This window comes from Streptomyces sp. bgisy100 (genome assembly GCF_057709105.1).
Map to the genome: position 1 here is coordinate 1 of NZ_JBYITE010000019.1, position 112,971 is coordinate 112,971.

Annotated in this window: 88 protein-coding genes, 1 pseudogene and 1 riboswitch; of the genes and pseudogenes, 34 read left to right on the forward strand and 55 right to left on the reverse strand. The window is 73.2% G+C overall.

Annotated features, from left to right (window positions below):
* Nucleotides 1–301: 301 nt before the first annotated feature.
* From AC3EQ1_RS15290 to AC3EQ1_RS15330, 9 genes are all read right to left on the reverse strand, one after another.
* Nucleotides 302–1,276, reverse strand: a complete 975-nt coding sequence (locus tag AC3EQ1_RS15290; RefSeq protein WP_432094851.1) for an ABC transporter substrate-binding protein — start codon at nucleotides 1,274–1,276, stop codon at nucleotides 302–304.
* Between the two features lies 1 nt (nucleotide 1,277).
* Nucleotides 1,278–3,242 (reverse strand): ABC transporter permease subunit, encoded by a 1,965-nt coding sequence (locus tag AC3EQ1_RS15295; protein WP_432094852.1) that lies wholly within the window; start codon nucleotides 3,240–3,242, stop codon nucleotides 1,278–1,280.
* A complete protein-coding gene (locus AC3EQ1_RS15300) occupies nucleotides 3,242–4,306 on the reverse strand; it encodes a quaternary amine ABC transporter ATP-binding protein (RefSeq protein ID WP_432094853.1) in 1,065 nt (354 codons plus the stop codon). Before AC3EQ1_RS15300 ends, AC3EQ1_RS15295 begins: the two co-directional genes overlap by 1 nt.
* Nucleotides 4,306–5,844, reverse strand: coding sequence for a GMC family oxidoreductase (locus tag AC3EQ1_RS15305; RefSeq protein ID WP_432094854.1), 1,539 nt, complete (start codon nucleotides 5,842–5,844; stop codon nucleotides 4,306–4,308). Before AC3EQ1_RS15305 ends, AC3EQ1_RS15300 begins: the two co-directional genes overlap by 1 nt.
* A gap of 60 nt (nucleotides 5,845–5,904) precedes the next feature.
* On the reverse strand, nucleotides 5,905–7,407 hold the full coding sequence (locus AC3EQ1_RS15310) for an aldehyde dehydrogenase family protein (protein WP_432094855.1): 1,503 nt from the start codon (nucleotides 7,405–7,407) through the stop codon (nucleotides 5,905–5,907).
* Nucleotides 7,408–7,701: 294 nt separating this feature from the next.
* On the reverse strand, nucleotides 7,702–8,691 hold the full coding sequence (locus tag AC3EQ1_RS15315; RefSeq protein ID WP_432094856.1) for a malate dehydrogenase: 990 nt from the start codon (nucleotides 8,689–8,691) through the stop codon (nucleotides 7,702–7,704).
* Between the two features lie 755 nt (nucleotides 8,692–9,446).
* On the reverse strand, nucleotides 9,447–10,523 hold the full coding sequence (locus AC3EQ1_RS15320) for a helix-turn-helix domain-containing protein (protein ID WP_432094857.1): 1,077 nt from the start codon (nucleotides 10,521–10,523) through the stop codon (nucleotides 9,447–9,449).
* A gap of 594 nt (nucleotides 10,524–11,117) precedes the next feature.
* A complete protein-coding gene (locus AC3EQ1_RS15325; protein ID WP_432094858.1) occupies nucleotides 11,118–11,945 on the reverse strand; it encodes a DUF3017 domain-containing protein in 828 nt (275 codons plus the stop codon).
* 22 nt (nucleotides 11,946–11,967) lie between these two features.
* Nucleotides 11,968–12,831, reverse strand: a complete 864-nt coding sequence (locus tag AC3EQ1_RS15330; protein WP_432094859.1) for a bifunctional methylenetetrahydrofolate dehydrogenase/methenyltetrahydrofolate cyclohydrolase — start codon at nucleotides 12,829–12,831, stop codon at nucleotides 11,968–11,970.
* A gap of 220 nt (nucleotides 12,832–13,051) precedes the next feature.
* On the opposite strand from AC3EQ1_RS15330, the gene AC3EQ1_RS15335 reads away from it, so the two are divergent.
* The 3 genes from AC3EQ1_RS15335 to AC3EQ1_RS15345 all read left to right on the forward strand — a co-directional run bounded on the left by AC3EQ1_RS15335 (nucleotide 13,052) and on the right by AC3EQ1_RS15345 (nucleotide 16,117).
* Nucleotides 13,052–13,630 carry a hypothetical protein gene (locus AC3EQ1_RS15335; protein ID WP_432094860.1) on the forward strand — a complete coding sequence of 193 codons (579 nt, stop codon included), beginning with the start codon at nucleotides 13,052–13,054 and terminating at the stop codon, nucleotides 13,628–13,630.
* A gap of 133 nt (nucleotides 13,631–13,763) precedes the next feature.
* A complete protein-coding gene (locus AC3EQ1_RS15340) occupies nucleotides 13,764–14,516 on the forward strand; it encodes an FHA domain-containing protein (RefSeq protein ID WP_432094861.1) in 753 nt (250 codons plus the stop codon).
* Nucleotides 14,513–16,117, forward strand: coding sequence for a protein kinase domain-containing protein (locus AC3EQ1_RS15345; protein WP_432094862.1), 1,605 nt, complete (start codon nucleotides 14,513–14,515; stop codon nucleotides 16,115–16,117). Before AC3EQ1_RS15340 ends, AC3EQ1_RS15345 begins: the two co-directional genes overlap by 4 nt.
* 290 nt (nucleotides 16,118–16,407) lie before the next feature.
* On the opposite strand, the gene purH is transcribed toward AC3EQ1_RS15345, so the two are convergent.
* Together purH and purN are read right to left on the reverse strand one after the other, a co-directional pair.
* Nucleotides 16,408–18,000, reverse strand: coding sequence for a bifunctional phosphoribosylaminoimidazolecarboxamide formyltransferase/IMP cyclohydrolase (purH, locus tag AC3EQ1_RS15350; RefSeq protein ID WP_432094863.1), 1,593 nt, complete (start codon nucleotides 17,998–18,000; stop codon nucleotides 16,408–16,410).
* On the reverse strand, nucleotides 17,987–18,625 hold the full coding sequence (purN, locus tag AC3EQ1_RS15355; RefSeq protein ID WP_432094864.1) for a phosphoribosylglycinamide formyltransferase: 639 nt from the start codon (nucleotides 18,623–18,625) through the stop codon (nucleotides 17,987–17,989). Before purN ends, purH begins: the two co-directional genes overlap by 14 nt.
* A gap of 288 nt (nucleotides 18,626–18,913) precedes the next feature.
* On the opposite strand from purN, the gene AC3EQ1_RS15360 reads away from it, so the two are divergent.
* Together AC3EQ1_RS15360 and AC3EQ1_RS15365 are read left to right on the forward strand one after the other, a co-directional pair.
* Nucleotides 18,914–19,903 carry a hypothetical protein gene (locus AC3EQ1_RS15360; protein ID WP_432094865.1) on the forward strand — a complete coding sequence of 330 codons (990 nt, stop codon included), beginning with the start codon at nucleotides 18,914–18,916 and terminating at the stop codon, nucleotides 19,901–19,903.
* A 41-nt stretch (nucleotides 19,904–19,944) separates the two neighbouring features.
* A complete protein-coding gene (locus AC3EQ1_RS15365) occupies nucleotides 19,945–20,475 on the forward strand; it encodes an SMI1/KNR4 family protein (RefSeq protein ID WP_432094866.1) in 531 nt (176 codons plus the stop codon).
* Nucleotides 20,476–20,716: 241 nt separating this feature from the next.
* Here the strand turns inward: AC3EQ1_RS15365 and AC3EQ1_RS15370 are convergent, their stop codons facing one another.
* Complete coding sequence (locus tag AC3EQ1_RS15370) at nucleotides 20,717–23,269, reverse strand: cell division protein PerM (protein WP_432094867.1); 2,553 nt, start codon at nucleotides 23,267–23,269, stop codon at nucleotides 20,717–20,719.
* Nucleotides 23,270–23,793: 524 nt separating this feature from the next.
* On the opposite strand from AC3EQ1_RS15370, the gene AC3EQ1_RS15375 reads away from it, so the two are divergent.
* Nucleotides 23,794–24,636, forward strand: a complete 843-nt coding sequence (locus AC3EQ1_RS15375) for a sigma factor-like helix-turn-helix DNA-binding protein (protein ID WP_432094868.1) — start codon at nucleotides 23,794–23,796, stop codon at nucleotides 24,634–24,636.
* 264 nt (nucleotides 24,637–24,900) lie between these two features.
* Here AC3EQ1_RS15375 and sucD read toward each other — a convergent pair whose 3' ends face one another.
* Nucleotides 24,901–25,785, reverse strand: a complete 885-nt coding sequence (sucD, locus tag AC3EQ1_RS15380; protein ID WP_351510625.1) for a succinate--CoA ligase subunit alpha — start codon at nucleotides 25,783–25,785, stop codon at nucleotides 24,901–24,903.
* A gap of 19 nt (nucleotides 25,786–25,804) precedes the next feature.
* On the reverse strand, nucleotides 25,805–26,977 hold the full coding sequence (gene sucC, locus AC3EQ1_RS15385) for an ADP-forming succinate--CoA ligase subunit beta (RefSeq protein WP_432094869.1): 1,173 nt from the start codon (nucleotides 26,975–26,977) through the stop codon (nucleotides 25,805–25,807).
* A 785-nt stretch (nucleotides 26,978–27,762) separates the two neighbouring features.
* On the opposite strand from sucC, the gene AC3EQ1_RS15390 reads away from it, so the two are divergent.
* Nucleotides 27,763–28,149 carry a DUF6519 domain-containing protein gene (locus AC3EQ1_RS15390; RefSeq protein WP_432094870.1) on the forward strand — a complete coding sequence of 129 codons (387 nt, stop codon included), beginning with the start codon at nucleotides 27,763–27,765 and terminating at the stop codon, nucleotides 28,147–28,149.
* Nucleotides 28,150–28,580: 431 nt separating this feature from the next.
* The gene (locus AC3EQ1_RS15395) at nucleotides 28,581–29,444 is read left to right on the forward strand and encodes a peptidoglycan-binding protein (RefSeq protein ID WP_432094871.1); all 864 of its coding nucleotides are present in this window, start codon (nucleotides 28,581–28,583) and stop codon (nucleotides 29,442–29,444) included.
* A gap of 295 nt (nucleotides 29,445–29,739) precedes the next feature.
* Here AC3EQ1_RS15395 and AC3EQ1_RS15400 read toward each other — a convergent pair whose 3' ends face one another.
* From AC3EQ1_RS15400 to AC3EQ1_RS15410, 3 genes are read right to left on the reverse strand one after another with little or no spacing between them, the layout of a single operon-like run.
* The gene (locus AC3EQ1_RS15400) at nucleotides 29,740–30,918 is read right to left on the reverse strand and encodes a VWA domain-containing protein (RefSeq protein ID WP_432094872.1); all 1,179 of its coding nucleotides are present in this window, start codon (nucleotides 30,916–30,918) and stop codon (nucleotides 29,740–29,742) included.
* Complete coding sequence (locus AC3EQ1_RS15405) at nucleotides 30,915–33,980, reverse strand: DUF5682 family protein (protein WP_432094873.1); 3,066 nt, start codon at nucleotides 33,978–33,980, stop codon at nucleotides 30,915–30,917. The genes AC3EQ1_RS15400 and AC3EQ1_RS15405 overlap by 4 nt, the downstream gene beginning before the upstream one ends.
* Nucleotides 33,977–35,089 (reverse strand): ATP-binding protein, encoded by a 1,113-nt coding sequence (locus tag AC3EQ1_RS15410; RefSeq protein WP_432094874.1) that lies wholly within the window; start codon nucleotides 35,087–35,089, stop codon nucleotides 33,977–33,979. The genes AC3EQ1_RS15405 and AC3EQ1_RS15410 overlap by 4 nt, the downstream gene beginning before the upstream one ends.
* Nucleotides 35,090–35,417: 328 nt before the next feature.
* Here AC3EQ1_RS15410 and AC3EQ1_RS15415 point away from each other — a divergent pair, with 328 nt between their 5' ends.
* Nucleotides 35,418–36,803: an SWIM zinc finger family protein gene (locus tag AC3EQ1_RS15415; protein WP_432094875.1), complete on the forward strand. Its 1,386-nt coding sequence runs from the start codon at nucleotides 35,418–35,420 to the stop codon at nucleotides 36,801–36,803.
* A 112-nt stretch (nucleotides 36,804–36,915) separates the two neighbouring features.
* Nucleotides 36,916–38,520 (forward strand): annotated as a pseudogene (locus AC3EQ1_RS15420) (DUF5691 domain-containing protein); the annotation flags it as partial.
* Nucleotides 38,521–39,430: 910 nt separating this feature from the next.
* Here the strand turns inward: AC3EQ1_RS15420 and icmB are convergent.
* Nucleotides 39,431–39,841 (reverse strand): coenzyme B12-dependent isobutyryl CoA mutase small subunit, encoded by a 411-nt coding sequence (gene icmB / locus AC3EQ1_RS15425; RefSeq protein ID WP_432094876.1) that lies wholly within the window; start codon nucleotides 39,839–39,841, stop codon nucleotides 39,431–39,433.
* Nucleotides 39,842–40,163: 322 nt separating this feature from the next.
* Between icmB and AC3EQ1_RS15430 the strand changes: the two genes are divergently transcribed.
* Both AC3EQ1_RS15430 and AC3EQ1_RS15435 read left to right on the forward strand, forming a co-directional pair.
* Entirely contained in the window at nucleotides 40,164–41,018 is an 855-nt protein-coding gene (locus AC3EQ1_RS15430; RefSeq protein ID WP_432094877.1) for an esterase/lipase family protein, read from the forward strand.
* 219 nt (nucleotides 41,019–41,237) lie between these two features.
* On the forward strand, nucleotides 41,238–43,118 hold the full coding sequence (locus AC3EQ1_RS15435) for a M23 family metallopeptidase (RefSeq protein WP_432094925.1): 1,881 nt from the start codon (nucleotides 41,238–41,240) through the stop codon (nucleotides 43,116–43,118).
* 189 nt (nucleotides 43,119–43,307) lie between these two features.
* On the opposite strand, the gene pcrA is transcribed toward AC3EQ1_RS15435, so the two are convergent.
* Nucleotides 43,308–45,755, reverse strand: a complete 2,448-nt coding sequence (gene pcrA / locus AC3EQ1_RS15440; protein WP_432094878.1) for a DNA helicase PcrA — start codon at nucleotides 45,753–45,755, stop codon at nucleotides 43,308–43,310.
* Nucleotides 45,756–46,036: 281 nt separating this feature from the next.
* Nucleotides 46,037–46,214, forward strand: a riboswitch (cyclic di-AMP (ydaO/yuaA leader).
* 8 nt (nucleotides 46,215–46,222) lie between these two features.
* Here pcrA and AC3EQ1_RS15445 point away from each other — a divergent pair.
* Nucleotides 46,223–47,365, forward strand: coding sequence for a C40 family peptidase (locus tag AC3EQ1_RS15445; protein ID WP_432094879.1), 1,143 nt, complete (start codon nucleotides 46,223–46,225; stop codon nucleotides 47,363–47,365).
* A 246-nt stretch (nucleotides 47,366–47,611) separates the two neighbouring features.
* Here AC3EQ1_RS15445 and AC3EQ1_RS15450 read toward each other — a convergent pair whose 3' ends face one another.
* On the reverse strand, nucleotides 47,612–47,965 hold the full coding sequence (locus AC3EQ1_RS15450) for a hypothetical protein (RefSeq protein WP_432094880.1): 354 nt from the start codon (nucleotides 47,963–47,965) through the stop codon (nucleotides 47,612–47,614).
* Between the two features lie 242 nt (nucleotides 47,966–48,207).
* Between AC3EQ1_RS15450 and AC3EQ1_RS15455 the strand changes: the two genes are divergently transcribed.
* From AC3EQ1_RS15455 to AC3EQ1_RS15475, 5 genes are all read left to right on the forward strand, one after another.
* Nucleotides 48,208–49,272, forward strand: a complete 1,065-nt coding sequence (locus AC3EQ1_RS15455; RefSeq protein ID WP_432094881.1) for a C40 family peptidase — start codon at nucleotides 48,208–48,210, stop codon at nucleotides 49,270–49,272.
* A gap of 762 nt (nucleotides 49,273–50,034) precedes the next feature.
* On the forward strand, nucleotides 50,035–50,511 hold the full coding sequence (locus AC3EQ1_RS15460; RefSeq protein WP_432094882.1) for a hypothetical protein: 477 nt from the start codon (nucleotides 50,035–50,037) through the stop codon (nucleotides 50,509–50,511).
* Nucleotides 50,508–51,293, forward strand: a complete 786-nt coding sequence (locus tag AC3EQ1_RS15465; protein ID WP_432094883.1) for a transcriptional regulator — start codon at nucleotides 50,508–50,510, stop codon at nucleotides 51,291–51,293. Before AC3EQ1_RS15460 ends, AC3EQ1_RS15465 begins: the two co-directional genes overlap by 4 nt.
* Before the next feature lie 37 nt (nucleotides 51,294–51,330).
* On the forward strand, nucleotides 51,331–51,765 hold the full coding sequence (locus AC3EQ1_RS15470; protein ID WP_432094884.1) for a roadblock/LC7 domain-containing protein: 435 nt from the start codon (nucleotides 51,331–51,333) through the stop codon (nucleotides 51,763–51,765).
* Nucleotides 51,766–52,019: 254 nt separating this feature from the next.
* The gene (locus AC3EQ1_RS15475) at nucleotides 52,020–52,394 is read left to right on the forward strand and encodes a hypothetical protein (protein WP_388850013.1); all 375 of its coding nucleotides are present in this window, start codon (nucleotides 52,020–52,022) and stop codon (nucleotides 52,392–52,394) included.
* Nucleotides 52,395–52,467: 73 nt separating this feature from the next.
* Here the strand turns inward: AC3EQ1_RS15475 and AC3EQ1_RS15480 are convergent, their stop codons facing one another.
* The 3 genes from AC3EQ1_RS15480 to AC3EQ1_RS15490 all read right to left on the reverse strand — a co-directional run bounded on the left by AC3EQ1_RS15480 (nucleotide 52,468) and on the right by AC3EQ1_RS15490 (nucleotide 53,911).
* Complete coding sequence (locus tag AC3EQ1_RS15480) at nucleotides 52,468–52,719, reverse strand: DUF397 domain-containing protein (RefSeq protein ID WP_432094885.1); 252 nt, start codon at nucleotides 52,717–52,719, stop codon at nucleotides 52,468–52,470.
* A gap of 155 nt (nucleotides 52,720–52,874) precedes the next feature.
* Nucleotides 52,875–53,126 (reverse strand): DUF397 domain-containing protein, encoded by a 252-nt coding sequence (locus tag AC3EQ1_RS15485; protein WP_432094886.1) that lies wholly within the window; start codon nucleotides 53,124–53,126, stop codon nucleotides 52,875–52,877.
* Nucleotides 53,123–53,911: a Scr1 family TA system antitoxin-like transcriptional regulator gene (locus tag AC3EQ1_RS15490; RefSeq protein ID WP_432094926.1), complete on the reverse strand. Its 789-nt coding sequence runs from the start codon at nucleotides 53,909–53,911 to the stop codon at nucleotides 53,123–53,125. Before AC3EQ1_RS15490 ends, AC3EQ1_RS15485 begins: the two co-directional genes overlap by 4 nt.
* 295 nt (nucleotides 53,912–54,206) lie before the next feature.
* Here AC3EQ1_RS15490 and AC3EQ1_RS15495 point away from each other — a divergent pair, with 295 nt between their 5' ends.
* Entirely contained in the window at nucleotides 54,207–54,611 is a 405-nt protein-coding gene (locus AC3EQ1_RS15495; protein ID WP_432094927.1) for an ATP-binding protein, read from the forward strand.
* A gap of 93 nt (nucleotides 54,612–54,704) precedes the next feature.
* Here AC3EQ1_RS15495 and AC3EQ1_RS15500 read toward each other — a convergent pair whose 3' ends face one another.
* The 6 genes from AC3EQ1_RS15500 to AC3EQ1_RS15525 all read right to left on the reverse strand — a co-directional run bounded on the left by AC3EQ1_RS15500 (nucleotide 54,705) and on the right by AC3EQ1_RS15525 (nucleotide 60,272).
* Nucleotides 54,705–55,280: a dihydrofolate reductase family protein gene (locus AC3EQ1_RS15500; protein WP_432094887.1), complete on the reverse strand. Its 576-nt coding sequence runs from the start codon at nucleotides 55,278–55,280 to the stop codon at nucleotides 54,705–54,707.
* Nucleotides 55,281–55,556: 276 nt separating this feature from the next.
* Nucleotides 55,557–55,730, reverse strand: coding sequence for a hypothetical protein (locus AC3EQ1_RS15505; protein ID WP_432094888.1), 174 nt, complete (start codon nucleotides 55,728–55,730; stop codon nucleotides 55,557–55,559).
* A gap of 327 nt (nucleotides 55,731–56,057) precedes the next feature.
* Entirely contained in the window at nucleotides 56,058–56,756 is a 699-nt protein-coding gene (locus AC3EQ1_RS15510) for a LuxR C-terminal-related transcriptional regulator (protein WP_351510670.1), read from the reverse strand.
* A complete protein-coding gene (locus AC3EQ1_RS15515) occupies nucleotides 56,753–56,884 on the reverse strand; it encodes a hypothetical protein (RefSeq protein WP_432094889.1) in 132 nt (43 codons plus the stop codon). Before AC3EQ1_RS15515 ends, AC3EQ1_RS15510 begins: the two co-directional genes overlap by 4 nt.
* Complete coding sequence (locus AC3EQ1_RS15520) at nucleotides 56,881–58,179, reverse strand: PspC domain-containing protein (protein ID WP_432094890.1); 1,299 nt, start codon at nucleotides 58,177–58,179, stop codon at nucleotides 56,881–56,883. The genes AC3EQ1_RS15515 and AC3EQ1_RS15520 overlap by 4 nt, the downstream gene beginning before the upstream one ends.
* 266 nt (nucleotides 58,180–58,445) lie before the next feature.
* Entirely contained in the window at nucleotides 58,446–60,272 is a 1,827-nt protein-coding gene (locus tag AC3EQ1_RS15525) for a serine/threonine-protein kinase (RefSeq protein WP_432094928.1), read from the reverse strand.
* 220 nt (nucleotides 60,273–60,492) lie between these two features.
* On the opposite strand from AC3EQ1_RS15525, the gene AC3EQ1_RS15530 reads away from it, so the two are divergent.
* Both AC3EQ1_RS15530 and AC3EQ1_RS15535 read left to right on the forward strand, forming a co-directional pair.
* Nucleotides 60,493–61,782 (forward strand): PspC domain-containing protein, encoded by a 1,290-nt coding sequence (locus tag AC3EQ1_RS15530; RefSeq protein ID WP_432094891.1) that lies wholly within the window; start codon nucleotides 60,493–60,495, stop codon nucleotides 61,780–61,782.
* Complete coding sequence (locus AC3EQ1_RS15535; protein ID WP_432094892.1) at nucleotides 61,769–61,966, forward strand: hypothetical protein; 198 nt, start codon at nucleotides 61,769–61,771, stop codon at nucleotides 61,964–61,966. The genes AC3EQ1_RS15530 and AC3EQ1_RS15535 overlap by 14 nt, the downstream gene beginning before the upstream one ends.
* Before the next feature lie 303 nt (nucleotides 61,967–62,269).
* Here the strand turns inward: AC3EQ1_RS15535 and AC3EQ1_RS15540 are convergent, their stop codons facing one another.
* From AC3EQ1_RS15540 to guaA, 6 genes are all read right to left on the reverse strand, one after another.
* The gene (locus tag AC3EQ1_RS15540) at nucleotides 62,270–63,592 is read right to left on the reverse strand and encodes an HAD family hydrolase (RefSeq protein ID WP_432094893.1); all 1,323 of its coding nucleotides are present in this window, start codon (nucleotides 63,590–63,592) and stop codon (nucleotides 62,270–62,272) included.
* 344 nt (nucleotides 63,593–63,936) lie between these two features.
* Nucleotides 63,937–64,470, reverse strand: a complete 534-nt coding sequence (locus AC3EQ1_RS15545) for a DoxX family protein (RefSeq protein ID WP_432094894.1) — start codon at nucleotides 64,468–64,470, stop codon at nucleotides 63,937–63,939.
* Between the two features lie 451 nt (nucleotides 64,471–64,921).
* Nucleotides 64,922–66,028: a hypothetical protein gene (locus AC3EQ1_RS15550; protein ID WP_432094895.1), complete on the reverse strand. Its 1,107-nt coding sequence runs from the start codon at nucleotides 66,026–66,028 to the stop codon at nucleotides 64,922–64,924.
* 92 nt (nucleotides 66,029–66,120) lie between these two features.
* Entirely contained in the window at nucleotides 66,121–66,906 is a 786-nt protein-coding gene (locus AC3EQ1_RS15555; RefSeq protein WP_432094896.1) for a class II aldolase/adducin family protein, read from the reverse strand.
* A gap of 201 nt (nucleotides 66,907–67,107) precedes the next feature.
* A complete protein-coding gene (locus AC3EQ1_RS15560) occupies nucleotides 67,108–67,686 on the reverse strand; it encodes a Uma2 family endonuclease (RefSeq protein WP_432094897.1) in 579 nt (192 codons plus the stop codon).
* 140 nt (nucleotides 67,687–67,826) lie between these two features.
* Nucleotides 67,827–69,536: a glutamine-hydrolyzing GMP synthase gene (gene guaA, locus AC3EQ1_RS15565; RefSeq protein WP_432094929.1), complete on the reverse strand. Its 1,710-nt coding sequence runs from the start codon at nucleotides 69,534–69,536 to the stop codon at nucleotides 67,827–67,829.
* Between the two features lie 232 nt (nucleotides 69,537–69,768).
* Here guaA and AC3EQ1_RS15570 point away from each other — a divergent pair, with 232 nt between their 5' ends.
* Entirely contained in the window at nucleotides 69,769–70,092 is a 324-nt protein-coding gene (locus tag AC3EQ1_RS15570) for a chorismate mutase (protein ID WP_432094898.1), read from the forward strand.
* 821 nt (nucleotides 70,093–70,913) lie between these two features.
* The gene (locus tag AC3EQ1_RS15575) at nucleotides 70,914–71,969 is read left to right on the forward strand and encodes an LAETG motif-containing sortase-dependent surface protein (RefSeq protein ID WP_432094899.1); all 1,056 of its coding nucleotides are present in this window, start codon (nucleotides 70,914–70,916) and stop codon (nucleotides 71,967–71,969) included.
* A gap of 271 nt (nucleotides 71,970–72,240) precedes the next feature.
* On the opposite strand, the gene AC3EQ1_RS15580 is transcribed toward AC3EQ1_RS15575, so the two are convergent.
* Both AC3EQ1_RS15580 and AC3EQ1_RS15585 read right to left on the reverse strand, forming a co-directional pair.
* Nucleotides 72,241–74,067 carry a GMC oxidoreductase gene (locus AC3EQ1_RS15580; protein WP_432094900.1) on the reverse strand — a complete coding sequence of 609 codons (1,827 nt, stop codon included), beginning with the start codon at nucleotides 74,065–74,067 and terminating at the stop codon, nucleotides 72,241–72,243.
* A gap of 94 nt (nucleotides 74,068–74,161) precedes the next feature.
* Entirely contained in the window at nucleotides 74,162–75,790 is a 1,629-nt protein-coding gene (locus AC3EQ1_RS15585) for a succinic semialdehyde dehydrogenase (protein ID WP_432094901.1), read from the reverse strand.
* Between the two features lie 381 nt (nucleotides 75,791–76,171).
* Here AC3EQ1_RS15585 and AC3EQ1_RS15590 point away from each other — a divergent pair, with 381 nt between their 5' ends.
* From AC3EQ1_RS15590 to AC3EQ1_RS15605, 4 genes are read left to right on the forward strand one after another with little or no spacing between them, the layout of a single operon-like run.
* Nucleotides 76,172–78,001, forward strand: a complete 1,830-nt coding sequence (locus tag AC3EQ1_RS15590) for a type IV secretory system conjugative DNA transfer family protein (protein WP_432094902.1) — start codon at nucleotides 76,172–76,174, stop codon at nucleotides 77,999–78,001.
* A gap of 1 nt (nucleotide 78,002) precedes the next feature.
* On the forward strand, nucleotides 78,003–78,713 hold the full coding sequence (locus AC3EQ1_RS15595; RefSeq protein ID WP_432094903.1) for a hypothetical protein: 711 nt from the start codon (nucleotides 78,003–78,005) through the stop codon (nucleotides 78,711–78,713).
* Nucleotides 78,710–79,201 carry a hypothetical protein gene (locus tag AC3EQ1_RS15600; protein ID WP_432094904.1) on the forward strand — a complete coding sequence of 164 codons (492 nt, stop codon included), beginning with the start codon at nucleotides 78,710–78,712 and terminating at the stop codon, nucleotides 79,199–79,201. The genes AC3EQ1_RS15595 and AC3EQ1_RS15600 overlap by 4 nt, the downstream gene beginning before the upstream one ends.
* Nucleotides 79,198–80,172: a hypothetical protein gene (locus AC3EQ1_RS15605; protein ID WP_432094905.1), complete on the forward strand. Its 975-nt coding sequence runs from the start codon at nucleotides 79,198–79,200 to the stop codon at nucleotides 80,170–80,172. Before AC3EQ1_RS15600 ends, AC3EQ1_RS15605 begins: the two co-directional genes overlap by 4 nt.
* A 45-nt stretch (nucleotides 80,173–80,217) precedes the next feature.
* Here the strand turns inward: AC3EQ1_RS15605 and AC3EQ1_RS15610 are convergent, their stop codons facing one another.
* From AC3EQ1_RS15610 to AC3EQ1_RS15665, 12 genes are all read right to left on the reverse strand, one after another.
* Nucleotides 80,218–80,961 carry a hypothetical protein gene (locus AC3EQ1_RS15610; protein ID WP_432094906.1) on the reverse strand — a complete coding sequence of 248 codons (744 nt, stop codon included), beginning with the start codon at nucleotides 80,959–80,961 and terminating at the stop codon, nucleotides 80,218–80,220.
* A gap of 48 nt (nucleotides 80,962–81,009) precedes the next feature.
* Nucleotides 81,010–82,161, reverse strand: coding sequence for a C40 family peptidase (locus tag AC3EQ1_RS15615; RefSeq protein WP_432094907.1), 1,152 nt, complete (start codon nucleotides 82,159–82,161; stop codon nucleotides 81,010–81,012).
* Nucleotides 82,148–82,981, reverse strand: coding sequence for a hypothetical protein (locus AC3EQ1_RS15620; protein ID WP_432094908.1), 834 nt, complete (start codon nucleotides 82,979–82,981; stop codon nucleotides 82,148–82,150). The genes AC3EQ1_RS15615 and AC3EQ1_RS15620 overlap by 14 nt, the downstream gene beginning before the upstream one ends.
* Nucleotides 82,982–83,079: 98 nt before the next feature.
* Nucleotides 83,080–85,233 (reverse strand): TrbL/VirB6 family protein, encoded by a 2,154-nt coding sequence (locus AC3EQ1_RS15625; protein WP_432094909.1) that lies wholly within the window; start codon nucleotides 85,231–85,233, stop codon nucleotides 83,080–83,082.
* The gene (locus tag AC3EQ1_RS15630; protein WP_432094910.1) at nucleotides 85,233–85,784 is read right to left on the reverse strand and encodes a hypothetical protein; all 552 of its coding nucleotides are present in this window, start codon (nucleotides 85,782–85,784) and stop codon (nucleotides 85,233–85,235) included. Before AC3EQ1_RS15630 ends, AC3EQ1_RS15625 begins: the two co-directional genes overlap by 1 nt.
* A complete protein-coding gene (locus AC3EQ1_RS15635; RefSeq protein ID WP_432094911.1) occupies nucleotides 85,781–88,330 on the reverse strand; it encodes an ATP-binding protein in 2,550 nt (849 codons plus the stop codon). Before AC3EQ1_RS15635 ends, AC3EQ1_RS15630 begins: the two co-directional genes overlap by 4 nt.
* Nucleotides 88,327–88,917: a hypothetical protein gene (locus AC3EQ1_RS15640; protein ID WP_432094912.1), complete on the reverse strand. Its 591-nt coding sequence runs from the start codon at nucleotides 88,915–88,917 to the stop codon at nucleotides 88,327–88,329. The genes AC3EQ1_RS15635 and AC3EQ1_RS15640 overlap by 4 nt, the downstream gene beginning before the upstream one ends.
* Nucleotides 88,917–89,165, reverse strand: coding sequence for a hypothetical protein (locus AC3EQ1_RS15645; RefSeq protein ID WP_432094913.1), 249 nt, complete (start codon nucleotides 89,163–89,165; stop codon nucleotides 88,917–88,919). The genes AC3EQ1_RS15640 and AC3EQ1_RS15645 overlap by 1 nt, the downstream gene beginning before the upstream one ends.
* Before the next feature lie 34 nt (nucleotides 89,166–89,199).
* Complete coding sequence (locus AC3EQ1_RS15650; RefSeq protein ID WP_432094914.1) at nucleotides 89,200–90,063, reverse strand: conjugal transfer protein; 864 nt, start codon at nucleotides 90,061–90,063, stop codon at nucleotides 89,200–89,202.
* Between the two features lie 421 nt (nucleotides 90,064–90,484).
* Nucleotides 90,485–92,173 carry a serine/threonine-protein kinase gene (locus tag AC3EQ1_RS15655; protein WP_432094915.1) on the reverse strand — a complete coding sequence of 563 codons (1,689 nt, stop codon included), beginning with the start codon at nucleotides 92,171–92,173 and terminating at the stop codon, nucleotides 90,485–90,487.
* 346 nt (nucleotides 92,174–92,519) lie between these two features.
* Complete coding sequence (locus AC3EQ1_RS15660; protein ID WP_432094916.1) at nucleotides 92,520–95,054, reverse strand: protein kinase; 2,535 nt, start codon at nucleotides 95,052–95,054, stop codon at nucleotides 92,520–92,522.
* A 369-nt stretch (nucleotides 95,055–95,423) separates the two neighbouring features.
* The gene (locus AC3EQ1_RS15665; RefSeq protein ID WP_432094917.1) at nucleotides 95,424–97,427 is read right to left on the reverse strand and encodes a serine/threonine-protein kinase; all 2,004 of its coding nucleotides are present in this window, start codon (nucleotides 97,425–97,427) and stop codon (nucleotides 95,424–95,426) included.
* 201 nt (nucleotides 97,428–97,628) lie between these two features.
* On the opposite strand from AC3EQ1_RS15665, the gene AC3EQ1_RS15670 reads away from it, so the two are divergent.
* Together AC3EQ1_RS15670 and AC3EQ1_RS15675 are read left to right on the forward strand one after the other, a co-directional pair.
* Entirely contained in the window at nucleotides 97,629–98,825 is a 1,197-nt protein-coding gene (locus tag AC3EQ1_RS15670; protein WP_432094930.1) for a serine hydrolase domain-containing protein, read from the forward strand.
* Between the two features lie 93 nt (nucleotides 98,826–98,918).
* Complete coding sequence (locus AC3EQ1_RS15675) at nucleotides 98,919–100,184, forward strand: SUKH-4 family immunity protein (RefSeq protein ID WP_432094918.1); 1,266 nt, start codon at nucleotides 98,919–98,921, stop codon at nucleotides 100,182–100,184.
* A gap of 310 nt (nucleotides 100,185–100,494) precedes the next feature.
* Here AC3EQ1_RS15675 and AC3EQ1_RS15680 read toward each other — a convergent pair whose 3' ends face one another.
* Nucleotides 100,495–102,201, reverse strand: coding sequence for a glycerol-3-phosphate dehydrogenase/oxidase (locus AC3EQ1_RS15680; RefSeq protein ID WP_432094919.1), 1,707 nt, complete (start codon nucleotides 102,199–102,201; stop codon nucleotides 100,495–100,497).
* Between the two features lie 215 nt (nucleotides 102,202–102,416).
* On the opposite strand from AC3EQ1_RS15680, the gene AC3EQ1_RS15685 reads away from it, so the two are divergent.
* The 3 genes from AC3EQ1_RS15685 (at nucleotide 102,417) to AC3EQ1_RS15695 (ending at nucleotide 105,237) form a co-directional block, all read left to right on the forward strand.
* A complete protein-coding gene (locus tag AC3EQ1_RS15685) occupies nucleotides 102,417–103,679 on the forward strand; it encodes a nucleotide sugar dehydrogenase (RefSeq protein WP_432094920.1) in 1,263 nt (420 codons plus the stop codon).
* 331 nt (nucleotides 103,680–104,010) lie between these two features.
* A complete protein-coding gene (locus AC3EQ1_RS15690; RefSeq protein ID WP_432094921.1) occupies nucleotides 104,011–104,427 on the forward strand; it encodes a hypothetical protein in 417 nt (138 codons plus the stop codon).
* A 282-nt stretch (nucleotides 104,428–104,709) separates the two neighbouring features.
* On the forward strand, nucleotides 104,710–105,237 hold the full coding sequence (locus AC3EQ1_RS15695; RefSeq protein WP_432094922.1) for a hypothetical protein: 528 nt from the start codon (nucleotides 104,710–104,712) through the stop codon (nucleotides 105,235–105,237).
* 231 nt (nucleotides 105,238–105,468) lie between these two features.
* Here AC3EQ1_RS15695 and AC3EQ1_RS15700 read toward each other — a convergent pair whose 3' ends face one another.
* The 4 genes from AC3EQ1_RS15700 to AC3EQ1_RS15715 form a co-directional block, all read right to left on the reverse strand.
* Nucleotides 105,469–106,596 carry a GuaB3 family IMP dehydrogenase-related protein gene (locus AC3EQ1_RS15700; protein WP_351510743.1) on the reverse strand — a complete coding sequence of 376 codons (1,128 nt, stop codon included), beginning with the start codon at nucleotides 106,594–106,596 and terminating at the stop codon, nucleotides 105,469–105,471.
* 99 nt (nucleotides 106,597–106,695) lie between these two features.
* The gene (gene guaB / locus AC3EQ1_RS15705; protein ID WP_432094923.1) at nucleotides 106,696–108,198 is read right to left on the reverse strand and encodes an IMP dehydrogenase; all 1,503 of its coding nucleotides are present in this window, start codon (nucleotides 108,196–108,198) and stop codon (nucleotides 106,696–106,698) included.
* Between the two features lie 69 nt (nucleotides 108,199–108,267).
* Nucleotides 108,268–108,870: a sigma-70 family RNA polymerase sigma factor gene (locus AC3EQ1_RS15710; protein WP_351510747.1), complete on the reverse strand. Its 603-nt coding sequence runs from the start codon at nucleotides 108,868–108,870 to the stop codon at nucleotides 108,268–108,270.
* A 502-nt stretch (nucleotides 108,871–109,372) separates the two neighbouring features.
* Nucleotides 109,373–109,984, reverse strand: a complete 612-nt coding sequence (locus AC3EQ1_RS15715; RefSeq protein WP_003948568.1) for a response regulator transcription factor — start codon at nucleotides 109,982–109,984, stop codon at nucleotides 109,373–109,375.
* 375 nt (nucleotides 109,985–110,359) lie between these two features.
* Between AC3EQ1_RS15715 and AC3EQ1_RS15720 the strand changes: the two genes are divergently transcribed.
* Complete coding sequence (locus tag AC3EQ1_RS15720; protein WP_351510749.1) at nucleotides 110,360–110,665, forward strand: WhiB family transcriptional regulator; 306 nt, start codon at nucleotides 110,360–110,362, stop codon at nucleotides 110,663–110,665.
* 79 nt (nucleotides 110,666–110,744) lie between these two features.
* Here the strand turns inward: AC3EQ1_RS15720 and AC3EQ1_RS15725 are convergent, their stop codons facing one another.
* Nucleotides 110,745–111,683 carry a LysR family transcriptional regulator gene (locus tag AC3EQ1_RS15725; RefSeq protein WP_432094924.1) on the reverse strand — a complete coding sequence of 313 codons (939 nt, stop codon included), beginning with the start codon at nucleotides 111,681–111,683 and terminating at the stop codon, nucleotides 110,745–110,747.
* 276 nt (nucleotides 111,684–111,959) lie between these two features.
* Here AC3EQ1_RS15725 and AC3EQ1_RS15730 point away from each other — a divergent pair, with 276 nt between their 5' ends.
* A complete protein-coding gene (locus tag AC3EQ1_RS15730) occupies nucleotides 111,960–112,733 on the forward strand; it encodes an SDR family NAD(P)-dependent oxidoreductase (RefSeq protein ID WP_351510753.1) in 774 nt (257 codons plus the stop codon).
* The last annotated feature ends 238 nt before the right edge of the window (nucleotides 112,734–112,971 follow it).

Here is a 112,971-nt window from a genome sequence, read left to right on the forward strand (position 1 = left end):
TTCCGTGTATTTGTGGCCCCCAGGGCCGTAAATATACGTTCCGGAACCCCCCACCCCGGAGGCCCCGGCACCCGCCCCCACACCGCGCAGCCGCGCCCCGAACCCCGGCCCGGCAGGGCACCCCGCACCCCGCACCCGGCCCCGACCCCGACCGCACCCGCACCCGCACCCGCACCCGCACCCGCACCCGCCCCAAACAGCAGCAGCGCCCGCCGCGGAACGAGAAACGTTCCGCGGCGGGCGCTGCCGTCCCGCTCCGGGCCCTACGGCCCCAGACCTACAGACCTACGGCCCTACAGCCCTACGGCATCCAGGCCTTCCAGACATCCGGGTGCTTCTTGACCCACCGCTCGGCCGCCTCCTCGGGAGGCAGCTTGTCGGCGGCGATCATCTCCGACACCTCGTTCTGGTCGTCCTTGGACCAGTGGAACTTCTTGAGGAACTCGGCGGCCTTGCCGCCCTTCTTCGCGAACTCCGTGTTGAAGTTCTTCTGCAGCGGAGTCTTCGGATAGGCGCAGTCGATGGCCTCGGGGTCCTTCGCACCGCACTTGTCCGTGTACTTCGGCAGCTTCACCTCGACCATCGGCACCTGGTTGAACAGCCACTGCGGCTCGTACCAGTACGTCAGGAACGGCTTCTTCTGCTTGGCGAACTGCTTGATCTGGGTGATCTGCGCAGCCTCGGAGCCGGAGAACACCACCTGGTAGTTCAGGTGGAGGTTCTTCACCAGCGCCTTGTCGTTGGTGACGTACGACGGCGAACCGTCGAGCAGCTGGCCCTTGCCGCCGCTCTCCGGGGTCTTCAACTGGTCCGCGTACTTGTTGAGGTTCTTCCAGTCGGTGACGTCCGGGTGCTTGTCCGCGAAGTACTTGGGCACGAACCAGCCGATGTGGCCGGTCACCCCCAGATCGCCGCCGGCGGTGATCGTCTTCTTGTCCTTGATGTACCGCTGTTCCTGCTCCGGGTGGCCCCAGTCCTCCAGGATCGCGTCCACCCGGCCCTGGCCGAGCGCGTCCCAGGCAGGGATCTCGTCGACCTGGACGGTGTCCACGCGGTAGTCCAGCTCGTTCTCGAGCAGGTACTGCGCAACGGCGACATTCGCCTGCGCACCGACCCAGGACTGGACCGAGAGCGTCACGCTCTTCGCGCCCTCGGCGTTGGCGTACGGCGACCCCTGTTTGGTCATGTCCGCCGCGCCGCAGCCGCTCGCACCGAGCAGGGCGGCACCGGAGGCGAGAGCGGCGAGCAGCTTCGTCCGCATGCGTATCCGGGCCATGTCAGGCCCCCTTCCGGCGTTCCGTGGGCTGGGTGACGCGGTCGAGCATCAGCCCCAGGCAGACGATCGCGGCGCCCGCGACCAGGCCGGTGGCCAGCTCACCGCGCGCGATGCCCGCCACCACGTCGTAGCCGAGCGCACCGCCGCCGACGAGTCCGCCGATGACGACGACCGCGAGGACCAGGACGACGCCCTGGTTGACGGCGAGCAGCAGCGCCGGCCGGGCCAGCGGCAGCTGGACCTGGCGCAGTTGCTGCAGGCTCGTGGCGCCCATGGACCGGGCGGACTCCAGAGCGGCCGGGTCGACCTGACGGAGCCCCGTGGTGGTGATGCGGACGACGGCGGGCAGCGCGTAGACGACGGCTGCTGCCGCCGCCGGGGCGCGGCCGACCATGAACAGCGCCACGACCGGGATCAGGTACACGAACTGCGGCATGGTCTGGAAGACGTCCAGCACCGGTCGCAGCAGCTTCTCCACCCGCGCGCTGCGGGCCGCGGCGATGCCGATGGCGAAACCGAGCACCAGCGTGACCGCCACCGAGGCCAGCACCTGGGACAGCGTGTCCAGCGACGGCTTCCACACCCCGAGGACGCCGATGGTGGCCATGGCGAGAACGGCGGTCAGCGCGGTGCGCCAGGTGCCGATCAGCCAGGCCAGCGCGGCCACGACCAGCAGTACCAGCCACCAGGGCATGCCCTGGAGGCCGCTGCGCAGCGGGTCGAGGATCCACGAGGTGAAGTGCCCGGCCCAGTCGGCGGTGCCGCCGACGACCGGCACACCGGTGTAGATGTGGTCGACCATCCAGTCCTTGGCCGTGTTGACCGGCTCGGCGATGGCGACGGTCCAGCTCTCCGGCCAGGTGAGGCTGCCCGACAGGCGCGCGGCGAGGGCGAGGACCGCGGTGACGGCGGCGACGGCGGTCCAGCCGCGCCAGCCGCGCAGCAGCGGGGAGCCGGTCGGCTCGGCGCCGATCCGCTCACCGGCCGCGCCCGTCGTCCGGTCGAGGACGACGGCGAGCAGCACGATCGGGATGCCCGCGGCGAGCGCGGCGCCGACGTCCACCGAGGACAGGGCCTGGTAGACGCGGTCACCGAGACCGCCCGCGCCGATGACGGACGCGATGACGGCCATGGACAGCGCCATCATGATCGTCTGGTTGACGCCGAGCAGCAGCTCCTTGCGGGCGAGCGGCAGCCGGGCGGTCAGCAGCCGCTGCCGGCCGGTGGCGCCGAGGGAGGCGACGGCCTCCATGACCCCGGCGTCGGCGTTGCGCAGGCCCAGGGCGGTGAGCCGGGTGATCGGCGGCACCGCGTAGATGACGGTCGCGATGACCGCGGCCGGCACGCCGTTGCCGAAGACCATCACCATGGGGAGCAGGTACGAGTAGGCGGGCAGCACCTGCATGGTGTCGAGCACGGGCCGCAGTCCGCGGTACGTCCGCTCGGAGAGCCCGGCGGCGAGGCCGAGCAGTCCGCCCAGGATGACGGAGAACGCGACCGCCACGACCATCAGCGCGAGGGTCTGCATGGTCGGCACCCACATGCCGAGCAGGCCGCACACAGCGATGGAGACCGCGGCGGTGAGCGCGAGACGGATCCCCGCCAGACGCCAGGCGATCAGCCCGGCGGCGGCGGTGACCCCGGCCCAGCCGAGGGCGAGCAGCAGCAGGTAGACCGCGCGTACGGAGAGCACGACGGCATTGCTGATGTGCCCGAAGAAGTACAGGAACAGCGGGTGGCTGTCGCGGTTGTCGCTGATCCAGTCGCTGGCGGTGCCGAGCGGCTCGGTCAGGTCGACGGTGAGTGCCTTGGGCCACAGGCCCGACGCCCACTGCGCGTCGGCGAGGGGCACCAGCACAGCCGCGGCGACGGCGAGCAGCAGCAGCTTGCCGAGGGCGCGGTTGCGGAGGAGAGCGGAGAGCGGCCGGACGGGGCCGGTGCTCTCGGCGGCGGTGACGGTGGCCATCAGACCGGCACCTCCTCGCCTTCCGGTTCGCCCTCGGTGCCGGCGACGACGCCGAGCAGGCGCTCGTGGTCGACGATGCCGAGCAGCTTGCCGTCGGACATGACCCGGGCGGCCGGGTCGCCGGAGCGGGCGACGGCCGCGATGGCCTGGGAGACGGTGGCGCTCGGGGCGAGGGCGGGGCCGGTCACGGACTCACCTGCGTCCAGCGGGCGCATGGCGCTGCGGACGGTGATGACCTGCTCGCGGGCCACGTCGCGGACGAACTCCCGGACGTAGTCGTCGGCCGGGGAGCCCACGATCTCCTCGGGGGTGCCCAGCTGGACGATCTCGCCGTCGCGCATCAGCGCGATCCGGTCGCCCAGGCGCAGTGCCTCGCTGAGGTCGTGGGTGATGAAGACCATCGTCCGGCCCTCCTCGCGGTGCAGGCGGATGACCTCTTCCTGCATGTCGCGGCGGATGAGCGGGTCGAGGGCGCTGAACGGCTCGTCGAAGAGGAGCACCTCGGGGTCGACGGTGAGGGCGCGGGCCAGGCCGACGCGCTGCTGCTGGCCGCCGGAGAGCTGGCTGGGGCGGCGCTGCTCGAACCCGGCGAGGCCGACCTTCTCCACCATCTCGGCGGCCCGGGCGCGTCGTTCGGCCTTCTTCACGCCCTGGATCTCCAGGCCGTAGGCGACGTTGTCGAGGACGGTGCGGTGCGGCAGCAGACCGAAGTGCTGGAACACCATGGCGGCGCGGTGGCGGCGCAGTTCGCGCAGCCGCCCCGAGTCCATGGCCAGCACGTCCTCGCCGTCGATGGCCAGTTCGCCGCTGGTGGGCTCGATGAGCCGGGTCAGACACCGGACGAGCGTGGACTTGCCGGAGCCGGAGAGGCCCATGACGACGAAGACCTCGCCCTTGCGGACGTCGAAGGAGACGTCGCGGACGGCGACGGTGTTACCGGTCTTCTGACGCAGTTCCTCGGCCGACAGGCCGGCCTCGGGGCTGCCGGGGATCCGGCCGGCCTTGGGACCGAAGACTTTCCACAGGTTGCGGACGGAGAACACCGGCTCGGTGGTCGTACTCATCACGCATCACCTCCCGGTGTGGTCTGCTGGAGCAATTCGGCGCACTTCTCCCCGACCATCAGGACCCCGATCATCGGGTTGACGGCGGGCATCGTGGGGAAGACGGAGGCGTCGGCGATGCGGATGCCGTCGAGGCCACGGATCTTCAAATCGGGGCCGACAACGGCCTGGTCGTCGCCGACCGCGCCCATCCGGCAGGTGCCCGCCGGGTGGTAGACGGTGTGGGCGACCTTGCGGGCGTACTCGCTGATCTCCTCGTCGGAGGTGACCTCCGGGCCGGGGCAGACCTCGCGCTTCAGCCAGTGGGCGAAGGGCTCGGTCTTCGCGACCTCACGGGCGATCTTGATGCCGTCGACCAGCGTGCGGCCGTCGTAGTCGTCCTCGTCGGTGAAGTACCGGAAGTCCAGCGCGGGCTTGACCTCGGGGTCGGCGCTGGTCAGGTACAGCCGGCCGCGGCTGCGCGGCTTGGGGATGTTCGGGGTCATCGACACGCCGTGCTCGGGCTTTTCGTAGCCCAGCCGCTCCGGGTTGTCGGTGAACGGGATCTGGTAGAAGTGGAACATCAGGTCCGGCCCGCGCGACTCGGGGTCGCGGCGCACGAAGAGCCCGGCGTCCGAGTCCATCGCGGAGTTCTCCGGGATGGGCCCGTCGGTCTCCCAGACGATGACCGACTCGGGGTGGTCGAGCAGGTTCTCGCCGACGCCCGGCAGGTCGACCGAGACCGGGATCCCCAGCGCCTCCAGGTCCTTCCGCGGCCCGATGCCGGAGTGCATCAGCAGCCGGGGGGTGTCCACCGCGCCGGCGCAGACCAGCACCTCGCGGCGGGCCTCGATCAGCTCTTCCGCGCCGTCCTTGGAGCGGACGTGGACGCCGGTGGCACGCGAGCCGTCCAGCTCCAGCTTGTAGGCCCAGGTCTCCAGCAGCAGGTGGAGGTTGGGGCGGTCGCCGGCCTCCATGTGCGGGTGGAGGTAGGCGACGGAGGCGGAGGACCGCTTGTTGTTCTCCGGGTGGTAGGCCAGGTCGAAGAAGCCGACCCCCTCGTGGAACGGCTTCTTGTTGAAGCCCTCCACGCGGGGGACGTTCAGCGCGGCCTGCGCGGCGTCGACGAAGTCCCGGGCGATGGCGTTCCGGTCGTTCTCGTCGACGGCGACGATGTTGTTCCGCAGCTTGTGGAAGAACGGGTCCATGGACGCCGCGTCCCAGCCGTCGGCCCCGGCCTCGGCCCACTCGTCCCAGTCACCGGGCAGCGGCTTGAAGCTGATCAGGGTGTTGTGCGAGGAGCAGCCGCCGAGCACCTTGGCGCGGCTGTGCCGGATGTGGGAGTTGCCGCGCGGCTGCTCCGTGGTGGGGTAGTCGTAGTCCAGGTCCCCGCCGAGCAGGCCGAGCCAGCGCCGCAGCGTGAGGACGTCGGGACGGTCGACGTCGGACGGGCCGCCCTCGATCACGGCGACGGTGACATCCGGGTTCTCGGTGAGGCGGGAGGCGATCACCGATCCCGCCGTGCCGCCGCCGACCACGACGTAGTCGTAAACAGTCAAGGGGTTGTGCTCCTCTGCAAAGTGCGTGCGTGCTGCGCGGTGCTGCGAACAGTCGGGCGGTCAGCCCGAGAACCAGCGCACGGGGCGCGGGTTCAGGTTCTGGTAGACGTGCTTGGACTCGCGGTACTCCGCCAGGCCGGCCGGGCCCAGCTCACGGCCGACGCCGGACTTGCCGAAGCCGCCCCACTCGGCCTGCGGGAGGTACGGGTGGTAGTCGTTGATCCACACGGTGCCGTGCCGGAGCCGTCCGGCGACGCGCCGCGCACGGCCCGGGTCGGAGGTCCACACGGCGCCCGCGAGGCCGTACTCGGTGTCGTTGGCCAGGGCGACGGCGTCGTCCTCGGTGTGGAAGGTCTCCACGGTGAGGATCGGGCCGAAGGTCTCCTCCCGCACCACACGCATCTCGCCGTGGCAGTAGTCCAGGACGGTCGGCTCGTAGAAGTAGCCGGTGGCGGGGCGCACCTCGGACGGCGCGGGGCGGTTGCCGCCGCAGCGCACCACCGCGCCCTCCTCGCGGGCGGAGGCGACGTAGGCCTCGACCTTGGCGAGCTGCTGCGCGGAGACCAGCGGGCCGCACTCGACGCCGTCCTCGGTGCCGCGGCCGAGCTTGATCTTCTCGGCCCGGCGGGCGAGCTCGGCGACGAACCGGTCGCGCACCGACTCCTCGATGATCAGCCGGGCACCGGCGGAGCACACCTGGCCGCTGTGGATGAAGGCCGCGTTGAGGGCCTGGTCCACGGCGGTGTCGAAGCCCTCCTCGGTCGCGCACGCGTCGGCGAAGACGACGTTGGGGTTCTTGCCGCCCAGCTCCAGGGCCACCTTCTTCACCGAGGGCGCCGCGGCCTGCATGACCTTGGTGCCGCTGGCGAGGCCGCCGGTGAAGGAGACGAGGTCGACGTCCGGGTGGTCGGAGAGCCGGGCGCCGACCGGGTCGCCCGCGCCGGTGACCAGGTTGGCGACACCGTTCGGCAGGCCCGCCTCGAGAAGCAGCTTCACCAGGTGGACGGTGGACAGCGGGGTGACCTCGCTGGGCTTGAGCACAAAGGTGTTGCCCGCGGCGAGCGCCGGGGCCACCTTCCAGCTGGCCTGGAGCAGCGGGTAGTTCCAGGGGGTGATCATCGCGCAGACGCCCACCGGCTCGTGCACGACGACGCTGTGCACCTCGGGGGAACCGGCGTCCACGACCCGGCCGCCGCTCTCGTTCATCACGAGGTCCGCGAAGTAGCGGAAGGCGTTGGTCACGTCGTCGACGTCGACCCGGCCCTCCTCCAGGGTCTTGCCGGTGTCCCGGCTCTCGATGAGCGCGATGTCCTCGCGGTCCCGCTGGAGCAGGTCGGCGACGCGGCGCAGCAGCGCGGCGCGGTCGGCGACGGGGGTGTGCGGCCAGGGGCCGGAGTCGAAGGCACGCCGGGCGGCGGCGATGGCCGCGTCGGTGTCGTCCGCGCCACCCTCGGCCACCAGCGCCAGAGTCTTGGCGTCGGCGGGGTCGAGGACCTCGCGGGTGGCACCGGATGCGGCGGCGCGCCACACGCCGTCTACGTGGATCGTCTCAGTTGCCGACACGTTGAGTTCTGCCTTCCCTGCCTGAAATGTTCCGCGCTGGGTGCAACCCAGCAGCAGGGACCCCTATCCCGAACTCAAAAACGTATGCCTAAAGGTTAACGCTAAGTGGCCTGTCTCACGTGGCGACTGAGGAACCGCCTACCCGGAGGCTCTCATAACCACCCAACTCTGGACATGGGTTGTGACCACCCACACATCGTCAGAAGTGAGGCGGGCCACAACGCCGAAGCGCCCCCGGTGGCGGTGCCGGCCGGGGGCGCTTCGGGTGCGCCGGGGTGTGCGCGGTGGTGCGGATCAGATCAGGCCGAGACCGCGGACGGCGTCGCGCTCCTCGGCGAGCTCCGCCACCGAGGCGTCGATGCGGGTCCGGGAGAAGTCGCTGATCTCCAGGCCCTGCACGATCTCGTACTTCCCGTCCTTGGTGGTGACCGGGAAGGAGGAGATCAGGCCCTCCGGGACGCCGTAGGAGCCGTCCGACGGGATGCCCATCGAGGTCCAGTCGCCGTCGGCGGTGCCGTTGACCCAGGTGTGGACGTGGTCGATGGCGGCGTTGGCGGCGGAGGCGGCCGAGGACGCGCCCCGGGCCTCGATGATCGCGGCGCCGCGCTTGGCCACGGTCGGAATGAAGGTGTCGGCCAGCCACTTCTCGTCGTTGACGACCTCGGCGGCGTTCTTGCCCGCGACCTCGGCGTGGAAGATGTCCGGGTACTGGGTGGCCGAGTGGTTGCCCCAGATCGTGAGCTTCCGGATCTCGGAGACCGGGACACCGGTCTTCTTCGAGAGCTGGGACAGCGCACGGTTGTGGTCCAGGCGGGTCATCGCGGTGAAGCGCTCGGCCGGCACGTCCGGGGCGGCGGCCTGCGCGATCAGCGCGTTGGTGTTGGCCGGGTTGCCGACGACGAGCACCTTGATGTCGTCCGCGGCGTGGTCGTTGATGGCCTTGCCCTGCGGCTTGAAGATGCCGCCGTTGGCCTCGAGCAGGTCACCGCGCTCCATGCCCTTGGTACGGGGGCGGGCGCCGACCAGCAGGGCGACGTTCGCACCGGCGAAGCCCACGTTCGGGTCGTCGGTGATCTCGATGTCCTGGAGCAGCGGGAACGCGCAGTCGTCGAGCTCCATGGCGGTGCCCTCGGCGGCCTTCAGCCCCTGCGGGATCTCCAGCAGACGGAGCTTGACCGGCACGTCCGCGCCGAGGAGGTGACCGGAGGCGATGCGGAAGAGCAGCGCGTAGCCGATCTGGCCGGCGGCGCCGGTGACGGTGACATTGACGGGAGTGCGGGTCATGGCGATCTCCTGCTTGCGAACCTGGCGGTGGGTGTCCCTGCCCTGTGTGGTGGGTCTCCGGCCCGGCGTCAGCCTTCTTGGGTACTGCGGGAGACCCGCCCGTCAGGCTATCCTGCGCGGCCCTCCGCGAACCCCCGGCCCCGTGTGGTGCGGCTCACCGGAGCCCCCGCGGGCTCACCCGAGCCCCTGCCGCCGGCGCGGACGGCGTCCTGCGCAGCGGCCGGCCTCCCCACAAAGGGGTGGCGGCCGCTCGCCCTGAGGGGGGGGATGGCGAGCGGCCGCCGGGGGGTGGACCGTACCCGTGGGGGGTGCCGAACGCCTTCCCCACTCCCCCAGGGGCATGCCTACCAATTTCAGCCGGATCGGTGGCCGGATCTGCACCTACGGGCACGGGCTCACGGAACGCCTCCCTCCGCCCGCGCGACCCGCCGATACGCCCGCCGGGCGACCCCACCGTCCCGCCCGGTTTCCACTCGGGAACGGGCAGGTCCGGCGGGCGGCGGGGGCGGCGATCAGCGGGGCCGGCGATCAGCGGGGCCAGTGGCCGACGGGTCCGGTGAACGGCAGGGGCGGTGAACGGCGGGTCCGGCGGCCGACGGGTCCGGCGGCCGACGTGGGCGACGGATCCCGCGGCCGACGGGACCCGGCCGGCAGCCGGCGTCTTCCCTGGGCGGCAGGACCGGCCGCCCAGGGAAGGCCGGCGGCCGGCAGACGCGGCAGATCCAGCAGAACCGGCAGAACCGGCAGGACCCCGGTCAGCCGGTGCGCGGCTGCGCGCAGCCCTGCTGACCGGCCTGCGTCCGGATGCACCCCTCGGCCCCGTCCGGCGTCTCCGCCGCGACCATCTGCGTGTACGCCTCGGTGCCCGGGCCCGCCGAGTCGCTCTCCGCCTGCCCGCCCGCGGTGATCTTGACGGTGTCACCGGGAGCGGCCTGGGTGATCCGGGCCCAGGACGCCGCGCAGACGGTGCTGTGCCGGACCTCGATGAACGCGGTGCCGACCGTCGCGTCGGCCACCGTCTTCGCGTACTTGCCGCCGCAGCCCATGGTCTCCGGGTCCTTGCCCGAGCAGGACTCGCCGGTGCACTTCACCCCGGGCGGCAGCTTCGGGGCCTTCGACACGGTGGGCTTCGGGGCGGGCTTGGCCGCCCGCGCCTCCTCGTCGCCGCCGGAGCCGGGGCCGAAGAGGAGCACGGCGGCGGTGACCAGCAGCAGGGCGCCCACGACACCGCTGACCAGCAGCGCCGTGCGGCGGCGCGGCCGGTCGCCGCCGTCGCCGTCGCCCCGTCCCGCCGGTTTCACGGGGCCGGGGCCGTCCGCGACGCCCGGCCCGTCCCCGCCCTGCGCGGCGGACGACACCGCCCCCGGGGCGCCCAGGTCGAAGGCGGCCGCCCCGGCCGCCGGCTGCGGCCGGCCGGTGTCCTTGGCGCCGCCGCGGCGGACCGGCGGCGCGGCCCGCTTGCCCGGCCCGGGTTTCTTCCCGCCCTTCGCCTCGAACTCCTCCAGCGCGGCCCGCGCCTGGGAGACCCGGATCGCCTCCATCGTGACGTCGTGCCGCATCTCGGAGCGGCTCCAGGCACGCTCCGCGAGCTCCCACATCGTGGTCAGATGGCCGGAGTTGGCCCCGGTCACCTCCGCGAAGGCGATCACGGCGCGCTGGGGAGGCAGCAGCCTCCCGTTGAGATAGCGCTCCCACGACGTCCTGCTGTAGCCGGTCCGGTCCGCCACTGCGGCGATACCCAAGCCACTGCGGTCGACGAGCCTGCGGAGCTGGCCGGCGAACTCCCGCACCTGCGGATCGAGCTCTTCCGGCAGCGCCCTCCAACGAGGCATGTGCCTCCCCCTGTTCCCCCCGTGCCGTGCTGATGTCCTCCCGGCGCCGTGAGCCCTCCCCCGAGGCTCTGGCCCGGGACCGCACACGGTGATGCATCACCGGGGATGTCAATTCCCTCCGGAGGGGCGTGCGGACAGGCGCACCGGGACTACGCCCCCTACGCGCCCCTCGGTCCTTCCGATTGTCGCACTGGCTCGCGGGTGCGCGGTTGCAACCGGGTGACAGTTGTTGCGTAAGCGCAGCACCTCGATGGAACGGTCACCGCCGTGCCACAGGCGGCTACGGCCCATTGAGTCCCGGGCCCCGTTCCAAGATCCTCTATGGGCGGCACCGGGCGACCGGGGCGGACTCCGGGCCCGCCGGCCCGACGGACCGGCACCCGGAGAACGCCGGCATTCCGGTTCCGCTTAGGAAACGCAGCGGCGCCCGTCCTCCCACGGGGGAGAGGACGGGCGCCGCTGTTCGGTTCATCGCCGCGCACGGAATTCACCGCACGTGCCCGGCCGGAGACGCTCCGGCACCGGACCGGCGGCTCGCTCGCGGAGGCCCGGCCGCGGGCACCCCCCGCAGGGAGAAGTCGCGGCGGGGAGACGTCACTCCACGGAGAAGTGGGCCACGTCCTCCAGCCACGGGATGTCCAGCCAGGGGTTGGGCTGGATCATCATCGCCAGCAGCACGATGACCAGGCCCAGTCCGCCGTAGGTGGCCATGTCGGTGAACTTCGACCGCACGGCCAGCATGCCCACCGACGGCAGGACGCGCCGCAGCACCGCGGCCGCGATCAGCGAGAGCCCGATGATGAGCGTCCCCGCCCGGCCCGCGTCGGTCGCGACGACCAGCAGGCCGACCGCGGTCCCGCCGATGACGGCGATCAGCGGCCACTGGCGCGCGGGGGCCGGCGCCCCGCCGGACGCGGCCCGTCCGCCGCCCTCCGGCCGGGCGGTGTCCCGGGTCAGCCGGGGGAACCGACGGCTGCGGGCCGGCCGGACCGCGTCGGCATCCGTTCCTTCGCCGTCCGCCGGCTCCGCACCGGAGCCGGCCTCGGATCCGGAACCGTTCTCGGCGCCGGGACCGGTCTCGGATCCGGAACCGCTCTCTGCGCCGGCGTCGGTCTCGGCGTCTGGACCGGTGCGCGCGTCGTCAGAACCGGTACGCGCGCCGGAGCCGGCCGCCGCACCGTCCGCGCCCGGGCCGCCCGCCGAGGCGGAGGCCGTGGCGGCAGCGTTCGGGGCGGGCGCGGCGTCCGTGCCGGGCGCGTCCGCCGCAGCACCGTCCGCCGTCCCGGCGGCGTGCGCGGCCTCGTTCGGCACGGTCTCGTTCACCACGGTCTCGTTCAGCGCCGTCTCCGCCGCCGCGCCACCGGTCCCGCGCACCGCGCCGTCGGATCCGGACGTCCGGTCCGGGCCGGTCTCTTCAGCCATGGCTGCCACCGCCCCTTCCCGGTCAGCCTGCGGCGAGCGCATGCCGTTCGGCTGCCTCGACGACGTTCTGCACCAGCAGGGCGCGGGTCATCGGGCCGACCCCGCCGGGGTTCGGGGAGATCCAGGAGGCGACGTCCGCCACGCCGGGGTGCACATCGCCGACGATCTTGCCGTCCTCGTCCCGGCTCACGCCCACGTCCAGCACGGCGGCGCCCGGCTTCACGTCCTCCGGCTTCACGATGTGCGTGGCACCGGCGGCGGCGACCACGATGTCCGCCTGGCGCAGCTGCGCGGAGAGGTCACGGGTGCCGGTGTGGCAGAGGGTGACGGTGGCGTTCTCGGACTTGCGGGTGAGCAGCAGACCGATCGAGCGGCCGACGGTCACACCGCGGCCGACGACCACCACATGGGCGCCGTTGATCTCCACACCGTGCCGCCGCAGGAGCGTGATGATGCCGTTGGGCGTGCAGGGCAGCGGCCCCGGCTCGTTCAGCACCAGCCGGCCGAGGTTGGTGGGGTGCAGCCCGTCGGCGTCCTTGGCCGGGTCCATCAGCTCCAGGACCCGGTTGGTGTCGATGCCCTTGGGGAGCGGCAGTTGGACGATGTAGCCGGTGCAGGCCGGGTCCTCGTTGAGCTCCCGGACCACGGCCTCGATCTCGTCCTGGGTGGCCGTCTCGGGCAGCTCCCGCTGGATGGAGGCGATGCCCACCTGCGCGCAGTCGCGGTGCTTGCCCGCGACGTACCACTTGCTGCCCGGGTCGTCCCCGACCAGCAGGGTCCCGAGACCCGGGGTGATGCCACGGGCCCGGAGGGCCTCCACGCGGGCGGCGAGCTCGGACTTGATCGCGGCTGCGGTGGCCTTGCCGTCGAGAATCTGGGCGGTCATGGGTCCATCCTCCCGGATCGGGGTCCCGTCGATCCAATCAGGGCTTCCGTCTCATGAAGGTTACCGATTCGCCACCTTTGAGGATCTTGGCTGGACAATCTGTTGACACGGGCACGACGATGGTGCGGAATCGCGGCGTTACGGGGGCGGGCCGCTGTTGCACTTGACGGATCCAACCTCCGTGCGCGCTTGTCATCCGTACCAGCGCTCGGAGGAAGTCATGAGCTATCCCGACCCGAACAACCCGTATGCCCAGCCCCAGCAGGGCCAGAACTACGGCTACCCGCAGCAGCAGCCCCCCGGCCAGCCGGGCTACGGCTACCCGCAGGCCCCGCCGGTCAGCCAGGGGTACGGCGGCTACCCGGGCGGCGCTCCGACGACCATGCCGGGCGGCGTGACCGCCTCCCGCATCCTGCTCTTCGTGATCGCCGCGTTCCAGGTGATCGGCGCCGCGCTCTTCATGTTCACCGCCGTCGCGGTGGGCAAGGCCCAGGACGACCCGCTGTACAAGGACGACGTGCAGTTCCAGCAGCTCGCCGACTTCTCGACGGGCGCCATCTACGGGTTCGCCGTGGTGGTCCTGGCCTGGGGCGTGCTCGCCGTCTTCCTCGGCGCGAAGTTCGGCAAGGGCGGCAACGGCATACGCGTCACCGGCATCGTCTTCGCCTCGATCACCGCGGTGCTCGGCATCTACCCGTTCATCCTGGTGGGCCTGGTCCACACGATCCTGAGCATCCTCGTCATCGTGTTCCTGGCCAAGGCCGACGGTGCCGCCTGGTTCAACCGCCCTCGCTACTGAGGGCCGCCGCCGGCAGCACACGCAACCCCGAGGGGCGCACCGCAGAAACGGTGCGCCCCTCGCGCCGCGTTGCCAGCGTGATCTGCGCCTCAGTAGCCTGAACGCCGCCGATCCTCGACCGGGAGGAACGTAGGTGTTCAGCGTCATCGTGGTGCCCGACGGATCCCGGGGCCCGGACTCCCAGCTGCGGCTGGAGCCCGGGGCGACGCTCCGCTTCGGCCGCACGGGCATACGGCCCTCCGGCGACGCTCCGTTCCTGGCGATCGACCATGCGGGGGTGTCCCGTTCGGCCGGTGAGATCACCGCGACCGCCACGTTCTGGACGCTGACCAACCGCAGCCGCCGGCAGACCTACGTCGTGGAGAACCCCGAGGGCGCCGGGGAACACATCAAGATCGGCCCGGGCCGCGTCGACGCGCCCGTCCCCTTCGAGTTCTCCCGTGTCGTCCTGCCCGCCGGCAACGACCTGGTGGGCTTCGACGTCTGGGCCCCGCGCCACGACTACCTGGAGAACAGCGAGGGCACCGGCGGCGAACCCACCGCCCTGCCCTTCCCGCTGGACCGCGGCAAGCGCTACTTCCTCGTCCTCGCCGCGCTGTGCGAGCCGCGGCTGCGCGGGGAACCGCACGCCCCGCTGCCGACGGTCGAACAGGTCGTGGAGCGCCTGAAGCCGGTGTGGCCCGCGGTGAACCGCACCACCGTGCAGTGGAACATCGACTATCTCGCGGTGAAGCTGCGCCTCAAACCGCCGCCGGAGAGCGCCCCTTCGGCCCCGGGCGGCGGCACCCGGCTGAACGGCAAGAAGGAGTCGCTGGTCTCCCTCGCCCTCCGCTTCGACCTGGTGCGGGAGGACCAGCTCGGCGTCGTCGAGGGGAAGCCCCGGTGAGCGGCGGCCCGTTCGCGGTCCAGGTGCCCAAGGGGTACCGGGTCGGCGGCTGGGAGGTGCGCGAGCCGCTGGCCAGCGGGGCGTTCGGCAGCGTGTACGCGGCCCGGCGCCGCGGCCCGGCCGGTAACGGACCGCCGGACCTGCCCACGACCGCGGCGCTCAAGTTCCTTCCCACCGGCACCCGCACGCCCCGCCAGCTGCGCCATCTCGCGGAGCTGGCCGGGCGCGAACTCGACCTGCACCGCCGGCTGCGCCGCCCGCGGCTGATCCGGATGTACGAGGCGCTGACCGTCGACGATCCGGAGCACCCGGAGCTCGACGGGGCCACCGTGCTCGTCCTGGAGCGCGCCCGGGAGTCGCTGGACGCCGTCGTCGAGCGGGCCGGCGGCGGGCCCGTGGCGGACGGCCCGGCCCTGCTCGCGCAGGTCGCCGAGGGGCTGGCGCAGCTGCACCAGGCGGGCTGGGTGCACGGCGACCTCAAGCCCGGCAATGTCCTGCTGCTGGACCGCCAGGGCTCCCGGGGGCCCGAAGTGCGGCTCGGCGACTTCAATCTGGCCGCCGAGCTGGAGGGCACCCACGCGTACACCCCGGCGTTCTCCACCCCGGACTACACGCCTCCGGAGCTGCTCTGGTCGGACATCGGCGAGCGCGGCCAGCAGATCCGGCCGACCGCCGACATCTGGGCGTTCGGCGTGGTCGCGCATCTGCTGCTGACCGGGACGCTGCCGATGCCCGGCGCCTCCGTCCCCGCCCGGCGCGACGCGACCGTGCGGTACGCCCGCGGCGCCGAGGAGCTGCGGCTCTCCCCCGGCCTGTCGCCGGCGTGGCGCCGGCTCGTCGCCGACTGTCTCGCCCGCACCCACGAGGAGCGCGCCGCGCACCCGGCCCGCGCGGTGCTGCGCCGGGTGGAGGAGCTGGCCGGGGTGGGCCGCTCCCCGCGGCTGCCGCAGCGGCTCGCCCGGCGGCTGTCCGGACCGGCCTCGCGCCGCTCCCGGGCCCTGGTCGGGGTGTCCGCCGCCGCGGCCACGGTCGCGGTGGCGGCCCTCGGCTACGGCGTGGGCGTGCTGGGCGAGGGCGGCGGGGCCGCGGCGGACGGGAAGGCGGCCCGCGCCGCCTACGGCCGGGAGGAGTTACGGACGGACGCGGGCGTACCGGTGGCGTACCGCCGGCTGATCGTCAACGCCGCGCACCGCTGCACCCAGGAGGAGGTGACCCCGGCGCTCATCGCCGCGCTGCTCAAGGCGGAGAGCAACTTCGACCCGGACCTCTCCGACCCGGCCCGCGACGAGTACGGGATCGCCCGGTGGACCCCCCGGGTCCTCGGGTCCTACCTCCCGCCGGACGAGGTGCCCGCGACGGGCGAGCCGGAGCCGCCGTTCCCGCCCGAGGTGTCCATCCCGGCCGTCGGCCGCTACCTGTGCGTGATCGCGCCGCGCCTGGACCCCGGCCTGCGGGGCGACCGCCAGGTGCTGGTGGCCGTGGCGTACCGGACCTCGTTCGCCCGGGTGAACGAGGCGGGCGGGGTACCGGAACGCAACCGCGGCTACGCGGACCGGGTGGCGCGCCACCTCAAGAAGTACACCCCTCGCGAGGAGCGATGACCCTCGCAGGTCCGAGGTTCCGCACCGCCCGGCGCGGGGCGAGGATCGGGTCCGACGGGGAGGGGGTCTCCCGGGGGAGCCCCGGTCCCCGCGCCGGGTGCGCGGGGACCGGGGCACGGAGACCGGGTCGGCCCGTCGGCCGGGACAGGAGAAGCCCCGGCCGACGGGCCGGGGCTCCTTCACGGACTTCCGGAACGGACTTCCGGAGACGGCGTTCCTGTCCGGTGCCCGGACGGTGTCCTGCTTCCGGGCGGTGTCCTGGTGGCGGTGTCCCTGGTGGAAGCGGACTCCTAGTGGAAGAAGTGGCGCGTCCCGGTGAAGTACATCGTCACGCCCGCCTTCCGCGCGGCCTCGGCGACCTGCTCGTCGCGGACCGAACCGCCGGGCTGGACCACGGCCTTGACGCCGGCCGCCGTCAGCACCTCCAGTCCGTCGGGGAACGGGAAGAAGGCGTCGGAGGCGGCGCAGGAACCGGCCGTCCGCTCGGCGCCGGCGCGCTCCACGGCGAGCTTCGCCGAGTCGACCCGGTTCACCTGGCCCATGCCGACGCCGACGGTCGCGCCGTCCTTGGCGAGCAGGATGGCGTTGGACTTGACGGCCCGGCAGGCACGCCAGGCGAAGGCCAGCTCGCGCAGGCCCGCCGCGTCCAGCGGCTCGCCGGTGGCGAGCGTCCAGTTGGCCGGGTCGTCGCCCTCGGCCTGGAAGGCGTCGCTCTGCTGGAGCAGCACACCGCCGGAGACCGGCTTGAGGTCGCCCGGCTGGAGCGGCGTGCCCTCGACCCGCAGCACCCGGATGTTCTTCTTGCGGGCCAGCACCTCGACGGCGCCGTCCTCGTAGCCGGGGGCCGCGATCACCTCGGTGAAGATCTCGGCGACCTGCTCGGCCATCGCCACGCTCACCGGGCGGTTGACGGCGATGACGCCGCCGAACGCGGAGAGCGGGTCGCACTCGTGGGCCCGGCGGTGGGCCTCGGCCACGTCCCCGGCGATCGCGATGCCGCACGGGTTGGCGTGCTTGATGATCGCGACGCAGGGCTCGTCGTGGTCGAACGCGGCGCGGCGGGCGGCCTCGGTGTCGATGTAGTTGTTGAAGGACATCTCCTTGCCGTGCAGCTGCTCGGCGTTGGCGATGCCCTCGGGGGTGCCGTCGGTGTAGAGGGCGGCGGCCTGGTGCGGGTTCTCGCCGTAGCGGAGGACGTTCTTGCGCTCCCAGGCGCCGGCGACGAACTCCGGCAGGCCCGCGGAGCCCTCCTCGGGGGCGTAGCTGCCGGTGAACCAGGAGGCCACGGCCACGTCGTAGGCCGCCGTGTGCTGGAAGGCCTCGGCCGCCAGCCGCTTGCGCGCCGCGAGGCCGAAGCCGCCCTCGCGGACCGCGGCCAGCACGTCGGCGTACCGCTCGGGGCTGGTCACCACGGCCACCGAGGGGTGGTTCTTCGCGGCGGCGCGGACCATGGACGGGCCGCCGATGTCGATCTGCTCGACGCACTCGTCGGGGCTCGCGCCGGAGGCGACGGTCTCCCGGAACGGGTAGAGGTTCACCACGACCAGCTCGAACGGGGCGACGCCCAGCTCGTCGAGCTGCGCGCGGTGCGCGTCCAGCCGCAGGTCGGCGAGGATGCCGGCGTGGACGCGCGGGTGCAGGGTCTTCACCCGGCCGTCCAGGCACTCGGGGAATCCGGTGAGCTCCTCGACCTTGGTGACGGGCACCCCGGCGGCGGCGATCCGCCCGGCCGTGGAACCGGTCGAGACCAGCTCGACGCCCGCCGCGTGCAGGCCCTGGGCCAGCTCCTCCAGGCCGGTCTTGTCGTAGACGCTGATCAGCGCGCGACGGATGGGCCGCTGCGTCCCCTCGGCGGTCACAGATCCCTCGTTATTCACCGACATGTACCTTTCGTCCATCAATGCTGTAGCCGTGGCGGGCCAGGCGCCCCACGACATCGACGAGCAGCGCTCGCTCGACTTCCTTGATCCGCTCGTGCAGAGCGGCTTCGTCGTCCTCGTCCCGCACCTCGACCACGCCCTGGGCGATGATCGGGCCGGTGTCGACGCCGTCGTCGACGAAGTGGACGGTGCACCCGGTCACCTTCACGCCGGCCGCGAGCGCGTCGCGGACGCCGTGGGCGCCGGGGAAGCTGGGCAGCAGGGCGGGGTGCGTATTGACGAACCGGCCGCCGAACCGGGCGAGGAATTCCTTCCCCACGATCTTCATGAAGCCCGCCGAGACGACCAGGTCGGGCCCGTGCGCCGCGGTGGCCTCGGCGAGCGCCAGGTCCCATGCGGCACGGGTGGGGTGGTCCTTCACCCGGCACACGAAGGTCGGAATCCCGGCGCGCTCGGCACGTTCGAGGCCCGCGATGTCGTCGCGGTCGGCTCCCACCGCGACGATCTCGGCGCCGTACCCCTGCGGGGCGGCCGCGATCGCGTCGAGCAGGGCTTGGAGGTTCGTACCGGAACCGGAGACGAGCACGACCAGCCGGGCCGGTCCGGAGCGGGGACGGGACGAGGACACAAGGAGCTCTTTCGTGGCAGCCCTCCCGGCAATCGGGGGAGGGACCCTGCGGTTGGCGGGGTTTCCGGGTCGTAGAGTCGTACAAACGAAGGGATTCCCGCGATACGGAAGACCCTACGAAGCCCTCGAACGTCAGCAACGATACCGGCACACCGAACGGCCCCCACGGGACGGGGGCGCGCGCGGAAGGTAGCGTCTGCGTCACGGACCCGTCCCGCCCGGGGCCGGGCCCCGGACGGCCCGGACCCTCCAGGGGAGACGACGACACAAGGGGAAGACACACTCCAGATGCCGGACCGACGCCGCCGCGCGGCTCTCCGACTCCCGCTCTCCACGGCACCCTCCCTCGACCCGGCGGGGCTGCCGTGGGGACCGGCGGCTGCGCCGGTGCCGCTGCTGCGCGAGCGCCGGCCCTCGGCGTCCCCGTCCCCGGACGGGGAGGACAACCCCTTCGCTCCTCCGCCGGAGGGCCGCCCGGACCAGCCCTGGCGGCCCCGCACCCCGCGGGGCGGCGACCACGACGGCCGGCCCGGCGGGAGCGGCGGCAGCGGCGACGGGCAGGGGAACGGCGGCCGGGGGAACGGCGGGGGCGGCGACGGACAGGACGGGAACGGGCAGGACGGCAACGGGCAGGGCGAGGACGGCCGGAGCCGGCAGCAGCACTGGGGCAGCCAGTGGAGCAGCCGTCAGCCCGGCCGGCAGAGCGGCGGCTTCGGCGCCCGACCCGGCCCGGGACCGCAGCAGAACGACGACGCCGGCCGCCCCGACGGCGAGGGCGGCCAGAAGGGCCCGGGCGGCCCGGCCGGCCTGCGCTGGGACCCCACCGACCCGCTCCAGCGGCGCGCCCGCTACGCCCTGCTCGCGGGCATGTGGGCCTTCTTCTTCGCGCTGTTCAGCATTCCCGAGGTGGCCCTGCTGCTGGGCGCCCTCGCGCTCTACTGGGGGGTCAGCTCCCTGCGCGGGAAGCCGGTCCGCCCGCGGACGGGCGCGGCGGCCGCGGACGTCGTCCGGACGGGTGCCACGGCCGAGCCGGGGACACCGGGCGACGGCACCGGAAGCGCACCCGTCGGCAACCCCCGGCAGCAGACGACGGCGGCGGTCAGCGGACTGGTCACCGGAAGTCTCGCCCTGGCGATCGTGGCGGCGACCTTCTCCTTCCAGATCGTCTACCGCGACTACTACACCTGCGTGAACGACGCCCTGACGCAGTCGTCCCGGCACTCCTGCGAGGACCTGCTCCCCGAGCAGCTGCGCCCGCTGCTGAGCACCCGCAACTGACCCGCGGGGCGCTGTCGGTGGCGGCGTACAGAATGGCCCGCATGACCGACACGCCCGGCGACGACCGCCGCTTCCCGCCCGCCCTGTCCGACGTCGCGCGGGTCGAGTTCGACTACGGCGAGGAGGGCGAGGGCGTCGACTTCGAGCCGTACGGCGCCTTCGACTCCCCGGAGGAGACGACCCGGTGGCTGCGCCTGTGGACCGGGAACCACGAGCTGGACGGCGACGCCTACCGGATCTTCGGCCAGAACGGCGGCGACGGACTCGCGGCCCTCTGGCGCATACGGCCCGGCCGTCCCCTCGCCGAGCAGCCGGTGATCTTCATGGGCTCCGAGGGCGAGCGCGGTCTGGTGGCCGGCTGCCTCTCCGACTTCCTGTGGGTGCTGGCCGACGGCTTCGGCCCGATGGAGGCCGCGCTGTACGACGAGCGGGAGGCGAGCCCCGACGGGTCCCTGGCCGAGCTCGCGACGCGGCACGCGACCACACCGCGCCGGCCTGCCCGGGAGATCATCACCGAGGCACGGGCCGCCTTCCCGTCCTTCTCCGCGGACCTCGACGCGCTCTGCCGCTGAAGGGGCGGGGGCTCCGAGCGCGGCGTCGTGGGCGCGGCAGGGAGGTCCGGGGCGGCTGTCGCGGGGCGCGGCAGAACGGTCCGGGGCGGTGCGTCCGGGAACGGTCCGCGGCGGCCCGGGGCGGGGCGCCGGGGAGCGCGGCCGGTGGGGCTTCGGGGTCGGTGGGGCTTCGGGGTCGGTGGGGCTTCGGGGGCGGTGGGGCTTCGGGGGCGGTGGGGCGTCAGGACCGTTCGTCAGACCGTCAGTCCGTCGGCCGATCGGTCGGTTCGTGCGTCGGTGCCTCCGCCGGTCCGTGTGCCGGCCCCTCTGTCGGCTCCTCCGCCCGCCTCGCCTCCGCCCGCCTCGCCTCCGCCCGCCTCGCCTCCGCCGGCCTCGATTCCGACGGCCTCGATTCCGACGGCCTCGCCTCCACCGGCCCCTCCGAACCAGCGGCGGACGGTGTCCCGCGGGTGCGGCGCAGTCGGGTCCACAAGGAGCGGGACCGGCCGTTCGGCGGGTGGTCGGCATGGCGGGGCGGGCGGAGGCGAGGCGGGCGGTCGGGGATTTCAGCCGAGCGCCCGGAGCCGCCGTCCTCGGGCCCGGACCCTGCGCCTCGCCTGGCCTCAGGAAGCCGCGGGCCCGGTGCGGGTGACCGCGGGTCGTCGGCGGCGCGGCGTCTGCGCGGCAGCGGTGGCCAGAGAGACCGGGAAACCGTTCGTCCGACGGAGGGCGGCGCCGGATCGGCAGCCGGCCCGGTCCGGGGCAGGGGGAGCCAGGAGCCGCGCGCGTCGTCGCGCTCGTCCGCCGGGGAGGGGCGCCCGTCGTCGCACTCCTCCGCCGGGGAGGGGCGGCTGCCGGGCAGCGACGGGCGGTCCGGCCTGCGCCGCAGGGGCCGGGCACCGGCGACCGCGGGGTCGGGGGCGCCGTCCGTGCCGCCCCGGTGGCCGTGACCCCCGCGGCCGTGGCGGTCGCGCTGCGCCGGCGGTCCCGGGGTCCCCTCCTCGCCCGTGACCGCCCCGCCCACCGTCCTCCTGCTCTCCGTTGTTCCGCTCTCCGTTGCACCGCTCTTCGTTGTTCTGCTCTCCGTTGCACCGCTCTCCGTTGTTCCGTCCGCCTCCGTGGCCCGTCCGGTCCGGCGTCCCGGCCCTGTCGCGCGCAGCAGGCCGTACAGCCGGGATTCCCGCAGGAGCGTGCGGGCCCGGCCCGTCCGGGCCCGCAGCCGGGCAGCCGGCGGGCGCAGCTTGTGCAGACGCGACCGGAGCCATCGCTCGGCGCCTGGCGCACGGCGCCGTTCGCGGATCCACCACCAGCGCAGGAGCAGTGCGGTGGGGGTTCCGACCAGCAGGGTCCAGGCCAGGGCGGCCGGGCCGGTCAGCCACCAGCTCGGGCCGAAGGCGGCGAGCCCCCGCCGGCCGAGCGGTCCGTCCGCGAGCCCGGTGAGCAGCGCCGTGGCCAGCAGGCAGCCGACACTCGACAGCGCGGCCGTCAGAGCCGTCTCCCGGACGCTCCGGAAGGTCTGCTCCCGCCTCTCGTCCGGGTCGGAGACCCTGTCATCCGAGGCGGAGCCCCTGTCATCCGAGGCGGCGGCCCTGCCATCCAGGGCGGCGGCCCTCCCGTCCAGGGCGGAGAGCCCGCCGACCGGGTCGGAGACCCCGCCGACCGGGGCGGCCGTCGTCCTGTCCGGTGCGGCGGCCAGGCGCGCGGCCCGGCCGGCGGTCCGTTCCGGCGTGTCCGCGTCCGCCGGTGGCACCGCGGCCCGCGCCGTGCACCAGCCGACGCCCAGCCCGGCCGCGACAGGCACCACCGCGACCCACCAGGTGCCGGGGCCGCCCGGTCCCTGCTCGGGCAGCCCGGCGAGGAGCGGGAAGGCCGGCAGGGACGGGTACCCGGCCGCGCCGAGCGGCCCCGCGACGCTGCCCGCGCCCAGGGTGAAACCCGGGCCGAGCCCGTAGGCGGCCCCCCACACCACGGCGTTCGGGACAAGGACGAGGCCCAGCAGCAGCATCCCGCACCGGCCTGACCAGGCCTCGGGGAGCCGCAGGAACGGCTGCTCCCCCACGAACCCGTGCCAGGCCAGGGACATCAGCAGGAGCAGGGCGCCCCCGGCCAGCAGCAGCGCGGTGCCGGCCGCCGCGCCCCGCAGGGCGGTGTCCCGCCGGGCCGGGGTGAGGAAGATCCGTACCCGTTCCGGAACGCGGTCGGCCGCCTCCCGGACGACCTCGGGCAGCGGCCCGCGCGGACGGCCGCTCGCCACCCACACCCCGTACCCCAGCGCGCCCCCGGCGACGAGCGGCAGCCGCAGCAGCGCGCCGAGCAGATCGGGGTGCAGCGGACCGCCCGACGTGTAGACGAGGGCCGCCACGGCGACGGAGAGGTAACCCGCCGCCAGCCACCCGATCGTGGGGCCGAGGTACGGCGGTTCCACCTCCTCCGAGTGGTACCGGCCGAGGCGTTCGGCCCGCGCCTCGACGGTGTACCGGGCCGCGCGGTACATCAGCCAGACCGGAACCGCCGCGAGCAGCAGGGGCGTCAGCCCGATGGGGGCGCCGGCCCCTGACAGGGCGTCGGGCCGGACGAGGCCGACCCCGTGCGCCGCCAGCCACAGCGCCGCGGCCACGTGGAGCGCACCGCTGGGCCCGTTGTCCGGGTACGGCGCCGCGATCCAGATCAGCAGAACCGGAACCGTCATGGCACCCAGTCCGAGGGCGGCCGCCACCACCCCGCCGAGCGCCGTTTCACCGGCGTCCGGCGTGCGCCGGGCGCGCGCCGGGAGACGCGAGGACAACGGAGTGCTGCGGTCGGTCAATTGCGTCACGCGGACATGCTGCCAACAACACACCATTCATCCATGGAGCGGAGCAATGGCCGTCGTGTCGCTCAATATATGGGTATGCACCATTTCGCACTTCGGGGCCCCGGGGCGTTGGTCCGGCCGGCCCACCGCCACGGAGGACGCGCGGCATGACCCGGGGACGACGCCACCGGAAGCCGCGCCCGGCGGCACGGCGCGCACCGGCCCCGGACGCCGCCCGCCCGGGCCCTGCCTGCCTCGACACCGCCGGCCTCGACGCTGCCCACCTCGACGCTGCCGGCCTTGATGCCGCCCGCCTCACCACCGGCCGAATCGCCACCGGCTGCCCGGACTTCGCCCGTCGGGACACCGCTCGCCCGGGTGCTCATCCGGGTGCTCGTCCGGCCGCCGAGGAGCTGCCCACCAGGCCGACCCCGACCACGCCGCCTTCCGGCGCCGCCGCTCGCGCCACGGTGCGAGGCGGTACGGCCGCCGGCGCGCCCGGCACCCGGCGGGCAGCACCGCCGGGGCGCACTCCGTACTCCGCCGTGAGCGCCCCCGCGCAGGCCTTCGAGACGCTGTGCGCCGCGCACACCGCCGCGCTGGTCCGGCAGGTCACGGTGCTGACCGGGCGCCGGCGGCTGGCGCGCCGCGCGGTGGACCGCGCCTTCCACCAGGCCTGGCAGCACTGGCCCGAGGTGGCCGCGGACCGCGACCCGGCCGGCTGGGTGCGGGCCGCCGCGTACGAGTACGCGCTCTCGCCCTGGCACCAGCCCTGGCTGCGCCGCCGGCCGCCGGCCGGCACCGCGCCCGGACCGGACCGTGCGCTGTTCGCCGCCGTGCTCTCCCTCCCCCGCTGCTACCGCCGGGTGCTGCTGCTCCACGACGGGGTGGGCCTGGGGCTGCCGGAGACCGCCGCCGAGGTGGAGGCGACGCTCCCGGCCGCCGAGAGCCGGCTGGCCCGCGCGCGGGCGGCCGTGGCGGCCCGGCTTCCGGAGATCGGCGAGGCACCGTCCACGCTGCGCGGCGGGATCCTGCGGCGCCGGCTCGACGGCCTGACGTCGGCGCAGCCGGTACGGGCCGTCTCGGCGCGCTCCGTGCGCCTCGGCAGTGAGCGGCGCACCCGGCGCTGGACCGCCGCGGCGTGCGGCATCACCGGCGCGTTCGTGCTGACCACGGCCGTCTTTGCGGTGCTCTCCCCGGGCCGGTACGTCCCCGAGGTCCGCGAGCGGCCCGCCGTCACGGCCCCGGGTCCGTCGGCCCCTGGTCCGTCGGTCGGGGATCCGTCGGCCGCGGATTCGTCGGCCCCTGGTCCGTCGGCCGCGGATTCGTCGGTCGCGGATTCGTCGGTCGCGGATTCGTCGGTCGCGGAGCCCGCCGCGGGCCCCTGAGGCCGGGTGGCGTGGCCGCGGCTGCCGGCACTTGAGGGTGCGGGAGAGGAACCCTCCCCGGGCGCCGTGATGGTGCGGAGGAACCGGGGCTTCCGGTCCGGGCCCCGGTGCCGCCCCGCCGCACCGTCGCCCCACCGCCGTCGCGCCGCAGTCCCGCCGCGCCTTCGCCGGACGGGGCACGCGCAGAGGCGGCGGGCACGCACAAGGGCGGGGCCCGTACGTCGTCCGTACGAGCCCCGCCCCTGGTGCAGCTGGGACCGGAGGTCAGCCGCCGAGCGCGGCGCGCGCCAGGCGGGCCGTCTCGGACGGGGTCTTGCCGACCTTCACGCCCGCGGCCTCGAGGGCCTCCTTCTTCGCCTGCGCGGTGCCGGACGAGCCGGACACGATCGCACCGGCGTGACCCATGGTCTTGCCCTCGGGCGCGGTGAAGCCGGCCACGTAGCCGACGACCGGCTTGGTGACGTTGGCCTTGATGAAGTCCGCGGCCCGCTCCTCGGCGTCGCCACCGATCTCACCGATCATGACGATCAGGTCGGTGTCGGGGTCGGCCTCGAAGGCGGCGAGGGCGTCGATGTGGGTGGTGCCGATGATCGGGTCGCCACCGATGCCCACGGCCGACGAGAAGCCGAGGTCACGCAGCTCGTACATCATCTGGTACGTGAGCGTGCCGGACTTCGACACCAGGCCGATGCGGCCGGAGGTGGTGATATCGGCCGGGATGATGCCGGCGTTCGACTGGCCCGGGGTGATGAGGCCGGGGCAGTTCGGGCCGATGATCCGGGTCTTGTTGCCCTTGGCCTGGGCGTGCGCCCAGAAGGCGGCGGTGTCGTGCACCGCGATGCCCTCGGTGATGACGACCGCGAGGCCGATCTCGGCGTCGATCGCCTCGAGGACCGCGTCCTTGGCGAACTTCGGCGGCACGAAGATGACGGTGACGTCGGCGCCGGTGGCGTCGATGGACTCCTTCACGGAGCCGAACACCGGGACCTCGGTGCCGTCGAAGTCGACGGTCGTGCCGGCCTTGCGCGGGTTCACGCCGCCGACGATGTTGGTGCCGGAGGCGAGCATCCGGCGGGTGTGCTTCTGGCCCTCGGAGCCGGTCATCCCCTGGACGATGACCTTGCTTTCCTTGGTGAGGAAAATAGCCATGGTTTGGTGACCCGTTCCTTTACTTCGCTGCCAGCTCGGCGGCGCGGTCGGCCGCACCGTCCATGGTGTCCACCTGCGTCACGAGCGGGTGGTTCGCGTCGGTCAGGATCTGCCGACCCAGCTCCGCGTTGTTGCCGTCGAGGCGGACGACGAGCGGCTTGGTGACGTCCTCGCCCTTGGACTTGAGCAGGTCCAGGGCCTGGACGATGCCGTTGGCGACCGCGTCACAGGCGGTGATGCCGCCGAAGACGTTGACGAAGACGGACTTGACGTCCGGGTCGCCGAGGATGATCTCGAGACCGTTCGCCATGACCTCGGCGGAGGCGCCGCCGCCGATGTCGAGGAAGTTGGCGGGCTTCACATTGCTGTGCTTCTCGCCCGCGTAGGCGACGACGTCGAGGGTGCTCATGACGAGACCCGCGCCGTTGCCGATGATGCCGACCTCGCCGTCGAGCTTGACGTAGTTGAGGCCCTTGGCCTTGGCCGCGGCCTCGAGCGGGTTGGCCGCCGCCTTGTCCTCGAGCTCGGCGTGGTGGGCCTGGCGGAACTCGGCGTTCTCGTCCAGGGAGACCTTGCCGTCGAGCGCGATGACCTTGCCGTCACCGGTCTTGACCAGCGGGTTGACCTCGACGAGGAGCGCGTCCTCGGCGATGAAGGCCTTCCACAGGGTCTGCAGGGTCTCGGCGATCTGGTCGGCGACCTCGGCCGGGAACTTGGCGGCGGCGACGATCTCCGCGGCCTTCTCCGGGGTCACGCCCTCGTTGGCGTCGACCGGGATCTTGGCCAGCGCCTCGGGCTTGGTGGCCGCGACCTCCTCGATGTCCATGCCGCCCTCGACGGAGGCCATGGCCAGGAAGGTGCGGTTGGTGCGGTCCAGCAGGAAGGAGACGTAGTACTCCTCCGCGATGTCCGCGGTCGGGGCGAGCATGACCTTGTGGACCGTGTGGCCCTTGATGTCCATGCCCAGGATCTGGCCGGCCTTCGCCACGGCGTCCGCCGCGTCGGAGGCCAGCTTCACGCCGCCGGCCTTGCCGCGGCCGCCGACCTTCACCTGCGCCTTGACGACGGCTCGGCCGCCGAGACGCTCGGTCGCCTCGCGCGCCGCCTCAGGCGTATCGATGACTTCACCGGCCAGCACCGGTACACCGTGCTTGGCGAAGAGGTCCCTCGCCTGGTACTCGAACAGGTCCACGCGCGTCCGTCCCTTTGCGTCTCAATACCGCTGTCGTGGTGTGATCGCGGTTCGTTGTCTGCCTGGGCGTGCCGCGAAGGGCAGCGTGACGACGCGGTCACAAGGGAGGCGCACACGTTGTCCGGGTACGCGGCATGTCCGCCTCGCAGGTTATCCCCGTCGGACCGGGCGCCCTAAATCGCAGGTCACATATGAGCGGTGATTACAGTCACAGAGCGGCCGCCACGAGCCGGGGCAGGCGACGCGAGGCCGACGACCGCCGGGTCCCCACCGAAGCGCGGCCAAACGGTCATGTACCGCCCTTCGCTCCGCAATTCCCCGCAGCAAGATCTGCACTCGTTCGGCTTCATTTCCGCCGTGGACGCTTGACCGCGATCTTGAGCCCCTTCGCGAGAAATCACTTTCTGCCGGATCCGCCCTTCTCCATCATGCTCATGACGATCTCGGGAATTCCGGGACCCGAAGTGACCGGATCGACACCTCGGCCTCTTGTCACGGCTGGATCCAGGGCCCCAGGCAGCACTCACGCATCAGGAACAACAAGCCTTGGCCCGGCTCCGTGAGGCCCGATTTCCGGTTCCTCGATGCGGCGGGTGCGGTCCGGGAGTCCCGCCGTCGTGATCGTCAGGATCGGGCCGATGGCCGGTCGGGGTCGGGATTCAGGGATCTCCATGCCCGAATGCGTGGAGGGCGCACAGCGATTCGATTCCTCCACGCGGGATGCGGCGGGCGGAGCGCGGTTCGAGGCGCGCGGTGCGCGCCGCACGGAAAGGCAGTGGAGTCAAGTGGCCCCGCGAGAACTGCTCATCGTGCTCCCGTCGGCCGAACTCGACAGCATCTGGGCGGAACTTACCGCCCAGAAACCCGGCGAAAAGCTGCATCTACTGGTCGGAGACGGGGTCGAGGTGGTCGACAGCGGGTATACCGATCGCGGGGAGCCGGCGCCACTGCTGTGTGTGGAGGAGGTCGACCTGCCGGGGCGCCGGGTCCGGCTGTCCGGTGAACCGCTGGCCGGATTCGGACGGCGTGCCGACCACCACCCCGTTTCGCGCAGCCGGCACCAGCGGCCGTACGCCCGGTCCGGAGAACGGCAGCCCGGAGAACGGCAGCCGCCCCACGGCTCGCTCCGCATCCAGGAGGGCGCCTGGACCGATCCGGAGGACGGCGTCTAGGTCCGGTTCGCCCCCGGGGGCTCCTACCGCCCCGGAGACCACTGGCTGATCCCGGCCCGTACCGCGACGGGCTCCGTGGAGTGTCCGGTCGACGTCGCCCGCCGCCCACCGGCCGCTGCTCCGGGATCCGGCCGGTGTCCTGCTGCACTTCGCTCCGTTGACCCGGTGCGGGACAACGGTGAGAACGACGTAGTGGATCCGCGCAACGAACGACGTGGTGGATCCGCACGACACCTTCGCCCCATGGCCGTCCCGGTCCCCACCGACGGCGGCCGACGTGCCGTAACCCCCTGTCCGGACCACCCCCTGACCACGACCGCTCGTCCCCGTCCCCGCCCCCTGCTCCCCGCCGCGTCATGGCGCACGCGTTCTGAGAAACCCGAGGCCCTATCGACGCACCGCTTTTCATCCCCCACTGAAGGAGCATCACGATGGCAACTCCGTTGTCCGCCGACCGGCTGCTCAAAGCCCTCCGTGACGAGGGCCTGCACGTCGTCGAGGTCAGGAGCTGGCGCACGCACAACCGGAACCACAAGGGACCCTGGGGACCGACGCACGGTGTGATGATCCACCACACCGTCACCTCGGGCACCCAGAGCTCGGTGGACCTCTGCTACGACGGGCACTCCAGCCTGCCGGGCCCGCTGTGCCACGGGGTCATCGCCAAGGACGGCACGGTCTACCTGGTCGGCAACGGCCGGGCGAACCACGCCGGACTCGGCGACGACGACGTGCTCCGCGCCGTGATCAACGAGACGGCGCTGCCCGCCGACAACGAGGCCAACACCGACGGCAACCGGCACTTCTACGGCTTCGAGTGCATCAATCTCGGAAACGGCAACGACCCGTGGCCGGCGGCACAGCTCACCGCGATCGAGAAGGCGGCGGCCGCGATCTGCCGGGCGCACGGCTGGACGCAGAGATCCGTGATCGGGCATCTGGAGTGGCAGCCCGGGAAGATCGATCCCAAGGGCTTCACCATGAACAGCATGCGCACCCGGATCCAGAACCGGCTCGGGTCGGCGCCCGAGGGCCCCGTCGAGCCCACGTACGAGCCGTTCCCGGGCGCCTCCTTCTTCCGCTCCGGCCGCAGCAGCAAGGTCATCACCGCAATGGGCAGGCGCCTGGTGGCCGAGGGCTGCGGCCGCTACGAGGTCGGCCCGGGCCCCGAGTGGACCGAGGCGGACCGCAAGTCCTACGCGGCCTGGCAGCGCAAGCTGGGCTTCTCCGGAAGCGACGCGGACGGCATTCCCGGCAAGGCCAGTTGGGACCGGCTGCACGTGCCCAACGTGTAGCCGGTCCGGCTGTGACGGGTCCGGGACGGGGTCCCTCCTGCTGAGTCGGCCCCCGATCGGTCCCGTCAGGCCCTTCCCGTCCATCCCGTCCGGTCCATCCCGCACGGCCCGTCCGGCACGATCGGTCCAACGATCTGTCCGGCATCGTCTGTCCGGCACGGTCCATGCGGCACCGCCTGTCCGGCAGGGCTCGGCCGGACAGGCCCGAACGACCGGCTCGAAGTGACTGGCTCGGCCGGACGGGGCGGGCGGCGGGACGGGGCCGCGGGATGCGGGATGCGGTCACAGCATGCCGTCACGGTGTCGCCGGGTCCGGTACCGGCAGCGGCCGCTTCTCGATCGCCGCGGCCATCACCTCGGGGAACAGGTCCGGCGTGCACGCGAACGCCGGCGCCCCGAGGGCCGCGAGCGCCGCCGCGTGCTCCCGGTCGTAGGCCGGTGCGCCCTCGTCCGACAGCGCGAGCAGCGTCACGAACTGGACCCCCGACGCCTTCATCGCCGCCACCCGCTTCAGCATCTCGTCCCGTATGCCGCCCTCGTAGAGGTCGCTGATGAGCACCACGACGGTGTCGGCGGGCCGGGTGATCTGCGACTGGCAGTACGCCAGCGCCCGGTTGATGTCGGTGCCGCCGCCGAGCTGGGTTCCGAAGAGCACGTCCACCGGGTCTTCGAGCTGGTCGGTGAGATCGACGACGGCGGTATCGAACACGACCAGCCGGGTCGCGATGGACCGCATCGAAGCGAGCACCGCGCCGAAGACCGAGGCGTAGACGACCGAGGCGGCCATCGACCCGGACTGGTCGATGCACAGCACCACGTCCTTCTTCACGGCCTGGGCCGCCCGCCCGTACCCGATCAGCCGCTCCGGCACGACGGTGCGGTACTCGGGCAGGTAGTTCTTGAGATTGGCCCGTATGGTGCGGTCCCAGTCGATGTCCCGGTGCCGGGGACGGCTGATCCGCGCGGACCGGTCGAGCGCGCCCGTGAGGGTGGCCCGGGTGCGGGTCGCCAGCCGCTTCTCCAGCTCCTGGACCACCTTGCGGACCACGGCCCGCGCGGTCTCCTTGGTGGTCTCGGGCATCGCCTTGTTCAGGGACAGCAGCGTGCCGACGAGATGGACGTCCGCCTCGACGGCCTCCAGCATCTCCGGTTCGAGGAGCAGGGAGGACAGCCCGAGCCGGTCGATGGCGTCCCGCTGCATCACCTGCACGACGGACGACGGGAAGTAGGTGCGGATGTCGCCGAGCCAGCGGGCGACCCGGGGCGCGGACCCGCCGAGCCCGGCCGACCGGCCGCCGCCCTCGCCCTTGTCCCGACCGCCGTAGAGCGCGGCGAGCGTCCGGTCCATCGCGGCGTCCCGCCCCGTCGGCACGTAACCGGTGCCGTCCGCCGCTTCTCCGCCCAGCACCATCCGCCACCGCCGCAGCCGCTCGGCCGCCTCGCTGTCCGTCCCCGGCGCCGTCGCACCGCTCATCGCGCCACCCCCGCAAGGTCGTTGTCGTCTCGTTCACCGTCGTTGCGTTCACAGTTGTTGCGTTCACGGTCGTGGTGGCCGAGCCCGGGGCCGTTCCCGGCGTGGCCCGCCCCGCCCTCGTCCGGCCCGGGACCGTGGTGATCCGTACCGGAACCGCCGGCGTCCGCGCCGGAACAGCCGTCGTCCAGCCCCAGGAGCAGGCTCAGCGTCGGCAGCACGGCCGCGGAGCGTCCGGGGTCGAGTCCGGCGCCGAAGCCGGCCCCGCTGCCGTCGTCCGGCTCCGCGCCCGCCGCACCGGGTGCCGCCGGGCCCCGGCGCACCAGCTCACCGAGCGTGCGCCGTACGCCCGACTCGTACGCCGCGAAGGTCCGCCGCAGCAGCGGCAGCACATCGGTGAACGCGTCCGCCGGAACACCGGTGAGCCAGGCGTCGACCAGCCCGAGCAGCCGCTCGTCGTGGACCAGCAGCAGTCCGCCCCCGGATCCGCCGCCGACGAACCCCTCGATCCAGGCCGCCGCCTGCACGGGCGCGGTGCCGGGCGACAGGGCGTGCCCCATCAGCCGGGCGGCCTCGTCCTCCGCCAGCCGTCCGTCGTCGAGCAGCAGGCGTGCCGCCCGGCCGCGGATCAGCCCCGGCACGGTGTCGCGTCCGGCGAGCGTCCGCAGCACCGCGGCCCAGCGGTCCCGCAGCCCGGCGCCGGGCGCGGCCGACCCGACGGGTCCGGCAGGTCCGGCAGGCCCGGCGAGTCCGGCCGGCTTTGCCTGCTCGGCCTGCTCGGCGGACGAACGGCCCACCGGCCCTTCCTCGCCCTCGACAGCGCCGGCACCGGCGCCGGCACCGGCCTTCGCCCCGGCGCCGACAGCGGCCGTCTCGGCGGGCGCCGTCTCCACGGGCACGGGCTCCGCGGGCACGGGCTCCGCGGAGGTCGCGTCCGCGGACGCCGACTCGGCGGACGCCGGCTCCGCGGGCACCGGCTCCCCGGACGCCGGCTCCGCAGACGCGGCTTCCGCGGACGCGGCTTCCGCGGACGCGACCTCCGCGGACGCCGCCTCCGCCAGCAGGCCCACAGCCGTGTGGACGGAGTCCAGATGCCCCCGCATCTCCGCCGCGCCGTCCGCGTCGAGCCCCGCACACGCGGGCTGGAGCCCGACGAAGACCCGCTCGGCCAGACCGGCGGCCACCTCGGCGAGGGCGGCGGAATCGGTGCCGCGCACATCGCCGTAGCGCGCCGAACGGACCAGCGCGGGAAGCGCCTCGGCCAGGTGGCCGACGTCCGCGTCGAGCGCGGCCCGGTCGGCGAGCACCCGCATCACCACCGGAAGCGCGTCGGGGAGACCGGCGAGCAGACAGCGCTCGGCGAGTGAGGTGACACCGGCCAGGGAGCCGGCCGACGCCGCGTCGGCCCCGGCCTTGGCCGTGGCGGCGGCGAGCACCGTGGTGCCCCACACCCCGGCCTCGGCGACGCGCACCGACAGCTCCGGTTCCCAGCGCAGCCGCCACGTCTCGCGGAACGTCCCCTGCCCGCCCCGCGACCGCACCGGCTCCCCCCAGTCGATACCGAGCAGCCGCAGCCGGTGCAGGAGCCGGCTGCGCCGGGCGTCGGTGTCCTTGCGCAGGTCGAACTCGCACTCCCGGTCCCGGGCTTCGGGCTTGAGCCGCAGCCTGCGCTGGGTACTGGTCAGATCCCGCTGCAAGGGCACGGCCGGCGCCGAGTCGGGAACCCGGCCGAGCACATCCCCCACGATCAGCCGGTCCTCGACGAGCGCGAGCGGCACGTCCGACCCCTCGCACATCACCGCCCTGATCGCGTCCGTGGTCTCCACGAGCCCGGCGAGCGGCCGGCCGCGCATGGCGGCGAGTGTGTCCGCGAGCCGGACCGCCTCGATCACATGGGCCGAGGAGACCGGATGGTCCTCGGCGCGGAGGAGCCCGGCGACCTTGGTCATCCAGCGCTCGACCGGACGGTCCGGGGCGTCGAACAGGTGCCCGTACCAGCCGGGTGAGGTGATCCCCGCGCCGTAGCCGCTGTCCCGGGACAGCCGGCGGTGGGTCCACGGCACCCAGCTGAGCTCCACCTTGGACTTCGGCAGCCCCTTGAGCAGCCTCCGGTCCGCGGTCACCGTGGTCCGCCGGGTCAGCGCGGGGACGTGCCAGGCACCGCAGACGACGGCGTACGCGTCACCGAACTCGCGCCCGGCCTCCCGCATCCGCAGCCGCATGTGCGCCTCGCGCACCGGGTCCCGGTCGTGGCCCCCGTCCTCGTAGGTCTCCCGCAGCGCCCCCATGGCCTCGGCCAGCGCCTCGAAGGCAGCGCAGGCGGCGGCCCCTTCGGGGGCCGGTCCGTCACCGGGCTCCCCCGCTCCGTCGGCCGGCCGGCCGACGGCGGTCCGGTGTTCGACCACGTCCTCCCACCAGCGCTCGGGGTCGTCGTATCCGGCGGCCTCGGCGAGGACGGCGAGCGGATCGACCCGCAACCGGCTTTCCGCGCCACAGCCGTCGTCCGCACCGGTCCCGTCCGGCCCGCCGCACGCGCCGCAGCCGTCGTCCGCCCCGGTCCCGTCCGGCCCGCCGCACGCGCCGCAGCCGTCGTCCGCCCCGGTACCGTCCGGCCCGCCGCGCCCGTCCCCGTCATGGACCGGTCCGCCGTCAGTGACGGGCACCCCGCCGTGACCGGAGCCGTCGGCCTCGGGCTCCGGCCCGGTCCGGTCCCCCGGGCCCGGCGGAGCGTCGCCGTCCGCCATCGCCAGGGTGTGGGACGCCGGCAGGTCGATGAACCGGACCGGCACGTCATGCGCCAGCGCCCAGCGGATCGCCACCCACTCCGGAGAGAACTCGGCCAGCGGCCAGAACGCCGCCCGCGCCGGGTCGTCGGCGACATGGGCGAGCAGTGCGACGGGCGGCCGCATCTCCGGATCGGCGGCGAGCGCGACGAGACCGTCCGCCTCGGGCGGCCCCTCGATGAGCACGGCGCGCGGCCGGTGCCGGTCGAGCGCGGCCCGCACCGCCCGCGCCGATCCGGGACCGTGGTGCCGGACGCCGAGCAGCAGCGGTCCGGCGCTCATCCGGTCACCTCACGGCACGCGCGGTAGAAGTCCTTCCAGCCGTCGCGCTCGCGCACCACCGCTTCCAGGTACTCCTGCCAGACGACCCGGTCGGCGGCCGGATCCCGGACCACCGCGCCGAGAATGCCCGCGGCCACGTCGTCCGGGCGCAGCACCCCGTCGCCGAAGTGCGCGGCGAGGGCGAGGCCGTTGGTGACCACGGAGATGGCCTCCGCCGTCGACAGCGTGCCGGACGGGGACTTGAGCTTCGTCCGGCCGTCCGCCGTGACCCCGTCGCGGAGTTCGCGGAAGACCGTGACGACGCGGCGGATCTCCTCGACGCCCTCCGGAACCGGGGGCAGATCCAGGGACCGGCCCATCCCCTCGACCCGGCGCGCCACGATGTCGACCTCCGCCTCCGGCGTGGCGGGCAGCGGCAGCACGACCGTGTTGAAGCGGCGGCGCAGCGCGCTGGACAGCTCGTTGACCCCGCGGTCGCGGTCGTTGGCCGTGGCGATCAGATTGAACCCGCGGACGGCCTGCACCTCCTGGCCGAGCTCCGGGATGGGGAGGGTCTTCTCCGACAGCACGGTGATCAGCGTGTCCTGGACGTCCGCCGGGATCCTGGTCAGCTCCTCGACGCGGGCCGTCATGCCGTCCGCCATGGCGCGCATCACCGGGCTGGGCACCAGCGCCTCCCGGCTCGGGCCGTGGGCGAGCAGCCGGGCGTAGTTCCAGCCGTAGCGGATCGCCTCCTCCGGCGTGCCGGCGGTGCCCTGGACCAGCAGCGTCGAATCGCCGCTGACGGCCGCCGCGAGATGTTCCGACACCCAGGTCTTCGCGGTGCCGGGGACGCCGAGCAGCAGCAGCGCACGGTCCGTGGCGAGCGTGGTGACGGCCACCTCCACGATGCGGCGCGGACCCACGTACTTGGGAGTGATCACCGCGCCGTCCGGCAGCGTGCCGCCGAGCAGATAGGTGGCGACGGCCCAGGGCGACAGCCGCCAACGGGCGGGCCGCGGCCGGTCGTCCGCCGCCGCGAGCGCCGTCAGCTCGTCGGCGAAGGCGTCCTCCGCGTGCGGGCGCAGTACCTCGTCGTTCGTGGTCCGGCTGGTTGTCGCGGTGCTCATGGCTCCCCCTCCTCGCGGATGTGCGCACGCAGGCGCCATCACCTGCGGCCCACCCCCGATGTGCCGTGGGCCGCTTGCGTCATCAACTCTGCACGGCACCACTGACAGTCGGCCGGACACCGCCTCTCCCCGCCCCGCGTCACGCACCGTCACATCACGCCGCGCGGCAAGGACGACCGAACTCACTCCGCAAAACAACAGAACACGTTCCCTCAAGGCCATGACCAGGGGAGATCGCACCGTCACCATCGCTCCGCCGCCCCCGCGACCGGGGCCGGCGGGACAGCGGCCGACGGGATTGTCAGTGGCGGACCGTAGCGTCATCGGCATGACTCAGCAGGGGGTGCGCTGGGCGGCGGAACAGGTGCTGGCACTGGCTCCTGACGCCGCCTCGCAGAAGGCGGGCAGCAGACTGGGCGTGGCCGGACCGTGGTCGGCCACCGGGGCGAACGAGGGGGCGGTGTGGGGCGCGTGCAAGGGCAGCGGCAGCAAGCCGTACCGGACGGTCGTGGCGCTGCACGGCGTCGACGCGGGTTCCGGTCCGGGATATTCCTGCAGTTGTCCGAGCCGTAAATTCCCGTGCAAGCACGCACTGGGGCTGCTGCTCCTGTGGTCCTCCTCCGCGGACGGGGATCCGGCGGCCGTGCCGGACACCGAGGCACCGCCGCCGGAGTGGGCCGAGGAGTGGCTGGCGGCCCGCCGGCAGCGGGCCGAGCGGAAGGCCAATACCCCGGAGCGCACGCGGAGCGCGGATCCGGCCGCGGCCGAACGGCGCGGCCGGCAACGTGCGGAGCAGATGGCCGCGGGAGCCACGGAGCTGGAGCAGCGGCTCACCGATCTCCTGCGGAGCGGGCTGGCGGGGGCGGACCGTGCGGGATACGCCGCCTGGGACGAGACGGCGGCCCGCATGGTGGACGCCAAGGCACCCGGGCTGGCAGGCCGGGTACGGGAGTTGGGTGCGACGGCGGCCTCCGGAGCGGGCTGGCCGGCCCGGCTGCTGGAGGAGTGCGCTCTGCTGCACCTGCTGAACCGCAGCTACCTGGGCATCTCCCGGCTGCCGGATCCGCTCGCCGCGACGGTCCGCGCCCGGGTCGGACTGACCACGGAAGCGGCGGAACTGCTGGCCACGAAGGGGGCGGCGGTCCGGGACCGCTGGCTGGTGCTCGGCCGCCAGGACAGCGGGGACGGGCGGCTGACCACCCGCCGGATATGGCTGCACGGCGAGGAGTCCGGGCGGTCGGCGCTGCTGCTCGCGTTCGGTGCGGCCGGGCGGGCACCGGACCTCACGCTCCCCACCGGCCTCGCGTTGACCGCCGAGCTCGCCTACTACCCGGGCGGGCGGCCGCTGCGGGCGGCGCTGGGCGAGCAACTCACCCCGCCGGGGCCGGGTTCCGTACCGCCGGGACGGGCCGTCGGGGCCGCGCTGACGGAGTACGGGGACGCCCTGCGCGACGACCCCTGGCTGGAGGCGTGGCCGGTGGTGCTGTCCACCGTGGTGCCGGTTCCGGGCCCGGACGGCTGGCAGGTGGCCGACGCGGACGGGGACGCCGCGCTCCCGGTGGACCCGCGCTGCCTGGGCCGTTCGGGCCTCTGGCGGCTCGCGTCGATATCCGGCGGCCGCCCGGTGACGGTCTTCGGGGAAGTCGGCCACCGCGGCTTCACTCCGTTCACCGCCTGGTCAGGGGCCGCCGGCGCCGAGGCGGTCCCGCTGTGACGCGCCACAGTGCAGGTCCGCGTACGCCCGAGCGGCACCACTCCCACGATCACCCCCGCACCCACGCTCGACACGCCGCCGCACGCCGGCGGCACCACCGCAGGAGGGATTCATGAGCACCGTCGCCGAACTCCACGCTCCCGCCTGGGAAGAGCTGGTCACCGCCGCTCTCCTGGGCACGGAGCGCCGCACGCCTCCCGTACGGACACCGGGGCGGGAACCAGCGGTGACACTGCTGGACGCGGCGGCCGTCGTCACGGTCCGCCGGCGGGCCGGGCTGCGCCCGGCCACCGTCCTGCCGCGCCCCGGTCCTGCGCCGGAGGACCAACGCCCTCCCCTGCCGCCGGCGGCACGGCACCGGCTCGCGACCCTGCTCGCGGACCGCGCCGCCGGTGCGAACACCGGCAGGGGCCGCCGCGGCACGGCACCCGACCTCACGGAGTTGCTCCCCCAGTGGCTGGCCGCCGCTCACCGGCACGGCTACCGGGCACCCCACGAGCTGCTCCCCGCCCTGCTCGACACCGCCAGGGCCCGCAGCGATCTGCGGCCCCAGGCGCTGGCCCTGGCGGGCCCGCGGGCCCTGTGGCTGGCACGGCTGAACCCGGACTGGAAGTTCGCGCTGCGCGGCGCCGCCGGCAGTTCAGCGCTGCCGGACACCTCTGAGCCGGCAGCGGTCCAACAGCTCTGGGAGGAGGGCCTGTTCGCCGAGCGGGTCGCGCTCCTCGCCGCCGTGCGCCGCCGCGCCCCGTCCGACGGGCTCGCGCTGCTGGGCTCGACCTGGGACACCGAACGGGCCGAGGACCGGCTGATGTTCCTCGACTCGCTCCGCGGGGAACTGTCCATCGCCGACGAGCCGTTCCTGGAGGCCGCGCTGTCGGACCGCAGCCGCAACGTCCGCGCGACCGCCGCCGAACTCCTCTCCGCTCTTCCCGGCTCGGCGCTCGCGCAGCGGATGGCGGAGCGGGCGTCCCGCTGCGTCGGTCCGGCCTCCCGGCGCGGCGAGCCGGTCATCGCGGTCGAGCCGCCCCAGGTGTGCGACGCCGCCATGGAGCACGACGGCGTCGTACCGAAGCCGCCGTCCGGGCGGGGCGCCCGCGCCTGGTGGCTGAGCCAGCTGATCGAGGCGACCCCGCTGTCCTCCTGGGCGGGACCGTTCGGGGGCCGTTCCCCGGAGGAGATCGTGGCGCTGCCGGCCGTCGACGACTGGCACGCGGAGCTGCACTCCGCCTGGTGCCGGGCAGCGGTGCGGCAACGGAACGGCGCATGGGCGCGGGCCCTGCTCGGCTCCCCCTCCGCGCCGTCCGCCGCCGCGGCAGCGAGCACCACCTCGCTGGGCGAGCTGGCGAAGCTGCTCTCCACCCTGCCCGCGGCCGAACGCGCGGCCTGGGTGGCGGAGTTCATAGCGGCGCACGGCCTCTCGGAGGCCTTCCAGCTGCTGGGGGTGTGCGCGGTGCCCTGGGACGAGACCTTGGGCCGGGCCGTGGTGGACGCCCTCGACATCGCCCGCGACGCCGGCAGCTACCCGTGGAGCTTCAGCGGGGTGATGGGGCTGGCCGAGCGCTGCCTCGATCCGGCGCACGCCGAGCGCCTGGAGGTGCTCACCGCGATACCGGACGAAACGGAGGGCGCCTCCCCCGGGGCGGGCGGCTACTGGTCCGAGGCGTTCCAGCGCCTCGTCGGCACGCTCCGGCTCCGCGCCACGATGCGGGCCGAGCTGCAAGGGCAACGGCCCGAGCCGGACGGGGGCGGTGGCCGGACCCCGGACGACGAGGGCGAGGGCCCCGGCCCTGGCCCTGACCCCGGCGCTGGCCCTGACCCCGGCCCCGGCCCCGGCCCCGGCCCTGACCCCGGCCCCGGCCCCGGCCCCGGCCCTGACCCCGGCCCCGGCCCTGACCCCGGCGCTGGCCCTGACCCCGGCCCCGGCCCCGGCCCCGGCGCTGGCCCTGGCCCTGACCCCGGCGACGAGGCCACGGCACCGCCCACGGCATCCGCCACAACCCCTGGGGCGCCGCCCGCCACCCGGCCCTGAGCCAGGCACCGGCCGGCGGCCCGCGATTCCCGGTCGGACGACATATGCCCGGGTCACCTTCACACCAGGTCGTGCCTGTGTCACCTGCACACCGGATGGGAGGACTTCAAGGACAGGTTCGGCCGGCTCCAGCGCCCCTGGGGGGGACACCCCCGCCCGGGCGTACGCCCCTGGGTCACGCCCCGTCCGGGCGCACCCCCGCCCTGGGCGGCTGGGCGCCCGCCTCGCAGGGGTGGGCCCCGATCCGGGCACAAAGCCTCCGAAGCATCGTGCCCGGCCCCGGGCGGCACCTCCGAGACGCCGCGCCCGGCTCAGGTGCGCCCTACGGGCCTCCCGGCCCGGAGCTCGCGGCACTGGGGCTCCATCGCGGCACTGGGGCTCCGGGGACTCCCGGCCGCTCCGGGCCGCGGCACCGAGGCTCCGGAACTCCCGGCCACTCCGGACCGCGGCTCCCGGCCGGGGCCGCATCTCCCGACCTGGGGCCGCGCTTCCCGGCCCCAGGGAGGCGCACACCACGTCCCCGTGGGCGGGAACGCCCGAGCCCCACGGCCCGAGGCTCCTGCCCCCAGCCCCGACGCCCGAGACCCCGGAAAACCCCTCAGGCAGCCAGCTCGCGGACGTGGTCCCGCACCCAGGCCACGACCTCGGTCGTCGTCGCGCCGGGGGTGAAGATCGCGGCGACGCCCAGCTCCTTGAGCGGCGCGATGTCGTCCTCGGGGATGATGCCGCCGCCGAAGACCTTGATGTCCTCGGCGTCCCGCTCCTTCAGGAGCTCGATCACCTTCGCGAACAGCGTGTTGTGCGCGCCGGAGAGGATCGACAGGCCGATGGCGTCCGCGTCCTCCTGGATCGCTGTATCGACAATCTGTTCGGGCGTCTGGTGCAGGCCGGTGTAGATGACCTCCATACCGGCGTCCCGCAGCGCCCGGGCGATGACCTTGGCCCCGCGATCGTGGCCGTCGAGCCCCGGCTTCGCCACCACGACGCGGATCGGACCCGACACACCCATCACTGCCTCCATGCACGTCTGCCGGGACGTCGCTGTCACCGGCCGCTGGGGTCCCCCACAGCCGCAGGACCAGGGGGAGTGAACGAACGTTATCCCCCAGCATCCCGCACCCGGCAGTTTCGCGGAGGCCACCGAGGGGGAAATCACACGATGGGACATATGGAAGGGGAGCCGCAGCGGGCTTCCGTACCCACAGCGCCGAAGGCCGGTGCGACGGGACGGTACGGGAGGCCCGAGCCGCACCACCGGGCATCGTGGCGGCTACCCGTGAGGGCACACGGGGGACACAGGCGTCCCTGCTGTGCCATTCGGGAGGTCGGCCATGGGGGCACTGCCATTTCTTCCCAGTCTTCTCCGCCCGTCCGCCGCGCTGATCAAGGCCACAGCACTGGACCTGGCGATCCTCGCCGGGCACGCGGTGCTGTACCCGACCGGCGTGATCGCCGAGCGGCCGCCCGAGCGGCAGGCGGTCCCTCCACCGACGGTGCCCCTGGACGACCCCGAGACCACGCTCCTGCCCACCCCGGAGGAGCCTGGCGCCGGGCACCCGCCGGTGCTGCTGCTGCACGGCTTCATCGACAACCGATCGGTCTTCGTCCTGCTGCGCCGCTCACTGCGCCAGCACGGCTGGACCCAGGTCGAAGCGCTCAACTACTCGCCGCTGTGCTGTGACATCCGCGAGGCCGCGACCCTGCTGGGGCGGCACATCGAAGAGGTCTGCGCCCGTACCGGCCACGACCGGGTGGACGTGGTGGGGCACAGCCTGGGCGGCCTGATCGCCCGCTACTACGCGCAGCGGCTGGGCGGCGACACCCGCATCCGCACCCTGGTCACCCTGGGCACGCCGCACTCCGGCACCCGCGCCATCCCGCTGCTTTCCGCGCATCCCATCGTCCGGCAGATGCGTCCGGATTCCGACGTGATCGAGGAATTGGCGAGCCCCGCCCCCGATTGCGCCACGCATTTCGTCAGCTTCTGGAGCGACCTGGACCAAGTGATGGTCCCGCTGGAGACGGCCCGCCTCGAACATCCGGATCTGGTCACTCATAACGTGCAGGTGAGCGGCATCGGACATCTGGCGCTTCCGGTTCACGCGGCCGTCGCGGCGGGCATCCGCCAGGCGCTGGACGACGAGGCGTCGGCCAGCGGTTCGTCCGACGCGGCCTCCGTGGCGTGACGCCCGGCGGGGCGCATGGCGTGATTCCATCGCTCCGATGCGAACCCGGGTCGAAATGTATTCGAACGCCGGGCCAAGCCATGGTCCGCAGTTCGCCGAAAGGCGGCCAAATGCCCGTTCCCGGGCCACCGGAAACCTGTTGAAGATTGTCGCCGCCGCATACCGCCGGGTACAGTCGCCGCTAATTCTCCTGCTGCCGAGGCGAAAGAGAAGTTGGTGGTGAACAACCGTCACCCGTCGGAGGACTCGTCCCTGACCGGTCACGTCCCCGACGCCTCGTACGGGCTCCACGCGCCGTACGAGCAGCAGGGAATTCCGAGTGCCCACGCCGCGTACGACGGCTATGCCACCGGAACCTTCGACAACCTCGGCGCGGCCTACGGGCACGGCGACCCGCTCTTCGGGGAGATGCCTGGCAGCTACGGCACCGGCGCGTACGCCCACCCCGCCGCCTACCCCGCGGACCAGGTACCGGACGCCGGGCAGTGGCACAACGGCGGCCAGGGCACCGACGGTTACGGCGTCGCGTACACCGCGCAGCCGACGACCTACGACACCGGGATGTACGACAGCGGGCAGTACGACGCCTCGCTGTGGACCGGTGCGGATCACGGCATGGCGCAGGGCATCCCCGCCCCGTCGGCACCCCATCCGCTGGAGACGACCTACGGGACCGGCGACTGGAGCCCCGCGGGGTGGGCCGACCCGGCGGGCACCGGCTCGTACGACACCGGTCAGTACCCGACCGGTTCGTACGCCATGGACCAGCACAGCCCCATGGACCAGCACAGCCCCGTGGACCAGCACACCTCGGGCCAGTACCACTCGGGCCAGTACCACTCCGGCGAGCACAACTCCGGCCAGTGGAACACCGGTCAGTGGACCGGGGCCGCCGGAGCGGAGAGCTGGGACGGCGCCGACGCGACACAGCTGTGGGACGCCGAGCAGACCCAGGCATGGAACGCCGCCGACGCCGCACAGGCGTGGGAGAGCGGGCAGCCCCAGCCGTGGGACGCGACGGCGCCGACGGCCGACGGGACCCCCGCGGGCGCGGAGGCGTACGACGCCTACGGCCGGCCCGCCGGGACGGACACCGAGGACGGCGCGGCCTTCGAAGCCACCGCGACGTTCGAAGCCGTGGATCCTGCCGCGTTCGAGGCGGTGGACCCCGCGGAGTTCGCCGCCATGGAGACCGCGGTCTTCGAGGCCGTGGAGGAGCCGCACCGCGCGGAGCCCGCCCCGGGCCACGACGCGGCCGCCGCCCACGGCATGGCGGCAGGCACCGCGGCCGACGGCCGTGCGGAGTACGAGGACGAGCCCGCGGCGACCCTCCTGCCCGGCCCGCGCCGGAGCGGCGGCGGTTCCGCGCGCACCCGCCGCCGGATGCCCGCCCGACGGTCCGCCCTGCTCACCGTCGCCGTTCCGTCCGTCGCCGTGATGGGCGTGGCCGGGATCGCCGCGGCTTCCGTCAGCAACACCACCCCGGACGAGTCCAAGACCACCCAGGCCGCGCCCGATCCGGCGGCCGTCAAACCGTCCGCGGCCAACAACAAGATGGACACCCAGCTGGCGACGCTCAGCGCCGACGCCGACGACTTCGCCGACCGCGCCAGCCGCACCCAGGAGCGCATCGACCTCAAGCAGCGCCAGCTCGAGGAGAAGAAGCGCAAGGAGGCGGAGGCCGCGCGCCGGGAGGCGCTGCGTCCGAAGTTCGCGATCCCGGTCGAACAGCACGGGCTCAGCGCGACGTTCGGGCAGGCGGGCGTCAACTGGATGTCGCTGCACTCCGGCATCGACTTCCCGGTCAGCTACGGCACGCCCGTGATGGCGGCGACCGACGGCACCGTCCGCACGCAGTACAACCTCGCCTACGGCAACATGGCCATAGTCACCGCCCCCGACGGCACGGAGACCTGGTACTGCCACCTGAGCAGCACCAAGATCCGTTCCGGCTCGGTCAAGGCGGGGGACGTCATCGCCTTCTCCGGCAATTCCGGCAACTCCACCGGTCCGCACCTGCACTTCGAGGTGCACCCGGGTGGCGACGACGCCATCGACCCGCTGCCCTGGCTGCGCGGCAAGGGCCTCGACCCGAACTAGAGCAACCCGAACCGGAGCAGCCCGAACCGGAGCGGTCGTCGATCGCGAACCGGAGCGATCCTCGGCCGATGGCCGGCCCCCTGATCCGTCGGGATGCCGCCCGGCCTCCGCCGCTCCACCCCGGGAGCCGGTCCGAGCCTCACCCCTCCCGGGTCAGGCCCCCGGCCCCGGCCCCCGCTCCCGCCCCCGTCAGAGCTTCTGCACCGGCGCGTACCGCAGCAGCAGGACCTTGGGCTTCTCGTCGCCGAAGTCGATCGTCGCCTTGGCGTCGTGCCCGCTGCCCGCGACCGACATGACGGTGCCCAGCCCGAACTGGTCGTGCGTGACCCGGTCCCCGACGGCGAGGGAGATCACCGGCCGGTCGGTGGTGCGGCGGGTGGCGAAGCCGCTCGGGCCCGCCTTGGTCCGCGACGACGAGAGCGAGGAGCCCGCGGCCATGGCACCCGCCGACGCCGACGGCATCGCGGGGCCGGTGCGCCGCCACTCCAGGTACTGGGCCGGGATCTCCTCCAGGAACCGCGACGGCGGGTTGTAGGAGGGCTGGCCCCAGGCGCTGCGCATGGTGGAACGGGTCAGGAAGAGCCGCTCCCGGGCCCGGGTGATGCCCACGTACGCGAGCCGCCGCTCCTCCTCCAGCTCCTTGGTCTGGCCGAGCGAGCGCATGTGCGGGAAGACGCCGTCCTCCAGGCCGGTCAGGAAGACGACCGGGAACTCCAGGCCCTTGGCGGTGTGCAGGGTCATCAGCGTGACGACGCCGGACCCCTCCTCGTCCTCGTCGGGGATCTGGTCGGAGTCCGCCACCAGCGCGACCCGCTCCAGGAACTCGGGGAGGGTGCCCGGGTCCTCCTCGGTGCGCTCCTGCTCGAACTCCAGTGCCACGGCGGCGAGTTCCTGGAGGTTCTCGATCCGGGTCTCGTCCTGCGGGTCGGTCGACGCCTGGAGCTCCGCCAGGTAGCCGGTGCGTTCCAGGACCGCTTCGAGCACGGTGGCCGGGCCGGCGCCCGACTCGGCGATGGTGCGCAGCTCTTCCAGCAGGGTGTTGAACCGCTTCACCGCGTTCGCGGAGCGGGCCGCCATGCCGTACGCCTCGTCGACCCGGCGCAGCGCCTGGGCGAAGGAGACCTTCTCCCGGGCGGCCAGCGCCTCGATCATCGCCTCGGCCCGGTCGCCGATGCCACGCTTGGGCACGTTGAGGATCCGGCGCAGCGGCACGGTGTCCTCGGGGTTGGCGAGCACCCGCAGGTACGCGAGGACGTCGCGGACCTCCTTGCGCTCGTAGAAGCGGACGCCGCCGACGACCTTGTAGGGCAGCCCGACCCGGATGAAGATCTCCTCGAAGACACGGGACTGGGCGTTGGTCCGGTAGAAGACGGCGACGTCGCCGGCGCGGGCGTCGCCCGCGTCCGTCAGCCGGTCGATCTCGTCGGCGACGAACTGCGCCTCGTCGTGTTCGGTGTCGGCGACGTAGCCGGTGATCGTCGCGCCCGCGCCGGCCTCGGTCCAGAGGTTCTTGGGGCGGCGGTTCTCGTTCCGCTCGATGACGGCGTTGGCGGCGCTGAGGATGGTCTGCGAGGAGCGGTAGTTCTGCTCCAGCAGGATCGTGGTGGCGTCCGGGTAGTCCTCCTCGAACTGGAGGATGTTGCGGATCGTGGCGCCGCGGAAGGCGTAGATCGACTGGTCGGCGTCGCCCACCACGCACAGCTCGGCCACGTCCTGGCCCGGCACGGTCTCCCCGGTGCCGACCAGCTCGCGCACCAGCGTGTACTGGGCGTGGTTGGTGTCCTGGTACTCGTCGACGAGGACGTGCCGGAAGCGCCGCCGGTAGTGCTCGGCGACGTCCGGGAACGCCTGGAGCAGGTGGACCGTGGTCATGATGATGTCGTCGAAGTCGAGGGCGTTGGCCTCGCGCAGCCTCGACTGGTACATCGCGTAGGCCTCGGCGAGCGTCTTCTCGAAAGCGTCCGCGGCCTGCCCGGCGAAGGTCTCCTCGTCGATGAGCTCGTTCTTGAGGTTGGAGATCTTCGCGCTGAACGACTTGGGCGGATACCGCTTGGGGTCCAGGTCGAGATCCCGGCAGACCAGCGACATCAGGCGCTTGGAGTCCGCGGCGTCGTAGATCGAGAAGCTGGAGGTGAAGCCGAGCTTCTTGCTCTCCCGGCGCAGGATGCGGACGCAGGCGCTGTGGAAGGTGGACACCCACATGGCGTTCGCCCGGGGGCCGACGAGCTCCTCGACGCGCTCCTTCATCTCCCCGGCGGCCTTGTTGGTGAAGGTGATCGCGAGGATCTGGCCGGGGTGGACGTGGCGCGCGCCCAGGAGGTGGGCGATGCGGTGGGTCAGCACCCGGGTCTTGCCCGAGCCGGCGCCGGCGACGATGAGCAGCGGCGATCCGGTGTGGACGACGGCGGCGCGCTGCTGCTCGTTCAGCCCCTCGAGCAGCGCGGCCGGGTCGATGGCAGGCCTCGGCGCGCCGTCGCGGTAGTACGCGTCCCGCTGGACGGGGTGGTCGAAGCGCCCCTCGAAGAGGTCGTGGGGGACCTCCTCCCGCGGGTGCGCGGACTCCTCGGGCGGCGGCGGGGGCTCCTCGCCCGAGTGCTCGAGGTCCGCCAGGAAGCTGTCGTCAAAGAGGCTGCTCATCGCCCACCGAGTCTAGGCGGCCGGACCGACAGCCCACACCGGTTCCCGCGTCCGTGCGGCCTCGACCGTCCCGTTCCGGCCGCCGCCGGTCCGCCGGCGGGCAAGGAGCAGGCCGTGGGGCCCGGCCGGCAGCAGGCCGGGGGTCGGCATGATCCAGCTCACACCTCAGGTCACGAAAAGGTTTCGGGCATATCGAACACCAGCCTTCACAGCACCCCCACACATTGGCTACCGTGCTCGCTCAGGCGGCTCGCACCACCCGCCGACGACCGCGTCGGCACGGGCGGCCTCCGCCGAGTCCGGCCCTGCCTCAGGCACCCGGAGCCGGGGACCCACAAAGCAACAATGGGGTGAATCGGCCCTCCGCACGCGGATCGAACGCCGTGCACGGGCCGTAGGGCAGCCTTCCGATCCGCCCGAACCCGACAGCTAACCCGGTAGGCGGTCCACGGAAGGAGACGCGCGCCTTGGCGTCGCACCGCAAACCGCGGACCAGTATTCTCGCCTCCCCCGGCTCCAGCCGCGCGGCCGTCGGCCTCACCACCGCGGCGATGGCGTCCGCGACGCTGCTGTCGCAGAGCGCCCAGGCCGCGCCGGACGAGCCGCGGCAGAGCATCGAAGAGGTCCAGAAGAAGGTCGACGACCTGTACCGCCAGGCCGAGTCGTCCACCCAGGAGTACAACCAGGCCAAGGAGCGCACCGACGCCCAGCGGTCGCGCACCGACCGGCTGGTCGACGACGTCGCGAAGCGGACGGAGCGGCTGAACGAGTCCCGCCGCAAGCTCGGCGGCCTCGCCGCGGCCCAGTACCGCGAGGGCGGGATGGCCCCGACCGCCACCCTGATGCTCTCGGAGCAGCCGCAGGACTACTTCGACCAGAACCACCTGATGGACCGGATGACCCAGCGCCAGCAGCGCGCCGTCTCGGACTTCCAGGAGGAGCAGGAGAAGGCGTCCGAGCAGCGGGGCAGGGCCACCCGGAGCCTGGAGTCCCTCACCGATTCGCAGGACCGGCTGCGGGCCAGCAAGCGGACCGTGCAGCGCAAGCTCGCCGAGGCGCGCGATCTGCTGTCGGACCTGACCGCCGAGGAGAAGGCCCGGCTGGCGGCGATCGAGCGCCGGAAGCAGGCCGAGGCCCAGCGCAAGGCGGAGGAGCTGGCCCGGGAGCAGGCCGAGAAGCAGCGCCGGGAGGAGGCCCAGCAGGACGACGCCACGGGCGGTTCCACCGGCACCGGCCAGGACTCGGACTCCGGCACCGCCTCGGCCAAGGCCGCCCAGGCGCTGGCCTTCGCGAAGGCGCAGATAGGCAAGCCGTACGTGTGGGGCGCCAGCGGCCCGAACTCCTTCGACTGCTCGGGGCTCACCCAGGCCGCGTGGAAGAGCGCCGGGGTCTCCCTGCCGCGTACCACCTGGGACCAGGTGAAGGTCGGCACCCGGGTCGCCACCGAGGACCTCAAGCCGGGTGACCTGGTGTTCTTCTACGACGACATCAGCCATGTCGGGATCTACGCGGGCAACGGCCAGATGGTCCACGCCCCGAAGCCGGGCGCCAACGTCCGCACCGAGGCGATCACCTACATGCCGATCTACGGCAGCGTCCGCCCCTCGTAACCGGCCGACGACGCGGAGTGCGCCCCACCGGACCGCCGGTGGGGCGCACTGCGTTCGGGGGCGGGTGGCCTGTGAAGGGGCGCCTCGGGGTCGGGTGTCGCTTCCGACCGGCCGGGGCCGCCCCCTTTCCCGGACTCCGGGGGCACGTCCCGGGCCGGGACTCCGGGGGTACGTCCAGAGCCGGGACTCCGGGGGCACGTCCAGAGCCGGGACTGCGGGGCTACGTCCCGGGCCGGGACTGCGGGGCTACGTCCAGAGCACCGCGATGAACACATTGGCGACCGTCAGCAGGCCGACCGCGGCGAAGGCGCCCTTCTCGACCTTCTCCTCGTCCCGCTTCACGTAGACCAGGGCGAGGATGACGACCAGCAGGGCGAGCTTCACGCCGAGCTTGACGGTGTTCGGGGTCTGGTCGTCGGCCTGGTTCAGGCCGACCAGCGCGACGCCGGTGACGAGCATGGTCAGCGCGCCGTGCAGCATCGCGGGGACGAACCGCGCCGTGCCCTGGCCCATCGCCTTCATCTGGGTGAGGAATCCGCCGAGCAGCGAGGCGATGCCGATGATGTGCAGGCCGACGAAGACATTGATCAATATGTCCATGCGGCGGAGCGTAACCGGGCCCATAGCACCCTCTCGCAGCCGGGTCCGGCTCAATCGCCATTTCGATCATGCGCGCGCCGGGAAACGCCAGAGCGGCGAGAAATCACCCGGGGCTTCCGTTCAGACCCGCGCGTAAAGGACCCAGTCCCGCTCATCCTCGTACTTGCTCCCGCCCGGCGGGCTTAGCGTCCTCCTCCAGACGGCCGAACCCCCCGCGGCTGTCGGACCGTTGGAAGGATGTGATGGCGGCCGTGGCCTCGCACCGGAAGCCCAGGCGGCGATCGCTGACCGGTACCACCGCCCGTACGGCGGTGACCCTCGCCCTCGCCTCCGCCGCCGGCGGAGGCGCCCTGGAGGGCACCGCGCTGGCCGACCCCGGACCCGGCACCGCCCGGGTGAAGGCCGAGGTCGACCGGCTCCACCAGGAGGCCGAGGAGGCCACCGAGAAGTACAACGGCGCACGGGAGAAGGCCGTGAAGGCGCAGCAGGCCCTGGACGGACTCCGGGACGAGGCGGCCCGCCGGACGCAGCGGCTGAACGCCTCCCGCAACGCACTGGGTTCGCTGGCCACCGCCCAGTACCGTTCGGGCGGCATCGCCCCGGCGCTCCAGCTCGCGCTCTCCTCCGCGCCGGACCAGTACCTGGAGCGCGCCTCGCTGATGGACCGGGCGGGCAGCCGGCAGGCGACCGCCGTCGCCGGGATCCGCCACCAGCTCCGCGGCCTCGACCAGGTCCGTGACCAGGCGGGTGACCGGCTGGCGGAACTCCGCGGCCACCAGGCCGAGCTGCGGACGCAGAAGAAGGCCGCGCACCGGAAGCTCGCCGCGGCGGAGCGGCTGCTGGACCGGCTCACGGCGAAGCAGCGCGCCACCGTCCTCCGGCAGGACGACCACGCCGCCGAGAGTGCGGACCGCGCTGACCGCGGGGCCCCGCGCGCCGCCCGCCTCAAGGCACCGAACGCCCGCGCCGCCCAGGCCGTCTCCTTCGCCTACGGGGCGCTGGGCAAGCCGTACGTGTGGGGCGCGACCGGGCCGGACGGGTTCGACTGCTCCGGGCTCACCCAGGCGTCCTGGCGGGCCGCCGGGGTCGCCCTCCCCCGCACCAGCTACACCCAGATCAACGCGGGGCAGCGCGTCCCCCGCTCCGAGCTCGCCCCGGGTGACCTGGTGTTCTTCTACTCGGGCATCAGCCATGTGGGGCTCTACATCGGCAACGGGCAGATGATCCACGCGCCGCGGCCGGGCGCCCCGGTGCGGCTGGCGCCGATCGACCAGATGCCGTTCGCGGGGGCGGCCCGGCCGGCGTAGCCGGAGCGGGACGCGGCCGGGGCTCGGCGACCGGCGGCAGTCGGCAGTCGTAGCCGACGTCAGGGTGGTCGTTCCGTTTTCGTCGGCCCTCGTCACCGGCTCCACGGTGGTCGTCCCGTTCGTCACCACCTCTCGGCGGTCGGGCCCGGCGGGCGGCCGAGGTCGGGCGCCGGGGACGAGCGCCGGGAGCCGGATTGCCGGGATCCGGATGACGGGGACCGGATTGCGGGGCGCCGGATTACGGGGAACCGGATCGCGGGGAACCGGATCGCGGGCGCCGGTTGCCGAGTACGGGCCCGTGCGGGGCGCCCGGCGCGGGTTGGTGCCGGAGATCACACGCGCTCCGCGCTCCGGGCCACGCCGCGCACCACCTCCCGCACCGGGCGCCGCCGATCGCATCGCACGTCCCGGCCGCCGCTGCCGGACGGGGTGACTCCGCTCTCGGGGCCGGAGCTCCGGTACGCCACTCGGGGATGCCCGGACCTGCGAAGACGCGGCGAGAGAGCCGGATTTCGAGTCGGCGGGGTGACCCTCCGCGGGACTCCGAACGGCTCCCCTGCCGCCAACGGACGAGACGCGCGCCGCCGTCCGGGAGCGGAACCGGAGGCTCACCGAGCCGGCGGGGGGCGGAGTCTAGCGATCCAAGGGCATATTCCGCGGGGTAATGCCATAACTCCCCACCTTCGATGCCACGGTACGTAATCTCTTCGTCACTGACGCGCTCCCACAGCGTCAGCACGCTGCACAGGGAGGGGAGTCGGCGTGCCCGGAATCGACGAGTGCCTGCTCAAAGCCATGACGCTGCCCGGCGCCCGCGGGGCCGCGGTCGTCGACTGGACGAGCGGCCTGGCCCTCGGCACCGTCGGCGACTCGCCCAACGGCGACCACGAGGCCACCGCGGCGGAGACCGCCGAGCTGGCCCGTATGGCCGCCGAGCAGACCGCGTTCGCGCTCACCGAGTCCCACCGGCCGGCCGAACCCTGGGGGCCGCCCGGACCGCCGCGGCCGGCGCTGGACCGGGCAACGTTCGGATCTCCGGACCTCGCCGACCCCGGCAAGGGCGCCCCGGTGGAGGACGTCATCGTCACCACCCGCACCGGCTACCACCTGCTGCATTTCGTGGAGACCACCTTCGACAGCAGCGTCTTCGTCCACGTGTGGCTCGACCGCGACGAGGGGAACCTCGCCCTCGCCCGAATATGCCTGAAGGACCTCGCCGAGCGGCTGGTGCTCGGATGAGAACCACCGAACTGACGCGGCCCGCCGAACTCCCGCTGCTGGCCCGTCTCGCCGCCGACCGGGCCACCGGCGCACTCCTCCGCGACGGCGGCACCCTCTTCCTCTCCGACGGCGCCGTGGTGCACGCGGAGAGCGACGCCGCCCCCGGCATCGACGTCCTCCTGACCACGACCGGACGTCTCCCCGCCGAGCGCTGGCAGGAGGCCGTCGACCGGGCCGGTGCGCACTGCCGGGTCGGCCGCCACCTCGTCGACAGCGGCAGCCTCGGCGACGGCGAGCTGGAGATCTGCCATCTGAACGCGCTGTTCGACGCCGCGTACTTCGCGCTGGCCCCCAGCGACGGCCCCACCCGCTTCCGCCAGGGCGCCGTGCACTGGCTCGGCCCGATCCGCCCGGTACGGGCCGAGCACGTGGCCCGGGAGTCGCGGCGCCGACGGGACCTCCTGGACGGCCTGTGGCCGTGGCCGGCCGTCGACACCTCCCCCGTCACCCGGCACCCGTCGGCCCGCGCCCCCGCGGTGCCGCACCGCCAACGGGCCGTACTGGACCTGGCGGACGGCCTCCGCAGGCCCGCCCAGATCGCCCGGCTGCTGGGCCGCCCGGCCTTCCACACCCTGATCGACGTGCGCCGGCTGGCAGCGGCCGGGCACATCCGGACACCCCACGCGTCCGAACCGCCCCCCGCACCCCATCCCGTTCCCGACTGGGTCGCGGACCTCTCCGCCGACCCGGACATCGCTCTGCTGCGCCGGCTTCGTGATGCTTTGGAGGCACGCCTGTGAGTCCCCGGTCCGTCCACCAGGCCCTCTCCACGCCGTCATGAGGCGAGCGTTGAGACTGCGCGCCGAGAGGAGACAGCTGTTGGCCGCCGAAACCGAAGTCCTCGACGAGCTGCGGCGGTTACGGGCCCGTGTCCCCCATCTGACCGGCGCCCTGGCAGCGAGCATCGACGGCCTGGTGCTGGCCCAGGACGCGGCCCCCGTGGAGGCCGAGGGCGTCGCCGCGCTCACCGCCGCCGCGCTCGGGGTCGCCCTGCGGATGACGGACGCCACCGGCCAGGGCGAGTTCCGCGAACTGCTGCTCCGCGGCGACCACGGCTACGTCGCGACCTACGCGGCGGGCACGTCGGCCGTCGTGACGGTCATGGCGGGCTCGCGGACCAATGTGGGACGGCTGCACCTGGAAGGCCGCCGGGCCGGTGCCCGCATCGGTGACCTCGTCGACGGCGCCCTCGACCGCCCGGAGCTGCCGTGACCCGCCCCGCCCGGCACCGTCAGCCGCCCGCCCCCGACCCGCCGTCCCGGCCACCGGCACCGCCGCTGCCCCCACCGCCGCCGCCACCGCCACTGGCGCCGCCCGCTCCGCCCCCGCCGCTGTCTCCGCCTCCGCCACCGACCGCCAGACCGTCCAGGCCTGATCCGAACCCCCCGAAATCCGCCGAACGGCGCGGGCCGACCCGCACCGCGACCCAGCGGAGAACACCCCAACGGAAAGGAAGTGCATCAACCATGGCCAATACCGAGACCGCCCTCAAGGAAGCGATGACCTCGATAGAGGGCACGCTCGGCGTCGCCCTCGTCGACTACACCAGCGGCATGGCGCTGGGAACCCTGGGCGGGGGCAAGGAGCTCGACCTGTCGGTGGCCGCCGCGGGCAACACCGATGTGGTCCGCGCCAAGGTCCGCACCATGGAAATGCTCGGCATCAAGGAGGAGATCGAGGACATCCTGATCACGCTCGGGAGCCAGTACCACCTGATCCGGCTGTTGAAGTCCCGTGGCAGCAACGGCCTGTTCCTCTACCTGGCCCTGGACAAGGACCGGGCGAACCTCGCGATGGCCCGTCACCAGCTCCGGAAGGTCGAGTCCGAGCTGGAGGTCTGACACCGGCCCGGCACAACGGCCGCGCGCGGGGAGCCCGACAAGGGGTCCCGGCTCCCCGCGCGCCGCGGCCGCTTCACCGCACCGGCTGCCGAGCGGCGTAGGCGACGAAGTCCGCCCAGGCGCCGGGGCTGAACGCCAGCTGCGGGCCGCTCTTGTCCTTGGAGTCACGGACGTGGACGGTGCCGGGGCAGGTGGCGACCTCGACGCAATTGCCTCCCCCGGTGTCGCTGTGGCTGGACGTGAACCAGGAGACGGCGACCTCGACACACTCGCCACCGCCGCTGCTGCTGTGGCTGGACGTGAACCACACGAGCTCGTCCCTCATAGCTCCTCCGCATAGGACGTGATGAAGCGTGCCGACACTCCGCCAGAGGCGGGTGATCTGCACCGGAAGGAGCCTGGGCTCCTCGCGTTCGTGGCCACGACCGCGACCGCGACCGCGTGGACCGATCGGGTCGCCGAACGATGGTCGGCGAACCTTCAACACACCGGCTGCCGAGCGGCGTAGGCGACGAAGTCCGCCCAGGCACCGGGGCTGAACGCCAGCTGCGGACCACTCTTGTCCTTGGAGTCACGGACATGGACGGTGCCGGGGCAGGTAGCGACCTCGACGCAGTCGCCGCCACCCGTACCGCTGTGACTGGACTTGCGCCACGCGACCGCGACCTCGATGCAGGCACCGCCTTGGTCGTCGCTATAGCTGGACTTGAACCACACCAGTTGGCTGCTCATAGCTCCTCCGCGACTGCTGCGATGAACCGGGACGAATCCTCAACACTGAGCGCCTGCATGCGGATCATGCCATGTCGCTGGACAAGGGCGCTCACTTTGCCGCGATCGACGTGCAGGGCACTCGTCTCCTGTCCCTCAACGTATGCGTACTGTTCGTGCTCCGCGTTCTCCAGCAGGATTAGCGGGCCGCTGAGCGCAGCAGAGGCAGCACGGCCGACCGGCAACACCTGAACGGCCACATTGCGGAGCTCGGCTATTGCCAGCACATGCTGGAGCTGGCTCCTCATGACCTCTGGGCCCCCGGTCATCGACCGGAGCGCAGCCTCGTAGACAACGAACCCGAAGACGACCGTGGGTTGGCGAGTCAACTTCTCCTGTCGCTGCAGCCTGGCTGTGACCCGCTCTTCGATAGTCGAGTCGTCCAGCGGCGGACAACTCCCACTCATGAGGGCCCGTGCGTACTGCTCAGTCTGCAAGAGCCCTGGAATGAGCAGGGATTCGTACCAGTGGACGGCAATGGCATCAGCTTCGGTCGCCATGTATTCCTGCGTACGAGCCGGGAACCTCTCCGGCTTCAGATAGTCCTGCGCCGCGAGCAGCATCCCCCGCGCCCCGCGCATCTCGTCCGCCACTTCGAGCAGCCGGAGGGTCGGCTTGCGGCGGCCCTGTTCCATGGACTTGACGTACTCGTAGTCGTAGTTGGCTTCCTTGCCCAGGCCCTCGCGGGTCACCCCGGCCTGGGTGCGCCACAGCTTGATCTGGTTCCCGCAGTACCGCCACGCCATCGGCGGCTGGGCGTTCTCGGTGGTCACCGCACCTCGCCTTCCTCGGTGCGCGCGGGGTACAGCCACGTTCCGTACCCGGGTCGCTACTGCCGAGGCTAGGCGGTCGCCAGCACCGTAGGTGCCGGAAACGGGACAACTTCCCCTGTCCATGTGACAGCCCACCGCCCCTGCCGCACCTGCGACTTCAGCACCGAGGATTCCGATGGCCGCCCACCCTCACCCCTCCCCTCCTCACGACGCCGTGTCCGAACCGTCGGACTCCGCCTCGGTCCCACCCGAGCCGTACGCCAACGGCCTGCCGCAGGACATCGAATGGCGGCTGCCGCGGCATGCGCGCAGTGTCGGGAGGTCGAGAGTTCTGCTGCGGGAGCAGGCGCGTTCGTGGCGCGTTCCGGAAGACACCCGGGACACCGCCGTCCTCCTGTTGAGCGAGCTGATGACCAATGCCTGCCGGCACGCGCGGGTCTCCCCGGGCCGTGAGATCAGTGCGCGGTGCGTCGTGCGGGACGGACGGCTCCGGATCGAGGTCTCGGACGCCTGCGACGATGTGCCGAAACCCCGGGAGGCGTCGGCGGACGACGAGTCGGGCCGCGGCCTGGCACTGGTCTCCGCGCTGGCGGACGAATGGGGCGCCCATCCCCGGAGCTGCGGCATCGGCAAGACCGTGTGGTTCGAACTCAAGCTCCCGACGGCCGTGTGATCCGGCGCGCGTCAGCCGGGCAGGCGCGGGACTCGCGGGACTGTGGGGTGCCCCTCATCCACACCCCCGGCCGCGCCCACCGCACCGGTCGCGTCACCCCACAGCCGCCCCGGGCCGTTCGTAGCGGAGGAGGACCACCCCGTTGCCGAAGGCCCGGGTCTCCACGAGGCGGAGAGAAGTCCGGGCGTCCGTGTCCGGGAAGAGGGGCTTGCCGCGGCCGATCAGGACCGGGTGGACGTAGACGCGGTACTCGTCGATCAGGTCCTGCCGCATGAAGGTCGCCGCCAGGTCGGCGCCGCCGAGCACCACGTCCCCGCCCGGCTGCTCCTTGAGTTCCCGGATCTCCTCCGGGACCACGTCGCGCATGACGACGGTGTTCCAGTCCGCCCGCTTCAAGGTGCGGGAGAACACCATCTTGGGCTTCTCCCGCCAGATCTCGGCGAACTCCACCATGACGGGAGGGGCGTCCGGATCGGCGTCCGCGGTCGGCCAGAAATCCGCCATGAGCTCATGGGTGACCCGGCCGCTCAGAAAGGCACCCATGCCGCGCAGCTCATCGTTGAAGTGCTGGTGCAGCTCCTCGTCGACGAGGTGCCAGTCGATTTCCCGGTGCGGCCCCTCGATGTAGCCGTCGAGGGACACCGACATCATCAGGACGATCTTTCGCATGACAGTCCTCGCCGCGGTCGTCGGGGGCGCTGTGCCCACCGCCGGACCGGGTGGGCGCCCGGGGGCGCCGAAGGGTGGCCGGCGGTCGGCACGAGCAGCCGGCACGAGGGAACGCGCCGGTCACGGCCGAGACGATACGCCCGATGCGGCGGGAGGCGACGCACCGCGGCGAGGCGGTGTCGTCGCGTCCTCCGGTTCGGGACGGGCCGTCAGGCAGCCGCCCCTCAGGCGGTGGTCCCTCGGGCGGCGGTCCCACAGGCAGTCTCAGGCAGTCCCTCAGGCAGTCTCCCGGGCAGCGGTCCCGCGGCGGTCGACATACGACATCACGTAGGCCCACAGGCCGCCCGAGACCGCCGTGAAGGCGAGCTCGGCCCACTCGTCGTCGAGCAGGAACTTGTTGACCACGACCAGAACGGCGACCCAGAGAACCCAGATTCCGACCTTCACCACGGTGCACCTCACATGTGGGGGGGGAGGAGACGGACAGCCGAACGTGCCGGCAGCCGCCACGCACCGTTCGGCATGCGGCGGCGTCCGCACGCGTGGGGTCGAGGCTAGGTTCCCCCGGCCGCACCCGGCCAGAGAGTTGATCAAGATCTGAGAGACCGGGGTCCGAGACGGACCGGTACCGCCCGCCCCACCCGCGATGTCCCCGTCCCGTGCCCTCCCGCCGCGGCCCGACCGACGGCTTGCACGGGTCCGACCGACGGCTTCGACTGACCCGACCGACGGCTTGCGCGGGCCCGACCGACGGCTGCGACGGGCTCGCCCGGCGGCTCAGACCAGCCGTCGGGCCGTCGCCCACCGGGTCAGTTCGTGGCGGTTGGAGAGCTGCAACTTCCGCAGCACCGCCGAGACATGGCTCTCCACGGTCTTCACCGAGATGAAGAGCTGCTTGGCGACCTCCTTGTACGCGTACCCGCGCGCGATCAGCCGCAGCACCTCCCGCTCGCGCTGGGTGAGCCGGTCCAGGTCCTCGTCGACCGGCGGCGCGTCGGTCGAGGCGAAGGCGTCCAGGACGAAGCCCGCGAGCCGCGGGGAGAAGACGGCGTCCCCGTCCGCCACCCGGAAGACGGCGTTGACCAGGTCCGATCCGGTGATGGTCTTGGTGACGTAGCCGCGTGCGCCGCCGCGGATGACGCCGATGACGTCCTCGGCCGCGTCCGACACCGACAGGGCGAGGAAGCGGACCGGCCGCTCGGGGTCGGCCATCAGGGCGGCGCTGCGCTTCAGCACCTCCACACCGCCGCCGCCGGGCAGGTGGACGTCGAGCAGGACGACCTCCGGGCGGGTCGCGGTGATGACGGTGACCGCCTGGTCGACGTCGGCGGCCTCCCCCACGACCTCGACGCCCGTGCTCTCCGTCCGGCCGATCTCGGCCTGTACGCCGGTCCGGAACATCCGGTGGTCGTCGACCAGGACGACCCGTACCGTCCGGCCGTCCGCCGGCGTGCCGTCCTGTGTGCCCTCGGTCATCGTCCGTCCCTCGTCTTCCGCTCCGCCGCGTCCGCGGCTGCCGTGATCGCCGGGCCGGGACCGCTGCGGCCGCCCTTGCCGACGCTGCCCTTGTCGCCGCTGCCCCTGCCGCTGCCGCCGCCGTTCACGGCGAACGCTCCATCTCCAGTTCCACTTCCGTCCCCCCGTCCGGTGCGGACCGCAGCCGTGCCGTGCCGCCGTTGCGCCGCATCCTGCCGATGATCGACTCCCGGACCCCCATCCGGTCCTGCGGCACCGCGTCGATGTCGAAGCCCGGGCCCCGGTCCCGTACGGACATGAACACCGTGCGGCCCTCGACCTCGGCGTAGACCTGGACCGGCCCGCTCTCGCCACCGTACTTGGCGGCGTTGACCATCGCCTCCCGCGCGGCCTGGAGCTGGGCGCCCAACCGGTCCTCCAGCGGGCAGTCCCCCACGCAGACCACCTCGACGGGCACCCCGTGGTGGTCCTCGACCTCGGCGGCGGCGCGGCGCACCGCGGCCGCGAAGGTCTGCGGCTTGTCGGTGGCGTCCCGGCCGGTGCCCTCGGGCCGGTGGAGCCAGGCGCGCAGCTCCCGCTCCTGGGCGCGGGCGAGCCGCGCCACCTCCCGGGGGTCGTCGGCGTTCCGCTGGATCAGGGTGAGGGTGTGCAGGACGGAGTCGTGGACGTGCGCCGCGACCTCGGCGCGCTCCTGGGCGCGGATGCGCATCAGGCGTTCCTGGGACAGGTCCTGGGTCATCCGGACGACGTACGGCCCGGCGAGCAGCGCGATGCCGACGAGGACGGCGAGCGAGGCCTGGAGCACCGAGCCGAGGTTCTTGGCCGAGCTCTGCATCACCACGATGCCGGTCACCCCGAGGCAGACCAGCAGCACCCCGGCCGCCCCGCGGACCACCGGCAGGACGCGCTTGCTGCGGCCGACCTCCATCCAGTGCGCCCGGCGGGCGTTGTCGGCCTGCCGCCAGAAGAGGGCCACACCGGCGCCGATCAGCAGTGCGGGCCAGACGTAGGCGTCGACGGCCCGGCCGAGCCGGAGCGTGTCCACGAAGACCGCCAGGCCGACGACCAGGGCGAGCAGGGCGAAGAGCTGTCCTTTGTCCGGCTTACGGGCCAGGCGGCGGCGGCCGTCGGCGCCGGTCGCGAGGTGCGGCCCGCGGGAGCTGTCGACGCCCCCGACGCCGAGCGGGACGACGAACCAGAACCCGACGTACAGCAGCGCCCCCAGGCCCTCGACCAGGAAGAGCACCACGAAGACGATGCGCACCCAGGAGACCGGCAGCCCGAGGTGCCCGGCCAGCCCGCGGGCCACGCCGCCGAGCATCCGGCCCTCGGCGCTGCGGTAGAGCTTGCGCACGCCGGGCTCGTCGGCGGGGTCGGACGCCGGGGGGTACGGCCCTCCGGTGCGGGCTGAGGCGGCGGTCATGGTCCAGATCGTCACATGGGGGACGGGGCGGGGGCATCAGGGTCGACCCTGAGGGTTCCCGGGCATTGCGCCGCACTCGGCCCCCGAGGGCCCCGACGTCACCCGGACACGTGGGTCCCCGGTTCCGGGAGCGTGGTCCTCAGGGTCCGGGAGCGCGGGTCCCCAGGGTCCGGGAGCGCGGGTCCCCAGAGCCGGGAGCGCGGGTCCCCAGGGGCCCCGGGAGCCGTTCCCGGGACCCGTCGGGGTCAGCGGGCCCGCCGACGCTCCTACAGCGCGTCCTTCGGCAGCCGCAGGCCGTTCCGGACGTGATCGAAGATGGGCCGGTGCTTCGCCCACTCCAGATCCGGGGCCGACAGGTAGACCGCGTACTCCTTGCCGCCCACCCGGCCGAAGCCGAGGTCGATGGCCCGGAACTTGCGCTCCTTGCCCTGGAGCGTGAACTCCCAGACGGCGGCGGGCGCATCGCGGTACTTCGTCCGGTCCATGCGGAGCTGCTTGTAACTGGGGTCGTCGGTCTTCAGATTGGACTCGACGTTCCGAAAGTGCGCCAGGGGGTCGGTGCTGGCGAAGTCGATGACATTGATCCGCACCCCCACCAGGCCGGTCGGGTCGACGTAGGTGAGCTGTTCGGGGGTGGACTTGGGATCCCGCCTGAAGCCGTCGGGCACCGGGAAGGAGACGCCGATCTCCTTCTCCCTGACCAGGTGGTAGCCCGGCGGGACGGGGGACGGCTCGGGCGTCGGCTCGGTGCCCTTCGACGGCTCGGCGCCCTTCGACGACCCGGAGTCGGCCGGACGGGTGTTCCCGGGGGACACCTCCACACCGGAGTCCGGGTGGTTCATCGCCATCATCGTGCCGCCCACCGCCGCCGCGGCGGCCAGCACTCCGGCCACCGCCCACAGCCAGGTGCGGCGCCGGCCGGAGGAGGTGGCGGTGGTGGTGGTGGTGGTGCCGGAGGGGATGGTTCCGGAAGAGCCGGTGCCAGGAGGGGTGATGCCGGGAGGGGTGGTTCCGGGAGGAGTTGTTCCGGTGGGAGTGGTCCCGGTGGGTGCCTGCGCGGCTGATGCGGGCATGGCCGCCGCGGGCGCCGGGGCCTCATGGCGCGGGCCGGGGATCGCGGCCCCGAAGCTCCCGGAGGGCCGCGCGGCCCAGGGCCCCGCATCCGTAGCCGTTCCCGTCCCCGTTCCCGTCCCCGGGCCCGTTCCCGTCCCCGGGCCCGTTCCCGTCCCCGGGCCCGTTCCCGTACCCGTTCCCGTACCCGTCTCGGTGCCGTGACCGGCCGCCGCCCCCGGCACGGCGTCCGTGTCGAGCACCCGGGTGCGGTCGACCGTCGCCGTCTCCGCCTCGGCCGCCGGTTCCCGCAGCCGCCGCTCCACGGCGACAGCGTCCGGCCGGCCCTCGGGGGTCTTCGCCAGCAACTCCTCGATGAGCGGGCCCAGCGCACCGGCCGAACGGGGCGGCTCCAGCGGGTCGACGGCGATGGAGTACGCGGTCTCGATCGCCGTGGCCTTGCGGAACGGGGGCTGCCCCTCCAGTGCCTGATAGAGCGTCGCGCCCAGCGCCCACAGGTCGGAGGAGGGCCCCGGGCTCCCGCCGCGGACCCGCTCCGGCGCGACGTAGTCCACCGACCCCACGAGTTCACCGGTCTTGGTGAGCGTGGAGGTGCCGGACGCCATGGCGATGCCGAAGTCGGTCAGCACGACCCGTCCGCCCTCGCTCAGCAGCACGTTGCCCGGCTTGACGTCCCGGTGGAGCACCCCGGCGTCGTGTGCCGCCCGCAGCGCGGCGATCATGCCGCGGCCGATCCGGGCCACCTCGTCCGGTGTCAGCGGGCCGTCCTCCTTGAGGACTTCGGAGAGCGTCCGGGACGGCACGTACTCCATGACGATGCACGGCAGGCCGCCGTCGTCGACGACGTCGTGCACGACCACGACGTTGGGATGGGTGATACGGGCGGCGCTGCGGGCCTCGCGGCGGGTGCGCTCGTAGAGGGTGGCGCGCTCCTCGTCGGTCTGGTGCGGCGCCACGTGCAGCTTCTTCAGCGCGACATGGCGGCCGAGCATCTCGTCCTCGGCGCGCCACACCGTGCCCATGCCACCGCGGCCGATCCGTTCGAGCAGCCGGTACCGCGCGGCAACCAGCCGTCCTTCGTCAGACTCCGCGCCGTACACGATGCGCCCCTCTGTTTCCCCCACCGGTCATGACCCGGACACGATATCGGCGAGGCGCCCACCCGTCCCCAGGGGGGATATCAGGGTTCGGCCAGGGTCGCTCCCGGTGCACGGCGCCTCCCCGCACCGTCACCATGGAGCAATGAACGACCAGCAGACCGCCGCCGGAACGCCGCCCGCGCCCGGCCCCCGCCCGAGTCCGCCGCTGCGGCGCAGCCGCGGCGGCAAGGTGGTGGCCGGGGTGTGCGGGGGCCTCGGGCGCCACTACGACGTCGACCCGGTCGTCTTCCGGGTGGTCCTGGCCGTGCTGTCCGTCGCGGGCGGATTCGGGCTGCTGGCGTACGGATTCGCCTGGCTGATGATCCCGCTCGACGGGGAGGACGAGAACGAGCTGCGCCGGATGCTGTCCGGCCGGGTCGAGGGCCCGGCGCTGACGGCCGTGCTGTGCGCCCTCGTCGGCTGCGGGCTGCTGCTGTCGATGCTGGACAACGGCCCGGTGCTGGTGTTCGCGGCGATGCTGTCGGCCGCGGTGCTCGGGGCGGCGCACCGGTCGCAGGACCGGCGCAGGACCGAGCGGGAGAGCCCGGCAGACCGGTCCACCGCCCGTACGGCGGCCGGAAGTCCGCCGCACGCCCCCGCGCACGGGGTCGCGCCGCCCGAGACCACCGCGCCGCCCGCGCCGGGCGCTCCGTCCTGGTGGCGCGATCCCATCACCAAGGACGGCACCAGCGGGCCCACCGGCACCGGGTATCTGTGGGGCCCGGCCGACGTCCCGCGGGAGACGAAGGAACCCGCCCCCGGCCGGAACGGCATCGGCGGCCGGATCTTCCTGCTCGCCGCGGCCACCTGCACGGTGGTGGTCGCCCTCTCCTGGGACGCCCGGCCGCTCGGCACCACGCTGGAGCTGGGTCTGGCCGCCGCGCTCGGGGTGTTCGGCCTCGGGACGGCGCTGAGCTCCCGGTTCGGCCGGACCGGCGCCGGAACAATCGCCATGGCGCTGCTGACCTGCGCGTTGATGGCGGCGGTGGCGGCGCTGCCGAAGAGCGTGACAACCGACTGGATGCAGCGGTCCTGGACTCCGGCGACGGCCGCGGCGGTCCGGCCCGGCTACGAACTCGGCACCGGCTCGGGCACCCTCGACCTGTCCCGGGTGGAGCTGCGGAAGGGCCAGCGGATCGCCACCGGGGTGAGTCTGGGGTTCGGCCGTCTGAAAGTCATCGTCCCGGACGGTGCCACGGTGCGGCTGCACGCCGAAGTCGGTGTGGGCGAACTCCGGTTGCCGGGGGACGGCCCGGGGGACGCCGACTCCGCACCCGACATCGAGAGAAGCGTCACCCTCCAGCCCGCGGAGGACAGCCGGGCGCGGGGTACGGTCGAACTGGACGTGGAGGCCGGAGTCGGCCAGGTGGAGGTGGTCCGTGCGACGCCATGACCTCGAACCGGGGAAGCTGATCGCGGGCCTGGTCCTGCTGACGGCCGGTCTGCTCCGGGTCCTGGACGCGACGGACGTCTGGGAGACCGCGCTGTGGGTGCTGATCCCGGTCGTCGTGGGCGGCCTGTCCCTCGCGGCCCTGGCCTCGGTGTACCTGGGCACCGGCCGCGGCGAACGCGGCTGAGGAGCCCCGGGGCCCGGTGATCCGGCGCCCCTCCCCCGGATCACCGGGCATCGGCGCACCAGCGCCGGGCACCCGCGCATGAGCGGGGGCGGGGGCCGGGGGCGGGGCCAGGGCCAGGTGCCGGGGCCAGGGCCGGGCGCCGGGGGCCGGACCGCCGAAGCGGCCGGCCCCGTGCGCCGTCGCCGCTTCGCGGTCCGGCCCCGTCACGAGCCGGCGGCCCGTCACGAGCAGGCCGCCAAGAGCCCAGTGACGAGCGAGCCGTCACGAGCGAGCCGTCACGAGCAGGCCGTTACGAGCGAGCCGTTACGAGCGGGCCGTCCCCTTCGGGAACACCCGGTCCTTCTGGTCGGGGACGACCGAGCCGTCGGGGCGCCGCACCGGGCCCTCGACGCCGTCGGTGTTCATGTAGCCCTCGGTCGCACACCGGTAGGGCGCCGACTGCCGCTTCTTCGGCTCGATGAACATGGGGTTGACGATCCACCGCCGGTCGGCGTTGTCGTAGGCCCGGCACATCAGCTCGGTCTTGTTCCGGTTGATGACCAGGTGACCGGCCGTGGCGTCGTCGACGAAGGTGACATCGGTCTCCGCGTCCCCCGCGCCGAAGGCGATGCGGTGCGCCGGGTCCTGCTGCCGCCAGGCCTCGGCCCCCTTGATGCCGTAGATCCCCTTGTTGATCCAGCAGCGCTTGCCGTCCATGTAGGTCAGCGCCTCGCCGCGGGTGTCGTCCTTGACGTCGCCGCACCCCTGGACGCCGGTGGTGAGACGGCCGTCCCGCACGACGTTGCGGATGCCGATGACGCGGTTCTTCGTGAACCCGGCGCCGGGAGCCCAGGCGCGGACGATCGGCTCGGCGGAGGCGGAGACCACCCACACGTCGAACCCGGCCTTGCGGAGCGTGCGGATGAGATCCAACTGCTGCTCGTAGTAGCGCACATAGCCCGCCCAGTCGTGCGTGCCGACCTTCTGCACGGAGCCGACGGGGGCGGCGAGGTTCTCGGCGCGCGCCTTCCGGGCGAACTCGGTGAGCCGGGCGGGGCTGTGCCCGGCGAAGAGCTGGGTGATCCAGACGTACTCGGGCACGGTCCGCCGGTGGTTCCACACCCCGCTGAAGGCGGTGTCCCCGGCCGAGGTCTTCGCGCCCTCGTAGATGTCGAGGATCTCGTCGGTGCAGCCGGTGTCCGTCGAGGTCGGCAGCGGACGGCCGACCGGGACGGAGGTGCCGCAGGCCCGGGTGAGCGCGCGGTGGGCGGCCGCGGTCATCCACTTGTTGGTGGCGCGCCAGCTCGTCGGCTGGAGGATCTTGTCGTGCTTGAGCATCCAGGCGAGCGTGGCGTCGGAGATGTCGTTCTTGACGATGGTGTTGTCCCAGTCGAACGCGGCGACGGGTTTCCCGGCGCCGCTGCGGGACTTAGCGGAACACGAGCCGCGCTCGTCGATCATCCGCTGGAGCTTCGCGCGGTTGCCGCCGTACCAGGGCAGATCCTTGCTCAGCTGCGGGCACTCGGCCCGGGAGGTGCGCGGTGACGAGGCGTCATGCGCCGCTGCCGTCCACGGAAGTCCGACGGTGGCGGCGAGAGCGAGTGCGAGACCCGTCGTGACCGGCCTCAGAACCTGCTTGCGGAGCATGGGACCTCCTGGGCATGGGGGCGCGTCGAGCGCGGAACCCGTGAAGAAAGGTTTCGGCGTCGATCACGGACCTTATCCGGCAGGACGGCCTCCGCGTAGCCCCCGAAGCCGGGCATGCGGGGCGTGGTGCGGCATGTCCCCCTTGCGGCTGCGCCCCGGCCGGGGCTCCGGCGGCTCCTGCGGGCCCGGCCGCGCACACCCTCCGGAGCGGGGGCGCACCTTCCGGCGCCAAGGTGCAGCACGGGCCCTAAGGTGTGTCGTCCGGCGCGCCGACGTGCGTCTCCGGCCCCGGAGGGCGTCGTCCGGCGCCCCGGGGCCGTCCCCGCCTGCCGGCCTCTACCTGCCTACCGCCAGGGCGACCGCCGTCGGCGGCGGGCCAGCAGCGCGTCGACGGAGAGCACCGATGCCCCCGCGAGCAGCAGCGGGAGCCACGCCATCAGGTAGATCAGGTCGTTGCCGTAGTAGTACGGCTGGGTCTGCCAGCTGACCGTCAGCCAGAGGCTCAGCGAGATCAGCGCGCCGCCCAGGGCGGCGAGGCGGGCGAGGACGCCGAGCAGGGTGCCGATGCCGACCGCCAGCTCACCGGCCGCGATCGCGTATCCGAAATTGGCCGGGCTCTTGAGGGCGAGATCGACCATGGCCGGAATCGCGGCGTTGTCCCGGGCCGAGCGCATCATCTCGCCGACCGAGCCGGACCCGCCGGCCGCGAAGAAGCCCGGGTCGGTCAGCTTGTCCAGACCCGCGTAGATGAAGGTGACGCCGAGGAAGACCCGCAGCGGCAGCAGTGCGTACCGGGAGGCCACCGCCCGCAGCGTCTCCGGGCCGCGCCGCCCGTCCGGCCCTCGTGCGATCACGCGGTCCAGATCCGTATGAGCCATACCGTCCGCCTCCTCGGTGCCGTGCAGGCACGATTCTCCCCACGCCTGAGGACTTCTGCGAGAGGTACGAACGGGGCTCCGCGAGGGTTCAGTCCGAGCGGCATCGTGGCTGCTCGTGCCGGTGCCGGGCCGGGGCGGGTGGGGTGTGGCGGGGCAGCGACGGGCGGAGCGGAGCGGGGCACGGTGGAGCAGGGGCTGAGCGGGGGCGGCGGCAAGGGGGATGGATCACCAGGGCCGGACGGACCGAGCCGGTGCGCGGCGCACCCGCCTCCCGGCCGGGCGCGGTGCCAAGCCGCCATCCGGCCGGGCGCGGTGCCAAGCCGCGCCTCCCGTCCGGGCAGCGGTCCCAGGCCACGCGACCCGGACGGGCACCGCCCTTGCCGATCCGGCCCACGCAGCTGCCGACGCAGCTGCCGCGACGCGCCTGCCGCCCGCCCCGGAGAAGGCCGGCTCAGCCGTCGGCCACGTCGATGGTGCAGCGGTTCGTCTCGGCACCCGCGGCGGTGATCACCTGGACGTCCACCCGTCCCGGTTCGACCTCCGCCGGGACCGGGACCGTCAGCACCGCGTCCGTGGGGTTGCCGAAACCGCCGGCCACCGGGACCAGCGGCACGTTCACATGCACGGCGCCGATCCGTACCACCACCCGGGCCAGCGCCTCCGGGGTCGCCGCGCCCGGCGGCACGAAGCCGCTGCCCCGGATCTCGATGTCCTCCCCGCGCCGGATGGGCCCGTCCAGGTCGCCGGCCTCCCGGGACCGGACGACCGACAGCACGACCGGCCGCCCGCCCTCCGACCAGACCGCGGCCAGATACGTCGCGGCGGAGACGGCGACCAGGACCGCGACCGTCCACGGCAGCGCGGGCAGCCGCTGCGGCTCGCGCACCAGCAGCACCGCGGCGACCACCGCCGCGGCGCCCGTCACCAGCAGATACTGCACATCGGCGAAGCTTCCGCGGCCTCCGTCGTCGGACACCAGGTCCCTGATCCGCGGCCGGGCGGCGGCGACCTTCTGCAGCCGCTTCGCCCGCACCCGCTGCCGGACCACGGCCGTCACCGCGACGGACAGCAGACAGCTCAGGGCCACCACGGTCAGCAGTGCGGCGCCGTGGCCGATGCGCAGTCCGTCGAGCGGCCGGGACCGGCCGCCGGAGACGGCCAGCCGCCCGGCCGGTACGAGCACCGCGGCCACCGCGACCAGGGTCCAGAGCGCGGCGACCGCCCGGGACGTCGAGAGCCGGTTGTCGTCGCCGACCAGCGGCCCGAGGAAGCCGCCCCGGCCGCGGCGCTGCCACATGCGGCCCTCCGCCCGGCCGAACTCGGCGACGGTGCGGGCGGACCGCGTCAGCTCGTCCGCGACCCACTGCCGGGAGGCCCCGGCCGAGTGGACGAGCGCGCCGGGCACCCCCTGTCCGGCCGCCAGCTCCTCACGCCGGCGGATGAACGCGGCCACCGCGCGCCGGTGCCCCTCACGGGCGCCGTACGGGCAGGCACCGCAGGAACAGCTGCCGCCGTGGCCGCCCTCCGGCAATCCATCTCTCGCCGTCTCCACGGCCATGGGACAACCCTGCCTCTCTCGCCGCACACGCGCGGCAACGCCCGGTCACCGAGAGGGAATTGTGCCGCAATCGGCACGCTTCGGACGCAGGATCAGCCCAGCAGATCGGGCTCGCTGCGGGTGATCTGCTGCCACAGGGGCTGGTAGTTGATCCATGCGACGAGATCGTTCCCGAGCTGCTCCCGGGTGTGCAGGGCGCTCTCGTGGTCGATCCGGACGGGCTTGCCCGCCGCCTTCGCGGTCAGCTGCACCTGGCAGGACCGCTCCATGGTGATGAACCACCACGCGGCGGCGTCGACCGAGTCGCCGACCGTCAACAGGCCGTGATTGCGCAGGATGACGGCCTTGTGCGGGCCGAGCGCGCTCGCGATCCGGCGCCCTTCCTCCTCGTCCACGACGACGCCCGTGTAGTCGTCGAACAGGGCGTGGTCCTCGTAGAAGGCGCAGACGTCCTGAGTGATCGGCTCCAGCAGCTCGCCCAGCGAGGAGAGGGCACGGCCGTAGGTGGAGTGGCTGTGCGCGGCGGCGACGACGTCCGGCCGGGCCCGGTGCACTTGCGAGTGAATCGCGAACGCGGCCTGGTTGACGTGGAAGCGTCCCTCGACGACCTGGCCCTCGTGGTTGACGAGAATCAGATCGTTCACGGTGATGTGCTTGAAGGACATTCCGAAGGGGTTGACCCAGAAGTGGTCGGTGAACTCCGGGTCCCGGGCGGTGATGTGCCCGGCCACTCCCTCCTCGAAGCCGAACCGCCCGAAGAGCCGGAGGGCGGCGGTGAGCCGTTCCTTGCGGTGGCGCCGCTCGTCCCCCAGCGACGCGTGGGTCGGCGGCATCGCGAACTGCAGCTGGTCGGTGGGTATCGGCGTCGGCTCCGGCATCGCGGCTGAACCTCCTCGTCCATGGCGTGTGCCAGGGAAGCTACCGCCCGGTACCGCAGGAGACCAGGGCCCGGACGGGCTCTCACCGGATCCGCACCTCGCCGGGGCCTTCCGAAGCCGCGCGGGGCGGAGCCACAGGCATGACGGAGCCCGGCACCACCACCTGTGCCGGGCTTCAGGAGGCGAGCTCGGTGCCCGGCTCTACAAGGTGTCGAAAGCGGCGAGGTCGAGGTCGATGTCGAAGGGCACGGTCAGCTTGAGCCGGTCGTGGTGGATGCCCGCGAGACCGTAGGCCTTGGTGCCGCCGTCCAGCTCGTAGACGTAGACCACCGGGCGGCCGTCCTCGCCCTTCTCCACCCGCCAGAAGTGCCGGATACCGGCCTGGGCGTAGAGCTGCGGCTTGCGCTCCCGGTCGCGCTTCTCGGAGTCGGGCGACACGACCTCGACGGCCAGCACCACGTCGGAAGCCTGATGGGCGGTGAGATCCGGCCCGGTCGCCGCCTCCGCGCGCACCACCGAGAGATCGGGCTCCGATCCCTGCCTCCGGTCGATGACCACGGTCATCTCCCGCCGCACCCGGAGCCGCTCGGGAACCGTGGCACGCAGTCCGTGTTCCAGCAGGTACATCGCCAGCGTATGAAACGCCCGCTGTGGACTCGCGAAGACCAGGCTCCCGTCGATCAGCTCGGTGTGCGGCGGGAGGCCGGGCAGGCCGAAGAGGTCGTCCACGGTGCAGCCGTCCCTCGGTGGTTCCGGCCGGCGCGGAGCGTGCGACGGCACGGACCGGCGCGGTGGTTCGTCGGACGTGGTTCCTCCCCTGGCGGGATTCTCGGCCGTACGGCCGGCCTCCCCAGGCCGAACGACGACGCCGCCACTCAAACGAATGAGCGACGGCGTCGGCGTTGTCGGCTAGCGGGAGGTCACTCCCACTCGATGGTGCCCGGGGGCTTGCTCGTCACGTCGAGGACGACGCGGTTGACCTCGTCGACCTCGTTGGTGATCCGCGTGGAGATCTTCGCCAGCACCTCGTACGGCAGGCGCGACCAGTCGGCGGTCATGGCGTCCTCGGAGGAGACCGGTCGCAGCACGATCGGGTGGCCGTAGGTGCGGCCGTCGCCCTGGACGCCGACCGAGCGCACGTCGGCCAGGAGCACCACGGGGCACTGCCAGATGTCGCGGTCGAGACCGGCCGCGGTCAGCTCCTCGCGGGCGATGGCGTCGGCGTCGCGCAGCAGGTCCAGGCGATCCTTGGTGACCTCGCCGACGATCCGGATGCCCAGGCCCGGGCCGGGGAACGGCTGCCGCTGGACGATCTCCTCCGGCAGGCCCAGCTCCTGGCCGACCATCCGGACCTCGTCCTTGAAGAGCTTCCGCAGCGGCTCGGTGAGCTGGAACTGCAGGTCCTCGGGGAGGCCGCCCACGTTGTGGTGGGACTTGATGTTGGCGGTGCCGGTGCCGCCGCCGGACTCGACCACGTCGGGGTAGAGGGTGCCCTGGACCAGGAACTCCACCGACTCGCCGTGCGCGCCCGCCTCGGCGACGATCTCCGAGGCCGCCTTCTCGAAGACCCGGATGAACTCCCGGCCGATGATCTTGCGCTTCTCCTCGGGGTCGGAGACACCCTTGAGCGCGTCGAGGAACTGCTGCTCCGCGTCGACGACCTTCAGCTGCACGCCGGTCGCGGCCACGAAGTCCTTCTCGACCTGCTCGGACTCGCCCTTGCGCATCAGCCCGTGGTCGACGTAGACGCAGGTGAGCTGCGAGCCGATGGCCTTCTGGACGAGGGCGGCGGCGACCGCGGAGTCCACCCCGCCGGACAGCCCGCAGATGGCCCGCTTGTCCCCGATCTGCTCGCGGACCGCCGCGACCGACTCCTCGACCACGTTGTGCGTGGTCCAGTTCGGCTCCAGGCCGGCGCCGCGGTAGAGGAAGTGCTCCAGCAGCTGCTGGCCGTGGGTGGAGTGCAGCACCTCGGGGTGGTACTGGACGCCGTAGAGCTTCCGCTCGTCGTTCTCGATCGCGGCGACCGGCGCACCGTCCGTGGTCGCGGTGACCGTGAAGCCCTCGGGGGCGGCCGAGCAGGCGTCGCCGTGCGACATCCACACCGGCTGCTCGCCCGGGGTGCCCTCGAAGAGGGTGGAGCCATTGCGGGTGACGTTCAGCGGAGTACGGCCGTACTCGCGGCCGCCGGTGTTGTCGACCGTGCCGCCCAGGGCCAGCGCCATGGCCTGGAAGCCGTAGCAGATGCCGAAGACGGGGACGCCCGCGTCGAAGATCTCCCGGCCCAGGTGCGGCGCACCCTCGGCGTAGACCGAGGACGGGCCGCCGGAGAGGATGATCGCCTTCGGGTTCTTGGCGAGGATCTCCGCCACCGGCATGGTGTGCGGGACGATCTCGCTGTAGACCCGGGCCTCACGCACCCGGCGGGCGATGAGCTGGGCGTACTGCGCGCCGAAGTCGACGACCAGGACCGTGTCCGGTGCGCGGTCGGCGTCGGGGGCGGCGGGAGTTCCCTCCGGCGAAGACGAGGGGCGGGTCGCTGATGGCACTTCGGCGGCCTTCCGGCGGTGTCGTACAGGGGTGGTGCCCCCGAGTCTAACGGGGGCGGGAGGCGCGCCCTCCCGTCTCATCATCCGGGCCCTCCCGGGAGGTGCGGCCGCGGTCGGGCATACTGGCTCCCATGCATCAGCACACGACGTTCGTCTTTACCTATGGCACCGGCCCGTCCGGCTGCCATGGTCGTGCTGCTTGAGCCACTGACAAGCGACTTCCCAGGCGCCCCGGGCCGATACAGGCCCGGGGCGTTCTGTCTTTTCCGGTCCTGACGGCTCGGGGCGGCGAGCACCCCGAGGAGACACCGATATGAGCACCGTCACCACCACCCCCGCACCGGCCCCCACGCACGGCCCGGCATCCGCGGACACCGGAGCCGGGACCGACGAGGCCGCCGCCCTGATCGGCGGGGCCCGGGACCGGATCGACGATCTCGACGGCCGGATCATCGGCCTCGTCCAGGAACGGATCGCCGTCTCGGAGGCCATCCAGCAGGCCCGGATGACCTCCGGCGGCCGGCGGGTGAACCTCTCCCGCGAGATGGAGATCCTGAACCACTACAGCGGCCAGCTGGGGAAGCCGGGCACCGCGCTGGCGATGACGCTGCTGGAGCTGTGCCGCGGCCGGGTCTGAGGGCGTACGTCCGCCCCGGCGACCCGGTGGGCCGCCGGGGCCCGCGGCCGGTCCCTCCCGACCCCGACCCGGGCCCGGGCCCCGGGCCCCGGCTCCCGGCTCCCGGCTCCCGGCTCCCGGCTCCCGGCTCCCGGCTCATGATCGAAGGGAGGTCGTACGGCAGGCGCCACAGGTCACCCGTACGGCGCGTGACCGGGCGGGCGGCCCCTTCGTTGAGTTCGGTGTCCGTGCCATCCAGGGGCGGTCAGCGAGAACCACGCGTGGCTCCGCCCCTGTTCGATCGGGCCCGTGGCAACAGGGCGGAATCACCGGAGCGTGTGACGTGCCGAGCGGCTTGGCTCAGGACTGACCCAAGCGGTGTGCGTCGTGGGACCACGCTCCGGTACGTGACCGGTCGGCAGGGGACAGCAGCCCGGTCACGGCCTCCAAGGACGGCCGGTTCCCGGGGACGCCCGGGCGCCGGCCGCTTCCGTGTGCCGTCACGCCCTCACCCCGCCCTCACCCCGCTCTCCCCCGCTCTCGCCGCACTCCGCACCGTACTCCCGCCCGCCCTCCTGCGCCGGAGCGCGTACGAACACCGGCCGCCCGGCTCCCGCACCCCTCCTGGATGCGGCGGAGCAGGCGCACCGCGGGCATCAAAGGCACCCCGCGGGAATGTGACCCAGATCACTTGAAAGTCGAAGTATCTTCGCACAACCCTTCGGATCCTTTACGGGTCACTTATCTGCACACGCACGGCCCTACCGCGCTCCCCCAACCGCGACGGCCTCCCCATGACGGTGCTGCCACCCATGCAGCACTCCGGACCCCGAAGAGGTCTCATGAAGCTCCGCCGCGCCCTGGCGACGGCTGCCGCAACGGCCGCCATCGTTCCCGCCGCCCTGCTCGCCGCCCCCGCCGCGTTCGCGACCGACGGCAGCGAGACCCCGGACCCCGCCGCGTCCACCTCGACCGCGCCGGCTCCGGAGAGCTCCACCTCCACCGCTCCGGCCCCCGAGGGCAGCACCAGCTCCGCGCCCGCGCCCGCGAGCAGCTCTTCGTCGGCCCCCGCGCCGTCCAGCAGCGCGCCGTCCAGCAGCTCCTCCGCCACCACCGGCGCGACGGACAAGCCGAGCGCCACGGCCACCACCGGGACCGAGCCCACGGCCGGCTCCACCGACGGCCCGCTGGAGTGCGACGAGAGCGACGAGCCGCAGATCGACGACAGCCTCGTCACCGGCTTCTCCGGACTGCCCTCGAAGATCGTCGCGGGCAGCGGCTTCCACCGCTTCCGGCTCGACGTCTCCAACGCGTCGGACTCCGCCTACCAGCGCGTCGACCTCGGCGTCTTCGCCGCCCAGATCGACGAGGACACCTGGGGCGTCGGCAGCGGCCACCTGACGCTCCAGTACCGCGACCCCGAGTCCGGTGCCTGGCAGGACATCTCCCTGAACGAGAACGACGAGGGCGCGGGCTACCTCGGCTACACCGACGTGCGGCCGCACGAGTCCTTCTCCGTCGACCTGCGGCTGAGCGTGGACGCGTCCGCCCCGGCCGGGCTGGGCTTCGCGATCAGCATCGGCGCCTACGCCAACGACAAGGGCGAGTGCGTCTACGCCGCGGGCAAGAGCTACTACGAGTTCGACATCCTCGCGGCCGGTTCGAAGCCGGGTGAGATCCCCGGCGCCGAGCCGAAGCCGCAGGGCGGCAGGAAGCCGATCCCGGCCAAGCCCGCCGGGAACACCGCGATCAACCCGAAGGGCCACCTGGCCGAGACCGGCGCCTCGTCGCTGCTGCCGACGATCGCCACCGTCGGCGGCGTCGCGATGGTCGTCGGCGCGGGCGCCGTCTTCGTGGTGCGCCGCCGCCGGACCGAGGGCCCGGTGAGCGCCGCGTAAGCGGACTGCTCCCGGCCACGCCGGAAGGGGCCGCACCGGAGGGGGGTGCGGCTCCTTCGTCGTTCCGTCGGGTTCGCCGTTCCGTCGGAGGGCGGCGAACAGCGGCGGGGGGCGGTCGGTCAGCGCCGCCCGCCGCCCCCTGTCGCCCAAGCCCCGGCCGGGTTCCCACTCAAGCGTCCCTGGCCGGGCGCCCACTCAAGCGTCCCTGGCCGGGCGCCTCTCAAGCGTCCGCGACCGGGCTCCCGCTCAAGTGTCCCCGCCCCCGCGCCGCTCAGGCGTCCGCCGCCGGAGCGCCCTTCTTCGGCGGCACCGCGGGCACCGGCAGCACCGGCAGGCGCAGCGCGCCGAAGGCCGCCTCCGGCACGACGGGGGACTTCGGCTCGACCGGCGCCAGCCGCACGTACGCCTCGCCCGGCGCCGGACGGGTGTCCTCCTCGCCCTTGTTGGGCCACAGCGACATCGCCCGCTCGGCCTGGGCCGTGATGGTGAGCGACGGGTTCACGCCGAGGTTCGCGGAGACCGCCGCACCGTCCACCACATGGATGCCCGGGTGCCCGTACAGCCGGTGGTACGGGTCGATGACCCCGTGGTCCGCGTCCTCGCCGATCGGGCAGCCGCCCAGGAAGTGGGCGGTGAGCGGGGTGCCCATGAGCTCGCCGATGTTGCTGCCCGCGAAGCCGTTGATCTCGTCGGCGAGCAGCCGGGCCGCCTCCGCGCCCTCGGGAATGTGCGACGGGTTGGGGGCGCCGTGGCCCTGCCGTGCCGTCAGCAGCCCCTTGCCCGGACCCTTCTCCTTGCGGTACGTGGTCAGCGAGTTGTCCAGGGACTGCATGACCAGCCCGATGATGGTCCGCTCCGACCAGCGGCGGTTGGACAGCGAGCGCACGGTGAGCAGCGGGTGCCGTACGCACTTCCCGGCGTACGCCAGGACGCGCGGCGCCCGGCCCCCGTGCGGCACCTGGAGGACCGTGAGCGCGCCCATCGAGTTGGAGCCCTTGCCGTAGCGGACGGGCTCGATATGGGTGTTCTCGTCGGGGTGGATCGACGAGGTGATCGCGACGCCCCGGGTGAAGTCGGTCCTCGGCTCGCCGGTCTTCCGGCGGTAGCGGCGGTCGTCGGTCATCGCGCCGACCACGGCCTCGGAGTTGGTCCGCGTCAGATGGCCGAGCCGCTCCGAGATCCGCGGCAGCAGGCCCTTGTCCTGCATGGTGTGCAGGAGGGTCTGGGTGCCGTAGGTGCCGGCGGCGATCACGACCTGGCCGGCGCGCAGGGTGCGGACCCGGGTGCCGCGCTTCCGCTTGCGGTCGGTGGGCACGGTGGAGACCAGGTAGCCGCCGTCGCCGTCCTCCCGGACCGCGAGCACGGTGGTCATCGGGTGAACGACCGCCCCGGCCTTCTCCGCGAGGTACAGGTAGTTCTCGTTGAGGGTGTTCTTCGCGCCGTGCCGGCAGCCGGTCATGCACTCGCCGCACTCGGTACAGGCCCGGCGGGACGGCCCGGCGCCGCCGAAGTACGGGTCCGGGACCTCGGCCCCGGGCTTCCCCGTCGCGGTGCCGGGCTCCTCGCCGCTGACGGCGTCCTTCCCGTCCCCGAAGAAGACCCCGACGGGCGCCATGTGGAAGGTGTCCCCCACGCCCATCCGGTGGGCGGCGGCCTGCAGATGGACGTCGGAGGGGGTGACCGTGGGGTTGAGCCGTACGCCCAGCATGCGCTGCGCCTGGTCGTAGTACGGCTTCAACTCCTCCTGCCAGTCGGTGATGTGGCCCCACTGCGGATCGTCGAAGAAGGGCTTCGGCGGGACGTAGAGGGTGTTGGCGTAGTTCAGCGACCCGCCGCCGACCCCGGCGCCTGCCAGGATCATGACATTGTTGAGCAGGTGGATCCGCTGGATCCCGTAGAGGCCCAGCGCCGGGGCCCAGAGGAAGTTCCGGAGGTCCCAGGAGTTCTTGGGAAGTGCCTCGCGGGTGTAGCGGCGGCCGGCCTCCAGGACGCCGACGCGGTATCCCTTCTCGGTGAGGCGGAGGGCGGTGACCGACCCGCCGAAGCCGGAGCCCACGACGATCACGTCGTAGTCGTGGGCCGAGTTCTCCTGTGACACTGGTACCTCCGTTGGAACGTGCAGGTCGGCGCGGGCCCCTCGGAGGGCCTTGCACGGTGCCCGCCCGGGAGGCGCGGCACCGTGCAAGGACCCCTCAGCGGAGGCGGAGAGCCTTCATCACGCGCAGGCTCCGGCTCATGAACGCCGCGTACTGGGCGTCGTCCAGGCCGAAGGACGGCCCCAGCGGAATGAGCCGCTGCTGGGCGACGGTCTGGGCCTCGGTGTACTTGAGAATGCCCTCGGAGCCGTGCCGGCGGCCGAGTCCGGAGTCGCCCATGCCGCCCATCGGGGCCGCGACGCTGCCGTACGCGGCGGCATACAGCTCGTTGACGTTGACCGTGCCGGTGCGCAGCCGCGCGGCAAGGGCCCGCCCGCGCCGGCCGTCCCGGGTCCAGACACTCGAGTTGAGGCCGTACGGCGTGGCGTTGGCGCGCTCGACGGCGTCGTCCTCGTCGCTGAACCGGTACACCGACACGACCGGGCCGAACGTCTCCTCGGCACAGACCGCCATGGGCGCCTCCACCCCGTCGAGGATGGTCGGCTCGTGGAAGAGCGGGCCGACGTCGGGGCGCGGCCGGCCGCCGGCGACGACGGTGGCGCCCTTGGCCACGGCCTCCTCGACGTGCCGGACGACGTTCTCCAGCTGGCGTTCGGAGACCAGCGAGCCCATGTCGGCGCCGTAGGCGAGGGCGGTGCCCAGGCGCATCGCCCTCGTCCGGGCGGCGAACCGCTCCAGGAAGGCGTCGGCGACGGACTCGTGGACGTACAGCCGCTCGATGGAGATGCACAGCTGGCCGGCGGAGGAGAAGCAGCCGCGCACCGCGCCGGCGGCGGCCTTGTCGAGGTCGGCGTCGTGCAGCACCAGCATGGCGTTCTTGCCGCCGAGTTCGAGGGAGCAGCCGACGAGCCGGGCCGCCGCGGCCTGGGCGACCTCGCGCCCGGTACGGGTGGAGCCGGTGAAGGAGACGTAGTCGGCGTGCCGGACGACGGCGGGGCCGACCACCGGCCCCTCGCCGAGCACGACCTGCCAGACGCCGGCCGGCAGCCCCGCCTCGATCAGCAGCTCCCGGGCCCACAGGGCGGTGAGCGCGGTCTCGGTGTCGGGCTTCATGACGACGGCGTTGCCCGCGACGAAGGCGGGGAGCGCGTCACCGACGGACAGTTCGAGGGGGTAGTTCCAGGGGGCGATCTGGCCGACGACGCCGCGCGGCTGGCGGAGTTCGGTGACCTTGGTGAGCGTGGGCACCACCCCGGTGTGTCCCTTGGGGCGCAGGTAGGCGGAGGCCCGGCGGCCGTAGTGGCGGGCCGCGAGGGCGACCGCCTGCACCTCCTCGTGGGCGTGCAGCCGGGCCTTGCCGGTCTCCAGCTGGATCAGGTCCAGGACCTCGGCCTGGCGCCGGAGCACCAGGTCGTGGAAGCGGAGCAGGACCGCGGCGCGCTGCCGCACGGGCGTCGCCGCCCACGCCTGCTGGGCGGCGCGGGCCGCCTCGTACGCCTCGGCGACCTCCTCGGGCGTGGACTCGGGCAGGTCGGCCAGCTTCTCCCCGGTGAACGGGGTGTGGTTGGCGGTCCGGCCGGATCCGGTGACACCGCGGGTGAGCCGGGCGACCAGCTCCGGGGTGACCACGTCGGCCGCGGTACGGGTGCCCGCCGGAGTGGCGAAGACCGGGTTGCCGGGAGGGGTGGGTGCGGTGCCTTGCGTACTGCCCTGCGAGTCCGTCATGCGGGTGAGCGTATTCCGGGGGGGAAGGCTTTGGGTACCCGTCAGTAACTCGTTTTTCGGAGGCGGATCTCGCACGCCGGACCGGCCGGCGGACTGCTCGACACACCACCGAACCGTACATGCCAGCGAATACTGGCACGATGCCGCTGGTCAGGGTCGTTCCGGGCGAACCGACCGGACGGCGGCCTCCCGGCCGGACGGGGCGAGCCGTGCGGGCCCCGCCACCGCGAGGAGTGGGGACCGTCACGGAGCGGGGTCGGCAGCCGGGCCGGTCCGGCCGGTCGCGAGCGGGGCGTCACTCCCGTTCTCCGGAGCTCCGAGGCACCGCCCCGATCCGTCCAAGATCAAGTATCTTGACCGGAACGGGGCGAGGGGGAACACGTGGGACGGACACGCGAACTGGGCCGCACGCAGGAACGGGGCGGCCCCAAGGGTGAAATCGCCATCGTCAAGGCTGTGGCCGTCATCGTGGCCGCATTCGTCACCTGGCATCTGGCCGTGTGGGCGACAGCGGACGGCCTCGAACTGCCGGACGTCGTGGCCACACTCACCGCCCTGGTAATCCACGAGCCGCTGGCCGGGCTGGGCACCGGCGTCCGCCCCGCGTCCACCCCGGTGACCCTCACCGTCTGGGCCGTCCTCCTGCTGGGGCCCGCGCTGCTGTTGTCCCTGGCCGTGCGGCGACGCAGGACCCGTTCCGGCTCCCGGGCCGGTGAGGGACTCGCCTCGGCCGCGGAGGCCCGGAACGCCCTGGGCGAGCGGCGGGCGCGGGCCGCCGCCGCGCAGACCCGGGCGACGACCTTCGCCCGGTCCGACGGGCGGTACGACGCGCGCGCCGCGGCCCGCGCCGAACTGCGCGAGGTCGGCTGGCAGCTCGGCCGCCAGCTCGGTACGGGCCAGGCGCTGATCGCCACGCCCGAGGACTCGGTCGCCGTCATCGCGCCCTCCGGCGCGGGCAAGTCGCGCACCGTCGTCATCCCCGCCTGTCTGGACACCCCCGGCCCCCTGGTCGTCACCTCGACCCGCGCCGACGTCCTCGACGTCATCGCGGAGCCCCGGTCCCGGCACGGGAAGGTCTGGGTCTTCGACCCTCTCGACACCGTCGGCTGGCCGGAACGCATGGTATGGGACCCGGTCGCCGGCTGCGAGGACGGCGAAACCGCCACCTCCCGGGCCCTGTCGTTCTCCGTCGGTATGGGTGCGGACGACGGCTCGTCCACCAACGCCGGCTTCTTCCGACAGACCGCGTCGTCCGCGCTGACCCGGCTGCTGCACGCCGCCGCCCTCGAGGGCCGGACCATCGAGCACGTGCTGCGGTGGGCCACCAACCTGGAGAACGCGAACGAGCCGCGCGCCGTCCTGACCGACCACCCGGACGCGGAGCCCGGCTGGGACGTCCTGCTGCGGTCCGTCTCCACCGGCGCCGACGAGACGGTCGCCTCCACCCGTCAGACGCTGGCCGCGCAGATCGAACCTCTCGCGCTGCGCAAGGTGCTCCGCTGCGTCACCCCGCAGGAGGGCGTCCCGGTCTTCCGGCCGGACGACTTCGTGGCCTCCTGCGACACCCTCGTCCTGATCAGCGACTCCAACGCCTCCACCAACGTCTCGCCGCTGACCACCATGCTGCTCGGCGAGGTCGTCGACGCGGCGAAGCGGCGGGCACCCCGGCTGCCGTCCGGCCGGCTCGACCCCTTCCTCCGGCTGGTCCTGGACGAGGTCGCCAACGTCGCGCCGCTGCCCAAGCTCCCCTCGCTCGCCTCCGACGCCCGCGGTTACGGCATCCACCTGGTCTACGCTCTCCAGTCGCTGGCCCAGGCGGTGCTCCGGTGGGGGCAGCAGGAGGCGGACACCCTGCTGGACAACGCGGCCGCGACGCTGGTGATGGGCGGGCTCAAGGACGTCGAGGCGCTGCGGCGCTTCTCCGAACTCGTCGGTGAGACCGACATCAAGGAGATCTCGACCTCGCGCGAGTCCAACCGGCTCTTCGCCCACACCACATCGGAGTCGGAGCGGGAGCGGCGCATTCTCCGCCCCGAGGAGATCCGCCAGTTGCCCAACGGCCAGGCTCTGCTGCTGTTCCGCGGCGCGCCCGGGGTCATCGCGGAACTCGAATCCTGGGACCGCCGCCGGGACGGTCAGCAGCTGCGGGCCGCCGAACAGGCCACCCGGGCACGCCGGATCGGCCCGGCCGGTCCCGTCGAGAAGGTGTGAGATGACGGAGAAGGACTCCCCTGAAACGGGCCCCACGGGGGCCGCGCGCGTGGACCCCGTCCGCACGTTCTCCCGTATCGACCGGCTGGAGCGGGACGCCGCGGCCCAGCAGGCGCACCGGGAGCAGCTGGAACAGCTCGTCAAGAAGTTCGCCCTCCGGGTGAAGAGCGACCAGGGCGAACTGGAGCAGATCCTCGCCGGGGTACTGCGCAGGCTCGAGGCCCTGGAAGCCGGCGGAGGCCCGGCGGCGGGCGGAGTCCGGGCGACCGGGGCCCGGCAGGGCTCGACCCCGGACCCGGGCACCGCGCTCCCCTGGTCCGCCCGCGCGACCGAGCAGGACTGGCGAGACCTGGCGGCCTGGGTCGACTGGCTCAGCGCGCATTACGCACCGCAGCTCAACCTGCGGATCTGGCCCTGCTGGCCGGCCCACGGCGGCGTCGCCGAGGAACTCGCCGCACTGCGGGCCGCCTGGTGCGCCGCGGCGCAGGCGGACACCCAGTCGGCAGGCACCGGGCCGGACATGGCGTACTGGCACCAGATGTGGCTGTGGCCGACGCTCGAACGGATCCGGCAGCACTACATGTTCAAGAGCTGTGAGAGCGACCATGCCCCGGACCGGCCGGGGAGACCCACCGACCCGGCGGCGCTCGCCACGAGAATCGATGCAGCGAGCACGACGAACGCCGCGAGCAGGAGGAGCAGCGAGACATGACCGTTCCGTACGAGTACTTCGTGACCATGACGGTGGGCTATGAGCGGGAGCGGCCCGCCGACCTTTGGCGCAGCCGGGGAGACGAGTGGGAGTACCTCTCGCTGCTCGACTGGCAGTGGCACAACATCAGGGACACCAACGTCAAGCACCCGCCCCTGCCCGAAAAGCTCCACCCGGTGAGCCCCGAGCGCGCCCAGGAGTTGGAGGCCGACCGGCAGGGCTGGGTCATCTACTGGGCCCACTACGCGGATGAGGCCGACTGGCGGGACGGGGAAAAGCCCACCACGGTCGTACGCCGACGTGAGAGCCCGGAGCGCCGCTACGACGAATCGTTCCAGATCGACGATACCTGGGGGCCGACAACAGTGGTCTTCGAGTACTTCCACTCACGTGCCTCCGACCTCCCGCATCTGGTGGAGATCACCCCCTCCGAAGCCGAACGGCTGGTCCAGGAGATGAGCGGAGTCGCGAGGACCACTGAGCTGTGAGCGACCATTCAGCGGGGGGCTGGCGGGGCGAGGGCGCGGAATCGCATCTCACGCTCACCCCGGAACAGAATCAGGTCGTCGTCGACCGTTGGGAGCAAGCACGGTCGGCTCGCAACCGTCTCGACGGCCTGATGAAGAACATCCAACAGAGTGCGGCCGAGTCCCACGGCAGCCGGCTGGAGGGGCTTGAGCACTCACTCAAGACCCTCGGTTCCTTCCAGCGGAAGGCAGCTGCCGGGGTCCGGAATCGCAAGAGTGTCGAATCGACCGCCCGGAAGGTCGAGGACCTCAACCGCTACACGCTGAGCTTCCCGCCCGAGACGTACACGGAGGGAACGAAGCAGGCCTACGAGCAACTCCGGGAACAGGGCTACGAACCCATCCCCGGCAAGGAGCAGAACCTCTGGGAAGACCCGGTCTACAAGGGCATCAACACCTCGTGGCAGAACGCGGAGACCCAGGAGAAGTTCGAGCTCCAGTTCCACACCCCCGACAGCTTCCGCATCAAGTCGGAGACGCACGAGCTCTACGAACTGGCCCGTTCGGGTCACTTCGAGGAGATCAGTGATGGCAACCGGGACCTGGCCAAGGAGTACGAGGCCGCCTCCGACATCCTGCAGAACGAGTACTACCGGGACATCGACATTCCGCCGGGTGTGGAGCAGCTCGCCGAGCGCAAGGTCCGCGCGACCCTCGACCCCAACGTCCGTTCCCACATCGTCGAAGAAGTCCGCACGATGGAGGCGGAGCTCAAGACGGAGAACGCGGCCAAGGCCGACCCCACCCGCCAGGAGCCCGGCCCGGAGCTCAGCCCCGAGGTCAGCGAGGATCTGTCCGAGCTCCTGAGGGACGACGGGCCCAGTCCCCTCGACCGACTCAAGCCGGGCACCCCGGAGCCCGCGCCGTCCCCGTCACCGGCGGAACTGCCCCAGCAGAGCCTGGGACAGGCACCCAAGGGCCCGCGCCTCTGAGGCGCTCCGCACGGGTGAGGCTTCCTCGCGGAGCCTCACCCACCGCTACCCCACCGGCGGCCGCCCGGTGAGGTCCGCCAGGCGCTGTTCGGTGCGCCGGACCATGCGCTGGTCCTTCTCCGTGCGCGCGACCGCCTTCCACATGGCCAGCACCTCCCCGCCGATGTGCACCGCGGTCGCGGGGTCGGCCACTTCCTTCCACGCCGCATACGCGTTCCGGGCCACCTGCAGCGTCGCGTCGTGCGGCGCCGCCGCGGCGACGCGGCGCAGGGCGACCTGGACGTGCAGCCAGCTCGCCTGCGGGTGGTCCCGCGCGACGAGGGCCAGATACGCCTGCATATGGAGGGCGTTGACGGTCTGCGGGTGGTCCGGGCCGAACCGCCGGCCGAGCTCCGCCACCAGCTCGGCGGCCTCCCCGACCGCGGCGGGCAGGTCGCCGCGGCCCTCGGCCGCGCGGATCCGGTCCCAGTACGCGGCGTACTCCGGCGACGGGGCGGCGTTCCACTCCTGGGCGGGGCGGGGCACCGGGTGCGGGCTCTCCACCGCCGTCACGGCACCGTCGGGCCCGACGACCAGCGGCCAGAGCGAGCCGTCCGGCTCCTTGGCGTTGACCCGGACAGGCCGTCCCAGGAACGCGGCTTTCACTGTCGCCTCGCGCAGCCCCGCGGCGCGCGGATCGTCGCCCGGCGGGACCGGGTCGCCGTCCACGCTGACGGACCCGTCGGTCATCAGCACAATGGTGAGAACGGGCGACGGGGGGACCGTCGAGGGGTCGACAGCAGCGGGCATGCGATTCTCACTCCTTGCCGGCCCGGGCCGATCTGCGGGCACGTGGCCTCACCCGGCGTGCGGGTAGTAGGGCGGTGACCAACCGAGGTACGTGGCCCCCCACACCGACTCGATGTCCGTGGCATCGACGACGTCGATGTGTCCCGGTCGTTTGATGTCGTTGCTGGCGATCATGCCGTCACCAATATAGATCGCGACGTGGCCGGCCCGGCTTCCGGTGTCCCAGAACATCAGCGCCCCGGGCGGCGGTTTGCGGTCGCCGTCGTGCCGCATGTCCTTGGGCATTTCCTTGCGGTACAGGTCCACCGCGTACCCGGTGCCCGAGAAGTTCCAGCCGTAGGCGCGGGCGGTGAAGGCCAGGCACAGCCGCTGCCATTCGGCATGACCGTCGACCTCCTTCTTCGCCCAGGCGATGGCGTCCTTGGTGGACCGCCGGTTGCGCACCTTGTCGGGCCAGGCCGCGTCGCCGTCGTGGAACGGCTCCCCCGGCTTTCCGGGCTTCTCTCCGCCGCCGTCCTCGCAGCCGGAGGAGGTGTCCTCGTCCTCGGCGGCGTCCCCGCCACCGGCGTCCCCGCCACCGGCACTGCCGGCCCGTGCCAGATCGATGCCCGCCTTCTCCGCGATGCGGCGGGCCTCCTTCTCGTGCGGCGCATAGAGATCGGGGTAGGCCGAGGCCTGGACCTTCTGGGCAGCCACGCCGAGCGGCAGGCGCTGCCAGTTCTTGATGTCCACCAAGCCTCGCGGGCGTCCCTGGCCGCGCCCGCCGTAGAAGGCGTTCGCCGCGTACTCGGGCTTGACGAGGTCCTCCCGCTTGCCCCAGTTCGCCGACGGGCGCTGCTGGAAGAGGCCCACCGAGTCACGGTCGCCATAGTTGATGTTCCGCATCCCGGACTCCTGGAGCGTCGTCATCAGCGCGATGAGCGTCGCCCGGCCCGGGAGTTTGCGGTGCGCGGCGACCTTGTCGATGATCTTCGCGTTCTCCACCTGCTCCTTCGAGCCGGCGGGGCCGGTCGGCACCTCTACGTCGTCGGTCTGCCCGGCGCAGTCGCCATCAGACGCCTCGGCGTCCCCCGGTCCGGCGAAACTTCCGAGCATCAGCAGCATCGCCAGAAAGATCACGGCGCCAACGACACCGAACTTCAGCCCCGCCGCACGGCCCGCGAGACCGCCGGCGAGCTGGACCGCGTTACGTCCCTTCACCGGGCCGCACCAGGTCGAGGATGCGGGAGACGACCCAGCCGTGATCCCGGTAGAGCATCTCCAGGTGCAGTTCGCGGGTCTGGATCGTGGTTTTCTCGGCCTTCACCGCGATCCGGCTGGTGGCCGCCCGGTAGACCCGGGCCTTGGGGATATCGCCCGGCAGGTCGGTACCGGCCTTCTCCACCGTCACGTGCTTGACGGTGGCCACGCCCCCGAGGATGACCAACTTCGTGTAGGCGGGGTCCGGATGCTCGACGAGGTTGTCCCGGAGCGCACTCGTCATCCAGGGAGAGGCACGGCGGACGGATGCCTCGTGGCCCTGGTCCTCGACCGGATCCCGGGTGAGGAACGCCTTGAGGTACGCCTCCGCAACGCGGTCGGGGTTCTGCCGGTCCACTGCCTCGGTCGAGGACTGGGAGGCGCTCGGGGTAGGTGAGTCCGGCGCCCCGGCGGGACCGTCGTCCCCCGGGGCGGGCGGCTTGGGTGCCCCTCCGGTACTCACCGTCGTCCGGTCGTCGTAACCGGATCCGGGGAAGACCTGTGAGGCGAGTCCGCCGACCACCAGCAGCGCGACGACGATGACGATGATGCCACCGGGGGTCGCGGGCTCCCGCTCGCGGAGGTCGCGGACGTACTGCCGCCGCGCCTCCCGGTCGGCGGCGCGCCACCCCTTGCGGGCGGCCTTGCGCGCCTTGCGGCCGCTGTCGGGCCCGGTCAGGTCCTCGGGGTAGTCGTACTGCGCCTTCAGCAGCTCACGCCAGTCCTCCGGGGTGGACGGCTTCGGTTTCGCGTGGTCGGGTTCGCGGGGATCCGCGGGCATGGCTTCTCCATCGTCGAACCGTCATTGACGGGCGTGGGAGGGGACGGCACCGGCGGCAGCGTCGGGCGCTGCCGCCGGCGGTGGGCCGGGCGGCTCGGTCAGCCTTCGCCCCATGGCGGATTGCCGGAGCCCGGGCGGGGCCGGCCACCTGCGCCGGGGCGGGACCGCTGCGCGGGCCGGACCGGCGGCGACGTCTGCCCGCTCTGCGGCGGCCGGTGCGGCACGACGGGCCGGAACGGGGCGTCGTACGGCCTGCGCCGCGCCGCCGGGTTGCTCCGCCCGGTATCCGCGGCCCTGCCCGCTTTCCCGGCGCTTCCGCTGCCGGGGGGACCCGGCTTGTTCTTGTTCCGCTCCGCGGACCGGTGCAGCCGGGCGTTCGGCTGGATGACGCTGACCGGCACCGACTTGCGGCTCGGCGGGCGCACCGGGGAGGCTCCCCGCTCGCCCTGCCGGTACGACCGGCCGCGGCCGTCGCCCTTCGCGGGACCGCCCGGGCGCTCCGCGGTCACCTGGCCGCGGTTCCGCCCGAGCTGTGCCTGCCGCTGGTTCCCGGCGGCGAGCGGCGGCGGGGCGCTGCCCGGAGGCGGCAGGGGTTTGTTCGGCCCGCCGGGTAGTCCGCCGCCCCTGCCCGGGCCGGACGGCCCACCGGACGCCCCGCCGGCCGCCGTCCCACCGCGTTCCCGGGCCAGCGTGTCCCACCGGTCGTTGGCCATCCGGCCCACGTTGCGCTTGACGTTGCCGCCGATGGTCCGGGCCCGCTGGGCCACTCCGCCGACGGCCTTGGCGGCCAGCAGCCCGCCGATCGCCGCCTCCGGCCCGGCGGCACTCATCGAGCCGACGATGGTCTCGACCATCCGACGGAACTTGAACGCGACCAGACCGGCGGTGATGGAGAGTCCGGAGGCGACGAACCAGCCGAGGTCACCGGCCGCCTGGGTGCATACCGTGGTGATGATCAGGAGGCAGGCGAGGACCAGGGTGACGACGAAGGACTGGAGCACCATCCCGAGCAGGGCGTCGAACCACTTGACGCCCCACTGCCGGGGCTTCCCGGGGATCACCCAGAGACAGGCGAAGATCACCCCGGCGATGAGCAGCATGAGCGCCCCGAGGAGCGAGGCGATGGAGGCGAACGCGAGAGTGAGGACGAGGACCGCGTAGATGAGGATCGAGATCATCGACAGCAGCAGGACGCCGAACCGCCCTTCGGGGATGTGTCCCTGCCGCCAGTCGACGGACTTGCTGCCGGCGAACTCATCGGTGTCCTCGTCGTCGTTCATGTGGTCCGAGAGATACTTCCCCCGTTCCTCGCCGGACTTCTTGAGCGTTTCCTCCCCGACGTACTGGCACCATTCGACGCTGCCGAAGTCGGCGAGACACCAGGGGTAGACGACATAGGTCCGCCAGACGGCGTCGCCGGCCTTGCGCATCATGGCGACCCGTTTGGGCTGCTGCTCGCTGAGCTTGTCGCAGCGGGCCTGGGTGGCCTCGCGCGCGGCCTTGTCCTTGGCGTGCTTCACCTCCTTCTGGCACTTCACGAGCGAAGTGCAGAAGTCGCTCTTGTCATCGTCCTTGCACCGGGGCACGGCGTCGAAGTTCGGCGGGCGGTCCATTTTGATCGGGGTGTTCCCGGGATCGCCGATGCCCGCGCTGGCGACGCTGAAGGTGACGTCATTGCCGATGTTGCGGACCGAGTTGATGCCGTCCACCCAGGCGCCCGGGCTGGTCAGCAGCGAAATCGCCAGAACGCCCGAGGCGAAGAGCCAGCCGATCTGCGACAGCGCGGAGCCGTTGGCCCGTTTGTTGTTGCCATAGGCGACCAGGGCGCCGACGACCAGCGCCGCGGGCAGCAGGGTGGGCACCAGGGCCCCGGCCGCCCCGCCCACCGCCTTGGTGATCGGCGCGTTGAGCTCCGGAACGGACGCGCCCAGCAAGGCCCACTGGGTGATGACCACACAGGCCCGGCCGATGAGCACGATCGCCGCCATCAGCAGCGAGTTGATCCCGCCGAGGAACTTGTCGATCAGGTCCCAGTCACCGAACTCGTTGTCCAGCTTCCATGCGCTGGCGTCGGGATACGCTTCGTAGAGGGTCTTGCCGGAGCCCGGGGGCGGAACGGCCTCGGGAATCAGCCCGCCCAGACCGGTCGGATCCATCTCCCCCGGAGGACCGGCGGCGTAGGCGGCGTTGCTCAGCACCACGAGCGTCACGAGCGCGCCCACGACCGGTATGGCCAGGGTGCGTTTCCTCATCAACTGCCCTCCTGGAGAAGGCGGATGACCGAGGCATCGTCGGTGGACGTCCTGTCGTGGAGGGATTCGCTCTGATCGACCTTGTACGACTCGTCCTTCTGCCGCACCAGCCTGAGCACCAGGCCGGTGGTACGCGTCTCGCCGGAGGACTCGTCGTGCCGCTGCTTCGAGATCCAGATGCCCACGCCCGCGTCGTGCTCCGGGCTCTCCGGCACCTCGACCGGTTCGCCGGTCCGGTAGGTGTGGTGCGGCGCCTTGCGCTCGCCGCCCCCGATCGAGCCACGAGCCTTCACGCAATTGCGGGCAGAAGTTCGCGGAAGGGTGTCATCGGAGTCCGTGTAGGACTTGATCTCGCTTCGTTGCGCAGTCGCCGTCATCAGCCCGCAGTACGTCTTCCAGTCCCGAGCTGCGTACGCCTTGTAGAACGTCCGCGCGATCTCCTCCGGCTTGGCCTTCGCCTCCCCCTCCTCGGAGGAGGAGCATCCGGTGAGAGTCGCGGCCGCCGTTGCCACGACGAGCGTGCTCGCCAGCATGGTCCGTACACGCATCACGCCATCGCCTCCTGTGCGAGTCCTTCGCGAGGGTTGTCCGGCTCGGCCGCGAACCGGCCGATCGTCGGGGTGGTGCTGAGCAGTTCCAGCAGTTCGATGCTGGGAACGTCGAACTGTGTGGTGGCGCAGGCGAACCGCCGGTCCCGGGTGATGCAGTGACCGTGCCGGATCTCCCCGTCGGCCTGCACACCGATCGCCTGGATGAGCCGGCGGGTGTGCTCGCCGTCCGGCAGACCGAGCAGGGCGGCCAGCGCGTCCTGCTGCTGCGGCGTGGTGAGCTGGAAGCCGAAGACCGTGGTCAGCTGCTCCACGAGACCGGTCAGTCCGGCCAGGCTCTCCGGGTCCTGGGTGTCGACGACCAGCGCCGTCGACAGGGCACGGCCCACCCGCGCGATGTACTGGAGGAACGCGCTGCCCTCGCGGGTGGCCGTGAGGACGTGGACCTCCGGCACCGCCACGACCTTGCGCATCCCCCGGAGGTCCTTGCGGCCCGCCGTCGTGACCGCGTAGGCGATCATCGAGTGCATCAGGGCCACCGAGAGCCGCTGGGTGACGTTCCAGTCCTCGCGGTCGCTGTCGGAGTCCGGCAGCGAGAGCCCCGGCATCTGGACGACCCACAGTCCGGGCTTCGGCGAGAGCATGGCCTCGCCGGACGGCCGGCCCATGAACGGGGCGCCGACACCGGTCAGGGACAGCTCGTAGAGCGCCTCGCCGGCCTCCCGGGCCAGCGGGTCGTCGCTGTGCCGCAGCCGCTCGACGACCTTCCAGGTGGCCGGCTGCCCCTCGGCGATGACCTGGTTGACGGCCTTCTGGATCGGGGTCTCCGCACCGCGCACCCGAAGGTGCGACGGCAGCGCGATGCCGAGCTGGGCCGGCACCTCGATCTGCGCCCGCTCGTCCTCTTCCAGCATCCGGAAGAGGTCGGCGACCCCCGCGTAGTGGGTGCCGGTCTGCACCAGTTGGGCGTCGAGGCCGTACGCCTGCGCCGCGTTGACCAGCCCGCCCAGGTCGCCCTTGAAGTCCAGGGCCAGGACGAAAGCCTCGCGGAAGCCCGCGTCGAGCAGGCTCAGCATCATGCCGGTGGTCTTGCCGCGGCCGGACCGGCCGATGAACGCCGAGGTCGTCGCGTCGCCGCGTTCGCTGCCCGCGGTCACGTCGTTGCGCATGACACCGGGCGTCGAGCCGGTGAGGTAACCGACGATCGGGCCGGCGTCGTCACCGACCTGGGCGCCGCCCCAGAACCACGAGCCGGCGAAGGCATCAACAGTCCGGGTGTGGCCGAGGTCCGCGACCCGTAGCTGGTCGCCGGGCTGTGTCTCCAGCCACAGCTCGCGCTGCTCGTCGGAGCCCACCACGACCTCGATGCCGATCCCACCGTAGTGGCTGATGACGGCGTCGACCTTGGCCCGCAGGTCGTCGAGACCGGCCTCGCTGGTGACCACGATCCGCGGGTGGTCCTCGATCAGCGTGACGTCGTCCCGCTTCATGTCGCGGGACAGGTCGGCCATGACCTGCTCGGTCTCCTCGATCTCCCGCCCCGCCTCGCCGGCCGAGTGCTTGGCGGCGGACTGCCGCTGCTCCTTCGCCAGTCGGCGGGCCTCGTCGATCGCCTTCAGCGCGTCCCGCTTGTGCATCACCTCGAAGCGGACGGACACCTCCGGGTTCACCGGCACGACGGGGATCTGGCCGCCGTCGTCCAGATCGTCCTGCTCGGGAATGTAGGTGATCTCGGAGACGGCGCGCAGCCACTCGCCGCTCCCGGGGGTCTCCATCTCCTCCGGGAATCCGGTCATGGCGAGCACCGACACCCAGGCGGTGACCTGGCCACGCGGATCGACGACGCGGAGGTGATCCGGGTACGGCAGCACCCGTCCTTGGGTGAGCTGCGCGAGCTTGGCACCAGTGACGGCCCCGTCACCATTGGCCGCCGGCAGCGCGGCGCTGCGGTGCTGCTCCCGCGCGATCATCCAGGCCAGCATCTCCACGGTGGCCGGCTGCGCCCGCCACGGGGTGCTCTCCAGCTGCCGCCCCAGCCGCCGGGTGAGCGCGTCGAAGCGGGCGAGCTCCTTGTACGACACCTGGCGGGTGCCGAGCCCCAGTGCCTCCTGGAAGCCGGCGCGGCTCTTGGCTTTGGTCTGGTTGTTGCGCTCCGCCATGCGCACGCCCAGCAGCAGGTGGCGGCTGGGCAGTTCCAGCATCTCCAGCCGGTCGACCCGCAGTTGGGCCCACTCACGGTTCCGGCCGACGGAGAACAGCTGCTCCGTCTCCTGGAGGTACTCGTCGGCGTTGAGCGGGGACCACAGCACCTTCAGATGGCACTCGAAGCCTGCCAGAGTGCGGGCGAGAACGGACGCGATGACGTCCTGTTCGGCATCGCGCGCGCCCTCCGCCATGAGGTCCGTGTTCGAGCCGGAGAGGACGAACCACGCCTCCGCGGCGGTGTCCGTGATGATCAGTCCGTCCGCCACGGCCTCGTACCGCGGGGGTGGCAGGGCCCGTTCGGTGCCCAGGCCCAGAAACCGTCCGATGCTCTTGCCGATCTTCACCGGCGTCCCCTCCTCGTCGGCGCGGCAGCCGACTGCTTCTTGTCCAGACCGGCTCGGCGACGGGCGCGCCATACCCGCTCGGGCCCGTGCAGACGGGCGCGGGCGGCCAGCCGGACGGGCGCGCCCGCGGACACCGCGCGGTCCGTACCACTCGTCAGAAAGCGCTCCAGCCCCCCGAACCCGGGCAGGTCGAGCACCTGGTCCACCCGCTCCCCCCAGCGGTCCCGCACCGGGATCCACTCGTCCCGCCCGGCGGCGCGGCGCCCGCCGTTGATGATCGGCCGGTGGCCCACCGCGACATAGCGGACGGCGAGTGCCCAGCCCGTCAGGTTGCGGCGCCGGTCGACCCGGCGGCTGCGCTGCGCACCCAGCACGGCCGTGACCAGCGGCGGCAGCATGTAGAGCGAGAACGTGTACTGGGAGGGCGCTCCGAAGAGCATCAGGAGCCCGCCGCACCAGCCCACGAGCAGGAGCACTCCCAGGACGAGGGTGCGCCGAGGTACTCCCTCTCCGAGGTCGAGTCCCATGATCTCGTGCTGCCGGGTCTCCAGATCGAAGTGCCGCGTAAAGGTGTACCCCTTACGCATCAGGTGCCTGCGACCTTGCTCCAGATTCCCTTGAACATGTCCACAGCCACATTGGGCGCGTAGACGATTCCCGCGATGACCACGGCGGCCATCAGGTGACCTATGAGTTCGCCCCATTCCCGCTTGGCGTAGTAGCCGATTCCACGGACCGCGAGAATGACGATGAAGACGTTTCCGGCGATCAGCAGGATCCACTTCTTGAGATCCGAACCGTCGGTGAGTTCTGCCGCAAGCTGCAGCGTGTGCATGATGTTCCGCCTCTTTCGAGAATGTTCCGGAGAATCAGTTGCCGCCGCCGTGCAGGCCGGAGACCTGCCAGCGCTCGGCCTGTGCGGAGGCGACGCGGGTGATGACGACCCGGTAGGTCTGCTCCATCGCTCCGCCGGAGGTGTTCCAGCGGACGACGGCGGTGCCGGTGCGGTCGCTTCCCCTTCCGGTGTCGACGCTCCAGTCGTCCAGCCCGCCCAGGTCGATGCCGGCCGGGAGGGCCGGGATCTTCGCCCCGGGAGCGGCGACCGTGGAGGTGTCGCCCGCCGCGTACTCCTTGAAGAACTGGGTGAGGACGCCCTTGGTCCGCTGCGACATGGCCGCGTCGACCGGGGGCGGATCGCTCTCCGGGACGTGCGCCGGAGGGGCCGTCGGGCCGACCAGGCCGGGCTCGCCGCTGACAACGACGCGTTCACCGACCCGGACGACGGGGACGTCCAGCCCCAGCCAGCCGCCCTTCCCGCCCTTCTTCCCCGTGCCGGGCAGGACGTGGGCCTCGACATGGACCCGGGCGCGGCCCTTTCCGGTCACGGCCACCCGGCCCGAGTAGACCTCGTCGACCTCCTGCTTTCCCTTGCCGTCCCATCCCATCGCCGGGTCGCCCGCCGAGGCGACGTCGAGGGCGAGGGCCTTCTCCCGGTCGCCCGGGTTCTCCTCGTCCCAGGTCAGATAGGCACGGGTGAAACGCGCGGCCACTGCCTGGGCGGTGTCGACGGGATAGACGGGCCCGGCCTTCACGACGGGCGGCGGGCCCTGGACCGGCTTCGACGGGAAGAACCAGGAGCGCACGCCCGTCACCGCGGCGAGGGCGACGACCGTCCAGAGGAGCCCTCGGCCGAAGCGGCGGGCGAAGAGCGTGCCGCTCTTCTCGTCCTGCACATTCCACGGGGTGCCGGCCGCCCCCGGGCCTTTCCTCTGCCGACCCCCGGCGCCGGAGGAATCCGGGTCGGACGGCTGGGCAACGGGCGCCGAGCTGTTGGCGGAAGCGACCCGCTCCGCGGCGGCTACCCAGGGATTCTCGACCTGCGGCGCATTCGGTGCGGGCGTCGGCGTGACGCCGGGCACCGCTTCGCTTGTTTTCGTCCCGTTCGCTGCCGATTTACCACCTTGCGGATCCGGCAGATTCAAGACAAGGCGCAACGCCTTGGGCACGCTCATCGATCCTGTCCCCCGATGTCCCCGTCATCGCATGAGTGCGGAGGCGATCATTCACGATCAAGGGACGGCTCGCAAGTTTGTATGACTCACTCCGTGGCACCCTTCGTACGCTCCGTCACAGGACAGTCGCGCCGACACCGGACTACGAGCCGGTCCGCCGGAAGGTGTCCAGCGCGGTGTCGAAGTGGCGTCGCGCCCGGGCCCGTTCGGCGACCGGAGCCGTCATCGACACCTCGTACCGCCGGCCGCCCTCGTCCCAGGTGAGGTCGTAGGTGCACCGGGGACCGCTCCCGGCCGCCCCGTCCCAGGTGAACTCCCGGCGCGCGGCTCGCCGTCCGTGGAACGAAGCCCCGTCGACCCGGGCTTCGCGGTATCCCCGGTAGTGCTCCGGCCCCTCGTCGTTCGCCCTGCGCAGCGCGGCCAGCGGGCCGTCCGCCCCGGTTTTGCCGATGCGGACCCCGAGCCGGAGGACCGCGCCGGGCGAGGAGTAGAGCACCCGTGGAGGTTCGAGGGAGCGGGTGAAGCCCGTGGGCACCGCCATCCGGAATCCCGCGGGGTCGAAGACCGTGCGGTAGCCCTTCGGCGCCGCCGTCGACGAGCCGGACGGGTCGGCCGTCCCGGGGGCGCCGGTCCCCGTGGGGCCGGCCGTCTCCGTGGCGGTCGAGGTCACGGTCACCACGGGGGACGGGCTCCGCCCGGACACGGACGGACGCCCGCCCGGTCCGCCCTTTCCGCCGTCCGGGCTCGAGGTGGCCGAAGGCCCCACGCTGGTTCCGCCTCCGGGCACCTCGTCCATGAGCATCGCCACAGCGGCCACCCCGGCTCCGAGCGTCGCCGCGACGAGCAGCGCGGCCGCCACGGCCGCACGGGCGCGCGTCGCGCCCGAGCCCGGCGGCCCGTCGGCGGGACCGGACACCGTCGCCGCGGTGTCCCCCAGCGGCTCCGCCGTACCCCGCCACGCCCGGGAAACGGAAGGGGACGGCTCCGGCATCCGCCCCGTGCGCAGATACTCCGCGAGCAGCAGCTCGGCGGTGGCCGCGTCCAGCCGGCGGTCCGGGTCGCGCTCCAGCAGCCCCCGGACGACCGGCAGCAGCGGCGCCGCGGCGTCCGGCGGGCGGATCACATCGGAGACGACGGCGTGCAGCACTCCGCCCAGCGAGTCCCGGTGGAAGAGGGACCGGCCGCTCAGCGCGGCGCAGAGCAGCACCCCGAGCGACCAGAGGTCCGACTCCGGGCCGGTCCGGCTGCCGGACATCCGCTCCGGCGCGGTGTACTCGGGCGAGCCGACGAACGAGCCCGTCTCGGTGATGGTCGTGCCCCCGCTCACCTGGGCGATCCCGAAGTCGGTGAGCACCACGCGCCCGCTGCCCCGCTCCATCAGGACGTTGGCCGGCTTGACGTCCCGGTGCAGGACGCCGTGGGCGTGGGCCGCGCGCAGGGCGCCCAGCAGGGCGAGCGCGATCCGCGCCGCTTCGCGCGGCGGGACCGGCCCGTCGGAGGAGAGCTGGTCGCTCAGCGAACGGCCGTCGACCAACTCCATGACGATCCAGGGACGTTCGTCCTGCTCGACCACGTCGTGGACGACGATGACATGGGGGTGCTGGAGCTGCGCCACCGTCCGCGCCTCGCGCAGTGTCCGCTCCCGCCGCAGCCGGGCCTCCGATTCCGGAAGCCCGTCGTCCCGGTATAACTCCTTCACGGCGACCTGGCGGCCCAGGAGTTGGTCGGTGGCCCGCCACACGACGCCCATTCCGCCGCGCCCCAGCCGTGCGCCCAGCCGGTACCGACCGGCGAGCAGCCGTCCGCTCTCGCCACCGCCGTAGCTCACCATGAGGCCCATCCTGCCCCACCGGTGTCCCCGCCGGGACAGGGCCATAGGGGTGGACTTCCCTGGATGTGCGGCGTGTTGCCCGGCTCGTCGGCTTGACACGGGGTTCGTCCGGGCGAGGCGGAGCGCGGCGGGAGCACGTGCTGCGGAGCGCGGGCTACGGAGTGCGCGGGCGCGGGCCGACGGGCGCGAGCCCGGAGTGCGCGGCCCGCAGACCGGTTATGGCAGCGACGGTCACGAAAGGGGGCGGTTCCGGCAGGCACGGTTCCGGCGGAGAGCGGTCCGTCCGCCGAGGGGCCGGTGAGCCCGTCAGCCCCGCAGCCCCGCAGCCCCTCAGGCCCTCAGGCCCTCAGGCCGTCACCCGGTAGGTCACGCTCGCGTGCCGGAAGAAGCGGTCGACGTCCTCGCGCCGGTCGTCGGGGCCGAGGACCAGGACGAGGTGGTAGCGGCCCTGAAGGATCATCGCCAGGTTGCGGCCGTAGACCTGGCGGCCGCTGCTGTCCTTCCACCGGAAGGTGCCCTCGGCCATCGCCGTGGTCCCGACGTCGATCCGGCGGAGCCCGGAGGCCGAGGCCCACTGGGACGCCCGGAACGACGCCAGCTCCTGCTCCCGGTCCTGCTGGTAGGCCATGGGGTCGCTGCCGAAGCGGGCGACCCGGTCCCGGCCGGGCACCACGATCAGCTCGCAGTCGCCGCCGAGATAGCGCACCTGGCCGCGGGAGTTCTCGCCGCGGCGCTCCCAGTCCCGGGGGACGGCCAGCCGGAAGCCGCGGGGGTCCTTGCGGACCGCGAAGCCCTCGGGAAGGCCGGCGGACTCGGTGGACAGCGTCTCCCGGGAGGACGAGCCCCCCGTCGCGCCACCATCGCCCCCGCTCCCCCGGCCGTCCCCGTCCGCCGGGCCGCCCTCACCCGCCGGGTCGGGGGCGGGACTCACCGAACCGGCCGTCCCCGTACGGGCGGCGCCCCGGTCCTCTTCGGCCCCCGGCATGAACAGCACCGCGTACGCCACGGCCCCGGCCAGGGCGAGCAGGATCAGCGCCAGCAGCGTCAGGCCGAGGGCGCGCGGACCTCTCCGGGCCTTCTCCCGGCCCCGCTTGTGCCGGCCGTGCGCCACGGCCGGGTCGGTGGCGCGCCGTCTGCGTACCACTTCGCCCCGGCGGCGCAGCACCGGCAGCCGGCGGGGATCGGCCGGCTCGCCGGTGCCGAGCGAGGGGACGGTCACCGTACGGCTGCCGAGGTCGGGTTCCGGCGCCGACCGGATCAGCGAGCGGAGCCAGCCGCGCAGCTCCTCGAAGTCCGGGCGCTCCAGGGGGTCCTGGCGCAGCAGCGACTCGACGACGGGGCGCAGCGCACCGCACTCCTCCGCGTAGGCGGGCGGCTCGGCGCACACCATCTGCACCAGCTCGGCCGCGCTCTCCTCGGGGAAGGGGGCATGGCCCTGGACCGCGCGGAAGAGGAGGGCGCCGAGGGCCCAGAGGTCGGTGGCGGGGCCGACGGGCGGCGCGAGCTGCCAGTTGCCGTGGACCGGACCGGCCTGCTCGGGGGCCCAGCGCTCCGTGACGGCGCCGACCACGAGGATGCGCGCCTGCCGGGCCCGTTCGGCGGCCAACGGTGTCTCGGGGCCGCGGTGGACGACGGTGCCGGGGGCGTCGGCCCGGCCGGTGCCGCCGCCGCGGCGCGGCCCTCCGTCCGGGTGTCCGGCGGCGTGCCCATACCCGTACCCGTGTCCGCGCGCGGAGTGCCCGGCGAGGTCGGCGTGCCCGGAGAGGCCGGAGTCCCCGCCCCGGCGGGCGGCGGGCACGCCCCGGGGACGGTCGTCGTCGCGGGGGCGTCCGAGCGGGCTCGCGGGCAGGTCACCGCGGGTGGCGGGCAGGTCGCCTCGGGTGGCGGGCAGCGCCGCCGGGGCGTCGCCGGGCGCGGGCGCGGCCCAGGGGGTGACCTCGGCGCGCGGGCCGGCGTCGGCACCGCGGCGCGGGGCGGGCAGCCCGGGGGCGGCCTCCGTCCCCGGCCGGAGGTCCGAACGGGCCGCGGCCCGGGCACCCGCCCGGTAGGCGGCGATCGCCTCCGCGCGGGCGGCCCGGTCGTCGCGGGCGGCCCGGTCGTCCGGTCCGCCAGGGGACGCGGCAGGGCCGGGCCAGGGCGCGTACTCCTCGGCGTCCGGGCCGGCGCCGGGTTCCTCGTCGTCCGGGCCCGCGCTCCCCTCCGCCCGGCCGTCGCTCTCCTCCGCCGGGTGCTCCCGGCCCGCCGGCTCCGGCGGCGCACCGGGGCCGCCGGACACCGCGAGGCCGTCGTCATACGCCCGCGGCACCGGGTCGTAGCCGCACAGCGCCTCCTCCGCGGCGCCGGCGGCGAGGCCGGTGAGCACGGCCCTCCCGTCGTCGCAGACCAGGACGGTGCGCGCGGTGATGTTGCGGTGGATCCAGCCGTGGGCGTGGAGCGCGCGGAGGGCCGTCAGTACATCGGCGGCGACCTCGGCCGCGCGGTGCGGGGACATCGGCTTCTCGGCGAGGAGGGCGGCCAGCGGGCGCGCGGCCACCCGTTCGCTGACGACCCACAGACTGCCGTCGTCGGCGAAGACGTCGAAGACCTGGTCGAGCCGGGGGTGGTCGGGTATCGCGGCGGCCGCCGCGGCGGCGTCGATGGCGCGCCGCACCGCCGGGTCGTCGGGCCGCCGGCCCGTACGCCCGGGCGCGGGGGCGCCGTAGTGGCCGTCCGCGCCGACGACCTCGGCCTCCACCACCTCCGGCAGGGGTATCTGCCGGACCAGCACCTCCTGGCCGCTGAAGGTGTCGAAGGCCCGGGTCTCCACCAGGTCGTAGACGTCGGAGGGCGGCCGGGGCAGCCGGTAGCGGCCGGCGAGCACCCGACCCGCGTAGTCCTCCACGACGCCTCCCCGGAGCGCGCGATCCACACCTCACCCAGCCGGACCCGCCGGCCGTACGAACCGTCGAATCCGGTCGACTTCCGGCGCGTTACGGCTGCGTACGGTCCGCGGGGACTCACGATACGTGCCGGAGCCGGACCCTGCCGAGCGGACGGCACAACCGACGGTGTCCGGGCGGCCGTTCACCGCGGGCCGTTCCGGACCCCGGACAGCCCGGCGCGGGGGCGTCCACGGCGGGAGACAGCCTCGCGTCCGCGGAGAACTCCGGCCGTGCGATGCCCTCTCGGACCGGACGGCCCCGGCCTCGGTCCCGGCTTCAGGGGCCTCAGACCTCAGGCCTCAGCCCCGGCCCGGCCCGGCCCCGAAGCCTCAGTCCTTGGGCTGGAAGGTCTTGAAGGCCATGTCCCGGATCGTGGAGCACTGCTTGCCCTTCCAGGCGTCCTTGCCGCAGGAAATCATGATCGAGTAGCCGTGGCCGCCGTCCACCTTGAAGCCCCGGTTCAGCACCCGCACCTGACGGCCGTTCTGGGTGCGCTCGAAGGACCAGTCGGCGACGGTCGGGTAGTTCCGGTAGTCGACGCTCCGGATGCCCAGCGAGCGGTAACCGGACGAGTTGCTGCGCACCGCGGGCTCCAGGCTCCGCCACGCACCCGCCGCGTCCGTCCCCGGCGAGGAGCTGAAGTCGACCTGCACCCGGGGGAAGCCGCCGGACGCGCTGAAGATGCCGCCCGAGTTCTGGCCCGCGACCCGGGTGAGCTTCCACTTCTCCGGCATCTTCATGGAGAAATGGAAGCGGCTGCTGGACACCGTGGCGAAGCCCTTCGGCTCGCCCTTCCCGCCGTCGCCGTCCTTCGGCGGGCGCTTCCCGTCCTCGGGGGACTCGTCCTTCCCGGTACCGCCCTGCGGCTTCCCGGTGGGCCGGCCCGCGTCCTCGTTCCGCTCGCCGTCCTGGCCGGCTCCCTTGCCGGTCCCTTCCGCGCGGGTCTGCTCCCCGGTGGCGGTGGCCCCGCCGTTCCGCGGTCCCTCGGCGACGCTGCCGCCATCGCCGTTCAGCGTGAGGGCCAGCACCAGGCCGATCACCGCGAGGGCGATGACCACCGCCACGATCACCAGCGTGCGGCGGGGCACCACATCGGTGAGGGAGACCCCGGTGGTCCGCCGTCCGCCGTTGGCCGCCGGGCCCGCCGGGGACGAACCGCGCGCGCCGGCGGCCGGCTTCGCGCCGGCCGCCCGGGCAGCGGCGGCGGACTTGGCGGCAGCCGCCGACTTCGCCACGGACGCCGACTTCTCCCTGGCCGCGACGGCGGCGCCCCGCACCGCCTGCAGCGCGCCCCGCATCCGCTCCTCCGCCTCCGCGCGGGCCGGCGGCTTGGTCCTCGGCTGCGGCTCCGGCCGCGGCTCCGCCTTGGTCTGGGCCTTCTGCGGCTTCGGAGCGGCCTTCTTCTGCGGCTTCGGGGCGGCCTCCTCCTGCACCGGAGGCGTCGGCAGCATCATCGTGCGGGTCGGCTCGGGCGCCTGCGGCCCCTGGTCCTCCGGGGCGCTCAGCGCGTCCTCCAGCAGGGCCCGCGCACCCGCGTCGTCCAGCCGCTGCGCCGGATCCTTGGCCAGCAGGCCGTAGATGACCTCCTCCAGCGGCCCCGCGTTCTTCGGCGGGTCCAGCGGCTCGGTCATCACCGCGGTCAGCGTCGCCAGCGCCGAGCCCTTGTCGTACGGGGGCACGCCCTCCACGCAGGCGTACAGCAGGCCGCCCAGCGACCAGAGGTCCGCCGGCGGGCCGGGCTTGTGGCCGCGGGCGCGCTCCGGGGCGATGTACGAGGGGGCGCCGACGAGCATGCCGGTGGAGGTCACCGAGGGGTCGCCCTCGACCTGCGCGATGCCGAAGTCGGTGAGCACGACCCGGCCGTCGTCCGCGATGAGGACGTTCGAGGGCTTCACGTCGCGGTGCAGGATGCCCTCGCGGTGCGCCGCGCGCAGCACGTCGAGGACGGCGAGCCCGACCTCGGCGCTGCGGTGCGGGGTGAGGCCGCCGGTGTCCCGGACGACGTCCGCGAGGGAGCAGCCCTCGATGAGCTCCATGACGATCCAGGGCCGGTCGTCCTCGTTGACCACGTCGTAGACGGTGACCGCGCCGGTGCTCCGGATCCGGGCAATGGCCTTCGCCTCGCGCAGCGTCCGGGTGATGAGCCGCTTCTTCTCGTCCTCGTCCACATTGGTCGAGAACCGCAGCTCCTTGACGGCGACCGTCCGGCCGAGGGTCTCGTCGTGGGCGCGCCAGACCGTACCCATGCCACCGCGGCCGAGGACCTCTCCCAGCCGGTAGCGCCCGGCGAGGAGCCGTCCTGTGGTTCCCTGCGTCTGCTCCGCCTTCGACATGAATCCCCTCAGCGCTGCAATCAATCCACGATGGCGCCGAGTTGGCTGTCGTCCATGGCGACCTGTCGGCGCTTCCGGTTCCAACTCGGGCGGCCCGCCCCCGGCAGAGCCCTCATTCTCCCTCATGCGCGGGTGTGGGGAAGGCCCGGGTCCGCCCGGGCGGGCACCCTGGCGCCCTCCCACCGGGAGGAGCGGGTCATGATGGACCCACCCGACGAAAGGCCCGGCATGGCCCAGCGCACCGCCCGCACCCCCGTGGTGGCGGCCGTGCTGGCCGCGCTGCTGGCGGGCGGCTGCGCCCCGCAGGAGCGCCCCGCTGCCGCACCCGCGCGGCCGGGCGTGTCCGCCGCCGTCCGGGGGCTGGTGACCGAGGGTGACGCGCCGGGCGCGGCGGCGCTGGCGCGGGACGGGCGCGGCACCTGGTTCGGCACGGCCGGGGTGGCCGATGTGCGCAGCAAGCGGCGGATCCGGGCCGACGACCGGTTCCGGGCCGGGAGCGTGACCAAGACCTTCGTGGCCACGGTGGCGCTGCAACTCGTCGCGGAACGGCGGCTGCGCCTGGACGACACCGTGGAGCGGCACCTGCCGGGCCTGGTGCGGGGCAACGGCAACGACGGCCGCCGGATCACGGTCCGCCAACTCCTGGACCACACCAGCGGACTCTTCGACTACACCGGCGACCGCGAGCTGCGGGACCAGTCCTTCGGCAGGGGGCTCCCGGTGCACCGGGCGGGCTCCCACTCGCCCCGGCAGCTGGTCCGGGTGGCGCTGCGCCATCCGCCCCGGTTCCGGCCGGGCAACGGCTACCGCTACTCGAACACCGACTACATCCTGCTGGGCCTGATCGTCCGCCAGGTCACCGGCCACCCCTACCCGGTGGAGATCCGGCGCCGGATCCTCCGTCCGCTGCGGCTGTCCGGCACCTCCTTCCCGGGCACCCGGGAAGGCCTGCCCGCGCCGCACGGCCGGGCGTACTCCACCGAGCCGTCCGGCCCCGGAGGCCACCGCGGGGCGCGCGTGGACGTCACCGCGCTGGACCCCTCCAGCGCCGGCGCCGCCGGGGAGATGGTCTCCACCCTCGACGACCTCGGCCGCTTCCTCCAGGCGCTGCTGAGCGGCCGGCTGCTGCCCGCGGCTCAGCTGAAGCGGATGCGGGACACCTCGGGGACCCACGGGCAGTACGGGCTGGGCCTGTTCCCGGTGCGGCTGCCCTGCGGACGGACGCTCTGGGGGCACAACGGCGTCATCAACGGCTCCTACGTCCTGGTCGTCGGCACCACGGACGGCCGCCGGGTGTTCGGCTACCGCGTCAACAGCGATGTGATCCGCGACCGGCAGGCGGAACCCCGGCTCCTCGCGGCGGAGTTCTGCCGCAGGAGCCCGGAGCCACGCTCCTGATCCGCCGCGCCGGAGCGCCGGCGCGGCGCGGCGCGGCGCAGCCCCGCCCGCCCGGCCCGCCGGCGTGTCGCACCTCGCTGCCAGGATGAAGCCATGATCAGCGAGACGGACGCATGGGCGGACGCCCCCGAGCGGCTCCTGGCCGCCGAACGGGCAGCGGTACGGGAGCACATCGAGCGCAGGCCGACCGGAGACCACCCGGGGGTCGAGGTGTTCCGGCAGGCCGAGGCGATATTCGGCACCGCGGAGGTACCGCGCGCCGAATTCGCGGCCTGGCTCCACTTCGCCGCGGCCATGCTCGGTCACGAGGCGTACGCCGAGCGGATCGCGGCAGCCGAACCGGGGATGCCCTGGCGGACGGTATGGGCGTGGTGGCGCCCGGTGCGGACCTACTCCGCCCATCCGAACCTGACCTACCCGGAGGCCCTCGGACTGCAGCACCACAACGGCCGTGAGCTGCTGCGGGTGAAGGCCGCCTGGGAGGACACCTGGCTCGACCTGGAGACCGGTTCGCCGGTACCGGCCCCGCCGGAGGAGGCCACCGCTCCCCTGCCCTCCCGCCACGACGCGGTACCCCGGCTGAACGACTCGGCCCTGTACGCGCCCGAGAGCTGGGCGCACGCCACGCCGCTCGTCGCCCCGGACGGCCGCACCCGGTATCTGGTCGCGGACACCTGCGGCCTCGCGCTCCTGGACACCGACCCGGACGTGCTGCGCGACTGGCCGCGGGGCGGCCTCGACCACACCTCCGCGCTGGAGGGCACGCCGGGGCGGGTGCCGTCCCGCCCCGTCCCCGCCGGCCCGCTCACCGCCGGCCGTGTCGACGCGGCGTTCGCCCCCGTCGACGTCGTCCGCACGCCCGGCCACGAGCTGCCGGACGCCCTGGAACACCCCGGCAGCCGGGCGCATCTGCGCGATGTCGGGCTGCCGTCGTGGTGGGCGTGCGCCTGGACGACCTTCGAGCCCTGCCCGGCGGCGGAGATGACGCCGCCGGGTGAGGCGGAGCTGACCGGAGTGGCGCTGCCGGCCGGCGTCGAGGCCGCCGACCTGCTGCTCCTCGGCTCCAGCGAGCACGGCGAGCTGTATCTGCACCGCCGCGAGGGCGGCGTCCACATCGTCACCGAGGGCGAGTGCGTCCGGCTCTCCCCCGGCCTGGACCACTTCACCCGCGTGCTGGAAGGCGTACGCCGCTACATGGAGGCGTGCTGGCATCCGCGCCCCGGTGAGGACGCGACGGAGGACTTCTTCGCGGAGCTGGACGCGCTCGCACCGGACACCCTCGACCCGGGCAGCCGCAGCGGGGAGGTCTGGGAGTACTTCACCGCCGGCGTCACCGTCCTGAACGAGGACGGTTTCTGAACGGCCCGGACGGTCCCGGCCGAACGGCCCGGGCACTCGCGGAACCCGCCCGTCGTGAGGGCCGGCGGTGCCGAGGAGAGCAGCCGGCACGGGGAACGGTCCCGGGCGGTGTCAGCGCCGCGCCGCACCGGCTCCCTCGTCCTGACATCCCTGTCCGGCTCTCCCCCGTCCGGCGCTCCCCCCGTCCGGCACTCGCGGGGCCGGCACTCGCGGGGCCGGCGCTCGCGGGGCCGGCGCTCCGCCCGGTCCGGGACCCGTGGCGCGCCGGCCCGTGGCGCCGCGGGCCACGGGCCTGCCGCCGCCCGCCGGTTCAGAGCGGAACGATGTCCCGCGCCCCGAGGCGGGCGGCGTCGGCCGTCTGGTCGTCCGGCTGGCGCTGCGACTCCCGTTCCGCCTCCACCCGCTTCTCGTAGTGCTCGACCTCCTTCTCGATCTGGTTCCCGTCCCAGCCGAGCACCGGCGCCATCAGCTCCGCCGCCTCCCGGGCACTGCGGGCGCCCCGGTCGAAGGTCTCGATGGAGATCCGGGTCCTGCGGGTCAGCACGTCGTCCAGGTGCCGGGCGCCCTCGTGCGAGGCGGCGTAGACGATCTCGGCGCGCAGATAGTCGTCGGCCGCGGCGAGCGGCTCGCCCAGCGCCGGGTCCTGCCGGACCAGCTCCAGCACCTCCTCGGCCAGCGAGCCGTAACGGTTCAGCAGGTGCTCGATCCGCGCCACGTGCAGCCCGGAGCCCGCCGCGATCCGCGCCCGGGCGTTCCACAGCGCCCGGTAGCCCTCCGCGCCGACCAGCGGGACGTCCTCGGTGACACAGTCCGCGACCCGCTGGTCCAGACCGTGCACCGCCTCGTCCACGGCGTCCTTGGCCATCACCCGGTACGTCGTGTACTTGCCGCCCGCGACGACGACGAGGCCCGGCGCCGGGTGGGCGACGGTGTGCTCCCGGGACAGCTTGCTGGTGGCCTCCGACTCACCGGCCAGCAGCGGGCGCAGCCCGGCGTAGACGCCCTCGACGTCGTCCCGGGTCAGCGGGACGGCCAGCACCGAGTTGACGTGCTCCAGCAGATAGTCGATGTCGGCACTGGAGGCGGCCGGGTGGGCCTTGTCCAGGTCCCAGTCGGTGTCCGTGGTGCCGATGATCCAGTGCCGGCCCCACGGGATCACGAAGAGCACGCTCTTCTCGGTGCGCAGGATCAGCCCGGACGTGGAGTGGATCCGGTCCTTCGGCACCACCAGATGGATGCCCTTGCTCGCCCGGACGTGGAACATCCCCCGTTCGCCGATCAGCCGCTGGGTCTCGTCCGTCCACACCCCGGTGGCGTTCACCACCTGCTTGGCCCGGACCTCGTACTCGCCGCCGCCCTCGACGTCCTGCACCCGCGCCCCGACCACCCGCTCGCCCTCGCGCAGGAAGCCGATGACCCGGGCCCGGTTGGCCACCTCGGCGCCGTAGGCGGAGGCCGTGCGCACCAGCGTCGCCACGTAGCGCGCGTCGTCCATCTGGGCGTCGTAGTACTGGAGGGCGCCCACGAGGGCGTCCTTCTTCAGGCAGGGCGCCACCCGCAGCGCGTGCGTGCGGGTCAGGTGCCGGTGCGTGGGCAGCCCGCGGCCGTGGCCGGAGGAGAGCGACATGGCGTCGTAGAGGGCGACGCCCGATCCGGCGTAGACGCGCTCCCACGCCCGGTGGGCCAGCGGATACAGGAACGGCACCGGCTTCACCAGGTGCGGAGCCAGCCGCTCCAGCAGCAGCCCGCGCTCCTTCAGCGCCTCCCGGACCAGGGCGAAGTCGAGCATCTCCAGATAGCGCAGCCCGCCGTGGATGAGCTTGCTGGACCGGCTGGAGGTGCCGGCCGCCCAGTCCCGCGCCTCGACCAGCCCGGTCGCCAGTCCGCGGGTGGCCGCGTCCAGCGCGGTGCCCGCGCCGACCACGCCCGCGCCGACGACGAGAATGTCCAGCTCCCGCTCCGCCATCCGGGCGAGTGCCTCACTGCGCTCGGCCGGTCCCAGTGTCGCTGTCCTCACCGCTGCCTCCCGTCCTGATCCGGGTCGCCGCTGCCGTCGCCGACCGGTTCCCGGTGCCTGCGCACCCCGGGCCATCCTGCGCCCGCGGCGGCAACACCGGGGTCTCCACCATCAGCCAATCCTCAATATCAGTCATATGTGTGCTTAGCCTTACATACAGCGCATCAGGCACAACCAGCCACGAAGGCTCATCCCGGGAAGGACGGCCCGCAGCCATGCCCGCAGACCTCGCCGTCATCGGACTCGGTCATCTCGGTCTCCCCCTCGCCCAGGCCGCCACTGCCGCGGGTATCCCCACCATCGGCTACGACACAGACGTCCGCACCGTCGCCGAGCTGCGGGCGGGCCGCCCCCCGGTGGACGGTTCGCTCACCGCCGCCGAGCTGCGCCGGATGCTCTCCGGCGGCTTCCGGGCCACCACCGACCCGGCGGAGCTGGGCCGCGTACGCACGGCCGCGATCTGCGTCCCGACCCCGCTCGGCGAGGACCGGGCACTGGATCTGTCCGCGGTGGCCGAGGCCGCCCGCACGCTGGCCGCGCGGCTGCGTCCGCACGCGACCGTGGTGCTGGAGTCCACCGCCTACCCGGGCACCACCGAGGAATTCCTCCGACCGATCCTGGAGGAGGGCTCCGGTCTGCGCGCCGGGCGGGACTTCCACCTCGCGTACTCCCCCAGCCGTCTCGACCCGGGCAACCGCGTCCACGGCCACGCCGGGGTCCCCAAGGTCATCGGCGGTCTCACGCCCGCGTGCACCGAGGCCGCGGCGGCGAGTTACGGCCGGTTCACCGACCGCGTCGTCCGGGCCCGCGGCCCCCGCGAGGCCGAGACGGTCAAGCTCCTGGAGACCAACTACCGGCACGTCAACATCGCCCTGGCGAACGAGATGGCGGTCTTCTGCCACGACATCGGGGTGGACCTGTGGGACGTGGTCCGCTGCGCCGAGACCAAGCCGTACGGCTTCCAGGCCTTCCGCCCCGGGCCGGGGGTCGGCGGCCACGGCGTCCCGATCGACCCCAACTACCTGTCGTACCGGGGCCGCAGCTTCGGCTACCCGCTGCGGATGGTGGAGCTGGCGCAGGAGGTCAACGGCCGGATGCCGCGCTATGTCATCCAGCGCTGCGCGACCCTGCTCAACGAGCACGGCAAGTCGGCGCGCGGCGCCCGGGTGCTGCTGCTCGGCGTGACCTACAAGCCCGACGTCGGCGACCAGGAGGGCTCGCCCGCCCGGGAGATCGGCTCCCGGCTGATGGAGATGGGCGCCCAGCTCAGCTATCACGACCCGTACGTCCCGCAGTGGCAGGTGACGGGCCGCCCGGTGCCGCGGGCCGACGCGCTGTACGAGGCCGCGGCCGAGGCCGATCTGACACTGCTGCTCCAGCACCACCGCACGTACGACCTCCAGGGGCTGGCGGTCAAGGCCCAACTGCTGCTGGACACCCGGGGCGCGACACCCGCCGGCGCGGCCCACCGGCTGTGATTCCCGCGACCCGCGGCCGGAATCACCTGCCGGCGTCGCACCGAGCCGGGTCAAGAGAGGTGACGATGGACGAAATCCACGACACCGCCGAGAGACACCTCACCGGCAGCCGCCCTTCCGGGTGCCGCGCAGCCGCTCCGTGAGCGATGCCGCACGACGCGAGGAGAGGGAACGCCTCGGGGTGACGGTCCGGCAGCGGTCCGGAAGTCCTGGGAGCGGCGCCCGGGAGCCCGGCGGGACCGGAGCGTACTCGGCAGCACGCGGCAGCCGGAGCGCCCACGGGACCCCGGGCGGCGGGCCGTTCGACGGGCGCACCGTCCCCGGAGTGGCCGTGGGCGCCGCGACCGCGGTGGTCTCCGCCCTGGCCCTGGGCTTCGCACAGGGCTCCTTCGGCCGGACCGGGCACGAACTCGGCTACTGGGCCCTGGCGATCGGCCTGCTCGTGGGTGTGGCGCTGGGCGCCGCGGGCGGACGCTCCCTGCCGGCCTCGCTCTGCGGCATCCCGCTGGCCACGGCCGGGGTCGCGGTCGCCCAACTGCTGGCGGCGGCACTCCAGGTGGGCACGGTCGAGGCGGAGTACTCCGCCGTCGATCCGCTCACCGGGCACGCCGGACCGGCCCTCGCCTACTGGCGGCACGAGATCCTGAGCCGGAACGACATCGCCTTCTACACCGTCGCCGCCCTGGAGGGCTTTCTGGTCGCCCGGCGCGTGGCGGAACTCCGGTCGCCGTCCCCCGGCCGGCCCTGATCCGGCCCGGAACCGGCCCTGATCCGGCCCTGGCCCGGCGCTGGCCCGGCCCTGATCCAGCCCTGATCCGGCCCTGATCCGGCCCTGGCCCGGCGCTGATCCCGCCCGGAACCGGTGCCGCCGCCGGCCTCGCGGTTCCGGACCGGTCACGGACCGTGGAATCCCCTTGTCGGACCGTCAGCACCTGTTACTGTTCTGGCCGAAATCCACGCAACCGCACGCCAGTCCGAATTCTGCCCGGATTCCGGAACGCGGTGCCACAGGGACCTTCACGGGGGAACGATGAACCAGCCTCAGCAGCAGCCCGGACAGCCGTACGGCCCGGCGCAGCCCGGCGGGTACCCACCCCCGCAGCAGCCCTTCGGCATGCCCGGCGGCTTCCCGCCCCCGGCTCCGGCCGCGCGCCGGGGCGGCACCGGCCTGGCGATCGCCGCGGGTGCGGCCGCCATGCTCATCGGCGCGGGCGTCTACGGCGGGATCTTCAAGGCCTTCGACGGCACCCAGATCGGCTACCTCGCGGTCGGCGTCGGTGCCCTCGTCGGCGCCGTCCTCGGCAAGGTCGGCGGGCGGCATCCGGTGCTGCCCGTGGTCGGCGCCGTGCTCGGCCTGGTCGGCGTCTACTGCGGGCAGTTGTTCGGCTTCGCCCTGGTGATCTCCGACATCGGCCAGGGCTCGGTCGTCGACGTGCTCACCCAGCACCTCGACCTGCTCTCCCGGGCCTGGAAGAAGAGCCTGGAGCCCATAGACGCGCTCTTCTTCGCGCTCGCGGGCTTCGCCGGCTTCAGCACCGCGAAGAGGCTCGGCGCCTGACCGGGACCGACGACAGGCCCCCGGGCGCACGAGAGCCCCGACCGCATCGCAGCCGGGGCTCCTGCACATCACCCGACGGGCACCTCGCCCCGCGCCCCGTTACGCAATCTCGTCGCGTACGGACCGCCGGGACGGCCCGGCGCCCGCCGCGCAGCTCAACGGCTACGGCCACGCGGCACGGCGCTCCGGCGGCTCAGCGCCCGCCGTACGACTCAGCGTTCGTCGTACAGCTCAGCGGTTGTCGTGCTGGGACGGAGCGACCGTCACCTCGACCCGCTGGAACTCCTTGAGCTCCGAGTAGCCGGTCGTGGCCATCGCCCGGCGCAGCGCGCCGAAGAAGTTCATCGAGCCGTCCGGGGTGTGCGAAGGACCGAGCAGGACCTCCTCGGTGGTGCCCACCGCGCCGAGGTTCATCCGCTTGCCCCGCGGCACGTCCTCGTGCACCGCCTCCATGCCCCAGTGGTGGCCGCGGCCGGGGGCGTCGGTCGCCCGGGCGAGCGGCGAACCCATCATCACCGCGTCCGCGCCGCACGCGATGGCCTTCGGCAGGTCACCGCTCCAGCCCACGCCGCCGTCGGCGATCACGTGCACGTACCGGCCGCCGGACTCGTCCATGTAGTCCCGCCGCGCCGCGGCCACGTCGGCCACCGCGGTCGCCATCGGCACCTGGATGCCCAGCGTGTTCCGCGTGGTGTGCGCGGCGCCGCCGCCGAAGCCGACGAGGACACCGGCCGCGCCGGTCCGCATCAGGTGCAGCGCCGCGGTGTACGTGGCGCAGCCGCCGACGATCACCGGCACGTCCAGCTCGTAGATGAACTGCTTCAGGTTCAGCGGCTCGGCGGCACCGGAGACGTGCTCCGCGGAGACCGTGGTGCCGCGGATCACGAAGATGTCGACCCCGGCGTCCACCACGGCCTTGGAGAACTGCGCGGTGCGCTGCGGGGAGAGCGCGGCGGCGGTGACGACACCGGAGTCGCGCACCTCCTTGATGCGCTGCCCGATCAGCTCCTCCTTGATCGGCTCCGCGTAGATCTCCTGGAGCCGGCGGGTCGCGGTCCGCTCGTCCAGCTCGGCGATCTCGGCGAGCAGCGGCTCCGGGTCCTCGTACCGGGTCCACAGCCCCTCGAGGTTGAGCACGCCCAGCCCGCCCAGCTCACCGATGCGGATCGCGGTCTGCGGCGAGACGACCGAGTCCATCGGAGCGGCCAGGAACGGCAGCTCGAACCGGTAGGCGTCGATCTGCCAGGCGATCGAGACCTCCTTCGGGTCCCGGGTGCGCCGGCTGGGGACGACGGCGATGTCGTCGAACGCGTACGCCCGGCGGCCGCGCTTGCCGCGCCCGATCTCGATCTCAGTCACGTGTGTGGCCCTTCCCTCAAGGTTCTGCCGTTCCAGTATCCCCGACGCGCACGCCGGAGCCCGCGGGCCTGTGCCCGCGGGCTCCGCAGTGCGCTCCGGTCAGCGCCGGCTGTAGTTCGGCGCCTCGGTCGTCATCTGGATGTCGTGCGGGTGGCTCTCCTTGAGACCCGCAGCGGTGATCCGGACGAAGCGGCCCTTCTCCTTGAGCTCCGCGACGTCCGCCGAGCCCACGTAGCCCATCGACGCCCGCAGGCCACCGATGAGCTGGTGCGCCACCGAGCCCAGCGGGCCGCGGTACGGCACCTGGCCCTCGATGCCCTCGGGGACGAGCTTGTCCTCGGAGAGCACGTTGTCCTGGAAGTAGCGGTCCTTGGAGTACGAGGCGGCCTGGCCACGGGACTGCATCGCGCCCAGCGAGCCCATGCCGCGGTAGGACTTGAACTGCTTGCCGTTGATGAAGACCATCTCGCCCGGCGACTCCTCGCACCCGGCCAGCAGGCTGCCCAGCATCACGGTGTCCGCGCCGGCCGCGATGGCCTTGGCGATGTCACCGGAGAACTGCAGGCCACCGTCGCCGATCAGCGGGACACCGGCCGGGTTGCACGCCCGCGCGGCCTCGTGGATCGCCGTGACCTGCGGCACGCCGATGCCCGCGACGACCCGCGTGGTGCAGATCGAGCCCGGACCGACGCCGACCTTCACCCCGTCCACACCCGCGTCGATCAGCGCCTGGGCGCCGTCCCGGGTCGCGACGTTGCCGCCGATGACGTCCACCGGGACATTCGACTTGACCTTGGCGATCATGTCGAGGATGCCGCGGCTGTGCCCGTGCGCGCTGTCCACGACCAGGAAGTCGGCACCGGCCTCGACCAGCGCCTGCGCCCGGTCCAGCGCCTCGTCGCCGACGCCCACCGCGGCGCCGACGATCAGCCGGCCCTCGGCGTCCTTGGCGGCGTTCGGGTACTTCTCGGCCTTCACGAAGTCCTTGACCGTGATCAGGCCCTTGAGCACCCCGGCCTCGTCGACCAGCGGAAGCTTCTCGATCTTGTGGCGGCGGAGCAGCTCCACCGCGTCCTCGGCGGAGATCCCGACCTTGCCGGTGACCAGCGGCATCGGCGTCATGACCTCGCGGACCTGACGGCTGCGGTCCATCTCGAACGCCATGTCGCGGTTGGTGACGATGCCGCGCAGCTTGCCCGAGGCGTCGGTCACCGGCACACCGCTGATCCGGAACTTGGCGCAGAGGGCGTCTGCCTCGCGCAGGGTGGCGTCCGGCCGGACGGTGATCGGGTCGGTCACCATCCCGGACTCGGACCGCTTCACCAGGTCGACCTGGTTGGCCTGGTCCTCGATGGAGAGGTTGCGGTGCAGCACACCGACGCCGCCCTGGCGGGCCATGGCGATGGCCATCCGGGCCTCGGTGACCTTGTCCATCGCCGCCGACATCAGCGGGATGTTGACCCGGACGTTGCGGGACACCCGGGACGAGGTGTCGACCGCGTTCGGGAGCACCTCGGACGCGCCCGGCAGCAGCAGCACATCGTCGTATGTCAGCCCGAGCATCGCGAACTTCTCGGGCGTTCCGTCGACGTTGTCAGTCATGACACCTTCCCCAGTGCTCTTGCCCAGCGCGGACTCCCATGCTAACGGCCGCCGGGGGGTGGTCGGAGGCTACTGCTCGGCCAGCGCCCGGAGCCTGCTCAGGGCCCGGTGCTGGGCCACCCGGACCGCTCCCGGCGACATCCCGAGCATCTGGCCCGTCTCCTCGGCCGTCAGCCCGACGGCGACCCGCAGCAGGACCAGCTCGCGCTGGTTCTCCGGCAGATTCGCCAGCAGTTTCTTGGCCCACTCCGCGTCGCTGCTCAGCAGCGCCCGCTCCTCCGGCCCGAGCGAGTCGTCCGGCTGCTCGGGCATCTCGTCGGACGGCACGGCCGTACTGCCCGGGCCGCGCATCGCCGCGCGCTGCAGATCCGCGACCTTGTGCGCGGCGATCGCGAAGACGAAGGCCTCGAACGGCCGACCCGTGTCCCGGTAGCGGGGCAGCGCGCAGAGCACCGCCAGACAGACCTCCTGGGCCAGGTCGTCCACGAAGTGCCGGGCGTCGCCCGGCAGCCGCGACAGTCTGGTCCGGCAGTAGCGGAGCGCGAGCGGGTGCACATGGGCCAGCAGATCGTGGGTGGCGCGCTCATCACCCTCGACCGCGCGATGGACGAGCGCGGCGATGCCCCCAGGGCCTGAGGCCATGGGGGAGCCCCGGTTCTCGTCTTCGCGCATCGGTCCATGGTGCCCTGACGCGGGATGCTCCTCGGCACCGCGTCCGTAGTTGTGCACCGAAGCGTTATGAGCAGGTGCGCCGGTTGTCACGTCCTGCGCCCTCCCCCCGGCCGAGCCGTCCCCGAGACACTCCATGCTTCAAGGATGCGGCAGAGCGCGCGAAACGTACTCACCCCGACCACCGCGGTACCGGCGGGGGCCGCCCTTTTCCTGCGGCGGACCACCCCGACCGGCTCTGGAACTGTTCGCCATCTCACGCCCGGACCGCCGCGCCCCGGTGACATCCGCCACCCCGGCGACGGCCCGCGGCGCGGCACCGAGCCGCCCGCCGCCCGGCTCCGCGGCCGGGCGCGCGGTTCCTCCCGGGCCCCGGGGCTCCGCACGCCACGGACGGCCGTGCGTCCGGAGGGTGCGCGGCCGTGGGGCGGGGCGGGGGTGCCCACAGGACTCCCCCGGCCCGCGGCACGGGGCGTCCCGGAGCCGGCCCGACAGGACACGGGGGCTAGCGGACCAGGCCCCAGCGGAAACCGAGCGCGACGGCGTGCGCGCGGTCCGAGGCGCCGAGTTTCTTGAAGAGCCGCCGGGCGTGGGTCTTGACCGTGTCCTCGGAGAGGAAGAGCTCACGGCCGATCTCGGCGTTGGAACGGCCGTGGCTCATCCCCTCCAGCACCTGGATCTCCCGCGCGGTCAGCGTGGGCGCGGCGCCCATCTCGGCGGACCGCAGCCGGCGCGGCGCGAGCCGCCAGGTCGGGTCCGCGAGCGCCTGGGTCACCGTCGCGCGCAGCTCGGCCCGCGAGGCGTCCTTGTGCAGATACCCGCGGGCACCGGCCGCCACCGCCAGCGCCACACCGTCCAGGTCCTCGGCGACGGTGAGCATGATGATCCGGGCGCCGGGGTCGGCGGACAGCAGCCGCCGCACGGTCTCGACACCGCCGAGTCCGGGCATCCGTACGTCCATCAGAATCAGGTCCGAGCGGTCGGCACCCCAGCGGCGGAGGACTTCCTCGCCGTTGGCGGCCGTCGTCACGCGCTCGACGCCGGGCACGGTGGCAACCGCGCGGCGGAGCGCCTCTCGGGCAAGCGGGGAGTCGTCGCAGACGAGGACGGATGTCATGGCCGCCCTCCGCAGCTGATGCGCGTCACCTTGAGCCTCCAGGCTGGTACGAATCGTCACCTGAGCGATTGACCGCCTCGGACGTGCGCCCGAGTACTTGTTTCGTCAACCGCCTCCGCACTCTCAACGACGGTCACCCGAAAGAGTTACGGGCTACGTCGGCTGCTCTCAACACTCTACGTGAGGGCTCGGACACGCATCGAGCAACACCGCGCGGCCGGGCCGTCCGGATGGACTATGCCCTATTTGGCGGCTTTTCTTCACATCTGCCGGTGTCTGTCGCTAGATTCGCAATGAGTCATATTTACATCTACTTACACAGTGGATGTACGGTCGGGCTGTATCCGCACCGGAACACCTCCGAGGGGATAAGCAATGGCAGATTTCTCCCGCCTTCCCGGTCCCAACGCCGATCTGTGGGACTGGCAGCTCCTGGCCGCCTGTCGCGGAGTCGACAGCTCGCTGTTCTTCCACCCCGAGGGCGAGCGCGGCGCGGCCCGGAGTGCGCGTGAGGCCTCGGCCAAAGAGGTCTGCATGCGGTGCCCGGTACGTGCCGAGTGCGCGGCGCACGCGCTGGCGGTCCGTGAGCCCTACGGAGTCTGGGGCGGGCTGACGGAGGACGAGCGCGAGGAGCTGATGGGGCGGGCCCGGCACCGGGTCATCGCCACCACGAGCAACTGACAGGACAGCGGGAAGCGGAACTGAAGAAACGATTCATCACGGCTCGCACGCCGGCGACCGGGGATTCTGCCGACCCGGGTCAGCGCAGCGCGGCGCGGGCCAGCCGGTCGAGCATGGCCCCGACCGCCGGAACCCGGGCCAGATCGGGAAGCGTGAGTGCCACGACTTCGCGCTGCACGGCCGGTTCCACCCGCACCGTCGCGACGCCCTTGGCCGGCGCCGCCCCCCAGCCGCCGCCGACGGACGGGCCCGCCAGCGCCAGCTCGGGCAGCAGCGCCACCCCGAGCCCCGCCCCGACCAGCCCGATCACCGCCGGGTAGTCGTCCGTGGCGTAGTCGATCCGCGGCGAGAAGCCGGCGTCCTCGCACACCTCGACCAGATGCCGCCGGCAGCGCGGGCACCCCGCGATCCAGGGCTCGTCGGCCAGTTCCGCGATACCGGCCCGCTCAGCGGCGGCGAGCCGGTGCCCCTCGGGCACCACCCCCACCAGCCGGTCCGTGAGCAGCGGCCGGACGACCAGGTCGTCCCACTCGGCGACGGCGGCCGGGTCCGCGCCCCGCACCTCCGGATAGCGGAAGGCCAGCGCGATCTCGCAGTCACCGGCCCGCAGCAGCTCCACCGAGCGCGGCGGCTCGGCCTCGACCAGGGAGATCCGGGTGGCGGGGTGGTCCGCGCGCATCTCGGCGAGCGCCGTCGGCACGAGCGTGGAACTGCCGCTGGGGAACGAGACGAGCCGCACCCGTCCGGCGCGCAGCCCCGCGATCGCGGCGACCTCCTCCTCGGCGGCGGCGAGCCCGGCGAGGATGCCGGCGGCGTGCCGCACCAGGGCCTCCCCGGCCTCGGTGAGGCGCATCTCGCGGCCGGCGCGGACCAGCAGCGGGGTGCCGACGGACTGTTCGAGGGCCTTCATCTGCTGGCTGACGGCGGGCTGGGTGCAGCCGAGCTCACGGGCGGCGGCCGAGAACGAGCCGGTGGCCGCGACGGCGCGGAGCACTCTCAGATGACGGGCCTCGATCATGCCCTCAACCATAAGGGAGGCTTTGGGGGGGGCGGGGGTAGGAGCTGGGGTGGGAGCGGGGCTGTGGTGCGGGGGCGGGCGGGGTGTGCCGGGTGCTGGGTGGGGGCGCTGTGCCGGGGCGCCGTGCCGGGGCGGGCTGTGCCAGGGCGGGCCGTGTCGTGGCCGGAGCCCGTGGGTCGGGCCCTGCGGGTGCGGACATGGGGCGGCCGGAGGGGCTGCGTCCGCTGCGGGCCACCAGGCATGGCCGGGCCGGGGGCCGGCCGCTAGCGTTCGCGCATGACGACTGCACTGATCACAGGAGCAACAGCGGGTATCGGGGCGGCCTTCGCCCGGCGGCTCGCCGCCGACGGGCACAACCTGGTCCTGGTCGCCCGGGACGCCGGGCGGCTCGCGGAACAGGCCACCGAACTCCACGACCGGCACGGGATCGAGGCCGACGTCCTGGTCGCGGACCTCGCGACGGAGGCCGGGATCGCGGCGGTCGAGGCGCGGCTGGCCGAACGCAGGCATCCGGTGGACCTGCTGGTCAACAACGCCGGCTTCGGCAACAAGGGGACGTTCCTCGAGGTCTCCATGGCGGACGAGCTGACCATGCTCAAGGTGCACTGCGAGGCGGTGCTCCGGCTGACGTCCGCGGCGGTCTCCGGGATGCGGGAGCGGGGGCGCGGCGGGGTGGTGAACGTGGCGTCGATGGCGGCGTTCGTACCGCGCGGGACGTACGGCGCGAGCAAGGCGTGGGTCGTGCAGTTCACCCAGGGTGCGGCGCGGGACCTGGCCGGTTCGGGGGTACGGCTGATGGCGCTCTGCCCGGGGTTCGTGCGGACCGAGTTCCACGAGCGGGCCGGGATGGACACCGGCAATGTGCCGGGCTGGATGTGGCTGGACGCGGACCGGCTGGTGGCGGCGGCGATGAAGGATCTGGCGCGGGGGCGGACGCTGTCGGTGCCGGATCCCCGGTACAAGGCGCTGGCGGGGCTGGCGAAGCTGGCGCCTCGGGGGGCGTTGAGCGGGATCACTTCTCGGACGGGGCGGCGGTACGGGCCGCGCTGACGGGGGCTTGCCGGGCTGGGGGGTGCGGGTGCCTGCCGGGGGCGCGGGGTCGGGGTGCGGGGGGCCTTGCCAGGCGGGGGTGCGGGCGCGGCTGCGCGGTGGGCGGGCGGGTGCGGGGCGCCTTGCCAGGCGGGGGTGCGGGGTGCCCTGCCGGGCCGGGGTTCGGGGCGCGGCTGCGCGGTGCGCGGGCGGGTGCCGGGGGGGGGGGGGGGGGGGGGGGGGGGGGGGGGGGGGGGGG

Bases quoted from the DNA above. Each gene is read 5' to 3' on its own strand.
- AC3EQ1_RS15290 (WP_432094851.1), bottom strand. From the start codon at position 1,276: ATGGCCCGGATACGCATGCGGACGAAGCTGCTCGCCGCTCTCGCCTCC.
- AC3EQ1_RS15295 (WP_432094852.1), bottom strand. From the start codon at position 3,242: ATGGCCACCGTCACCGCCGCCGAGAGCACCGGCCCCGTCCGGCCGCTC.
- AC3EQ1_RS15300 (WP_432094853.1), bottom strand. From the start codon at position 4,306: ATGAGTACGACCACCGAGCCGGTGTTCTCCGTCCGCAACCTGTGGAAA.
- AC3EQ1_RS15315 (WP_432094856.1), bottom strand. From the start codon at position 8,691: ATGACCCGCACTCCCGTCAATGTCACCGTCACCGGCGCCGCCGGCCAG.
- AC3EQ1_RS15320 (WP_432094857.1), bottom strand. From the start codon at position 10,523: ATGCCTCGTTGGAGGGCGCTGCCGGAAGAGCTCGATCCGCAGGTGCGG.
- AC3EQ1_RS15325 (WP_432094858.1), bottom strand. From the start codon at position 11,945: ATGGCTGAAGAGACCGGCCCGGACCGGACGTCCGGATCCGACGGCGCG.
- AC3EQ1_RS15330 (WP_432094859.1), bottom strand. From the start codon at position 12,831: ATGACCGCCCAGATTCTCGACGGCAAGGCCACCGCAGCCGCGATCAAG.
- AC3EQ1_RS15335 (WP_432094860.1), top strand. From the start codon at position 13,052: ATGAGCTATCCCGACCCGAACAACCCGTATGCCCAGCCCCAGCAGGGC.
- purH (WP_432094863.1), bottom strand. From the start codon at position 18,000: ATGTCGGTGAATAACGAGGGATCTGTGACCGCCGAGGGGACGCAGCGG.
- AC3EQ1_RS15360 (WP_432094865.1), top strand. From the start codon at position 18,914: ATGCCGGACCGACGCCGCCGCGCGGCTCTCCGACTCCCGCTCTCCACG.
- AC3EQ1_RS15365 (WP_432094866.1), top strand. From the start codon at position 19,945: ATGACCGACACGCCCGGCGACGACCGCCGCTTCCCGCCCGCCCTGTCC.
- sucD (WP_351510625.1), bottom strand. From the start codon at position 25,785: ATGGCTATTTTCCTCACCAAGGAAAGCAAGGTCATCGTCCAGGGGATG.
- AC3EQ1_RS15395 (WP_432094871.1), top strand. From the start codon at position 28,581: ATGGCAACTCCGTTGTCCGCCGACCGGCTGCTCAAAGCCCTCCGTGAC.
- AC3EQ1_RS15400 (WP_432094872.1), bottom strand. From the start codon at position 30,918: ATGAGCGGTGCGACGGCGCCGGGGACGGACAGCGAGGCGGCCGAGCGG.
- AC3EQ1_RS15405 (WP_432094873.1), bottom strand. From the start codon at position 33,980: ATGAGCGCCGGACCGCTGCTGCTCGGCGTCCGGCACCACGGTCCCGGA.
- AC3EQ1_RS15410 (WP_432094874.1), bottom strand. From the start codon at position 35,089: ATGAGCACCGCGACAACCAGCCGGACCACGAACGACGAGGTACTGCGC.
- AC3EQ1_RS15415 (WP_432094875.1), top strand. From the start codon at position 35,418: ATGACTCAGCAGGGGGTGCGCTGGGCGGCGGAACAGGTGCTGGCACTG.
- icmB (WP_432094876.1), bottom strand. From the start codon at position 39,841: ATGGGTGTGTCGGGTCCGATCCGCGTCGTGGTGGCGAAGCCGGGGCTC.
- AC3EQ1_RS15430 (WP_432094877.1), top strand. From the start codon at position 40,164: ATGGGGGCACTGCCATTTCTTCCCAGTCTTCTCCGCCCGTCCGCCGCG.
- pcrA (WP_432094878.1), bottom strand. From the start codon at position 45,755: ATGAGCAGCCTCTTTGACGACAGCTTCCTGGCGGACCTCGAGCACTCG.
- AC3EQ1_RS15450 (WP_432094880.1), bottom strand. From the start codon at position 47,965: ATGGACATATTGATCAATGTCTTCGTCGGCCTGCACATCATCGGCATC.
- AC3EQ1_RS15455 (WP_432094881.1), top strand. From the start codon at position 48,208: ATGGCGGCCGTGGCCTCGCACCGGAAGCCCAGGCGGCGATCGCTGACC.
- AC3EQ1_RS15465 (WP_432094883.1), top strand. From the start codon at position 50,508: ATGAGAACCACCGAACTGACGCGGCCCGCCGAACTCCCGCTGCTGGCC.
- AC3EQ1_RS15470 (WP_432094884.1), top strand. From the start codon at position 51,331: ATGAGGCGAGCGTTGAGACTGCGCGCCGAGAGGAGACAGCTGTTGGCC.
- AC3EQ1_RS15475 (WP_388850013.1), top strand. From the start codon at position 52,020: ATGGCCAATACCGAGACCGCCCTCAAGGAAGCGATGACCTCGATAGAG.
- AC3EQ1_RS15480 (WP_432094885.1), bottom strand. From the start codon at position 52,719: ATGAGGGACGAGCTCGTGTGGTTCACGTCCAGCCACAGCAGCAGCGGC.
- AC3EQ1_RS15485 (WP_432094886.1), bottom strand. From the start codon at position 53,126: ATGAGCAGCCAACTGGTGTGGTTCAAGTCCAGCTATAGCGACGACCAA.
- AC3EQ1_RS15490 (WP_432094926.1), bottom strand. From the start codon at position 53,911: ATGGCGTGGCGGTACTGCGGGAACCAGATCAAGCTGTGGCGCACCCAG.
- AC3EQ1_RS15500 (WP_432094887.1), bottom strand. From the start codon at position 55,280: ATGCGAAAGATCGTCCTGATGATGTCGGTGTCCCTCGACGGCTACATC.
- AC3EQ1_RS15510 (WP_351510670.1), bottom strand. From the start codon at position 56,756: ATGACCGAGGGCACACAGGACGGCACGCCGGCGGACGGCCGGACGGTA.
- AC3EQ1_RS15520 (WP_432094890.1), bottom strand. From the start codon at position 58,179: ATGACCGCCGCCTCAGCCCGCACCGGAGGGCCGTACCCCCCGGCGTCC.
- AC3EQ1_RS15525 (WP_432094928.1), bottom strand. From the start codon at position 60,272: ATGGGCACGGTGTGGCGCGCCGAGGACGAGATGCTCGGCCGCCATGTC.
- AC3EQ1_RS15530 (WP_432094891.1), top strand. From the start codon at position 60,493: ATGAACGACCAGCAGACCGCCGCCGGAACGCCGCCCGCGCCCGGCCCC.
- AC3EQ1_RS15540 (WP_432094893.1), bottom strand. From the start codon at position 63,592: ATGCTCCGCAAGCAGGTTCTGAGGCCGGTCACGACGGGTCTCGCACTC.
- AC3EQ1_RS15545 (WP_432094894.1), bottom strand. From the start codon at position 64,470: ATGGCTCATACGGATCTGGACCGCGTGATCGCACGAGGGCCGGACGGG.
- AC3EQ1_RS15550 (WP_432094895.1), bottom strand. From the start codon at position 66,028: ATGGCCGTGGAGACGGCGAGAGATGGATTGCCGGAGGGCGGCCACGGC.
- AC3EQ1_RS15555 (WP_432094896.1), bottom strand. From the start codon at position 66,906: ATGCCGGAGCCGACGCCGATACCCACCGACCAGCTGCAGTTCGCGATG.
- guaA (WP_432094929.1), bottom strand. From the start codon at position 69,536: ATGAGACGGGAGGGCGCGCCTCCCGCCCCCGTTAGACTCGGGGGCACC.
- AC3EQ1_RS15570 (WP_432094898.1), top strand. From the start codon at position 69,769: ATGAGCACCGTCACCACCACCCCCGCACCGGCCCCCACGCACGGCCCG.
- AC3EQ1_RS15575 (WP_432094899.1), top strand. From the start codon at position 70,914: ATGAAGCTCCGCCGCGCCCTGGCGACGGCTGCCGCAACGGCCGCCATC.
- AC3EQ1_RS15585 (WP_432094901.1), bottom strand. From the start codon at position 75,790: ATGACGGACTCGCAGGGCAGTACGCAAGGCACCGCACCCACCCCTCCC.
- AC3EQ1_RS15595 (WP_432094903.1), top strand. From the start codon at position 78,003: ATGACGGAGAAGGACTCCCCTGAAACGGGCCCCACGGGGGCCGCGCGC.
- AC3EQ1_RS15600 (WP_432094904.1), top strand. From the start codon at position 78,710: ATGACCGTTCCGTACGAGTACTTCGTGACCATGACGGTGGGCTATGAG.
- AC3EQ1_RS15610 (WP_432094906.1), bottom strand. From the start codon at position 80,961: ATGCCCGCTGCTGTCGACCCCTCGACGGTCCCCCCGTCGCCCGTTCTC.
- AC3EQ1_RS15620 (WP_432094908.1), bottom strand. From the start codon at position 82,981: ATGCCCGCGGATCCCCGCGAACCCGACCACGCGAAACCGAAGCCGTCC.
- AC3EQ1_RS15625 (WP_432094909.1), bottom strand. From the start codon at position 85,233: ATGAGGAAACGCACCCTGGCCATACCGGTCGTGGGCGCGCTCGTGACG.
- AC3EQ1_RS15640 (WP_432094912.1), bottom strand. From the start codon at position 88,917: ATGCGTAAGGGGTACACCTTTACGCGGCACTTCGATCTGGAGACCCGG.
- AC3EQ1_RS15645 (WP_432094913.1), bottom strand. From the start codon at position 89,165: ATGCACACGCTGCAGCTTGCGGCAGAACTCACCGACGGTTCGGATCTC.
- AC3EQ1_RS15655 (WP_432094915.1), bottom strand. From the start codon at position 92,173: ATGGTGAGCTACGGCGGTGGCGAGAGCGGACGGCTGCTCGCCGGTCGG.
- AC3EQ1_RS15665 (WP_432094917.1), bottom strand. From the start codon at position 97,427: ATGTCGAAGGCGGAGCAGACGCAGGGAACCACAGGACGGCTCCTCGCC.
- AC3EQ1_RS15670 (WP_432094930.1), top strand. From the start codon at position 97,629: ATGGACCCACCCGACGAAAGGCCCGGCATGGCCCAGCGCACCGCCCGC.
- AC3EQ1_RS15675 (WP_432094918.1), top strand. From the start codon at position 98,919: ATGATCAGCGAGACGGACGCATGGGCGGACGCCCCCGAGCGGCTCCTG.
- AC3EQ1_RS15685 (WP_432094920.1), top strand. From the start codon at position 102,417: ATGCCCGCAGACCTCGCCGTCATCGGACTCGGTCATCTCGGTCTCCCC.
- AC3EQ1_RS15695 (WP_432094922.1), top strand. From the start codon at position 104,710: ATGAACCAGCCTCAGCAGCAGCCCGGACAGCCGTACGGCCCGGCGCAG.
- guaB (WP_432094923.1), bottom strand. From the start codon at position 108,198: ATGACTGACAACGTCGACGGAACGCCCGAGAAGTTCGCGATGCTCGGG.
- AC3EQ1_RS15710 (WP_351510747.1), bottom strand. From the start codon at position 108,870: ATGCGCGAAGACGAGAACCGGGGCTCCCCCATGGCCTCAGGCCCTGGG.
- AC3EQ1_RS15715 (WP_003948568.1), bottom strand. From the start codon at position 109,984: ATGACATCCGTCCTCGTCTGCGACGACTCCCCGCTTGCCCGAGAGGCG.
- AC3EQ1_RS15720 (WP_351510749.1), top strand. From the start codon at position 110,360: ATGGCAGATTTCTCCCGCCTTCCCGGTCCCAACGCCGATCTGTGGGAC.
- AC3EQ1_RS15725 (WP_432094924.1), bottom strand. From the start codon at position 111,683: ATGATCGAGGCCCGTCATCTGAGAGTGCTCCGCGCCGTCGCGGCCACC.
- AC3EQ1_RS15730 (WP_351510753.1), top strand. From the start codon at position 111,960: ATGACGACTGCACTGATCACAGGAGCAACAGCGGGTATCGGGGCGGCC.